The following is a 115,343-nucleotide window of genomic DNA, read 5'->3' as shown; positions in this document are numbered from 1 at the left end:
ATCACGTCTGCCCGCTCGCTGAGCCAGTCTACGATCTTGCCTTTTCCTTCGTCACCCCACTGGGCGCCGACAACAACCACATTGGCCATATCCGGTCCTTTTGCGCTGAATTATCAAACTCGGCTCGTATAACGAGGACAAAGCGACAGGGAAACCGGTAATTCGCCGCAGATGAGAACCGCGCTGCGCGCGGTGCCTCCGGCGTGGATATTTTTGGCCAGATCAAGCGTGGGTCCCTTGTTCATCTGGCTCCAAATATCCCGGGGGCGTCGTCCGGAACGGGCGGCGGGGGCAGCGCGCCCTACTTGCTTGCGGTCAAATGCACTGGCTGACCGTGTGGCGTTGTCAGGTAAGCCTCTTCCCACGCATTCCTATACTGAATGACTTCCGCCGGGATCGCTGCACCCAGATCGTTCAGCAACAGTTCGAGAGTTTCCAGCCACGCGTGAAAATAGTCATCACCCCCGTCAAGATCGCGATCCAACCCGTGGCGTTTCAACGTCTGCGAAAACCGATCGGCCCAGTCAGGCCAATCGAAACGCCCTGCTTCGTTCAGGGCCACGGTCACCGCAAACACCTGCGCGTGCCAGGGTTCGGCAAAAACAGGTTCAGGTGCGGAATAGGTGGCGCAATCGCTCATACCGGCTCCAAATAGCTTTGCCAGAGGTCCAGAACAACTTCGTCCTTTGGGTTTTCCGGATCTGCCCACAATTCTGAGGCAGGGAAAACGACCGCATAGAGCGGCTCAGGTGCCTCGCCAAGCCCATGTGCGTTGGAGTCCGGCAGCACATGTGTGCCGTGCAGCCGCATGACCTTGCCCGTGGCACCGGATGCGTAAACCGGCAGGCGCGTGTGGCCGCCATCAACCAGTCGATTGGCGGCCGGATCCACGGTACGTACAGTTTGCCCTACCTTGAACCGTGCGTGGATATCTGACGGGCGATCTGCCGGTCCCCCGCTGGCCAATACACCAGCAACGGCTTCAGCCTTCAATGCGCGGCTTGCCAGCGGGTGCGTGTCGTTTCCCGCTTGGCCGCGCAAATCCTTTTCGGTCAGCACGCCGGTTTCGACCAACAGATCGGCCAGAGCTGAAACCCACTTCTCGTAATATGAAAACCGCGCGTAATCCTTGGGGGGCAATCGTTCGCGCGCGTGACGTTTTACATCGATATTCCACTGACCCAACGAGTCCGCGGCCACCGTCACTGCCAGCGCTCGAGCGTGCCAATCTTCTGCAAAGATCGGAACGTCATCGGATTCGGGGTAAACAGGTCCGTCACCGAAACGCCCGCCCATATCATGTACGCGGGTCATGTCGGCACCTTTGGCAATCCGGTGCCGATCATGCTGTCGCGGGTAACCAGGGCGGCCAATTCCTCTTCGCTGAGGCCATCCGTCGCTTGCGGGCGCATCGGAAGAACAAGGTACCGCATCTCGGCAGTCGAATCCCACACACGAACCGAAGTCTTTTCAGGCAAGCTCACCCCGAAGTCCGCCAACACTTTACGCGGCTCACGCACGGCCCTGGCGCGGTAGGCGTCGGATTTGTACCAACCTGGTGGAATACCCAGAAGCGGCCATGGGTAGCAACTGCACAAGGTGCAAACGACCATGTTGTGCAGTTCAGGTGTGTTTTCCACTACAACGATATGTTCGCCCTGACGACCATAGAAACCGAGATCCGCAACAACCGGCGTAGCGTCTGCTAGCAAGGCTTTCCTGAAGTCTGGATCAATCCATGCCTTTGCAACCACCCGGGCACCGTTCTGAGGGCCGATCTTGTTCTGATAGGTATCTATGATCTCATCCAACGCAGCCGGGTCGATCAGTCCTTTGCGGGTCAGAATCGTCTCAAGCGCTTTGACGCGCAGGGCGGGATCGGGCGGCAACAAGGCGTGCGGGTGGTTGTGATCATCATGCGGCATAGACCGCAGCCTGCGTTACCTTTTGCAGGCCTGTCCAGTCTCTTTGCTGTGATGCCGCACATCAGGTGTCGTGATGGCAACTCATCCCTTGCCCCCGATGACAAACTTGCATAAGTACCACGCGATACACGCCACGCTGTACAGGACCACCATGGAAAACGTCGTTCTCATCATCCATCTTCTCTTGGCTCTGGGCCTGATCGCCGTTGTTCTGATGCAGCGGTCCGAAGGCGGCGGCCTGGGTATGGGCGGCGGCGGCGGTGGTGCCATGACCGGCCGCGCGGCGGCAACGGCTTTGGGCAAGGTCACTTGGATTCTGGCGGCGTGCTTTATCGTCACCTCGATCACGTTGACCATTCTGGCGGCTCAGAAATCTTCGGGCAGCTCGGTGATCGACCGTTTGGGCGTTCCAGCCCCAGCCCCGACCGAGGAAAGCACTCCGGCAGTTCCGTCGACCGATGATCTTCTACCTCCGGCTCAGGGCGACAACGCGCCGCTAATCCCGCAAGCGGACTGATCCACTACACTTAGAAATTTAAAAGAGAGCTGCAACAGCATCTTGCGGTTCTCTTGCGCTATGCGCGCGAATCCTTTATACGTGAAGTCCCGTGATGCAGCGGTTTTTTCAAACCGCCGGGCAGCTGATAATGACGTCTCACGGGAGCAGCCGAAAAACATGGCGCGATTTATTTTCATCACTGGTGGTGTGGTTTCGTCCTTGGGCAAAGGACTGGCTTCGGCGGCTCTGGGTGCGCTGTTGCAGGCCCGGGGATATTCGGTGCGTCTGCGCAAGCTGGACCCCTACCTAAACGTCGATCCGGGCACGATGTCGCCGTTTGAACATGGTGAAGTGTTCGTGACCGATGACGGCGCCGAAACCGATCTGGACCTCGGTCACTATGAACGTTTCACCGGTGTTGCGGCGCGCAAGACCGACTCGGTCAGCTCAGGGCGGATTTATTCCAACGTGTTGGAGAAAGAGCGTCGCGGCGACTACCTTGGCAAAACCATTCAGGTGATCCCGCACGTCACCAATGAGATCAAGAACTTCATCGCCATTGGTGAAGACGAAGTCGATTTCATGCTATGTGAGATCGGCGGAACCGTTGGTGACATCGAAGGCCTGCCCTTCTTTGAAGCCATTCGCCAGTTCAGCCAGGACAAGCCGCGCGGTCAGTGTATTTTCATGCACCTTACCCTGCTGCCTTACATCAAGGCGTCTGGCGAGTTGAAAACCAAGCCGACTCAGCACTCGGTGAAAGAGCTGCGTTCGATTGGCCTAGCCCCCGACATCCTGGTTTGCCGCTCTGAAGGTCCGATTCCGAAGAAGGAACGCGAGAAGCTGGCGCTGTTCTGTAACGTGCGACCCGACAGTGTTATCGCCGCGCAGGACCTGAGCACCATCTACGACGCACCGCTGGCCTATCACAAGGAAGGTTTGGATCAGGCTGTTCTGGACGCGTTCCAGATCAGCCCTGCGCCGAAGCCCGATCTGGCGAAATGGGAAGACGTCAGCGACCGCATCCATCACGCCGAAGGCGAAGTGAAAGTCGCCATCGTTGGCAAGTACACCCAGCTGGAAGATGCCTATAAGTCAATCGCCGAGGCGCTGACCCATGGCGGCATGGCCAACCGGGTCAAGGTCAAAGTCGAGTGGGTCGATGCCGAGGTTTTCGACACCGAAGACGCGGCCCCCTATCTGGAAGGTTTCCATGCCATCCTCGTCCCTGGCGGCTTTGGCGAGCGTGGTACCGAAGGCAAAATCAAAGCAGCGCAATATGCTCGCGAACACAAGGTGCCCTATCTGGGCATTTGTCTGGGTATGCAGATGGCCGTTATCGAGGCCGCCCGGAACGCCGCAGGCATCGCCGAGGCCGGATCCGAGGAATTCGACCACGAAGCTGGAAAACGGCGTTTTGAACCAGTGGTATACCACCTGAAAGAGTGGGTGCAGGGTAACCACAAGGTCGAACGCAAAGTAGGCGACGACAAGGGCGGCACAATGCGTCTGGGTGCCTATAACGCGGTTCTGGCCGAAGGTTCGAAAGTGGCCGAGGTTTACGGCGGCACCCAGATTGAGGAACGCCACCGTCACCGCTATGAGGTGGATATCAAGTACCGCGAAAAGCTGGAGAAGGCGGGCCTGAACTTCTCGGGCATGTCGCCGGACGGACGTTTGCCGGAAATCGTCGAATGGTCGGATCACCCGTGGTTCATCGGTGTGCAATACCACCCCGAACTCAAGTCCAAACCGTTTGACCCGCACCCCCTGTTCCGCGACTTCGTGCGCGCCGCCAAAGAAAGCTCGCGCTTGGTCTGATCGCGGACCAGTCACCGCATTGTGACAGCGGGCGCAAAAAAACCTATACGCGCCCGCCCTTTCCAAGGTTAACTGTCCGCAACCCAGCGACAGGAGGCCGCCCATGACCAGCCAGATCACCCAAGCGGAAGCATTCGCAGCCCTGCACAAAAAGGGCGAGCCGGTCATTCTATACAACATCTGGGATGCGGGAAGCGCTGGGGCAGTGCGCGACGCGGGGGCCAAGGCGATTGCGACCGGCAGTGCGCCGGTTGCGATGGCACAAGGGTTTGGTGATGGTCAGAACATCCCGATGGACGCCGCACTGGACAATGCCCGCCGGATTGTTGCGGCGGTTGATCTGCCGGTGACACTGGATTTCGAAGGGGCCTATGCCAGCGATGTGCTGGGCGTGGCCGCCAACGTCCAACGCGCGCTGGACACCGGCATTGTCGGCTTCAACTTCGAAGATCAGATCGTCGGCACCAGCAACCTCTATGACATTGAAACGCAGGAGGCACGTGTCCGGGCCATGCGCGAGGGCTGCGATACCGCCGGTATCCCCGCCTTCATCAACGCCCGCACGGATATCTTTCTGAAAGCCAAGCCCGAAACCCACTCTGACGCCATGCTTGACGAGGCAATTGCACGTGCCAAAGCCTATGCCGATGCCGGGGCCAGCGGGTTCTTTGCGCCGGGCCTGAAGGACGAGGCAATGATTGCCCGTCTATGCGAATCGACCGCCCTGCCGGTTAACATCATCGCCCTGCCCGGCACCCCTGACACGGCCACGCTAGCCGGGCTGGGTGTGGCCCGGATTAGCTATGGCCCCGTCCCCTATCGGCAGATGCTGGGATGGCTTCAGGAACAGGCAAAACAGGCCATTCAGGCGGGTTGATCCTTTCGCCTAAGTATCGCGCTCAGCGTGTTTTTGCCGCTTTGAGGAACTCGCCCGCCAATCGCAACAATGGCGGGTAGTCCGTGCTTGGCGGGCTACAAAATATGGAATATCCTCTCGGCATGTTGAAGAAGTTTTTACAGGCTTTTCGCCCGCCGCAGCACGACAACCTGCCCGACCCCGATGCCGAACTGGCGCTGGGTGCGCTCATGGTGCGCGTGGCGCAGGCGGATCGGGATTACAAGCTTGAGGAAATCAGCCTGATCGACCGCATCCTTGCCCGGCTGTATCAGCATAACGCGATCGAGGCCGCCAAGGTCCGCGCCACCTGTGAAAAGCTGCACGCCGCCGCGCCGGAAACCGACACGTTCGGCAAACTGATCCGCGAAACCACCGATCTGCACGAACGTCTGGCCGCGCTGGACGCCTTGTGGGAGGTCGTTTTGGCCGACGGAAACTCCGACGAAGGCGAGATGAACATCGTGGAAGAGGCCCGCATTGCCATGGGGCTGAGTTTCAACGACAGCCAGACCGCGCGCGAACGGGTGCAAAGGCGCTTGGAAGAGCGTTAGACCCCCTCTATATCTAACACATGTTTAGTGATTTTCTGGCCCGGCTGACTCAGCCCGCCCCCGACCCACTTGCCGATGACGACGCCCGCCTAGCCCTGACGGCCCTGCTGGTGCGCATTGCGCGGTCTGACAATGACTATGCCGATACAGAAATGGCCCGAATCGACAAGATTTCAGCCGAACGCTATGGCCTGTCCCCGTTCGAGGCCGCCGCCCTGCGCGCCCGGGCCGAGGATCTTGAGGCCGAAGCCCCCGACACCGTCCGTTTTACCCGTGCGATCAAGGAGGCCATTGCCTATGACGACAGGCTCGCCGTGGTGCAGGCGATGTGGTCGGTTGCTCTGGCCGATGGTCACCGGACTGGTGAGGAAGATTCGCTGCTGCGGCTAGTGGTCAGTTTGCTGGGCGTCAGCGACGTCGATTCCGCTCTGGCCCGCCAAAGGGCCGCCAAATCGTGATTGCGATGCTGGGCATGTATGACATGCCTGCGCTGCAATTGGCAAATGATCGGTTCTGGACATTGATTCGGGACCGTCTTGGCTTTGGCCCCAACCACCTGACCCGTGATGCGGATTTCTGGGAGGTGTGGCGGCACCCCGAACTGATCTTTGCTCAAACCTGCGGAATGCCATATCGCACCAACCTGCACGGCAATGTGCAACTGGTTGGAACGCCAGACTACGGGTTGGCAGGTTGCCCGCCCGGATATTATCGTTCTGTTTTTGTTACCCGTCAGGATGATCCGCGTGTTCTGGCCCAGCTTGCGACGGGCACCTTTGCCTATAACGAAAAGCTGTCGCAATCGGGCTGGGCAGCACCGTTGGTTCATCTCGAAGGGCATAACCAGAAGCCCGGTGCTTTCCTGGCGACCGGTAGCCACGCGCAATCGGCAAACGCAGTCGCAGAAGGCCGGGCCGATATCGCGGCGCTGGACGCGCTGACATGGGAATTGCTCAAAGCGCACACCAACCTTGGCGCGGTATTGCGCGAAGCTGGAGCCACGGCTCCGACACCCGCCCTGCCCTATATCACCGCCAAAGGTCAGGACGCCGATGCAATCGCCGGTGCCGTTCGCGCCGCAATTGGTGACCTGTCACCGTCGGATCGCGCATTGCTGCACCTTCGCGGCCTGATCGACATCCCGGCAAACGATTACTTGTCGGTCCCCAATCCGTCTCAGGTTTAGACAACCGGGCTTATTCGGTAACCGATTTGGTCAATACCTATGATCAATCTGACCGATTCAGCCCCCGATGATGTCAATTGCGCATTGCATTGCTCCGATTTTTAAGCCCTATTACCGCACCAACACCCATAACACATGGACCCTCCGTGACAGATTCCACTCCCGTCATCGAAATCAAGAACCTTCACAAAAGTTTCGGCAGTCTGGAAGTGCTGAAAGGGGTCGATATTACGGCCAAACGCGGGGACGTTGTTTCGCTGATCGGATCGTCCGGGTCTGGCAAGTCTACCCTTCTACGCTGCTGCAACCTGCTGGAAGACAGCCAACAGGGTGAGATTCTGTTCAAGGGTGAGCCTGTGCGATGGTCGGGTGACTTGCACCACCGACGCCCCGCCGACCCGAAACAGGTCATGCGCATTCGCACCAACCTGTCGATGGTGTTCCAGCAGTTCAATCTGTGGGCCCATATGACCATCCTGCAAAACGTGATGGAGGCTCCGGTTACTGTTCTGGGCCGCGACCCGAAAGAGGTTGAGGACAGCGCCCGGAAATATCTGGAAAAAGTGGGCATCGGCGACAAATGTGACGTGTACCCGGCACAACTGTCCGGAGGCCAGCAGCAACGCGCCGCCATTGCCCGTGGCCTGTGCATGGAGCCAGAGGCACTACTGTTTGACGAACCGACCTCGGCACTGGACCCGGAACTGGAACAGGAAGTCATCAAGGTGATCAAAGATCTGGCTGCCGAAGGCCGCACCATGATCATCGTGACCCATGACATGAAAATGGCCGCTGACATCTCCAGCCATGTCGTGTTCCTGCATCAGGGCCTGATCGAAGAAGAGGGCCTGCCGGAAGATATCTTTACGTCCCCCGAATCCGAACGACTTCGGGGCTTTCTATCCGCCACAAAGGCGGCTTAACTTCAGATCAGAAAACAAACTGGGGAGTATCCAATGAAAAAACTGATCCTGACCACTGCGGCGCTGGCGTTGACCGCCGGTATGGCCATGGCGGACACCGTTCGTCTGGGCACCGAAGGGGCCTATGCGCCGTGGAATTTCGTCAACGACGCGGGTGAAATCGACGGGTTCGAGCGTGAACTGGGCGACGAGCTGTGCAAGCGCGCCGGTCTGGAATGCGAATGGGTCAAGAACGACTGGGATTCGATCATTCCTAACCTTGTTTCCGGCAACTACGACGCGATCATCGCAGGTATGTCGATCACCGACGAACGTGATGAGGTCATCGACTTTACCCAGAACTACACCCCGCCAGATCCATCTGCCTACGTCGCTATGTCCGATGGCGTTGACGTGGCAGGTGGCGTGATTGCAGCGCAGACCGGCACCCTTCAGTCCGGATACATCGCTGATTCCGGCGCCACTCTGGTTGAGTTCGCAACTCCCGAAGAAACCATCGCTGCCGTGCGCAACGGCGAAGCAGATGCAGTTCTGGCGGACAAATCCTTCCTAGTGCCCTTCACCGAAGATGGCTCGGGCCTTCTTTTCGTGGGTGAGGAAGTTCCGCTGGGCGGTGGCGTAGGCATGGGCATTCGCGAATCCGACGGTGAGCTGAAAGAGAAGTTCAACGCAGCCATCCAGTCCATGAAGGACGACGGCAGCCTGAATGAGCTGATCACCAAGTGGGAAGTGTCCTCGACCTTCTGATCCTGAACTCTGCGGCGCGCCTGCCCCTAGGGCGCGCCGCCTCTGAGCCTTTGCCAGTCAAAGAGGCCCGCCATCTTTTCGTTCTGTACTGATCCCGAAACACTCGGCACGTTCCGTTGGTTCTCATGCTATCTGACCAACGGTGTGCATTGGGCCTTCTATCTGTCCTTCTTCAAGGTACTTTTGCTGCTTGCGATCACCGCACCGGTTGCACTTGGTTTTGGGTTTCTGGGGGCCATGGCGGCCCGGTCCCACTTCCTGCCGCTCAGCCTGCTGGGAAAGGGCTATATCGCCATCGTACGCGGTGTTCCGGATATCGCGTTCTTCATGTTCTTCGTGATCGCACTGGATCAGGCATTCGAATGGACTCGCCACAAAGTCCTTTGTCCGGAGTGGACCGATCCGGTCCGACAGGGCAATGACTTCATCGTCTGTCAGGCAGCCAAGCTGCCGCTGGGCAGCGCCCCGGAATGGGTGCACGAAACTTATGGCTTCTTTCTGGCCGTTATTACCTTTTCCATCGTTTTCGGCGCGTTTGCGGCCAACGTCCTGTTCGGCGGTATGCGCGCTGTACCACATGCTCAGCTGGAAACGGCCGAGGCCTATGGCATGACCCGCCGCCAGACCTTCTGGCGTATCCTCGTGCCGCAAATGTGGGTCTACGCCCTGCCCGGCCTGTCGAATCTGTGGATGGTTCTGATCAAGGCCACACCACTGCTGTTCCTGCTGGGTATCGAAGACATCGTCTATTGGGCGCGCGAACTGGGGTCGTACAAGAACCCAAAATTCACGCAGTATCCGCATGGCGACTGGCGCATGTGGTACTTCCTCGGCTTGTTGGTGTTCTACTTGGGCATGACCCGCGTCTCGGAGATCGGACTTGAGCGGCTGATGCGCCGCCTGTCACGCGGTCAGGCAACCTCGGGCGGAGAACTGCTACGCAAGGAGACAACCGCATGAGCTGCTTGCAAACGATTCAGGACTATGGACTGCGTTCGATCGGAATTGGCGAGCGCCTGCTGCCCCGCAATGATTTCACCCTGTGCGAGCATTTTACGCTGATCGGCTCAGGAATGATCTGGAACATCTATTTCGGGATCATGGCGCTGGCGACCGGGTTCTTTCTGGCGACGGCGCTGGCAATGGGCAAGGCATCCACAAACAAGTGGCTGCGCAAACCGTCGGAATGGTTCATCTTTCTGTTCCGAGGCTCGCCGCTGTTTATTCAGTTCTTCTTCGCCTATTTCCTCTTCCTGTCGCTAAAGCAGAGCTTTCCGTTCTTTGACGCCCTCACTTCCGCCTGGCTGGGCGCGTTGATCGTGCTGTTTTTCAATACAGCCGCCTATTCGGGAGAAATCTTCTATGGCGCACTGCGGTCGATACCCAAAGGCGATATCGAAGCTGCCGATGCCTATGGCATGACTGGTTGGTCCCGGTTCCGCCGCATCATCTGGCCAACCATGCTGCGGCTGGCCTGGCCCGCCTACACGAATGAGGCGATCTTCCTGTTCCATGCCACGACGCTGGTCTTCTTCTCGGCCTTCCCGGTCTGGCAGCAAAGGGGCGATGCGCTGTATTACGCTGGCTATTTCGCGGACAAGACGTTCAACCCGTTCATCCCCTATCCGATTCTGGCCTTCTACTTCATCTTGCTGACCCTCGTGGTCATCTGGGGATTTGGCATGATCAACAAGCGGCTGAACCGACACCTGCCTGCGGCCAAGCGAAGCAAAATGAAGTTGAGACTGAATCTGGCGCGCTGATCTCAGGCGCGCCAATTGCCCATTCGGGTAGAGTAATCTGAAATACAAAAAAGGCGAAAATTGCGCGTCCTGCGCTTTGTATCTGATGCTGTTTGAGAGAGATGGTACCGCCTCCCTGGCTTGAACAGGGGACCTCTGGATCCACAATCCAGCGCTCTAACCAACTGAGCTAAGGCGGCACTCGTGAGGGGCGATGTACCGAACGCGCCGGGGGAATGCAAGAGGATTAAAGCCGAATTTTCCAGCTTTGTTCGACAAGATCGACCCCGAAGGAATGCACCGGTTTACTGCCTAGCAATTGCCACCCGTTCGCGCGATACAGCGCGCAGGCCGCCCGGTGGCTTTCATGGGTCCACAGCCGCATTTCCGTGTACCCAACGCTGCGTGCAAAGCCCATGCAGGTGTCCAGCATCCGCTTTCCCAACCCCTGCCCCCGGACCTCTGGCAGCAGCAGAAAAAGCCGCAGCTTTGCTGTTTGATCGTCCAGCGCAACACAAAAGATACTACCCAGCCTTTGCCCTGCGCGTTCCGCGATCCAACCCCGCTCGCGTGTCGAATCGTGATCGGCGGTAAAATCGTCTAGAATGCGATGAACCAAGATACCAAACGAGGCGTCAAATCCTTCATCCCGCGTGTAGAGCCTGTGGTGCTGTTCAACCAACCAGGGGGCATCTGTGGCGCGAAAGGGCCTGATCCGAAGGTTCTCCATGATGTATCTGACCGCAAAGGCAGCTTGATTCTCAACCCTTTGCGCGCTAGCACGAATGCTCAGTCCCGGAGGCGAACATGGGCATCAACACCGAACGCGACATTCAGGCGAACCTGCAGATCGGCCCCACCGATCAGGGCATGATACGACTGTTCATCGAGGCCGATGGCATCGAGATTCCGATGGATTTCGATCCCGAGGAAGCCGAAGAAATCGCGGACGAAATCCGCGCGGCGGCGCAGGCCGCCCGGGCAGTCAAAGGCTGATCTTTCAGATTCGGGGATCGCGCAGCGTCTGCAACCTGCGGGCCGCATCAGACGCAAACTTCTGGATCATCTTTTTGCGCCGCGCCGGGGCAAGCTTGTCTTCCGGCGCCATGCGCACAATCTCGGCATCATAAGCATCAGCGATGATCAGGCCGGTTTCCGAAGGCAACAGGTCGGTTGGAAAGTCGATATCCACGGCCCAGAAAAACCGATCACACCACTCAAGATACCCCTGCCATTTGCAATCCGACTGATAGTCGGCTCGGCTGGACTTGCATTCGATCACCCACAGCTCACCCTTGGGACCCAGCCCCATGACATCGACACGCAACCCACGGATCGGCACGAATTCTTCAACTGAAACAAATCCATGCGTCAAAAGGTGGCGGGCTACGCCACGCGCCAATCGCTGTCCGGGTTGCAGATCCAATGTCATCCTGAAAATGTGAACAATTCGTGAACAAAAATCAAGCACGACTTCACACTTGACATGATACCGTTTGGTTTCTCATTATATGATACCAAAAGGTATCTCTTCAGGGTGAGTACATGCAATCACAAACTCAAAGCGCATTTCGCGCGCTTGCCGACCCGACGCGCCGGAACATCGTGCAGTTGCTGGCCACTCAAGACATGACCATCGCGCAACTGACCGAGCGGTTCGACATGACCCGTGCTGCTGTCAAAAAGCACCTGACAGTTTTGTCGGATGGCGGGCTCATCACGGTTGAGGCACGCGGTCGGGAGCGCATCAATAGGTTAGAACCGCAAGGAATGGCCCCTGTCCTCGATTGGCTCAGCTATTTCGACCAGTTCTGGGACGACCGCCTCAACAATCTGAAAGAAGCCATTGAAAGGAAAGACACATGACCCATGCCGTTCTGCAAAAAACGATCTTTCTGCGGGCCGAACCTGAAACCGTCTGGGCCTATCTGACCGATCCCGAGCGGTTGGCCGAGTGGTTTCACAAACCCGAACGGCCTTTGGCGGCCGGTCAAAAGCTCGAGATGTTCGGAACGACCAGTGGTGATCTGTTGATCTGGGGCGAGGTGCGTGTTGCCCGTCCACCGCAGTATCTGGAATACACATTTACCGTTAAACCCATGGGCGACGCTGTCAGCGTGGTCAAATGGACGCTGGAACCGGTTCCCGGAGGTACCCGGTTGTCCCTACTGCACGAAGGCTTGCCACAGGGCGCCGAAGCATTTGGCCTGATCCTGTCTCTGGACAGCGGCTGGGACGAGCATTTCGACAAGATGCGGACCGCCCTGCACGAAACTGTTGATGCCTGACCCCTTGTGCAAACCCGCCGTAACCCCTACTTAGGCGCGTGGCGGGTTCTGCCCTTCTTGTGAATGGTAGCATTCTGGTGGCCTTAAGCAATTCCGAGGGGGCTGGCTCTGTTCAGGTCCTGGCCTGATTACCTGGCGCCCACCTGTACATACAGGTCCTCGGGAATCACACCGCACGGTTGACTGGTGGTCCCGCCACATTTTCCTTGAAAATCAGCGCGCTGAATTCGCCTCTTGCTTGACGACAGCTGGTTCAAAGCTGTGCACAACAGGCGATCCTCGACGCGGTCCGCCAGGCTTTTCGGCCATGCTCATGATCTTGTAACCGAACTGAACGCCAGCAAATACGATCCCGTTCATGAACCAGATCATCGCCAACGCGATCAGGCCGATTTCAGAACTGGTGATCAGGTGACGTAGATTCGCGACGTTAAAGGCCAGCAACACCCCAACAAACACAGCCGAGATAACAAAACCCCAGGCGACTTGCGTGATGTACAGCCGGATCAGTTTAGGCATGGCGACTCTCCTTGCGCTATAACATTCAGTTTAGCGCATGTAAGTCCAAGGTCAAAGGCGTCAGAACGCCTCGGGCTGAGCCTCGCGCGCCATGTGATCCAGAACAGCATTAACGAATTTCGGTTCTTTGCCCTTGGGGAAAAAGGCGCGAGCCACGTCAACGAATTCAGTGATGACCACTTTGGGTGGTGTGTCGCTTTGGGTCAGTTCCGCCCCTGCAGCACGGAAAGTGGCGCGCAAGGTCGGGTCAATGCGCGCGATGGGCCACTTAGCCACCAGTGCGCGGTCGGTCATCTGGTCGATCGGCGCCTGATAGTTCACAGCGTCCTCGACCAGTTTGCGGAAGACGCGGGTATCGCCATCCAGCATTTCCTCGCCTTCATAGACGGCGCCAAACCGGTGATCCAGAAACTCGTTCACAACCTGCTCGGTCGTCTGGCCCGACTGCTCCATCTGGAACAGCGCCTGCACGGCATAGAGTCGTGCGGCGGATTTCATCAGGCGTTTCTGGTTGGCCGGTTTCGGCGCGTCTGTCTGGGTCATGCTGTCGTGGGTCCGTTGCTGTCGCCCGCCACAAGGATGGACTCGGACGGGGGCTTGAAGCCGACGCCCTTTTTCGAAGCGCCCCACTTACGGCTGAGCGCGATCAGATGCAAGGCCGCAGCCGCTGCTCCGCCGCCTTTATTCATTTTTTCGGGATTTGCGCGGCCTTCAGCCTGTTCGTCATTTTCCACGGTCAGGATGCCGTTGCCGATCAGGAGGCCCTGCAGGCCCATCAGCTGGATGGCGCGACTAGAGTCGTTGCAGACGGTTTCGTAATGCGTGGTCTCACCACGAATGACGCAGCCCAGCGCGACATACCCGTCGTAGTTACACTGACGGTCGGCCATGGCGATAGTGGTTGGGATTTCCAGCGCGCCGGGAACTTCGACCACGTCACAGGTGCCGCCAGCGGCTTCGATCTCGGCCTTGGCTCCGGCGACCATATTGTCGGCGACAGCACGGTAGAACGGCGCCACAACCAGCAGCAGTTTCACCGGTTTGTCGAAGGTCGGGGTCGGCAGGACGCCATGTTTGTCTTGTTCAGCCACGATCAGTCATCCTTGAGAATGGAGCGGGTGCCGACGATGGACAGGCCAAACGCGTCGAGCCCCAGATATACGGTTTCTGGCGAGTCGGTCAGCAGCACCAGTTCCTGAATGCCCATCTTGGACAGGATTTGTGCGCCCAGACCGGTTTGTTTGATGGTGCGGGGGCCTTCGTCCTCGGCCGCATAAAGCGAGTTGCGCGGTTGGCGGAACAGGCAGACCACGCCCCGGCCTTCCTCGGCGATCTTTTCCATCGCGCGGGGCAACTCGCGCGTGGATTTCGGACCAAGGCCCAGAATGTCCGGTGCTTCGTGCAGGGCGTGGGTGCGGGTCAGGACCGGTTCGGGCGTGGTGATATCGCCCTTGATCATCACAACATGTTCGATTCCGTGGGTCTGGTCGGTGAACAGGCGCATTTCCCATTCGCCTCCATATTCCGACGTCACGGTCTCACGTGAGGTTTCGACCACCAGATTGTCATTGCGCGAGCGGTAGGTGATCAGGTCGCTGATCGTACCGATCTTCATGTCATGGGCTTTGGCGAACTCTACCAGATCAGGCAGACGCGCCATGGTACCGTCGGCTTTCATGATCTCACAAATCACGCCCGAGGGGTTCAGCCCGGCAAGGCGCGAGATATCCACGGCGGCCTCAGTATGACCCGCGCGAACCAGCACCCCGCCCCGCTTGGCGCGCAGAGGGAAGATATGGCCGGGCGTAGCGATATGCGCCATCGTGTTCTGTTCGTTGATCGCGGTTGCCACGGTCAGCGCGCGGTCAGCGGCAGAGATACCGGTAGACACGCCCTCACGCGCTTCTATCGACACGGTGAATGCGGTTTCGTGGCGGGACGAGTTGTTCACTGCCATCATCGGCAGGCCTAAGGCATCCACACGCTCGGCGGTCATCGGCAGGCAGATCAGCCCGCGCCCGTGGGTGGCCATAAAGTTAATCGCCTCGGCATTCGCAAACTCGGCCGCGATTACCAGATCGCCCTCATTCTCGCGGTCTTCGTGATCGACCAGAATATACATCCGGCCTTTGCGCGCCTCTTCGATGATCTCTTCGATCGGGCTGATCGCGGCGCGCAGTTGCGCTTCGACGGGTCCGGGGGTTTCAAAGCTCATGAGGCAGCCTTTCGCAGAGCATGTTTGAACGGGTGGATAGACCACGATGCGTCCAAAGGCCAGCCCGCAGACGGCAAGGCCCGGTCAGGACGCGACGTTGTTCCGTTGCTTCAGGACATCTCGGCCAGACGCGCGACGTAACGGGCCAGCGTGTCGATCTCAAGGTTCACTTTGTCGCCGACCGAGACATCCCCCCAGGTCGTGACCTCTTTGGTGTGCGGGATGAAGTTGATCCCAAAGTCACAGCCATCCACATCGTTGACGGTCAGCGAGGTTCCGTTCAGCGCAACCGACCCCTTGGGCGCGATGAAGCGCGCCAGTTCCTTTGGCGCGCGCAGGGTAACACGGGTGCTGTCGCCCTCATCCTGCACGGCGACAACTTCGGCCACGCCATCCACGTGACCCGACACGATATGCCCGCCCAATTCGTCACCGACTTTCAGGGCGCGTTCCAGATTGACTCGCTTGCCGACCTGCCAGCTGTCCAGGTTGGTTTTCGAAACCGTCTCGGCGCTGATCTGAACGTCATACCAGTCATCGCCCAGCGCGATCACAGTCAGGCAGACACCGTCGCTTGCAATCGAGGCCCCAATATCGATACCCGCCGTGTCATAGGACGTCTTGATCCGGGCCCGCAGATCGCCCTGTTGATCCAATTCGGTGACGGTGCCCACATCGGTAACGATCCCTGTAAACATTCCGCTAACCCTTTTTTCTTAACATGGCCCAGTGTTCCACGCCGAGTTAAGCCCAACCGGCCTTTCGGGCAAGCCCCACCTTGCCGCCAAAACCCGAAACGGGCATAATTTCATCAACAAACGGCAAGAGCAGAAATGATGTCATCCCCTGCAAAAGGCGCAAAACGCCGTGTCTTCCTGTTTCTGCAGGGGCCTCATGGACCGTTTTTCAGCGGGCTTGGTCGGATGTTGCGCTCCACGGGGGCCGAGGTCTGGCGCGTCGGTTTCAACGCAGGCGATCAGGCGTTCTGGTTCGACAAGTCCTCATACATCCCCTTCCGCGACGCACCCGAAAACTGGCGGGATCGGCTTTTGGAATTGATCGACGAACGAAACGTCACGGATATCGTCCTTTATGGCGACACCCGTCCGGTTCATTCCAAAGCGGTGAAGGTCGCGAAGGCCAAAGGCGTCACCGCCCATGTCTTCGAGGAAGGCTATTTGCGCCCATGGTGGGTGACATATGAACGGTTCGGCTCGAACGGAAACTCGCGGCTGATGTCTCTGGGCGTTCAGCAAATGCAGCATGCACTGGATCAATCTGTTCTGCAGGTGCCACCGCCACCTTCGCATTGGGGGGATATGCGGCAACACATCTTTTACGGTGCACTTTATCATTGGTTCGTTCTGTTCTTGAACCAAAGCTACCGAAACTTTCGGCGACACCGGGACCTGCCCGTTTCAAAAGAATTCAAGTTGTATTTCAAACGTCTGGCCTTGATGCCGTTTCACCGGATACAGCGCCGCTGGGCGACGGCGCGAGTGCTTGGAAATGGTCACCCCTACCATCTGATCCTGTTGCAGCTGGGGCATGACAGTTCGGTTCAGGCACATTCGGACTATTCCTGCATGTCCGATTTTCTTGAGGACGTGTTTCTGGGTTTCGCAAAAGGCGCCCCGGCGCATCACCGGCTGGTGGTCAAGGAACACCCACTTGAAAACCATCGCGAGCCCCTGCATCGCCGCGTGCGCCAGATGGCAAAGGCGCATGGTGTCTCAGACCGTGTGCACTACGTACCCGGTGGGAAACTCGCCAAGCTGCTGGATGGGGCTAACTCTGCCGTCACGATCAACTCGACCGCCGGGCAGCAGGTTCTTTGGCGTGGCATCCCACTGCGTATTTTCGGCAGGTCAGTCTATGACAAACCCGAATTCGTGTCGCGGCAGCCGCTGGCCGCATTCTTTGCCGCCCCGATGCCGCCAAATCGGGACGCCTATCAAAGCTATCGCCGCTTTTTGCTGAAAACCAGCCAACTGCCGGGAGGATTCTATTCACACCGTGGTCGCCGGCAATTGCTGCGGAGCGTGGCGGATATGATGCTGGATACCACTGACCCTTATCAGTCCGTCCTGAGCGACAAAGAGGCGCTGACGCCACAGTTGAAGCTGGTTGAATGAAATCGACCGGTTGGCGCTAGAAGTTGTCGTGTGAACCGAGTAGCCTGCGCCAAACAAAAGACCATACAAAGGCGACTGAGGATAACCGGCAGTGCAGCGCTTTCCAATCCGATGGATACGGGGAATGTCCCTTGTGGCCGCAATCGGCCTGCTGGCCGCGTGTCAGCTTCCCAAGGCGGGCCCCAACAAAAACGAGATTTTGTCGGGCTCGACGGCCAATGGCGGAAATGCTTTTGTGGTTGAGGTCGACGACCGGGTCACTCGGGCAACGTCGGCTATCCCGCAATACGGGTTTTCGCGCGCCTTTAGCAGCGCGCAAAACCTGACTGCAGATACAGTACGCCCTGGCGATATCCTGGGTTTGACGATCTGGGAAAACGTCGATGACGGATTGTTGTCCAGCGAACTCGGCGGAGCTACGGCCCTTGAGCAGGTTCAGGTGGATAGCGACGGGTTTATCTTCGTGCCCTATGCGGGTCGTATTCGGGCCGCCGGTAACACGCCCGAACAACTCCGCCAGTTGATCACCACTAAACTGCAGGATCAAACGCCCGATCCGCAGGTCGAAGTCCGCCGCACCGCAGGCAACGGGTCAACCGTTTCCCTTACCGGAGAAATCGGCGCGCCGGGCGTTTATCCCATTGAACGACCCAGCAGAACTTTGCTTGGAATGCTGTCTCAGGCTGGTGGTGTCGCTGTTGGTTCAGACATCGCACTGGTAACGCTGATCCGTGGAAATGACCGTGGAACCATTTGGTACGACGACTTGTTCCGCAACCCCAAGCTGGACGTGGCATTGCGCGGTGGGGATCGCATTCTGGTCGAGGCCGACAGCAGATCCTACATCGCACTGGGTGCGACTAGCCAGTCTCGAGTGGCGTTTGACACACAAGACCTGACCGCCCTGGAAGCTTTGGCACAGGTGGGCGGACTGCAATCCCTATCCTCGGACCCGACCGGTATCTTCGTTCTTCGCAAGGAACGGCAGGACATCGCCCGAGCGGTCATGGGGCGTCAGGATTTGCAAGGGGATCAACGCATGATCTACCTGTTGAACCTTACAGCGCCCAATGGGTTGTTCATTGCCCGCGATTTCGTCATTCGGGATGATGATACGATTTATGTGACCGAAGCTCCGTATGCACAGTGGAGTAAGTCGATCTCACTGATCGCCGGTGGCCTGACGCCGGTTGCAAACGTTGCCACACTGACGGGTGGCTGATGCACGCTGACGAGACAGCCGGGACACAGCGTACCCGGCTGTTTGTCTATAACGGCGGTTTCCTGACCCAACGCCGCGTGCGGCGTATGCTGAACCTCTCTGGTTATGACATTCGTATTGGCCTTCCCCGCGAGGGCGATGTCGTCGGCGTTTGGGGCAACAGCCCGACGGCCCATCGCGGCCTGGCGATTGCCGCCCGACACAATGCGCCTGTTCTGCGGGTCGAGGATTCCTTTTTGCGTTCGCTGCATCCAGGGAGGGTTGGCGAGCCCCCGTTGGGCCTTCTGCTCGACCGGTCCGGGGTACACTTCGATCCGGCTCAGCCATCCGATCTTGAGACGTTGCTGGCCACGCATCCGCTGGACGACACCGCTCTGTTGAACCGGGCCAGATATGGCATCGAACGCGTGCGCGAGTTGCACCTAAGCAAATACTCTGCCGTCGATCCTACCCTCCCGCCACCCGACCCCGGCTATGTTCTGGTGGTCGATCAGGCTGACAATGATGCCTCTGTGACCGCCAGCAAAGCAGATTACGCCCGCTTTCGCGAAATGCTGGTTATGGCACAAGAAGAAAATCCCGGCGCTCGCATTCTGATCAAAACGCACCCGGAAACCGCTGCGGGATATCGCGGCGGATATTTCTCTGATCAGGACTTGTCCGACAGAGTTTCAATTATCAGCACCCCGATCAGCCCATGGTCCCTGCTGGACGGCGCGGTGGGTGTCTACACCCTGTCGTCGCAATTTGGATTCGAAGCCATTTTGGCCGGGCACAAACCACGAGTCTTCGGCCAGCCGTTCTATGCCGGATGGGGCCTGACACAAGACGAAGAACACTTTCCGCGCCGACAACGCAACCTGACCCGAGCGCAACTGTTCGCCGCTGCGATGATCCTCTACCCAAGTTGGTACGATCCTTACAGGGACCGCCTATGCGAACTGGAAACCGTTCTGGATACGCTTGAGACACAAACGCGCGCATGGCGGCAGGATCACAAGGGATGGACTGCGTCAGGCATGCGCCTGTGGAAGCGCAAACATCTGCAACAGATGTTCGGGCGTGAAAAGAAGATCAGGTTTACTTCTGGGCCCCCGGATTCGTCGGATCGCCCCCATATGGTCTGGGCCAACCACGCGCGTGATGCCGAAAACGCTGTCAGGATCGAGGATGGGTTTCTACGGTCACGCGGACTTGGCGCCAACCTTGTGCCTCCGCTTTCCCTGGCGACAGATGATTTGGGTATCTATTACGACCCAACGCGTCCAAGTCGATTAGAGGAGCTGGTCGCAAAGCGCGAAACTCTGCGTCCGGATCAGGAATTGCGGGCCGAGCGACTGCTGGCCCAGATCGTCAGCGACCAACTCAGCAAGTACAACACCGGAGGTACTCCCCCTGACCTGCCCGAAGGGCATCGCATTCTGGTGCCCGGTCAGGTTCATGACGATGCTTCAATCCTGTTGGGCACAACAACCGTGCGGACCAACAACGATTTGCTGCGCGCAACACGCGAGGCGAACCCGAACGCAATCCTGATCTATAAGCCGCATCCAGATGTCGAGGCCGGACTGCGCGAAGGTGAGATTGAAGACGAAGGCCTTGCCGACATCATTGCCAGCAACACCGACCCCGCCGCCTTGCTGGCGCAAGTGCACGAGGTTTGGACAATGACCTCACTGCTCGGGTTTGAAGCGCTCTTGCGTGGTGTCCGTGTCACCACCCTCGGCGCACCTTTCTACGCCGGATGGGGCCTGACGCAGGATCTGGGAACAGTCCCGGCACGGCGGGGGGCTCGACCGTCCCTGCATGGACTGGTGCACGCAGCGCTTATCGATTACCCGCGCTACCTGGACCCGGTCACCGGACAGCCCTGCCCTGTCGAGGTTGCAATTCAACGCCTGACTGAAGGGTACGAACGCAAAGGGGGTCCTGCGCTGCGGCTACTTTCTAAGCTTCAGGGTACTTTTGCCACAAACGCACATCTGTGGCGTCGCCGCTAACGCAGCGACCGCGCCCAACGATGCAGCACGTCCGGCCCGATAGCGCGAGTTTCGATCAACTCAAACCGAGGTGTCGCATTCAGAGTCTCCAACCCAAGTGACCCAACGGCCGGCAAGCCTTCGGCCCCGATCGTCAGCCCCGCGCTGAATCCTACAAGCTCATCCACAAGATCGTCAGCAAGCAACGAAGCAGCCAACGCCGCCCCGCCTTCGCAGAAGACGCGTGTTAGCCCTGCGTGCCCCAACTGTTGCAGCAGATCCGTGGCATCGATGTGGTGCTCTTGCAGTGCACAAGGGATCAAACGTGCGCCTAAGCCCTCCCAAGCGCGCGCGCGCTCGGGGTCCGGAGACGGGCCATGGCACAGCCAAACCGGTATCTGCGACGCCGTGCGGGCCAGTTGCCCCATAAGCGGGATGTCCAGATGACGCGAGACAACTACTCGCACCGGTTGCGCCTTGATCCCCAGATCGCGGACCGTCAAAGACGGATCGTCAGCCCGGGCCGTCCCTGCCCCTACGATCACTGCATCGTGACGCGCACGCATGGCATGCACCGCCCGACGCGCTTTTGGTCCGGTAATCCACTGGCTGTGACCGGTGGATGTCGCGATACGTCCGTCAAAACTGCTGGCCAGCTTGAGTGTAACGAACGGTCGCCCCTGCTCCGTTTTCAGAAAGAACCCAGCGTGGTCCCGCGCTGCCTGCTCGGCCAGAACGCCGGTGGTGACCTCGATCCCGGCCTCTCGCAGCATGGCAAAGCCCTGCCCCGCCACACGCGGATCGCTGTCCTCAATAGCCGAGACAACGCGGGAAACGCCCGCTTTGATCAGAGCCTCAGCGCAGGGCGGCGTTTTTCCGTAGTGAGAACAGGGTTCCAATGAAACATAGGCCGTTGCGCCACGCGCGGCCTCTCCGGCCTGCGCCAAGGCTTGTGGTTCGGCATGCGGCCGACCACCGGGCTGGGTCCAGCCCCGTCCGACAATTCGCCCGTCGCGCACAATGACACAGCCCACTGCGGGGTTAGGCCAACACGTCCCTTGGCCGCGCTGGCCCAAAGACAAGGCCAGCGCCATAAATCGCTTATCAGTTTCGCTCACTCGTCCGTCGAAGGCTGCGGCGGGCGCAGTTCGTGGACAAACTCCTCGAAGTCATCGGCCGCCTGGAAATTCTTGTACACGCTTGCAAAACGAACATAGGCCACGGTGTCAATCCGCGCCAGAGCTTCCATGACGATCTCGCCGATTTTGCTAGAGGGGATATCGGTCTCACCCATGCTTTCCAGGCGGCGGACAATGCCGGAAATCATCTGGTCGATCCGATCCGGTTCAATCGGTCGTTTCTGCATAGAAATCCGGATCGAGCGTTCCAGCTTGTCCCGATCGAAATCCTCGCGTTTTCCGTTGGTTTTGATCACCACCAGATCGCGCAACTGTACACGCTCATAAGTGGTGAACCGCCCCCCACATGCGGGACAAAACCGGCGTCGGCGGATCGCGACGTGATCCTCTGCCGGGCGTGAATCTTTGACCTGAGTGTCGATATTTCCGCAAAACGGGCAGCGCATCCGCCGTCTCCTCGTCCCTTGTTCGGCCTTTTTTGTAAGCTATGCCGCTCACTTATCCACAACTATAGGGTAGCCGCTAGGATTTGGGTAGTCGGAATTTTTCACCGCTATATAAAGGGGTCAAGCAAAGTGCGCCGCCACCTTTCGGACATGCGGCGCAGAGCGATGCTCGAATAGATAAATACCCTGCCACGTGCCCAGAACGGCATGCCCGGACGCAACGGGGATTGACAGCGACACAGGTAAAAGCGCCGCCTTTATATGAGCAGGCATGTCGTCAGGGCCTTCATAAGTGTGTTGCAGATAGGCCATCGCAGGGTGATCCGACGGCGGTACCAGCCGGTCAAAAAAGGCGCGCAAGTCTGTCTGCACTTCCGGGTCTGCATTCTCTTGAATAACCAATGAACAAGACGTGTGCCGCACGAACAAGGTCAGCAACCCATCGCCCTCGACCGAATTGAGCCAGTTACGCACGTCCGAGGTAAATTCGTAAAGGCCCGGGCCGTGGGTTGAAATCACTAACTCGGTCTGCATCAGGCGGACACCCTTTTATCACCGTATGAAGGGGCGCACGTTGCAGCGGCCATTGGCGGCCGAAACGGACATATTGAACCCAGGTTGAAACCCAGTCGTAATGACACCACCGCTTTGTTGCGGAACCCCCTCTGGCGGCGTGAGCGAGAATTGCACAGCTGTTCTCCTGCCTGTCGCCTCGCTGGGGCCGTAGCCACGCTTGACGTAAATTCGCTGCTGCCAGCTTGCTCCCAATGTCCTGCGCGCAAAGTCTGAGGCCGCGCACCAGTACCCGTCTACATCGGTGCGCCCCCTTGGGATCACTTCAAACTCCGTATTGCTCAGCGCGACGGTCTGAAACCCAAACCGGGCGAACGTAGCCGAAGCCGGAGTGCTCAGCATCATCGCCGCCAAAACTGCATACATAACCTTTTTCATAATCAAACTCTTTCCTGTTTCGAGGTAAGCATTGACCTAGTTTACTTTAAATTCAGACAAAGATGCTTCACGATGAATTCAGCCCGGACCTTGCTGGTTGTGAGTAGGTGCCAGCCAACCGCGATACCTGATTAGACAGCCCAGCATCGGCATTTCAGCCGACACATCAAACCCAAAATGCCCGATTTCGTCCTGCCACTCTACAGTTGAAGACCGCGGCAGAAGGAATGCCGGGCAGCGGATTCCCAGAACACTGAGACGCCGTATATGTATCAACAGGCGCCCGTCAGAGACTTCAGGCACCAACCAAATGGACAAAAAGCCCAATTGTTCACGAACGCATTCGGCTCCGTGATCAAAAGTTAGCCGTGATCGCATGGTGTGGCCGTCAAAGTCGCGAACCCATCGCCATTCATGCCCTGCACGATCTATCGTGACCTGCACCGGGATGTCGGCGGCGTCTGGCGGGAAGCGCCCAAGGCGCAATACCAATGCAATTAACCTGCCCTTGCCCCCGGCAACACTGCACCGCCCGGCGTACAGCCCCGGGGCCTCATGCAACTGCCTTACCGCAGGCGGCAGAACGGACTGAGAATGCAGGGATTGCAAAAAAGGGTCGGGATGCACTCAAAACCCCTCAGGCAGAAACCGGGACTGCAATGCAGCGTCCGGGATCAAGCAGGTCTGCGTGCGCCCACAGACTTTGTACCTGTTTCGCGCAATTGAGTGATAGAGCGGGTCCTTGAGCCATCTTGGCAGGAACCGACACAAAGACAGAACTGGCCATGCTCCCGGCAAGCTTTTCATTGCGGCGGCGAATGCATCCAAACGCCGATGAACTTTGCCATTGACGATAACAAGATTGGTTTCAAAATCCCGCGTTGGAAGACCGAGTTCACGATATAGCCGTTGCCCTAAAGGCGACTGCGCCGTTACGAACTTAAAGCGATGCGTTTTATCTCGCGCCAACATGAAGCGGAAAAACCCCGAACACAGGACACATTCCCCATCAAATACAATGGCATCCTGAATATTCTTTAAACTGGCAGAAACAGGGTTTGGCATATCTTTGGCCCGAAAACGCTCGGTCCAACCCTTTCATTCCGGCCCAGACCGAACAATGCGACAAGAGGACTTGCCCGCGATGCAAAAGAGTAGTTGTGCCGGGGAGCCACCGGAACTGGTGAGTTTCCAGGGCTCTGCCCACTCCCCAACAAGGCATCGACCCGACAACGGGTGGAAAATACAAAATTTTCAGCCTCTGGTCTTGTTTTCATCCGCCAAAACTATTCGAATTCCGGACAATAGACTTGCTAAGATCAAGACAAACGTATCCCGCGCTCGACTTAAAGTCTCCTTGAGTAAACGGTGGTCAATCCGATGGAAGTAGATATCGCCCGCATTCAATTGTTGGCTTCAGCACTTGATCAAAGAACGAAGGACACCGATCTGACTGATCGCGTCCTTGAAAAATGCGACCTGTCCCGCGAAACTATCGCTCCTCCGGCAACTGTCTATACAGCCCATCAAGAGGCTATGTTCGTACGCTACGCTTGCGATGCGCTTGGGGATGTAACATTTGCAGCGCAGGCTGGGTTGCAGTTTAAGTCCACTTCGAGTCTGACCGCCTATATCAGTAAGTATTCCCGGGACCTGCGGCAGGTCATGGAGAATACATCTCGTTTTCACAAAATTATTGATCCAGCCATCATGTTCAGTCTGCGCCTTGCAGGTAATTTCGCCACCATCGAGGCCGATTGGAAAGACGCAAGTTTTGCACGGTATCATCGGCGGACCGAGTTCCTGATGTTCGCAGGCTTGTCTCGAATGCGCACGTTGACGCAAGCTAATTTCTTTCCCATCGAACTCAGATTTCAACACGAAGTCGGTGAATGCCGGTTAAAGTTTGAAAAGCTTGCAGGATTCCCCGTTGTGTTTGGCGCAGAACGGCTTGAGATTGTTCTGGCACCGTCCGCGCTTGATTTACCGGTTCCGACCTATGACTCGAATCTGCGGGCGCATCTTCTGGAATACGGAGAACGCGTTCTGGCCGAGCGACGCTCGCCCGAGCAAAAACTGCGCGCGCAAGTCGAAGGGCTGATCACCCGGTCGATGCCGGGCGCGGTTATCAATGCCGATGAAGCCGCCGCCAATCTGGGGATGAGTTCACGCACGTTTGCACGCCGCCTCAAAGACGAAGGGGTCAGCTATCGCGATATCGTCGATGACCTGCGATGCGATCTGGCGCAGACTTTCATTACCAATGGGATGCCTCTGTCCGAGATTGCTTTTTCCTTGGGCTATTCCGATCAGCCTGCGTTTTCTACAGCTTTCAAACGCTGGACCGGTCAAGCACCCAGCACATTCCGCAGCCGCCTGGATTTCCCCCAAAACCCGTAAAGCGGGTGGCCGGGGGTCATCAGCGGCACAGCCTCGCCCCGGCCTGTCCCATGAGTGGACACCGGAGATATAAAGGCGCTGCCTGAACAGAACTTGTGAGTTGCCGCCAAATTGATCTTTGAACCAGTCAATGTGAACGGTTCCGTCTGAAAGAAAAAGGCGCCTCAATTGAGGCGCCTTTCAATTCACTGATCCAAGAAGGACCGCAGTTTTCGAGACCGGCTCGGGTGCTTCAGCTTACGCAGCGCCTTCGCTTCGATCTGGCGGATACGTTCGCGGGTCACGCTGAACTGCTGGCCAACCTCTTCCAGCGTATGGTCGGTGTTCATGCCAATACCAAAGCGCATCCGCAGAACCCGTTCCTCACGCGGGGTGAGCGAGGCCAGAACCCGGGTCGTGGTTTCCTTGAGGTTCTCCTGAATGGCGCTGTCCAAAGGCAGCACAGCATTCTTGTCCTCAATGAAATCGCCCAGTTGGCTGTCTTCCTCGTCACCAATCGGCGTCTCAAGGCTGATCGGCTCCTTGGCGATTTTCATCACCTTACGAACCTTCTCAAGTGGCATCTGCAGCTTTTCGGCCAGTTCTTCCGGCGTCGGTTCGCGGCCAATTTCGTGCAGCATCTGACGGCCGGTCCGAACCAGTTTGTTGATCGTTTCGATCATGTGGACCGGAATACGAATGGTACGCGCCTGATCTGCGATCGAGCGTGTGATCGCCTGACGAATCCACCACGTCGCATAGGTCGAGAATTTGTAGCCACGGCGGTATTCGAACTTGTCCACCGCCTTCATCAGGCCAATGTTACCTTCCTGAATGAGATCAAGGAATTGCAGGCCACGGTTCGTGTACTTTTTGGCGATTGAGATCACCAAACGCAGGTTGGCTTCGACCATTTCCTTCTTGGCCTGCCGCGCCTCTTTCTCGCCCTTCTGAACCTGCTGCACGATGCGGCGGAATTCGCTGATATCCAGACCGACATACTGACCGACTTGAGCCATGTCGTTACGCAGCTCTTCAACCTTGGCAGTCGAGCGTTCGATGAACATCTGCCAACCCCGGCCCGGCTTTTCGGCCATCTCGGTCAACCAGTTCGGGTCCAGTTCGCGGCCACGGTAGGCGTCAATGAACTCACGACGGTTGATGCGGGCCTGATCGGCCAGTTTCACCATCGAGCTGTCCAGCGACATGATACGGCGGTTGATGCCATAAAGCTGGTCAATCAGGGCTTCGATCCGGTTGTTGTGCAGGTGAAGACCGTTCACCAGTTCAACGATCTCAGCGCGCAGCTTCTGATAGGTCTCTTCATCCTTCTCACTGAACGAACCATCCTCGTTCAGGGTCGCCGAGATCCTACTGTCCTGCATTTCCGACAACATCGAGAAGTCGGTCGAAATCCGCTCCAGCGTGGTCAGAACCTGATCCTTCAGCGCCGCTTCCATCGCTGCCAGCGACATGTTGGCCTGATCGTCGTCATCATCATCGTCGTCATTGGCAATCGGGTTGCCATCAGCGTCGAGTTCCGGCCCGGTGTCTTTGGCAGGCTTGGCCGCCTGCACCGCCGAAGTGTCAACGACCGGTTCTTCAACATCACCGTCTTCGTCCATCTGGTTGCCGAACGTGGCCTCCAGATCGATGACGTCGCGCAACAGAATGTCTTCGGACAACAATTCGTCGTGCCAGATCGTGATCGCCTGGAACGTCAGCGGGCTTTCGCAAAGCCCGGCAATCATGGTGTTACGCCCGGCTTCGATCCGCTTGGCGATGGCGATTTCGCCCTCGCGGCTGAGCAATTCGACCGAACCCATCTCACGCAGATACATGCGAACGGGGTCGTCGGTGCGATCCAGCTTTTCAGTGGCGGCCCCGGCCAGCGCAACCTCCCGGTTGCTTTCGGTGGTGGCCAGTTCGGTCGAGCCTTTGTTCTCTTCCTCTTCGGCCTCTTCATCTTCGATGATGTTGATCCCCATCTCGGACAGCATCGACATTACGTCTTCGATCTGTTCCGAGCTGACCTGATCCGGCGGCAACACCTGATTGAGCTGGTCGTAGGTGATGTAGCCTTTCTCGCGGGCCTCGGCGATCATCTTCTTGACCTGGGCCTGGCTCATGTCCAGCGAGATTTCCTGTTCCTGCTCGTCGGATTTGCGATCTTCGCTCGTGTCTTTGGCGGCCATTCAATGCTCCTGCAGGGATGGGTGATTCGTTTGTACCGAATCATTAGCGCGTAGAAGTGATTCGGCCACCCGTTTACCTGTTTTTCTTTTCCAGTGCCTTACGAAAACATCAGTTTAGCGGCGTTTCCGTTCAAAATTGATCCCGGACATGATTGCCTTGAACGCGTCTTTCTCGTCGCGGTTGATTCGCGCGCCGTTGTCGGCGATGTCGAAAACGGCCCTGTCCTCATTCTGGCTGCGGCTTGTGCGGTTACGCTCTTCGGCGGCCTGAGCCAGCCGATATGTCAACGCCTCATCGGCCAGATCGGACAGTTCCTCTTCTGCTTCGGCAATCTCAGCATCCAACCCCCTGAGAGCTTTGATCTTTGCGAGTTCTTCGGCCAGTGTCATCTCGGCTTTTTCAACGTCGCCCGGTTTATACACACAGGGGATTACTGCGACATGGCGAAGGGCTAGCAGGTTTTCAAGGGCTTCAGGCCCCAAAGTTTCAGCAATGTGGTCCTGCAGGTGATCCGGGTCATCAATTGCATGACGCAGAATGGCGTGACGCAGGGCCGCGTGGTCGGGATCGCGGCACTCCATCTCTTCTAACTGGTGCTCGAATTGCACGACAACCTGCGGGTTCAGCGCGGCAATGGCCAGAATGGCGGATTCGCGCATTTGGATTTCCGCTCCTTCAGATGAGGCCAGAAAAGAAGCCCGCGCGCCCGGTGTTGCGGCGGGTTTGGGTTGCCATTTGCCCTTCGGTTGCCAGGGACGGCTCTGCGGCTGCCGCTGCGGGCGGAACAGTTGCCGACGCAGGTCTTTTATAGCCTGTTGATAGTGGGACTGTATGGACTTGTCTTGGATGACTTTGATTTTGTCCCAAAGCACCTTATCCAGCGCAGCCCTGCGTTCGGGGCTGTCGAACACTTTGCCTTCGGTTTCGCGCTGCCACAGCAGTTTGACCATGGGGATGGCACCATCCAACACGGCCTGCACTGCCCCTGCCCCTTCGGCGCGCAGCAGGTCATCGGGGTCTTTGCCTTCGGGCATCAGCGCAAAACGCAGGGATTTTCCAGCCTCCAACAAAGGCAGCGCCAAATCGACGGCCCGCATCGCCGCGCGCAGACCTGCCGTGTCGCCATCCAGCGCAATGATCGGCTCGTTCGAAATACGCCAAAGCAGTTGTAACTGATGCTCGGTGATCGCTGTCCCCAAAGGCGCAACCGACGCGCCAAACCCAGCCTCAGCCAGAGCGATCACATCCATATACCCTTCGGCCACAATCAGAGGCTGCCCCTTCCCCGCCGCCTGCCGCGCGAGACCGTGGTTGTAGAGACTGCGGCCTTTGTCGAACAGCTCGGTCTCGGGTGAGTTCAGGTATTTGGCATTGTCATTCGGGTCCATCGCCCGACCGCCAAAGGCAATGCACCGCCCGCGCGGGTCGCGGATCGGGAACGTGATCCGGTTGCGGAACGTGTCATAGGGCATTTTACCTTTGTTTGACGGCTTGGCCAGACCGGCCCCGAGGATAAGGTCCTCGGCCACGTTCTTGCCGCGCAGATGATCCCACAACGCCTGCCAGCCGTCGGGGGCAAAGCCGATCTCCCACCGCTCCAACGCTTGCGCGTCCAAACCTCGGCGGGTCAGGTATTCACGCGCTGCCGCCCCTGCTCCGGTCTTGAGCTGCAGGCGGAAGAACTGCACCGCCTGCTCCATGACTTCGGCCAGTTGCGAGCGGCGGTCCTGTTTCTCCTGCGCTTTGGGATCACGTGCCGGCATCGGCATCCCGGCCTCACGCGCCAGAATCTCGACCGCTTCGATGAACGAGACATTCTCGGTCTCTTTTACGAAGTTGATTGCGTCGCCTTTGGCGTGGCAGCCAAAGCAGTAATAGAAGCCCTTTTGGTCATCGACATGGAACGACGCCGTCTTTTCGTGGTGGAATGGGCACGGCGCCCACATGTCGCCCTTGCCCTGATTGGACTTGCGCTGATCCCACATGACTTTGCGCCCAACAACCTGAGACAGGCTCAGACGGGTGCGCAGTTCATCAAGGAAACCGGGGGGCAGTGACATGGGTCAAACCTGACAGAAATGAAAACGCGCGCCAAGGGCATGGCGCGCGGTTGTCCACAGGGAAATGTAAGGCCTGTGGATTATTGCTGCAAACACAGTTCCAACCACGCCGCGCCAAGGTTCTTTTTGCGCACATCGCGCATCTTTTGCTCGTAAACCCAAGGCGTGATCAGCGGAATAGCATTGTTGTAGTTTTCGGGCCATGTCGGGCTGGTGTCAGCCACCGCCTGCGGTACGTCACGCTCCTTCACCTTATCCAGACGCGCTTTCTGAATCGCCGCAACGACATCCGCCTGATACTGGCAGCTTTGTTCTTTGGTTTCTTGAGCAGCCAGAGGTGTGGCCAACAACAGGGCCGCAAAGGCGGTACGCAACATGGGGGTCTCCCGGAATCGTTTCTGTCGCGGCAGTTTACCCTCCGCAGGGCCTGCCCGCCATTGTCGATTTACACCTCTCGCCATCGTGTTGCGCCGGGGCGACCGATTGATCCCGCCCGCCCCGGCCGGAACTCAAAGCCCTTTGGCGCGATAGCTTTTCGAAACGCGGTCAATGGCCACGATATAAGCCGCCGTGCGCAAGTCTTCGACATCGTCGCGACTGTGCCAGACCTCACGCATGGACTGATAGGCAATGCGCATCGTGTCATCGAGGCCTGACCGCACCAGTTCAAGTTCATCCGCGCCCTTGAGGTACTTGGTCTTGAAATCCGGGGTCATCGACCACGCATCGCCCAGATAGCGGTCCAACCGCTCCAACTCACTGACGATCAACTCGTGCCGCGCCTCTTCCTGACGGCGCTGCATCCGACCAAAGCGGATATGGCTTAGGTTCTTGACCCACTCGAAATACGACACCGTCACACCACCCGCATTCGCGTACATGTCCGGGATGATCACTGTACCTTTCTTGCGCAGAATCTCATCCGCCCCGGCTGTGACAGGACCATTCGCCGCCTCAATGATCAGAGGCGCCTTGATCCGCTCGGCGTTGGACAGGTTGATCACCCCCTCCAGCGCCGCCGGGATCAGGATATCGCATTCAGCCTCTAGAACTTCGCCGCCCTCAGCCGAATGCGTTGCGTCCGGGTAATTGCTGACCCCACCATGTTTCACGATCCACTGACGTACAGATTCGACGTCAATCCCGTCGGGGTTATACAGCGCGCCATCCCATTCAATGATACCGACAATCCGCGAGCCGTCCTCTTCGCTCAGGAACTTGGCCGCGTGATACCCAACGTTGCCCAAACCCTGAACGATGATGCGTTTGCCATCAAGTTTGCCAGACAGGCCCGCCTTCTGCACATCCTCGGGATGGCGGAAGAACTCACGCAATGCATACTGAATGCCCCGCCCGGTTGCTTCGACCCGCCCCGAGATTCCGCCAGCGTTCAGCGGCTTGCCGGTTACACTGGCACGCGCATTGATGTCGGTGGTGTTCATACGGGCGTATTGGTCAGCCATCCAGGCCATTTCACGTTCACCCGTGCCCATATCGGGCGCTGGAACGTTCTGAGACGGATTGATCAGATCGCGCTTGGCAAGTTCATAGGCGAAACGCCGGGTGATCTGCTCCAACTCATGCTCTTCATATTGGCGGGGATCGATGCACAGCCCCCCTTTCGAGCCGCCAAAGGGGGTTTCAACCAGCGCGCATTTATAGGTCATTAGCGCCGCAAGCGCCTCGACTTCGTCCTGGTTCACCGCCAATGCGTAACGAATACCGCCTTTCACAGGCTCCATATGTTCAGAGTGAACTGAACGATAACCGGTAAAAGTATGAATTTCGCCCCGCAGTCGCACGCCGAAGCGAACCGTGTAGGTGGCGTTGCAAACCCGTATTTTCTCCTCCAATCCCGGAGGAAGGTCCATCAGGGACGCCGCCCTGTTGAACATAAGGTCCACACTCTCGCGAAAGCTGGGTTCTTTAATGGCCGTCATCTAATCCTCCGTGCCAGCGAACGACTTGCGTTCTGACGATTTGTCGCACCCAATGCGCAAACGATCAATATTTAAGCGAAAATAAAACCAGAAAAACCGAGCAGGAGTATACACAACCCGCTGAGTCGCCCATTCGACCCCACCCCGCCGGAATTGTCGCCCATTCGAAAACAGAACCGTATCACGCCCCAAAATTATCCCGGCTTTCCCTTTAATCCGGCCAAGTCCGTGGCTTTTTCGCCTAAATCCCGCCACGTTTCACCGTTAATTTTCGAAAGTTAATAATTCCTTGGCAGCTTTGGATGTCTGCTCAGCGAGGACTGCAATATGACAAAGAACGTTTTTAAAAGTGGCACTACGATAGTTAATCGAACTGTATCACCGATCCAGCGCTTCGTCAGGAACGAAGACGGCGGGGCGTTCACGATCTTCGTCCTCCTTGGGTTCATAACTATCTTCGCCCTGACTGGTTTTGGCGTCGACATCATGAACTACGAGCGCGACAGAGCTAACCTGCAGTCCACACTGGATCGTGCAGTGCTGGCTGCGGCGGACCTTGACCAAACGAAAACGCCTGACGAAGTCGTAAACTCTTATCTTGATTTAGCTGATCTAAGCGACAAGCTAACAAAACCAGTAGAAGTCACCGAGAGCTTTGGCTATCGAAAAGTAACGGCAACGGCTGAAACCGAGGTGGCTACCAGCTACATGAACCTGGCTGGCGTGGACTCGTTTACGGCCAAAGCGTTAAGCACGGCAGAGGAGTCCATCGGCGCCGTTGAAATTTCGCTGATCCTCGACATGTCTGGCTCAATGCAGTCACACTCACCCACTGGTGGAAAAACGAAATTGGAGCTTCTGCAGGACGCAGCGACAAAGTTTGTGACGCTGATGCTGAGTTCGTCAGACGAAGACAAACAAAATATCTCGATCTCGATCATACCCTACGCGACGCAGGTCAATGCTGGTGAGGGGCTTCTGAAGAACTTCACGAATGTGACCGCCGAGCATAACTATTCGCATTGCGTCAACTTCATTGCAGAACAATTCAGCGATGCCGATATTCACAGGGGTGACACGCTGGAGCGTACTGGGCATTTTGATCCGTTCTCGTACTCTGAAGGCACGATCGACACCCCAGTCTGCCCTGTCCGGGCAGGCAGCGCGATTACTCCGGTCACAGACGACCTTGATTTTCTCAAGGCTCAAATCAAAGCTCTCACCGCGAGTGGCAACACCTCAATTGACATTGGGATGAAGTGGGGTACCGCTCTGTTGGATCCAAGTATGCGTGGCATTGTCGGGGATATGGCGACTGATGACTATATTGTACCCGATCACTTTGCTGACCGCCCCAGCGACTATGGCTCTGACATTCTGAAGATCGCGATCGTCATGACAGATGGTCAGAATACAGATCAATACATGCTAAACCCATCTATTCGCGATGGTTGGTCAGACGTTTGGCACAACCCGGAGTCCGGAGCTTCTTACTCGTGGACAGAGTACTTCTATGAATTGGTCAATGGGTATTGGGAACTGCGAAATACGACCGAAACCACGTATGGTGACTATTCCACCTACCACTCGAATGGTACTCCCAAGCACTTCGCGTGGTCTCAACGCGGAGAATGGGCGGACCACCCATATGGAAACCCGGAACCTGAAAACGAGTGGAACGATGAGCCCGGCACGTCTGTTCGCCTGAAGAATACCGAGTTGCTGAACCGCGCCTCTCTTCAGTACATTGCCGATGTCGTCTTCGGCTGGCAACCCAGCGCGCCGGCCGAGTGGACCAGCAAAGCCTATTCCAAGGTTGAGACGTCTGCAAAGAACCAGCGCACCAAGCATGTCTGCGGCGCCGCAAAAGATCAGGGCATCATCGTCTACGGCATTGCTTTCGAAGCACCGAGATCCGGCTACAAAACAATCAAAGGCTGTGCCAGCTCGGACAGCCACGTTTACGATGTACACGGTTTGAATCTTGAGGACGCGTTTGCGTCCATTGCATCGTCGATCCGCAAACTGAGGCTGACCCAATGATCAGGAAAGCAATGGCATATCTGCAGAGGTTCAAACGCTGCGAACAAGGCTCTCCAACGGTTGAATTCGTCGTGATTTTCCCTTTCTACATGTTCTTTATTCTCAGTGCCGTTGAATACTCTTTGGTCACTATGCAGCAGGCGATGTTGGAAAATGCTGTCGATCGGACTGTGCGCGATATCCGCCTTGGAACCGGAACTGTCCTGCAACACGATGACATAAAAGACAGGATCTGTGACAGGGCTGGCATCATTAGGTCGTGCGGCGAAAGCTTGCGCCTTGAGATGATTGTTCAGGATGCGTTTGCCGGTATCCACCTCCCCGAGGAACCAGACTGCACCGACTTGTCAGAAGAAGCCAAACCAGTTCGCGACTTCAGTAACGGTACGGAAAACCAATTGATGATTCTGCGAGCTTGCGCCAAAATCGATCCCCTTTTTCCGACTTCCACGATGGGACGCACCTTGGCAAATGACGGTGGGCAGATTCGTCTGACAGCACTCTCAGCGTTTGTTCAGGAGCCGTAAGAGAATGAAACTTCTTTCGAAAATCCGACATGTCATAAAGTCAGTTAAAAAGAATGAATCCGGAAGCATGACCGTCGATTCCGTTCTTATTTTTCCGGTTTTGATTTGGACAATTTCGGGATCATTCACTTTTTTTGAAGGGTTCCGCCAAAGCTCTATCAACCTTAAAGCCGCCTACACCGTAGGTGATTTGATCTCTCGTGAAACTACTACCGTCACAGACACTTATGTCCAATCGATGCATTTGCTTATGTACCGAATGGTGGAAGCGGAATCACCCATGAGTCTGCGCGTCAGCTTTGTTGTATTTGATAAAGAGGATGACCGTCACTATGTGCGGTGGTCGACAACTTGCGGAGATGGATACGCATTCGCATGGACGGACGACAACATCGGCACCATACGTAATAACTTGCCGCCTATGCCGGATCAGGATTCGCTGATCATTGTCGAGACAACCAACAAGTTTGTGCCGGCCTTTGGGTACCAGTGGATCAACGAGGGCTATACCTTCGACAACTTTGTTTTTACCCGCCCGCGCTTCACCAATGAAGTCGCTGGCTTTGTTACGGACAACGCCTGTCAGGTGGAACCAGTCGCTACGGCAACAACGAGCTAAGCACGTCAGTCATATATTTGGTTTCGGCGGCGGCAGTCATGCCGCCGACCCCCACCCGGCGACCTAGACGCCACCATAGCCCCGGCGCCCAGCTGTTTTCCCCGCTGGTACGCGTTTTCAAAAGAAACCCGTTCGATGGTTTGAATGCAAAAACCCCTCGATCGACGGATTCGATATCGGCCACTTTTACAATAAGGCGCCCTGCCCCGGTTCTCAGCTCGGATTGTGTCAACTCGATCCAGTCATTCGTCGCATTCCACATACGGTACGCCAGCCAAAACGCCGCGCCGCCAACCACAAGCAAAAAGACCAGCCAAACGGGTTCGGGGGGCTGCGCAAGGGCTACATACAAAACCAACACGCCCACCACGCTTAGCATCCCGACGCCAAGCAAGCGTCTTGCAGGTGATGGCTTAATGGTCGCCAATACGTCTTGTTGCATGTGAACCCCTGTCGTTTTCATCAGGGTTTAGCGACTTATTATCGGAAAAAACAGAGGGGCAGTTACTGCTGATTTTTGCACAGCCTCGGTTCTTTTCTGTCGATTGACGTAATCAGCGCCATGAATACATGCTTCCGCACAACTGAAGGAGGCCGCAATGTCCCTACGTCCCGTTCTGCAAACCCGGAAAGCCGTCGCCGCAATCGAGGGCGCAGGTGTAAAACTGCACCGCGCGTTCGGATTTCAGGACCCGTCTGAACTCGACCCATTTCTGCTGTTCGATGACTTTCGCAACGAGCGCCCGCAGGACTTTAAGGCCGGGTTTCCCTGGCACCCGCATCGCGGGATCGAAACGATCACATATGTTCTGGCCGGTTCAGTCGAACATTCGGATTCTCTGGGGAATAGCGGCACACTCGGGGCCGGAGACGTGCAGTGGATGACCGCCGGTTCCGGGATTCTTCATCAGGAGATGCCGAAAGGAAACGTGTCAGGACAAATGCATGGGTTCCAGCTGTGGGGTAACCTGCCGTCGGCGCAAAAAATGACCGCGCCGCGCTATCAGGATGTGCAAAGTAAGGACATCCCGGAAATCACCGATGACGATGGCACCACGGTGCGCGTGATCGTAGGTGAGTTCTGGGGGAAGACCGGTCCGGTCGACGGGATTGCCGCTGACCCGCAATATCTGGACATCAATATCCCGGCAGGTGTCAAAAAGACCTTTCGGATCGACACCTATCGCCGTGCCTTTGCTTACGTGTTCGACGGGCAGGCTGCTTTTGCCGATGCCTCACAGCCCACTGGTATACTTCTGGAAAAAGAAGTCGCCGGACAAGAGGTTAATATCCGCGACATGTCGGGCAACCGGACGCTGGTCCGGTTTGGCACCGGGGATGAAATCACGGTTCAGGCTGGACCTGAAGGTGTGCGATTTCTGCTGATCTCAGGCGCGCCGATTGACGAGCCGGTCGCCTGGCACGGCCCGATCGTGATGAACACGCGGACCGAACTGGAGCAAGCCTTTCGCGAACTACGCAACGGTACGTTCATTCGGCCCGCGCACTAACGCCATCAGGTCGAAACTGACCGGCGGACCATGTTCCAATAAACCTGTTCAACTTCGTCCAGCGACAGGCGTCCGCCGGCCCGATACCAAGTCATCACACCGTTCAACATGGCAATCACCGCCAAAGTCGCAATCTTGGTGTCCGCGACGTTGAACAGACCTGCTTCCTGCCCTGCGCACAAGATCATCTCGAGTGCGTCTTCATATTTTCGGCGCAACGCTTCGATCTCAGCAAAGTTCTCAGGCGTCAGGTTGCGTAGTTCCATATAGGCAATGAACACCTCATCCGGACGTTCAAGGTGAAAGCGGATGTGAAACCCGACAAACTGGCGTAAGGCCTCAGATGCATCCGCAGGCTGCTTTAGCGAGTCATAGGCCGCCAACAGCTCTTGCATGTGTTCATGCATCAGGCGGTACAGAAGGCTCTGCTTGTCGGGTGTGTAATTATACAGCGCCCCGGCCTGCACCCCAACCTCAGACGCGATTTGGCGCATAGAGACCGCTGCGTAACCGTGACGGGCGAACAATCCCAACGCCGCTTTGCGGATACGCGGACCGGTGATATCGGAATGTGAACCTTGTGTACGAGCCATTCGCTCACCGTATCTGAACGTCCGTTCAGATAGAACCCTGCTTGAACCAAAGTCGCAAAAGGTGCATCACATTTGCAATCGACCTTGAAAGGGATTTGAATGAAGCCCCTGTCTATGCTGATCCTGGTGCTCGCCTGTGCCGGATGCGCCGACTTTCCAGAACTGGAGGGGCGTGAACAGCCAAACGTGAAATCGGCCCGCTATCCCAAGCTTGTTCCTATTCAGGAAAACCTTGGCCCGCCGGTTGATCCGTTGAATGAGGCTGCCGAGGTCGAGGAAGACCTTATTGCCCGTCGTGAAGCGCTGCAGAAAAAGGCAGAAGAACTTCAGGCTGCGGAAATCAACTGAGCCTTTGCGTTTCAACGCCCTTCGCGTGCCACCACGCATTGCACCCTAGCGCCGAACCCGCTAAGGCAGCGCTGAACGGGCAACAGGCCCGACATCACGAAGTCTTCGAGCGGAAAGGAACCCACGGGATGACACAGGCGCTGCGGCTGGGAATTGCGGGCTTGGGAACAGTTGGCGTGGGTGTCGTTAAGATCGTCCGCCGCCACGCGGACCTGTTGCAGGCACGTACAGGACGGCCTGTGAAAATCGTAGCCGTATCGGCGCGCGATGCCAGCAAAGATCGTGGTGTAAGCCTTTCCGACTATGCCTGGGAAACCGACCCGGTGGCGCTGGCCAAACGCGATGATATCGACGTTTTCGTTGAACTGATCGGAGGCGAGAACGGCCCTGCCAAAGCCTCGGTCGAGGCGGCGCTGGCGACCGGCAAGGACGTCGTCACCGCAAACAAGGCATTGCTGGCGATCCACGGTCAGGAACTGGCCGAAAAGGCCGAGGCCGCCGGTCGCGTGATCAGGTTCGAAGCCGCCGTTGCTGGCGGCATCCCGGTCATCAAGTCCCTGACCGAAGGGCTGGCCGGAAACGAGATCACCCGCGTCATGGGCGTGATGAACGGCACCTGCAACTATATCCTGACCCGGATGCAATCGCAGGAGCAGGGTTACAACGCCCTGTTCGAGGAATGCGCGCAGCTTGGGTATCTTGAGGCTGACCCGAACCTCGACGTAGGCGGGATTGATGCGGCGCATAAGCTGGCGTTGCTGTCCTCGATCGCGTTCGGGACCAAGCCGAATTTCGACGGCATCCAGATCGAAGGCATTCAGCAGATCAGTCTGGAAGATATCCATCAGGCCGACGACATGGGCTATCGCATCAAGTTGCTTGGCGTTGCGCAACGCTCGGCCCGTGGTCTGGAACAGCGAATGCAGCCGTGCTTGGTTCCCAGAAGTTCGCCCTTGGGGCAACTGGAAGGCGGCACCAATATGGTGGTGATCGAAGGCGACGCGGTCGAGCAGGTTGTTCTGTGTGGCCCCGGCGCCGGCGAGGGCCCCACGGCCAGCGCCGTGATGGGTGACGTCTGCGATCTGGCGCGCGGGCTGCAAATCCCAACCTTTGGCCGCCCTGCGACCTCGCTACAGGATGCGCAGCCTGCCGTGACCGGCCTGCCTGCCCCCTATTATCTGCGTCTTGCCCTGTACGACAAACCCGGTGCGTTGGCCAAAGTGGCCGCCATTCTGGGCGATGCGGGTGTTTCGATCGACCGGATGCGCCAGTACGGCCATTCCGAAAGCACCGCACCGGTTCTGATCGTCACCCACAAGACCACACGCGCCACGCTGGACGTGGCACTCGACGGGCTGCGCGAAACCGATGTGGTGGCCGGAGAACCCGTTGCATTGCGGATTGAAGAGGTTTGACCCTTGCGGCCTGCATGAAACGCAGGCTATCCCGAATAAAACGCCTTTACTGACCTGAGGATACCGAACATGAGTGCTGCCAAAGTAGATTTCAACGACCGACTGCTGTCTCTGGGCCTTGCGCGGGTGGCAGAACAGGCTGCGCTGGCGTCGGCCTCTCTGGTCGGTCGCGGTGACGAAAAAGCCGCCGATCAGGCAGCCGTGAACGCGATGCGCGAACAGCTGAACCTGCTGGATATCGAGGGCGTCGTCGTTATCGGTGAAGGCGAGCGTGACGAAGCGCCGATGCTGTATATCGGCGAAGAGGTTGGCACTGGTGTAGGCCCCGGCGTAGACATCGCGCTGGACCCGCTGGAAGGCACCACGCTGACCGCCAAGGACATGCCTAACGCACTGACCGTAATCGCCATGGGGCCGCGCGGCTCGATGCTGCACGCACCCGATGTCTACATGGACAAGCTGGCCGTTGGTCCGGGCTTTCCTGAGGGCGTCGTCAATCTGGAAATGAGCCCGCGCGAACGTGTCGAAGCTCTGGCCAAGGCCAAGGGCTGTGAACCCGCCGACATCACTGTCTGCATTCTGGAGCGCCCGCGTCATGAGGCGATGATCGCCGAGGTGCGCGAAACCGGTGCGTCGATCCGCCTGATCACCGATGGCGACGTGGCCGGTGTGATGCATTGCGCAGAAAGCGAAGAGACCGGCATCGACATGTATATGGGCCAGGGTGGCGCGCCCGAGGGCGTTCTGGCGGCAGCGGCTCTGAAATGTATGGGCGGTCAGATCTTTGGCCGCCTGCTGTTCCGCAACGATGACGAACGTGGCCGTGCCGCCAAGGCGGGCATCACCGATCTGGACCGCGTCTATGCCCGCGACGAGATGGTGACAGCAGACGTGATCTTTGCCGCAACCGGCGTGACCGGTGGCTCGCTGCTGCCGCGCATCAAGCGTGAACCGGGTTGGGTGGAAACCACCACCCTGCTGATGCGGTCGAAAACCGGGTCGGTGCGGCGTATGACCTACCGCACGCCGATGTGGTCGCACGACAACACCTAACCGCTTGCGCCCGAGCGGCGCACGAGGCTATCCATACAGACAATGAGGCCGGGTCCGCTAGGGTCCGGCCTTGGCACATCAGGGACAGGTCATGAGCTTTCTAGGGGTTGAACAATCATTGTCCGGGCGGCGTTGGGTCGGTCCCACGGCTGAGACCGAGCGTGCAACCGAGATGCTGGTGCAACAAGCTGGTCTGCCCCGCGCCGTGTGCCAGGTGCTGGCGCGGCGCGGCGTTCCTGCGATAGAGGCTGAGGGGTTTCTGGAGCCCAAGCTGAAGGAACTGCTGCCTGACCCGCGATCGATGAAAGACATGGAAACTGCTGCAACGCGGTTTCTGGCAGCAGTTCGGAATAAGCAACGGATCGCGGTCTTTGCCGATTATGACGTCGACGGAGGCAGCTCAGCCGCCTTGCTGCTGGTCTGGCTGCGTCAGATGGGCCTTCAGGCGACGCTCTATGTGCCCGACCGGATTGATGAGGGCTATGGTCCCAATGTCCCGGCCATGCAGGAACTGGCTACGAACCACGACCTGATCATCTGTGTCGATTGTGGGACGCTCAGCCATGAACCTATCGCCGCTGCCAAAGGTGCCGATGTGATCGTGCTGGACCACCACCTGGGCGGAGAGACCCTGCCCGATTGCGTGGCCGTGGTGAACCCGAACCGGCAGGACGAAAGCGGCGATCTGGGCTATCTCTGCGCGGCTGGCGTTGTGTTTCTGATGCTGGTCGAGTCCGGACGGCAGCTACGCGAGGCAGGCGTGAAGGGCCCGAACCTGATCAGCTTGCTGGACCTTGTGGCGCTGGCGACAGTGGCGGATGTGGCCCCGCTGATTGGCGCAAACCGGGCGCTGGTGCGTCAGGGGTTGAAGGTCATGGCGCAACGGCAAAGGCCGGGTCTGGTGGCCCTGTCTGACGTGGCTCGCATGGACTCGGCGCCCAACAGCTATCACCTTGGCTTTCTGCTTGGTCCGCGCGTGAATGCGGGCGGGCGCATTGGGCAGGCCGATCTGGGTGCGCGGCTGCTCAGCACGGAGTCGATGCACGAAGCCGAAGCACTGTCGCAGCGGTTGGATGAACTGAACACCGAGCGTCGCGATATCGAAAACGCAGTTCGCGCGGCGGCATTGGAACAGGCCGAGAAACGCGGACTGGACGCGCCTTTGGTCTGGGCTGCGGGCGAAGGATGGCATCCCGGGGTCGTTGGCATCGTGGCATCGCGGTTGAAGGAAAACGCAAACCGCCCCGCGATTGTCATCGGCTTTGACGGGGATGAGGGCAAAGGCTCGGGCCGTTCGGTCTCTGGTGTTGATCTGGGCGCTTCGATCCAGCGCCTGGCGTCCGAGGGGTTGCTGGTTAAAGGCGGCGGGCACAAAATGGCTGCAGGTCTGACAGTGATGCGGGATCAGTTGGAACCAGCGATGGTGCGGCTGTCCGAATTGCTGGCCAAACAGGGTGCCGGTGAAGGTGGACCGGCCGACCTGAAATTGGATGGCACTTTGATGCCGGGCGCGGCGACGATTGATCTGATCGAACAAATCGAAAAGGCAGGCCCGTTCGGGGCCAGCGCCCCTGCCCCGCGATACGCGCTGCCCGACCTACAAGTCCGTTTCGCGAAGCGTGTCGGCGAATCTCATCTAAAACTGTCCTTGGCAGACGGTGTCGGCGGCGGCTTGGACGCGATTGCCTTTGGCGCTTTTGACGGACCAATGGGTGAAAAGCTGTCCAATCACGGTGGTGCACGGTTTCATTTCGCAGGACGGCTTGAGGTAAACACATGGGGCGGGCGGCAAAGCGTGCAACTCAGGCTCGAGGACGCGGCACAAGCAAATTGAACCCAATTTCAAGCCCGTGAAAAAACTTTCACATCCCTGCGTTTTTCGGCTTGCGGGGGTCACGGCGAAACCGTAAAAGGCCCTCCACAAGCCAGCGTGGCCCGTTCGTCTATCGGTTAGGACGCCAGGTTTTCAACCTGGAAAGAGGGGTTCGATTCCCCTACGGGCTGCCACTTGTGCTTGTTTGGACCAAGTGGCCCGTTCGTCTATCGGTTAGGACGCCAGGTTTTCAACCTGGAAAGAGGGGTTCGATTCCCCTACGGGCTGCCATTTCTTCCTTACACTCCAAACTTCTCGTGACACAGATCGGTGATCTGCCCCCAGGTAGATTTGAATTCCGGCGTGTTTTCCGCTGCATAGTGGAAGTTCTTAATCAGACCGGTCAGTTGCGTAAACACCTGCCGAACATCTGCCTTGTCGGTAAAGGATGCCGTCGATTGGGTCACGTCGTAGACCAGTTTGAAGGTCATCTTCTGACGCTCAAGCGGTACGGTTGCGTCCACTTTGTCAAAGGCGTCCTGCTGCAGGTAGACCATATCCACGAACAGCGCCTTTTGCTGGGTGACAAAGTCCTCGATGGTGACACCCTCTTCGCCGGTCACCTGCATCATCTGGTCGACCTGCTCTCCCTTTTCGATCAAGTCCAGCAGATCGCGCACCTTACCGGTCCAGCCGGGCTCGGCGTTTTTGTCGTACCAGTCCGACAGCTGATCAGTATAACGTGACCAGCTGAGCATCGGATCGACCGCCGGGTAGAACCGTTTGTAGGCTCGCTCAGAGGACAGGCCAAGGAAACATTTAACCGTGGAAAGCGTAGACTGCGTGACCGGTTCATCAAAGTTGCCGCCCGCAGGTGAGACCGTGCCAATCAAGGTCAGGCTACCCAGATCGCCATCGTTGGTTTTCATTGCACCGGCGCGTTCGTACAACCCCTTAATCGAGCTTTCCAGATAGGCGGGGAAACCCTCCTCGCCCGGGATTTCCTCAAGCTTGCCGGACGTCTCACGCATCGCTTGCGCCCAGCGGCTGGTACTGTCTGCGATCAGCAGCACGTCATAACCCATCTGACGGTAGTATTCACCCAGCGTGATCCCGGTGAAGATCGACGCCTCGCGTGCGGCGACAGGCATAGAGGACGTGTTGCAAATGATGATCGTCCGATCCATCAGACTGCCGCCTGTCGTCGGGTCGGTCATCTTGGGGAACTCGTGAATCGTTTCAACCACCTCACCCGCGCGCTCACCGCAGGCCACGACAATCACGATATCCACCTTTGCGTTCCGTGCGATCAGGTTCTGCAGCACCGTCTTACCCGCCCCGAACGGTCCAGGGATACAGGCCGTACCCCCACGCGCGATTGGGAAAAACGTGTCGATCAGGCGCTGAGAGGTCAGGACCGGCTCTGTCGGATAGAGGCGTTCAGACAACGCGCGTTTCAGGATGCTTTCCGGCAATGCGCGCCGCACTGGCCATTTCTGCGACAGGGTCAGCGTATGCTCTCCACCCTGCTCATCCTCAAGCCTCGCCACGATGTCGTGGATCGTTGCAGCGCCCTTTTGCACCCAGACCACCTTGTAGTCGCCCACCCAATTGAAGGGCAGCATGATCTTGTGACTAAAATGGCCCTCAGGCACGGTGCCGATGCTGTCGCCGGCGGTCACCGTATCGCCAACCTTGACCGACGGCGTGAATGACCACTTTGCCTGATCGTCCAGCGGAGCCACATCTGCCCCACGCGGCAGGAAGGTGCCAAATTCAGCAGCCACCTTGGGCAGCGGCGATTGCAGCCCGTCAAACACCTGCCCCAGCAAGCCCGGAGCCAGCTCAACCGACAGCAACTGCCCCGATTGTTCGACCGGATCGCCCACGGCGACCCCGTCGGTGCTTTCGTAGACCTGCACGTCGGCGATGTCGCCGCGCACGCGCAGCACTTCGGCCTTCAAGCGTTCCTGACGGCCACCCGGGCCGGGGCGTGTTGGCAGGATAAAGACAACCTCGTTTTTGACCAGCTGCCCGGGCTGACCCGAGGCATCGTGATTGGCCTGTATCTGAACTAGCCCCTCCTGCACCGAGACGACGCGGGCGGTGGCGGTCTGTGTGGAGGGGGTTGGGGCTGTCATGCGCTTGCTCCGTCAAAACCAATCTCGGCGGCACCGGCCATGGCCTGTTGCGCCAGATGTTCAAATCTCTTGGCCGCGTCCTGCGCGTTGCTTTGCGCCCAGCGGTCGAAAATGTTCCAGATCAGCACGTAGATCGCCACCGCTTCGAAATCGAAATAGTGACGGGACGCGTGCCGTTTCAGTTGCTTTTGGCTGACTGACAACAACAGCCTTTCAAGGCCCATAGGGTCTCCGGCGTCAAGCAATTGCTTGGCCTCTTTGATCCAGGGCATTGGCCCGTCCAGCTTGAAGGTCGGGTCGGTCCAGTTGGCCGGGATGTGCCGGGCCCATCGGCCCATTCCATATGTACCGGCGGGCGGGCCAGCCCCTTGCTTGCGCAGGCGCAGCGCGGCGACGGCCGTACGAAGGTCCAAACGTTCCACAAATAGCTCTCGCAAGGTCGACTGCGGAATGTCGCCCAGCGCCTCTTTACACCGCTCAATGGCCTGCGCGTCCGTGACGTCCATATCATAGTCGCTCCAATTCAGAGCGTGCTCCAACACCTTCAATACGCGCGCATCTTCAGCTGTCAGCGCGGTCAAACGGCGATCCAGACGCAACCGCGACAGTGGCGGCTGCTTGGCGATAAACAACCGTTCCGAGCCCGGCAAGCTGCTGATCAGAGCGATATAGGCGTCGGGGTCCGACATGTTACCGGATCACCCCTTCCAACACTGCGCGGAAGCGAGGTTGCAGGTGTTCCATCAACAAAGAGGCTACGGCCTTGTCGGTCAGATCCAACACAACGCCCTGATCTTCAGCTCGGACCCGGATACCGTCCTGCGCGTCGTCCGAAGCGTGTAACTCGACCTGCTCGCGCAGCATCTTGGCGGTCAGGCCCAATACGTATTTGGTCAATTTGCCTGACTGAATGTCGTCAGCGTTTTGCTTGATATCCTCTTGCGTGGCGACCTTAGCAGGAAGGATGACCTGCGCCTTGCCGTCCAGCTTAGCCTCAGCAGCAGCACGGCCCACCACTTCGAGGATCATCTGTTTCAGCAGGTCCGGGTCACCCATTTCCCTGGTGACCAGTCGCTCGACATCTTGGCGGAACCGGTCCGTCAGACCAGCCTTCATCGTCAATACCGCGTCACGCATGGCGGTGTTCAGCGCTTCCTCACCCGCTGCGCGATAACTGTCAGACTCGCTGCGGGCCTTTTTCTGATAGGCATCCGCCTCGCGTTTTGCGTCGGCCAGGACCTTTGCGGCTTCAGCCTTGGCATCCGCGCGAAGTTTGTCCGCATCCGCTTGCCCGGCCGCCACGCCGTCACTGCGCAACTTGTCGATCAGCGCATCGACACCGTGCGAAATCATCCCATCCTGTGCCATCAACTGATCCCCGCGCTGATGACCAAGGCGAAGACGAAGGCAAAGACGCCAAAGCCTTCGATGATCGCTGCTGGTGCCAGCGACAGGCCGAAGATTTCAGGCTTTTCCTTGGTCGCGTTAATCGCCGCCGCACAGGCCCGGCCTTGCCAAATGCCGCAATACATCAGCGCAATGCCCGACAGGATACCGATCCCGAACAACCCGCCCGCGTTTTCCGGCGTCACGTCGCGGTTCAGTGTGAACATGATAACGATGCCGTAGATCACCATGGTCGACGGAAAGGCCGACACACCAACAAACCGGCCATAGCCGCCCTCGGTCTCGGTCATGGCGCCGATACTGGCCATCCCCGCAATCGAACAGCCGATGGCGCTTGCGGCTGCGCCCAGCGCCATGGGTGCGTAAATCCCCAGCCAACCCAATGTCAGAACAAGCTCATTCATTCCTGAACCTCCTTGCGGGCGAACGGACGAAAGACAATGCCTTCGTCCGGCAGACCCCATTTAAAGAATTCGATGTAATTGAGACGCAATCCGTGGACGACGCCGCTCATCAACGCGAGGGCGAAGTTCAGGATGTGGCCGATGATCAGGATCAACAGACCGAATAGAATACCCGGCCCTTTCAGCGCGTGAATAACCGACATGGCCAGATCGTTGAAGGTGATCGCCAGCGAAGCCGAGGCCAGCCCCAGCGCAAACAGGCGCATATAACTCAGCACGTCTCCAAACGCGCCCATAGCCCCAGCAAGACCCTGAACCCCGTCGATCAAACGCCAAATCCAGTCGGTGGGTTTCTTAATCACACGCTCGCTTGAGAACAGCAGGATGGCCAGAGCGCCTGCGATCAGGACTGCTGCCCCGGGTGTTGGGGATTCCCCCCTCATGTAGCTGAGCCAAAGAACAAACCCGCCGATCAGCGCCGCGATCCAACCCAGATTGGCGATGGCTTTCCTCTGCCCCCACGCCGCCCGAGCGGCCAGCGCATTGGCCAGAACCAAGTGCAGAACACCGACAACAATCGACACCATCATCATGGCCCCGAAATTGTTCATATCCAGCAGCTTGAGCTTGGCCCAGATCGACCCGTCGGGTGGAGACACTCCGAAATAGCTGCCGACCAGAATCCCGTACAAAATCGTCGCGCCCGAGATGATCAGACCATATAGTCGCCACGATCTCTCTCCGGCCGTTCGACCCATCCGTTTCCAGAACAGCAGCAGGCCCAGCAGGATGACAACGCCATATCCGGCGTCGGCCACGATCATCGCGAAGAAGAACGCAAACGAGGCGGCGACGATTATGCTCGGATCCCAATCCTTGTATCCGGGGACTTGATAAAACAGTGCCAAGTCCACAGCTGCACTGCGTTTTTCCGGTTGCTCCAGCAATGTGGGCGGCGACTCATCCGGCCCCGGCTCTTCGATCAGAACGGCTGCATCCTTGGCCTGAGCCATCTCAAGCACGGCCTCAATGCGATCTTCGGGCACCCAGCCCTGTAGGGCAAACATCGCCTCTTCGTCGCGCACTTTCTGCGTTGCATGGGCAAGTTCAGCCGCGCTTTCTGCCACGGACAGATTTCGCCGCATCAACGTCAGATAACGGGTCTGCGCAACCCGTTCAGCCTCAAGCGCTTCGATGGCAATCTCGGCCTCTTCCAGCTGCGCCTCCAACTCGTGGATAGGCAACGAGCCTGTGTGAGTGCGTGGAACCGGCAGAATGTCATCAGCGGGTTCTTCCGGTGCGATCAGGACCGCATAGATAAAGCGATGATCCTGTTCCAGAATGGCCCAAGGCAGTGTCAGATCGGACAGCGCATCGCGGTGCTTAACCGGCAGTTGGTAGAACCAAAGCCGATTTCCCGCCAACACATCATCGGGCGGGAAATCCAAATCTCCCCATGGTCGCACTTGGGCAATCCGATGAGCCAGAAAGTCCCGCCGGTCGGTCATGTCACGCGTGCGCTGCATTAGGTCCAGCACGTCCTTGACGAACTGGTCCATGTCGAAATCCGAGTCACGCTGTATCTGTCGGCGCGGCTCGGGCACATCTGTCAGGAAACGCAATGCCTTATAGGCGTCTCTTGCCCCACGCTCGCTGATCTTTTCGGGTTCGGCCGGAGGCGGTGCCAACGGCAGGACATGCATACAGCCTAACTCCTGCAGCGCCTCAAGCGTTTCTGTCTTCTGACCTGCGCGTCCGACCAAGGACAGTTTCTTGAGGCGCGCGACACTCATGTTACGGCCTCCTGCGCGTGTTTGCGTTTTGAAATCTTCGAACGCACAACGGCCTGCATCTGCTCATCGCTCAGGTAGATGCGGATTTTCTTGATGTTGGCCTTGGCGCGCGGGATCAGGACCTTTTCGAACAAGTTGACGCGTTGGGTGATCGTCGCGACGGCCTTGTCGAAAATCTTCACCCGTTCCTCGGCCACCTTGACCCGAAGACGCGCCTCGATCATGTCGTGCAGCAACTGCGCCGCGGCATCGACCCAATGGGGTTTGGCCAGTAGAGAATAGGGCCGCACTGCAGCTTCGATCCGGTCCAGCGCGGGCATTTTCACACCCACAACGTTGACCTCTTTGACCTGATAGTCCTTGAGTTCAACCAGCCCGTCCAAATCGACACCCTGCTGCGCCAGCATCGGCAGCTTCGCCCCGACCTGTTGGGCCAGTTCCTTCACCTCTTCCTCAAGCCGCCGTACATCCTCGCGCGCTTTGGCACGTTCCGCCATCAACTGCTGGCGCTTCAGGTCCAGCGACGGCAGGAACCGCTCATAGCTTTTCAGCTGCGTCTGCTGGCGAGCCAGCGACGATTTATTCAGCTGCAACCGCGCCATTGGCATCCTTCGGGAAATACTTGTCGACCAAAGCCTGCTTCATCAGCAGTTGTTCAGGCTGGAAACACTCAGCCAGCGTTTTCCAGCCCAGATCCAACGCCTCTTCCAGCGGGATCGAAACGTTGATGTCCATGAACCGCGTCCGGAACAGCGCTCCAAATTTCAGTAACTGGTGATCGTAATCAGACAGATCAAACGCCATTGCCTGTTTCTGCGCGGCATCACGGCTTTCAGAATAGAACCGGATCATCGTGTTCATGATTTGCCCGTGATCCTCACGCGTGGTCTTGCCAATCACGTTCTGCTTGAGGCGCGAGAGGCTGCCGAATGGGTCGATCACGCCGGAGTGCAGATAGAACTGCCCTTCGGTGATATAGCCGGTGTTGTCTGGCACCGGGTGGGTCACGTCATTGCCGGGCATCGTTGTTACGGTCAAAACCGTTACCGACCCGCCCTTGGCATAGTCGCAGGCTTTCTCATACCGCCGCGCCAATTGGGAGTAGAGATCGCCCATATAACCGCGCTGCGAGGGCACCCGTTCCTGACTGATGCCAACCTCTTTCATCGCGTCGGCAAAGGCGGTCATATCGGTCAGCAGGACCAGCACGCGCTTGCCCTCTTCCACCGCGAATTTTTCGGCCACGGCCAGCGCCATGTCGGGCACCAACAGGCGTTCCACCAGAGGGTCCATTGCCTGATTGACGAACATCACCGTGCGGGAGAATACCCCGGCGTCTTCAAACGATGTCCGGAACGTGTGGTAGTCGTCAAAGATCAGCCCCAACCCGCCGAACACCACGATATCGGCGTCCGCCTGAATGCCGATTCGGCTGAGGAATGCGTTGAACGGCTCACCCGAAACGGAAAAGATCGGGATTTTCTGGCTTTCGACCAACGTGTTGAACACATCAATCATTGGCACGTCGGTGCGGATCATCTTGTTGGGCACCGCCCGCTCGGCCGGGTTCACGGTCGGTCCGCCAATATCGATTCTGGGCTCGGCTGACAAATCCGGTCCGCCATCTATCGCCACCCCTGCCCCGTCAAACACACGGCCCAGAATATTGGCCGAATAGGGCGTCTGCATCGGGTGGCCAAGGAAGGTTGCGGTCGCTTCGGTCGATATCCCCTTGGTGCCGGAAAATACCTGCAGCGTCACCACGTCATGGTCGATGAAGATTGCCTGCGCCAGGGTTTTATGCCCATCAATCGTCTCGATCACAGCCAGATCATTGAACCGAACCGCAGCGTCCGCAGACTCGTCCAAGGGCACCCTGACCTTGATCGTATCACCTACAATTTCCAGTACACGCGTGTATTTCAACAGACTCTGGGACATTGCCTATCCTCATGCGTCCAAGTGGTTTTCACTAATTGGCGCCATGTCAGTCAGCGACATTTTTTGTAATCACGGGTGCAGCTTACAACGAATTCAAAAATTGGCAACCGAGGATGCGTCGCCGCCACGGAACTCCCTACAATTCCAATTACTAAAAATTTAGTTTGACACATACGCAGAAAATCGCTGATGCTGATCGTCATCCGGTTCGCGCCGGATCACATAATCTTTGGGAGGAGACAGATGCGGAGACATCTACTTTCCGCAGTGGCGGCGGCTGCCGTCATTGCGGGGCACGGCTCTGCTTGGGCCGACGAAGCCGCAGCACAACGTTGGATCGACGACGAATTCCAGCCATCGACCCTGTCGAAAGACGAACAGATGGCGGAAATGCAATGGTTCATCAAAGCTGCCGAGCCCTATGCCGGAATGGAACTCAACGTGCTGTCGGAAAGCATACCGACGCATTCCTATGAATCCGAGGTTCTGGCAAAGGCATTCGAAGAGATCACCGGCATTAAAGTGAACCACCAGATCCTTGGCGAAGGTGAGGTAGTTCAGGCCGTTCAGACCCAGATGCAAACGGGCCGGAACCTGTACGACGGTTACGTCAATGACAGTGACCTGATCGGTACGCACTCGCGTCTGCAACTGGCGTATAACCTGACCGAGCAGATGGGCGGTGACTGGTCGGCGACCACCTCACCGACTCTGGATCTGGATGACTTTATGGGCATTCAGTTCACCACCGGTCCGGACGGCAACCTCTATCAACTGCCCGATCAGCAATTTGCGAACCTCTATTGGTTCCGCAAGGACTGGTTCGATGATGAGGCCAACAAGGCCGCGTTCAAGGAGAAGTACGGCTACGACCTTGGCGTTCCGGTCAACTGGTCCGCATATGAAGACATCGCCGAATTCTTCACCAACGACGTGAAGGAAGTCGACGGCGTGGCGATCTATGGCCACATGGATTACGGCAAACGCGCACCTGACCTTGGCTGGCGCATGACCGATGCCTGGCTGTCAATGGCTGGTGCTGGCGACAAAGGTGAGCCGAATGGTGTTCCGGTCGATGAATGGGGCATCCGCATGGAAGCGGGCACCTGTAACCCCGTCGGTGCCTCGGTGTCGCGTGGTGGTGCTGCGAACGGCCCGGCTGCGGTCTATGCCATCCGCAAGTGGGATGAGTGGCTGCGGGCCTATGCGCCTCCGGGTGCTGCGTCTTACGACTTCTACCAGTCGCTGCCAGCGCTAAGCCAGGGCAACGTTGCCCAGCAGATCTTCTGGTACACTGCCTTCACCGCCGACATGGTGAAGCCGAAGTCCGAAGGCAACAACACCGTGGATGACGAAGGCACACCGCTGTGGCGGATGGCACCCAGCCCACATGGCCCCTACTGGGAAGAAGGTCAGAAGGTTGGTTATCAGGACGTGGGATCCTGGACCTTCCTGAAGTCGACCCCTGCGGATCGTGCTCAGGCAGCGTGGCTTTACGCGCAATTCGTGACCTCCAAAACTGTCGACGTGAAGAAATCCCATGTGGGTTTGACCTTCACCCGCGACAGCTCGGTCAACCACGAATCGTTCACCGAACGCGCACCCAAGCTTGGTGGTCTGGTCGAGTTCTACCGCTCGCCTGACCGTGTGGCGTGGTCGCCGACCGGCATCAACGTTCCGGACTATCCGAAGCTGGCCCAAATCTGGTGGCAGCAGATCGGTGACGTGAACTCGGGCGCCTTTACCCCGCAAGAGGCGATGGACCGTCTGGCCGAAGAGATGGACATCACCATGGCCCGTATGCAGGCCGCGGATGAAAGCGCCGGTGTCTACGGTGGTTGTGGCCCGCGCCTGAACGAACCGCAGGACCCTGCCTTCTGGCTGGAAAAAGCGGGCTCACCCAAGGCCAAGCTTGAGAACGAAAAGCCGCAGGGCCAGACCGTCAACTATGACGAACTGGTTCAGCGCTGGCAGTCTCAGTAAGTAATTGAAAACCGGGGGTGCCGTTCGCGGCATCCCCACCACAAAGACCAGTGCGCAGCACTGAAGGACCGGAACCCACGGACATGATCGAACTACAAGACGCCACCAAACGGGTTGGCAATGTCATCCATATCAAGCCCACGAACCTGACGCTGCAAACCGGCCATTTCAATGTGCTGCTGGGCGCGACGGGATCCGGCAAGACCTCTCTGATCAAGATGATGGCGGGGCTGGACCCGATTGCCTCGGGCAAAGTCTTCATGGATGGGCAGGACGTAACCCGGCTGAACACGCAAAAGCGGCAGATCAGTCTGGTGCACCAGTTCTTTGTGAACTACCCGCATATGAGTGTTTTCGACAACATCGCCTCGCCGCTGCGCGTTGCGGGCATGGCTAGGACCGAGATCGAAGGCCGCGTCGAAGAAGCCGCCGATCTGCTGCAACTGCGCCCGATGCTGCACCGCCGACCGCATGAGTTGTCGGGCGGGCAACAACAACGAACCGCATTGGCCCGCGCCATCGCGAAAGAGAGCCGCGCGGTGTTTCTAGATGAACCGCTGGCGAACCTTGACTACAAGCTGCGCGAGGAATTGCGCGAGCAACTACCCGACCTTTTCGCCGGACGTGGAGCCGTGGTGGTCTACGCCACTTCGGAACCCGAAGAGGCCCTTTTGCTGGGCGGCTATACTGCCCTAATGGAAGACGGCCGCGTCACTCAGTTCGGTCCGACCGCCGACATCTACCGCAACCCCGAGAACATCGCCGCCGCGCGCGTCTTCTCGGACCCACCAATCAATGTGGCGCGCATCACCGTTTCCGGCGCCCAGGCGCAACTGGCAGGCGGAGGCGGCTGGCCGGTCACCGGCATAGCCGACGGAGACTACATGGTCGCCGTACGGCCCCACAGGGTGACGCCGTTCCGCTCATCCGGTGATGATGTGGAACTCACGGGCCGCGTAATCGTGACCGAATTGTCGGGCTCGGATTCCAGCGCGCATTTCCAGCATGGAGAAGAAGCGTGGGTTTCGCTCGCGGCTGGTGTTCACCCCTACCAGGTTGGTGAGAACCACAGCTTTTACATGAACCCGGCCCATTGCCGGTATTTCGGCCAAGACGGCAAAAGGGTGGCCTGACATGGCACAGATCAAGCTTTCAAACCTGCGACACAGCTACATGCCAGCGCCGAAGGGCCCTGAGGACTATGCACTGAAGGAAATCGACGTGACTTGGCGCGATGGGGGGGCCTATGCGCTGCTTGGGCCCTCGGGTTGTGGCAAATCTACGCTGCTGAACATCATCTCAGGTCTGCTGACGCCGTCCGAGGGGCAAATTCTGTTCGATGGCCAGGACGTCACCGCCCTGCCCCCCGATCAGCGCAACATCGCGCAGGTGTTCCAGTTTCCGGTGATCTACGACACGATGACCGTGGGCGAAAACCTGGCGTTCCCGCTGAAGAACCGGGGCGTCGACGCCGCGACGATCAAGCGCCGCGTCGATGAGATTGCCGAGATGCTGGACGTCACGGATATGCTGAACACGCGCGCCTCGGGCCTGAGCCCGGATAACAAGCAGAAAATCTCGATGGGTCGTGGTCTGGTCCGCGACGACGTGAACGCGGTGATGTTTGATGAACCGTTGACCGTGATCGACCCGCACCTGAAATGGAAGCTCCGATCCAAGCTGAAGGAACTGCATCAGCGCGTCAAAGCCACGATGATCTACGTGACCCACGACCAGACCGAGGCGCTGACCTTCGCCGACGAAGTGGTCGTGATGCAAGAAGGCGAGGTCGTGCAAATCGGGACTCCAGTTGAATTGTTCGAGCGCCCTCAGCACACATTCGTCGGCCACTTCATCGGTTCACCCGGCATGAATGTCCTGCCCTGCGAGGTCAAAGGTGACCGCGCTTTGTTCGAAGGTCACGAGGTGATGCTAGAGGGTCCGACCCACGGCGACGGAGGCCGCACCGATTTGGGTATCCGACCCGAATATGTGGGCTTTGGCGACACCGGCATCCCCGCGCATGTGACCAAGGTGTCGGACATCGGTCGCCACTATGTGATCAGCGCCATGGTCGGCAACACTGCGCTGAAGGCCGTGACGGAACATGAAGTGCCTGAGCCGGGCTCGCAGGTTTTCCTGCAATTCAAACCAGACCAATCCCGCGTCTACCGCGACGGCTGGATCGCAACCGAGGAGCGGGCGCAATGAGAACCGAAAACCAAAAGGCATGGTTCTTTGTCCTGCCTGTGCTTGCTCTGGTCGCGTTCAACGCGCTGGTTCCGATGATGACGGTGGTCAACTACTCGGTGCAAGAAACCTTCGGCAACAACCAGTTCTTCTGGGAGGGGCTCGGCTGGTTCGAGCAAATCCTGCGCTCTGACCGGTTTCAAGCCGCATTGGGACGACAGTTCCTGTTCACCTTCCTCATCCTGCTGATTGAGGTGCCGCTGGGCATCATTGTGGCACTGTCGATGCCGCGCAAAGGGTTCTGGGTGCCGGTCTGTCTGGTTCTGATGGCCCTGCCGATGCTGATCCCGTGGAACGTGGTGGGCTCGATGTGGAACATCTTCACCCTGCCCAAAATCGGTCTTCTGGGATACTTCCTGAATGACGTTCTGGGCATCAACTATGACATGACACAACAGCCGATCTCGGCCTGGATTACGGTCATAGTCATGGATGTCTGGCACTGGACTTCGCTGGTGGTTCTGCTGTGCTATGCGGGTCTGGTTTCGATCCCCGACGCCTACTATCAGGCGGCGAAGATCGACGGGGCCAGCCCGTGGTCGGTGTTCCGCTACATCCAGTTGCCCAAAATGAAAACCGTCCTGACAATCGCCGTACTTCTGCGGTTTATGGACAGTTTCAACATCTATACCGAGCCCTTCGTTCTAACCGGCGGTGGCCCCGGCAACTCAACCACCTTGCTGTCGATTGACCTTGTGAAGATCGCGCTGGGACAGTTCGACCTTGGCCCTGCGGCCGCGATGAGCCTGATCTACTTCGCCATCACGCTACTGGTCAGCTGGGTCTTCTACACTCTGATGACAAAGGATGACGCGCAATGAAGAAGCGGTCCCTTATCCCAATCCTCTATATCGCGTTCCTGATGCTGCCGATCTATTGGCTGGTGGCGATGTCCTTCAAGACCACGAACGAGATCCTGTCGGGCTTTTCCCTGTTTCCCCAGACCTTTACGCTGGAGAACTACATCACCATCTTCACCGATCCGACGTGGTACTGGGGCTACATCAACTCGATCATCTATGTGACGATCAACACCGTGCTTTCGGTCTGTGTTGCGCTGCCAGCAGCCTATGCATTCTCACGCTATCGGTTCCTTGGTGACAAGCAGTTGTTCTTTTGGCTGCTGACCAACCGGATGGCCCCTGCCGCTGTCTTCGCTTTGCCCTTCTTCCAGCTCTATTCGTCGATCCACCTGTTCGACACATATCTGGCCGTAGCGCTGGCACACACGCTGTTCAACGTGCCGCTGGCGGTGTGGATTTTGGAAGGCTTCATGCGCGGCATTCCGAAAGAATTGGACGAGACGGCCTATGTCGATGGCTATTCCTTCCCTCGCTTCTTCGTGACGATCTTCTTGCCGAACATCAAAGCCGGCGTCGGAGTGGCTGCTTTCTTCTGTTTCATGTTCTCATGGGTTGAGATGCTGCTGGCCAAAACCCTGACTGCGGTCGAGGCAAAACCCATCGCCGCCGTGATGACCCGGACGGCCTCCAGCGCAGGGTATGAGCTGGGCCTGCTCGCCGCTGCCGGGACTCTCACCATCATCCCCGGCGCCATCGTCATCTGGTTTGTCCGCAACTACATCGCGCGTGGCTTCGCGATGGGACGTGTGTGAGGTTCGATATGCGTAAACTTCTTCTCACCCTCCCCTTCCTGCCTTCGATGGCTGCTGCCCAACAGGCCGGTTGGGGCAGTGTCGGCCAACAAGAGGACAAGGGCTTTTCATGGACCGACCCTCTGTGGCCCGATTTTTGGATGGCCTGGACCCCAGCGACGCTGGCCGTGTTCGTGGGCATCTTCTCGGCGATCGCCCTGATTGGCGTGCTCGAAGGGTTCAAGTATCGCGACGGCATCGAACGACGTGGCGTGCTGGGCCTGACCACCACTCTGGGCGACCGGCTGTTCATCACCCTGCTGGGCTCGGCCTATATCTTCCTCGCCTGGCTTGGGCTGGTGGGTCAGCCCGTCTGGACGCCGCTATTCCTGTCGATCGGCTGGGGCATCTTCGTCTTCTGGAAAGTTTAAGCTTTGCGAAACAGCGAAAGGATGCTTGTCTGTCAGGCATACTAAAAATTGCGACACGAAAGACCGATGCGAAAAAAGAAAACAACAAACCTGCTGACCGAAGTGGAACTTGAGTTCATGAACGAGCTCTGGGCGCTAGGTCAGGGCTCGGTCCGTGACGTGCTTGATCGCCTGCCTCCAGAACGCAATCTGGCCTATACGTCCGGTGCAACCATCCTGCGGATACTCGACGACAAGGGATTTGTCGAAAGCCACAAGGATGGAAAGACGCTGATCTATACGCCGCTTCTGGAGAAAGACAGGTATCAGGCACGGTCGCTGCAGAACCTGTCGCGGACGCTGTTCGACGACACACCTGCCACGCTGGTTGCACGTCTGGTTGACGATGCAGGCCTCAGCGAAGCCGATCTGGAGGAAATTCGGGCACTGGTAGAGAGGAGACTGCAAAATGACAGCGGTTAAACCGGTTCTCGACGCGTATCTGGAATGGAATTTAGTCCTCGGACTTGCAGCAATTCTGTGGCTGGTTGCGCGGGGGCTTTTGTCCCGAACCTCACTCAGCCACGGGTTCGTGGCGCAATTGCGCGCGCTTAAGGCACTTTGCATGTGTATCGTCATCAGCCCTCTTCTGGCTCTGGGTGTATCGGCGCTGGCCGCACTTACTCAGACCAAAAGCACCGTGGCGATCGGCGATATCGCCGTGGCGGCCTATCTGCGCGGTGACATCGCCATGCCTGCCACCCAATTCGAGACGCTACTAAACACGCGCCAACGCTGGGTAGAGGTATTGTTCAGCGGAGACTATCCGGTTGCGTCCGCAATCCTTGTATTGATGGCCCTTGCGTCGCTGATCTATACCCTGCGGGTGATCCGCGACGGGATGGCAATCCGCGAGACGGTCAACACCAGCTTTTTGTGGCGCCGCTCGGCGAAGGTGGATATCCGCCTGTCCGACCGCATTTCCGTGCCCTTCGCGGTCAGGGGTCTGCGTCGGCGTCACGTCGTGTTGCCCAGCCACCTGCTGGACACCCCGCGCGAGCTGCGGTTCGCCCTTGCGCATGAGCTGCAGCACGTGCGTGCCGGGGATGTTGAGTGGGAGCTTGGGTTCGAACTTCTGCGGCCTCTGTTGTTCTGGAACCCCGCCTATCTGGTGCTGAAATATCAGTTCGACCGCTTGCGCGAACTGGCCTGTGATCAGTCGGTCGTGGCCCGCAAGAACATCGATGCGCGCGATTACACCAAATGCCTGCTGGACTATTGCGCCCGAACCGTCACGCGCGGCAGCCCGCGTGTTCTGAACGTGGCTTTGGTTACTGGCGGCAAGGCGAAACGCGTTCTGCGGCAACGGGTGATCGCGTTGGCGGATGCACCTTCGATGCAATCGTCGATGCCGTTCATGTTCCTTGGCCTGAGCATCCTGTTTGCGCTTGTCCTTGGGCTGGCCGCCGCATCAGTCCAACAGACCGAGGATTGGAGCCATGATCGCTTGATGCTGTCGACCGTGGTCAACCTCGAACGGCTGGAAGCGCGCAATCAGGGCAACTAACCCACCTACCAACCGCGACGCCCGAACAAGGCCTGCAAGCGATTCTGACCGGCAAACGGATCGGCGGGTTGCGGTGCGGCTAGGTTCGCTACAACGCGTCGAACCAAAACCCAGCAGATCACGGCGAAGATGACCCCTCCCAACGCCTGACCCAGCAGTACGCCGGGGGCGCCCGCGATATAAGCCCCGGCAACCGCAAAGGGCCATGTGCCCAGCGTATGCCGTCCCCAATTCACCCATGTCGAATAAATCGGATGACCTAGGTTGTTGAAACTGGCATTCGCGACAAAGATCACCCCGTTGAAGAACGAGGCCAACGCCAACGGTCCGCAAAACAGATAGATCAGCGCCCGCGTCTGCCCCTGCGCCTGAAACAGGTCGGCAATCGGCGCACGCAGCACGAACAGAGTTGCCGCCATCAGGCAAACATACACAGCGGTAAACTTAACCCCGGCCAGAAAGGTCGCTTTCACGCGGTCATACTGCGCTGCGCCGAAGTTCTGACCAACGATTGGTCCTATGGCGCCGGACAGGGCGAAAACAACTGAAAACGCCACCGGCATCAACCGCCCGATCACCGCCATACCAGCCACAGCGTCCGTTCCAAATTGGGCGACCTCACGGATGACAATGGCGTTGCCGATGGGTGTGGCGATATTGGTCAGGACGGCGGGCACGGCAATCGCGCGGACTGGCCGGACATCCAGCCCTAATTGCCGCAAGGAAGGTCGGCCAAAACCGTGATGCACGCGTACGGCAGGCCTGACCGCCGCAATCAACATACAAATCCGTGCAATGACCGAAGCTATTGCCGCCCCGTCCAGCCCCAACCCAACGGCGAAAATCAGGATCGGATCCAACACCGCGTTGGCCACCCCGCCATAAATCGTGGCCTGCATCGAGCGTCGCGCATCTCCATAGGCCCGCAACACCGCCATGCCAGTCATGGCGACCGCCATCACCCACATGGTCGGCAAGATGATCGAGACATAGCGGGCCGCCAGTCGCAACACCTCGCCCTCAGCGCCCAGCAGGGACAGGCAAAACGTCAGATTGAACAGAACGGCCACAGAGACGACCAACCCGACCAGACCGCCCAGCACGGCAACGCTGGTTCCGAATTGGCGCGCCTGCTCGTGCCGATCGGCGCCTAATTCACGCGCCACCAAAGCGCCTGCAGCGATCGACAGCCCGACATTGATCGAGTTGGTGAAGAACAATAACGTCCCGGCATAACCTACCGCTGCAGCCAGCGCGTCGTTGCCCAGCATCGAAATGAAGATCATATCGACGAAGTCCACGGCGAAAATCGCCATCAGGCCAATGCTGGTGGTTAGGGACATGCGGGTGACGTGCCCCATCAGGCTGCCGGTCAGAAAGACCGCTTTACTCTGGGATTGTGTTGCCATGTTTTTTGCGCCCTTGCCCGATTGCCCAGTTTGCTCGCGTTTTACGTGATGATGCAATCGGAAACTGGGGGCAGGTAACCTTCCCAAACCTGAACGCCTTGATCCTTTTTAACTGCCACGCTTTGCGGATTTTGCGCCAGAAAATTCGGAATTGTGACCAAGCCGTTCAATTGTCGCGCATTGCGGTCTTTGTAGCGACGAGCAAGGATGAGCAGGAAAGGAAACAGCATGGCCGGCTAAAACAGAAAATCGCCGATATTGCCCCCCGCACGTTGGACGTTCTGCGGAAGAAGTCCTGAAATCCACCAGTAACCCGGCACCCGAGCGCCCTTTAAAGTCAGCGCAAAGAAAGGACACGAACTATGAAGATCGTATCAGGGGGTCAAACCGGCGTGGACATAGCGGCACTGGACTTCGCGCGGCGCAATGGGTTTGTCTACGGCGGATGGGTTCCCAAAGGTCGTGCAAATGAGTCCGGTCGCATTCCCGACCATTTCACTGGACTGCGCGAGACGAATTCCGAAGATGTAGCCGAGAGAACCCGGCGCAATGTCATATTGGGCGACGCCACACTGATTTTTATCGATGGCTCAACCAGTCCCGGCACGCAATTGACCATTGATTTTGCAAAGGAAACAGGGAAACCGCATCTGGTCATCGATGTTCGAAAAGGTACGGATGCCTGCGCGCAGAAAGTGCGCCAATGGCTTCGCTCTATTCCGGCTTCTGTGTTGAATATCGCTGGCCCCCGCGCGTCCGAAGCGCCGCAGATTGGGCTACAGGTCCGCGCTATTCTGGAGCAGAGCCTTGACGTGCTTAGCGCTTAGAACCTGCGCCAGCCTTAAGTGCCCTAAGGCCAGCCCATTCAACTCGCTTACTCTCTGCCAAACCTGACAAGCACATTGCGCGTCACTTGTTCCACCTGCCAGTCGCGTCTCGCCAACCCCATCACCCATTCGCAGGTGCCTGCCGTGAAAACCTCGCCTTCGCCGCGCGGCCAATACACGATAGCACCATTGCCCCGTCGGCTACGATCCAATGTCTCTGGGGTGACTTCTCCGAACATTGCCCTAGCTTTGAAAATCGCATCCGCGTCAGCGATATAAGGGGTTTCACCCCAAACCCCATGTGTTGGCTCTATATTGGTCGCAAGCCCCATCGCCAGGATCTCGAGCGCCGGGTCGGCGCCGTCAGCCCCTGTGGCAAAAGGCAAGCCGTCCTCCATCCGGTAATCCACGCCATCCACTTCGTATCCAAAGATACGGGACGCGCCCCCTAACTGATCACCGTACCCTAGCTGAGTGCCCTGCAGCGCCCAATGATCGGGACGGTAGACCGTAAAGCCCCCACTGCCCTGCCCGACGCAGCGCCCAAGACCCGCGTAGACCCCTTTGAGCCCATTCACCCCAAAGGTCTGCGCGCCGGGACGGTTTGCCGGAGCCGCCTCCCATGCTGTGGTCACAAAATGCTCTAGTTCCGTTCCGACAAGCGGATCCTGCTCGGCCGTGTATTTGTAGCAAACTTGCGAACGCCCCTCATCCTCGATCCGGGTTTGCCAAAGAAAGTTGCCGCCGAATCGGGCAACGCGACCGCCCCGTTCTGTGTAGCGATCCACCGCGTCTCGCATGTTCGCAGACCAGTATTCGTCATGTCCCACAAAAACAGCGCATTTGTGGCGTTTCAAAAGTTCGGGATTTGCTTCCAGATCGTGCAGGGTGGCGAAATCGAACACAAAGCCTTGTTCTTCAGCCCAAATTGCAAAATGGCGTTCGTAGCTTGCCCACCCGGCCGAGGCGTACTTCTTGGAATATCCGTAGGCATAGGCCCATTCCATGTAAGAATAGCGCACCATTGTTCCCGGCGTATGTGGCGTGTCGGGCACCGCGCGCGGAGCTCCAGCGGGCAGCTTGCAGAACCCGCGTGTCCACGGGCGCTGTGTTGAAACGACCGGGGAAAATGCGTTGCGATCCGGGCCTGTGATCCCTTCGTAGTGGTTGGATCCACCCCAGCAATTATAGGCCAACCATGTTCCCGTTGCGCAGATCAGCACATAGGGTGCAGGTGGTTTTGTCTCAGCGCGACGCAGTAGAAACAGGTGATGCTCTTCGACCCGGTCCCCATCACGCTCGGCGGTCAGTGTCACCAGATAGCCGCCTTCGCGCCAATCATCAGGGATTGTCAGTTCATACGAAGCATCCCAACCGCAACCCGCAACCGAACAATCCTCAGGAGTGGCCTGATGCAGACCCGCGATACCCGTTTTCGAGTACACCGTCTCATAACGCGCACCGTCGCGACCAATTTCAAGGTCCCAGATTTCTGCCGTGGTGGACACGCGCAGAACCAGCCGATCACCTGGAGCATAGGTCATACGTTCCGTGTAGCCCCAAATCTCCAGAACCGAGTCGTCGCGTGCTGGCCCGATATAGTAATTGTCCAGAATATGCCGCGCCTTGGCTCGGGTCCTCGGCGTTGTTGCAGGCGTGGGAGTTTCCGAATGACCCATTGCTCAGCCCCTTGTTCCGGTATTCGCTTATCAGGCCACCTAGTAAACCGCACGCATCGTCTTACCATTACCGTCAGGTATCGAGGCGCCCTGCGCGTGTTTAAGCCTTTACAACGAATAGCTTGCTTATACCCGGACGCTAACCGCCCCCTGTTAAACTTCAAGTCACGTTATTCTGTTGCGACCACAGGCCGATTTCACTTCCATCTATGATAATCGCAAGCTCCCAGAACTTTCTTATTTCCTCTTCTGCAGCTTGCGCCGCCACCGGCTCGTCAGGGATGCGTTCAACACGGAAGCCGAACTGTTCAAACCCGCTGTAATCAATGCGGCTTAGAATTACCGGAAACACCTCACGTTCCAATGCGGCGGCGGCAAGAAGCCTTGAGACATTGTGTACAGATTTTGGAGGCTCCAGAATTCGAATGCCGATATGAACAGGGCTACCTGCTTCGCGTTCCCAAAGAGCAACTGATGGAACTATGCCCATTTCAGGGAACACAACTTTTCCACGTGGATTGGGTGTATGATTGTCAGCGACCAATGCGTCCAGTTGCACCGGTTGTTTGGGGGACGTTCTACCGAAGATTTCGTACCAAAAGGTATCTGTCATTTTCCTAACGTAACCCCTGCTATGATTTCAGCCGCTCTCGACGCCCCTGTTTCGGGCAATTCAATTCTGTTCAATTCAGATCGATAGATCTCCACCTCATCGTGATCCAGACAATCAGACACTGCTCGTTCAAGCTTCATGAAGTCTTTTTCGGTGATGATTGCGCAAAGGTCTCGGTCAGCCATAGCTTTGGCGCGTCGCTCTTGATTGTCCAAATAGGGCGCGGACTGCGGTATCAGGATTGAGGGGATTTTGTGATAGAGAATCTCAAGGACGGAGTTATATCCCGCCGCCGAGATGACCAAATCTGCGGCCAGACACAATGAAGTAGCCTCAAACGTCTGAACCACCCGGGTATTCGTCCACCCGAACGTGGCTGGCTGAACCTTGCTTCCTGGCCAGACTACGACAAGGTGCAGACAGTCTGTCCGCCCCTCCAACATCCCTGATATTGCCTGAATCTGAGCCGACCGGTCAGAGGCCACCCCACCGCCCAGCATACTGACGACCAACTGCTTGAAATCTCGTCCAAACCGTTCAGCCAGCCGCGCCCTAAGCCCGTTGCGCTCCTCCGCTGACTGGGTCACCTGACGAAAGATCGGACCGACATAGTGCACATGATCGCCAAAACTGTAGACGTCATTCAATTCTTCAAAGGCTTCGGACGGCACGATAACCTGATCGAACACCCCCTCGCGGCGAAGCATCGTTTCCCTGGATCGTCCATCCGGCCACAGGCCCCGCCGGACCCAAACCGCCGACAATTTGCGTTCGAGAATCACGCGGTAAACGGAATCGAAGACATGGCCGCCATCAAAAACCAACCGGTCATTTTCCTGTAGCGCCGCGCTCAACCGACGATATGTCAGGATATCGTTGCCATCGGGACTATCTGTGGTGTCGATACGCGAGACCAGCGGAATGCAATCGATGCCTTCACGGCGGATAAGCGGAATACAACTGGGAAAGGCCGCGAATATCGGCGACATATCGTCGGGCAGCGCGTTGGCAACTACCGCACACCGCTGTGCGTGCCCCAATCCCACACCGTTTGTCGGAAAAAACAAAGTTCTTTGTTCGGTTCGAACAGGCTCGCGTATTTTGGCTGCAAGACCTGCGGCGGCTTCAAGACGGGAGATGTCCACCGAATGAAGCCACTGAGATTTCCTGGCCTGTTCTGCGATTTGCGAGGTATTCCCAAGGATTTTTCCTGCCAGGTATCCATCCAACGAGAACGGCGTTTTGGGCCCAAGCAATACCGGCGCGCCCGAGGAAACAAGCGCTTCATCATCTGTGCAGTCTATCGCCACACCGCCGGCCGCAATCAACGCGACAGCATACGCTGCCACGCGTACCCCTGCGATACCGTGACCGAACAACACAAGAATGTCTGTCGTTTTGGCCAAAGTAAGAGAGGAAAGATCAGTGTAGAGGATAGTCGGCAGGTCGCGGTACGACGACGACTTTATGGCTTCGTTCTGCGCTCCGCTGACCACAAGACGCAAATTGTAGCCACCCTGGTTACTCATCCGTGAAAAACAGGATAGCGTCTCGGGATTGTCCAGTTCCATAGATCCAAGGACTACAGTGACGTTCGACACCTGCTGCACGGGCCGAGGCGTTGGCTGAATCTCGGCAACAAGAGGGCTGGCCGCCGAGGGCAGCACCGAACGCGGCTGAAAATCCGTAAGATCAATTACCGTCGCTTCACGCCCAAGTGCATACGCCAACCGCGCCTTTGCACCGATGTAACTTTGCTGAGTTTCGAACCGGCCCGTCGCGATCACCGGAACGTCTGGTTCAAGTTGCTTTTGCCTCAGGGATGAAAGAAGCAGATCATTGATGTCCTCGGCACCCAGAACGAACACGATTTCGGCTTCATATTCTTCCGGATCAACAAGAAACTTGGCCGCCTCATAAACTCTGCCGCGCCCGGCTTCTTCCGGCAAATACTCGGCACCTATACATGCGGTAAAACCACGCGCAGCTAGTTGCTCGGCAAAGATCAATTGCGCATCAAAAGACCTTAAAGAACGCGAACCGGCCTCAACCAAAATCATGCCAACACCCCGCTGTCAGCGGATAATACACCGGACAGCATCGCTTTGAAGTTTTTGGCAGAATAACGCGTCAGCACAGGTTGCGATCTGGAAATCTGTTCATGATACCGGTCTGGGTGAGCGACGAGGTCAGAAACTATCCCATCTACATCTTCGGGACGGCAGGTAAGAACTGCATTGTCGAACGTCTCGCCGATATCGGAATTCGTTAGAACAACTTTTCCAGCGGCAAGTGCTTCCGCTATGACGCGACCAAAACTCTCTTGCCAAGTCGGTGCTGTGAAATAAACAAAAAAATCAATCATTCCAAAAAACTCGTCCACGCTAACAGCATCAAAGGGAAGCAAGGTCCAATGCGGGCGAAGTACACGGGCATCAAGCAATGCATCGGCGCCCAGAATTACGTTACTCTGTGCATGTTTGGAAAAACAACTGTCCAGATCGGAGAGAACCGGGAACTTCTCAAACCCGGGCCGTGAATGCCTGCCGCGGCGATCCTCGGGTTTTTCGCGCGGAGCGTCTATGTCGGTTTCGCAAATATTGAACCAATCCGTGTCCAGAACATTCCAATGACGCGCCACTCGGGACCTGATCAGCCAATCGGTTACGGTTTTTCGATTGTATGGTGAAATCGGCGCGAGAGTTTTCCTAAGCGCAAGTGCCGATCCCTCTATGTGGTTCAGACAGCTTAAAACATCGAACCCGTCTTCTCCTCCGGGACGCAGAAAATTTTCATGCGTTACAACGATCAATTCGCGGGCAAATATCTTTGTGCATAATGCGTCCTGAAACTTAAGAAACGCCGGATTGTGAAGGATCACGATATCCGCACTGATGCGAGGTGCATCCCAAATCAGCGGAATACGCAATTCGTCAAGCGTACACCGTAACACCGGAGCTATGTGTTGGCTGTCACCGAAGGTCCTGGAGGTTACGGCATGAACCTCTATTTCCCCAAGCTCAACTGCCACCTGAAGCTCGGCGGCGACTGCTGCTGATGTACCGCCCGAGAACCTTGGCTCAATAACGTAGGCGATCTTCGGACGAGACGAGCTACCAATGGCACTAAACACAGTCATGGGGCCTAGTGCTGCAATTCATTTGAGCGCGCGGCCGTTCCCGTTTGGGCGTCACGCGGGTCGGGCGATGCATTGGCAGGAAAACCAAAGTTCAAGTTGCCGGAGGAAGCAGCGTTATAAAATTCGCGTAGTTCTCGCGATAGCTCGTCTTCACCGGCAAGTAACTCCGGGTTTCTATCAAGGTATGATTGCAGGGCCTTTGTGTCATTGCTTGATAAAAGCTGATCTATGGCGAGCAAATGCTCAAGCGTAATCTCGGCACGTGCGCCCCCCGACGTCGCTAAAAAAAGAAGCGCAGTTACCATGCCGACGAGTCTGCTATCAGTCATCTATGAAAACCTTATAAATACTTATTAAATTCACTCACAGTTTGTTTCAGTCCCACGCAATCAAAAGCTGGAACAGGGTTTTAGTTCGTACTTGCCCGAAGTTTTTGTAAAACCTGACTTCTCAATTGATTTAAAGGATTGTTTGCAGTCCCGTTTCGGCTGCTTCTTTTGGTCGTTCGTTTAGTCGGAGAATTGCCATAGCCTTTTCCGGCCAGCCACAATTCCACGACACCGCTTGGCGTCTTGCTTTTTGATCCGGTGAAATCGCGCAGCAACGCGCCAGCATCTTCCGCAAGGGCGGCGGCTTTGGCGGCATCCTGCCTGTGATAGAACCGCACGTTGGATTGCGACACCCGGAATCCAACCCGCGCCGTTCCACTTAATTCGTGCCCCGTCGTCGTTAAATCAGCGACCACAGTATCCACATCATCATCAGAGAGCCTGTTGGGCGCGTACAACCTGAATGTTGCGCCTCGACTTTGAGAGATCGTTGCAGGTGGTTCGATCTCCTCAATGGGCAGCGCCACGTGCACGGTTGCGTCCAAGGGCTGTTTTCGCGGCGCCGCAATCAATAATTGCATCGCCTCCGGGCTAAGCTCTGGGCCTTCAATTTGTTCCGAGGGGTTCAGTGCCACGGATGTCAATACATGATCGACTGGATCAATCAAAACAGGCCAATCGGGTTGAATTGCCCAAATTTGTTTCGGTAGTGTTCCAGGTCCGTCTACAGGCGGCAACGGAGTCGGAGTGGTAAACAAGACAGGCTGCATTTCGACGAGGGACGCGCGTAACGGAGAAGCAAACGCTTCAACTGCAATTTCTATTGGGTCAAACCTTGCCGAAACCGCTCCGGACAACACAATCGCAGTACCATAATACTCAGGCACACTTTCATAGGGCAGGAAACTCGGGTTCGCTTCCTGCCTCGGCAGGTAGCCGGCACCTCCTACCGGCAAAAGTGGCTGCTCAAGCGCCGGAACATATGCCAGAACGCTTGGGACAGCACTCAGAGCAATTGGCTCCACGACTTCAGGACCGTTTGTAAATTCCGACAGGGATGGTGTCAGCGAAGCAAAGCTGTTCAGGTTTTCCACCTGGACCAAACTGCTGTCGGGGGATGTTGGTCTTGGCGGTAGGTCTGACACGTCAGCCGAGATGACAAGTTCCTCCTCTCCACCAGAAGATACAACAGGCTGCACGGCACCAGATTGCCCTGCGTTCTCACCTTGCAAGGGGGCGGCAATGGCTATCTCAGCTTCGGCTGTTGTCAGGCTTACTGTTTCATTGTTGCCTGAACGGGAAAGAAACAAAAAAACTGAAGACGAAGCAATTACTCCGATAACGCAACCAAGGGCCAATAAGCCCAAACTGACTTTGCCGCGGGCTTGTTTCTCTTTTCTCAGACTTCGAAGAAGTTTTTTTGACAGGCGATGGTCAATTTCCTCAGTAGACAGCTTTAAACTCAAACCCGAATTTGAATGGTCGCCGCCAACATTCTTAGAGGCGTCACCGTCGGTAAGAGTTTCGTTGGGCGACGACCCGTTGTCTTCCTGTACTTTTCCAGATCTTGCATGATTGAGTTTGCGCCTGAGGGAGTCTTGGCTTGACTGACTGGCTTCGGCAGAACTAGTTTTTGGTTTGTGGGTCCCGAAAATTTTTTCGACTTTGTCGTTCAGTCGGTCTCCAGATTCATTGCCTTGGCCCTCATCAGGCACTCCGGGACGGGGCTTTTCCGACTCACTTCCCCGACGCGCGAGCACCTCGTTTCTTTTCTCCCTGGCTTCTTCAAGCTGATGTGACCACGAAGTATGGGTACCAGAAGGGCGCACACCTGTGGTTGATTGATCAGCACTGCTTTGCTTCGGTTTCGGCTTTTGCGTTTCTTTACTTTTCTGCTTTCGTGCTGAAAGGTTTTTTTCCCGCTCTATCCGAGCTTTTTCAAGCACCTTCTGCCATTCGGAGGATTGTACAAAATCATAGATATCCGACGCCTGATCAGCGCTTTTCTTGGCAACTTCTGGTCGAGTCTTCTGGCCGCTAGCCTTTGTCATGAATTACCCCCGACTGGCCGCTAAAATAAGCTCAAAAACCGCTGTTACCCGGTTAAACCAAGCACAAGCCGGTGCATCAAAATTCTAATAAAACTGACTTTGGATTATAAAAAACTGACTTCATGCTGACAAGTCAGCCGATCCCTACGGGATAAATCAGCACCGTCACCACCAATGTAAGAAGTGCTCGTACTGCCCCGCCAGACGCCAGTTTCAAAGTTTTTTTGTCCATTGGCCAATTCCGAGCTAAGCTGACACTTATTGTTGTCGCCACGTGAACGCCGCAGATGAGTTTGCGGTCTTGTTTGGGTAACCTGTGTACATAATTTTTTGGGATTGAATGGACGCCTCTCAAAACGAACAGGAAATCTATACTCTGATAGAACACTCCGATCCCGTTTATGCCAAAGTGGTCGTGGTGGACTGGATGCTGGGGAACTCTTGCAGCTATGCATGCAGCTATTGCCCAAAGTCATTGCATGACGGTTCGGTCAGGTGGCAAAAGACCAAGGACATTTTGCACTTATATCGCCAGATGAAACGACACTATGTGGACGAACGGGACAAGATTGTCTGGCTTCAGTTCACCGGCGGCGAACCCACGATGCATCCTCGCATCATTGATTTGTTGCAACACGCGTCCGAGTTCGACTTTAAAGTCAGCCTGATAAGCAATGCGTCACGAACCCCTCGGTTCTGGGAAAAGATCAGTGGGTGTCTGAATAGCGTTATCCTGACTTATCACGCAGAATTCGCGGAGCTGGTCCCTTTTATCCGTGTGGCGAAAATGATGGAGGACAGCATCAGCGTCCACATCAACGTCACGATGCACCCGGACCGCTTTGACCAGACCTTTGAAGACGCCCAGGAACTGCGCGCGGCGCTGCCCGCCGCATCGATCTCATTAAAACCGTTGCGGCAGGAATTCGGAGCAAAGCTGTACGATTACACCGATGACCAGATGCGGGTGCTTTCGAAAGGATTGCCCTCGAAATACGCGCCGGTTGGTGAAAAGCCGCGCTCTTTGATGCGCGCGACCACACGGTCCGGACAATGCGATACATTGCCCCCGAATGAGTTCATCCTCAGGGGCATGAACCGCTGGCGGGGGTACAACTGCAATGTCGGGCTTGAATCTCTGCGGGTCCGAGGGAATGGCGAAGTCTATCGCGGCGTCTGCGGTGTCGGAGGGGTAATCGGCTATCTGGGCGAAGACCTTGATCTGCCCCGCGAACCGATCCGATGTACAAATGACTCCTGTTCCTGTCTGGCCGACATCCTGATCCGAAAAGAGCTGTGATCCCGCTCCGGGATAACTTTTGTCAGATCGAGTTGAGGCTTCCGAGGTCCACACCACCCCAAGCCATCCGTGGATCGGCCAGCACCTCCAGCAAATCTTTGTGTTCGGGATGATCGGACGAGCATACATCGAGGGTCTTGAACTCCTGCGGTGTCACATGACCCCAATTGCGCAGCCTCAGGAAGTAAACACCATCCGCGTTCATTTCATTGGCAAGATCCACGAAGGCTGGCATTTCCCTGTAATTTGCGGTCTGCACGACAAAATCGAACCGCAGCGTATCAATATCACCTTGCGCGTTCAGGTCGCCAAGGAAGCGCAGGTTCTTCCTTAGTGCGGTGAAATCGCCTCCGCGGCGGAGCACGCCGTACGTGTCGGCCTGCGCCGCATCGATTGAAACCCAGACCGACGAAACCTTGTCCCATAGCCCAAGATCGTTCCAGGCCCTTTCATTAGCCAGCAACCCGTTGGTGTGCAGCTGAATGCGCCGCCCGGACGGGCCGGATTGCGTCAACCGCCCAAGAAGATGACGGAAGTGCCTGCTGCCAAAAGGATCACCCGATCCGGTCACCTTGATTTTCGTGGCCTTGCTGACAAGTGGCAAAAGGTGATCTTCAAACACCTGATTCAAGCGCTCTGTTTCTTTGTGCGGCAGGTTGATCAACTGAGTTCGGCAACTGGGGCAAGAGATGTTGCAAGACCGGTCATGAGACAGGATGACCCGATCCGGACCTTCCTCCAACTCCAGCTTCAGGCTTTGCGTTTCCGGAGTGCGGGCGGGAAGCCTGCGACCAGCGATCTGCGGACAATGCCACCGGCTGCAATGCGAAAAATCTCCATCACGTACCGATCGTCTGATTTCGCGGGCCCGGTCGGAATTCCAGAATCCGCCCTCGTCCGCCGTTTCAAGGCGGCCGATTGGAACAGGTTGCCAAGCCGAGCAACAAAAATGGACCTCACCGTTGACCCGCGTCTCCATTTCTCGGAAAGGGGCCGCGCACGTCCGCGTTCGAAGCCAGCGGTCGGTTTCAGTTTCCAGGTCCGTCGACTTTTCGCGAGCGGCATCAATAAGCCGCTGCGCCATGAGGTCATGATGATCGCGACTGACAACCTCGCGCCCTAACCTTTCGGTTGCCTGCCACTGCCCCCGCTTAAGCTTAAGCCATCCGGCCACCAACAGCGTTAAAATCTCATGCTCTGTCGCGTTTTCCCAAACCTGTGCGACAAACTGATCAAGCAGGGCCTCATCGTTGTTTTGCCTTATCTCTTCCGCACATTCGATCACCAAATCCTTTGCGTGCGCGGCAGAACCCTCCAGAAGCCTGCGCCGCCTGAGATATACCGCGTTCTTTTTCGACAGGGTTTCAAAGATTTCTGCACAGTCGGCGTCGCCCGTGTCGAAGCGCAAATTTGTGTTATTTCGAACTGTAGGCATTGCGGTTGTCATAGTGACATACCAAGAAATCAAATCAAGTATTCGCGCGGATTACGAAAATACTGGCAATAAAGTGAAAACTTGGAACTTTGACTCGGATAACGATCACTTGTTCAGCTAGCATTAGTCCAAACACGATCAAAGAGGCTTCCGACCATCTAGTCCGACGAGGGCCATTACAATCCGCGAGGACGGCTCGATGGCCCTATAATTAAAGGCCCTGTCGCGCATGAGCTAGAGAGTGGCTAAAACATGTCCCGAGACGGCACACAAACAATACACGTTCAGCCTCTTATTGGGGTAGACCCAGTGTTCTCAAATCGGCTGCAAGCTGGTTCGGATAGTCCGGACTGCGGTACAATCTGGAACTGACATATTTTGCAATCGAGAAGTGCGGATCAATCTGTTGAATTTCAGAAGCGACACGTTTTGCTTCTATGTTTTGATCAGCCCTATGGTACGCACTGGCCAGCACGATCCGCGACTCCAGTTCCTGATCCGCCAGCCGCGTTGTTTCAGAGGCAATCACTATAGCGTCTTCTACCTCGTTCAGGGCGAGCAACGTCGCCGAGAGGATATTCCTGAAAAATGGCGGATTGAGAGGGTGAAACCGCATTGCCAGACTGATGTGATGTCTGGCCTGTTCGTGCTCGTCGCAATGGTGCAGGACATTTGCAAAGAAAGCGTTGGCATTTGCACACCCGGGGCGAACTGTCGTGGCTTCGCGACCCGCCGCAAGCGCGGCATCATAGTCCCTCCGCATCAGGTGCACGTGGCTCAGTACGGTCAGGGCCTGACCGTCCTCGTCCTCTTTGCTGGCGGCCTCTTCAGCCCAGCGTATGGCTTGCTCTTGCGCGTATGAAACATCTTTCGCCCAGCCTTTCTGAAGCTCATACCAGAAACACATCGCCACCTGCATCGGACCGAGCGCCGACTGGGGCTCCATTTGCGTAACTTTCTCGAAATAGCCGCGCGCGATCAGCATATCCTCTGGGTTCATGCGATAGAACGTGTCGACACCTTTGTAGAACAGCTCGAGCGCTTTGAACGACCGCAGAGACTTGTGCCAGATCTTCGCTTGTTCACCCGCGACGAGCGCGACGTCCATTTCCATCAGAACTTTGGCTGCGATTTCATCCTGAAGGGCGAAACCATCATCCAGATTGCGGTCGAATTGCTCGGTCCATACGATCTCACCTGTGGCGGTCGCAATCAAAACCGCCGTGACGCGAACTCGGTCACCAGCAACCCGCATGGTGCATTGAAGAGCATAGCGCACGCCCAGCGCGGGTCCTGCTTCCTCTGGCGTTGCCCCCCTGAATTGGTCCGCAGCGCCCATCGCGACGATAAATACACCGAGCACTTGCGTCAGAGCGCTCTGAACATCCGCACGCAGACCTTCGGCAAAAACCTCGTGCTCCGGATCTTTGGACAAGTTGCGAAACGGCAAGATGACTACAGAAGGCTTACTGGGCTCAGCAAGATCGCCTTTCGCAAGGCGCTGCGGTATTGCAAAGGGGCAGCGCCATTCCCAAACGTGAATGGGTTGCAGAATGTTCTTGAATTCCTGAGCCCCAAGATCGTCAAACCGGGCGTCAATGCGACCCCGAACCTGTTGGTACACTTCGTCGGAAACCACGATACAGCCGGTCTGAGCCATCGGTTCCAACCGAGCGGCTATGTTGACACAATCGCCATATACATCGTCATCTTCGACGATAACTTGGCCTTGATGAATCCCGACCCGGAAACTCAGCGGGGTTACATTGTTGGACCGCGTGCGACTTTGCCATTCCAAAGCGCAATGTACTGCGTCAACCGCATTTTCAAACTCGACCAGAAACCCGTCACCCGTCCTTTTGAAAACACGTCCAGAATTCGCATTGACGCATGGCGTGATAATCTCAGCGTCGCAAACTTTCAGAAGTTCCAACGTACCGGTATCATCGTCGTGCATCAGGGCCGAATACCCAACAACGTCGGCTACCAATATCGTCGCGATCTTCCGCTTCATGACACTCGCTACTATAAGATTGGCGCACCCATTGCCGGGCCTTCCGCCGTCCAGTCGCTTAGGAGGCAGGTCGTTGACCTTTCGTAAGCAGGGTAGTCGATTGCACTTAAACTGCAATGAAATTTAACGGCTGTGCATTAGACGCTAGGAGTTTTGAACTGGTAACCGTTTCATTTAAATTCGACACTACCGCCGCGGAAGCGATAATTGGTGGCTTAGTGCGCTTGAGTAAAACGTTGTGAAAACCTGAGATGCGCCCCCCTTTTCACTCCAAGAGCGTGACGGAGGACATCGAATAAAGGCCGCCCCCGAAACAACAAAAAGTTGTCATTGATGGCTCAACACGGCTTACAGTTGTCGCCTTTGACCTCATATCCAACAATGTTGCCCTTGTGATCCAAAGAGAAGTTGCAGCAATCCTCGAAAAGCTCTCGCAGTTTTCTACGGCTGGCTTGGACTTGGGATTTGAGTGTCGAGTAGCTGATACCAAGTTCGTCCGCGTGGTCTTTTTGCGGCACACCTTGCAAGTCCACCTTGCGCAGTAAACTGCCCATTTCGGGTGGTAGAGCACCTATGAAAGGCCCGACACACCCCTCCAGCACATGCTGGTCCTCTTCATCCAATTCACTGTGCCAAAGGTCGTCAGGATGTATCGTGTTTCGCCGACCTTTGGCCCGATAAAAGTCGGTGATCGCGTTGTTCGCGATCTGAAACAGCCACGCTTTCAGGCTTTCAACCTTGTCGAGACTAGCTAAGCTCTTATGAGTTTTCAGCAGGATTTCCTGAAGCAAATCATCTGCGTCTTCCTGGTTCGATACCTTTGTGCGAAGAAAGGCCAACAGGCTGGCCCGGTATTCAGACCAAACACTCTCTAGATCAGGGGCGCTGTGAGTCATCGGTTCCCGCCTTTTTCACTTTAATTAAATCATTCAATATCAACACCCTGCAACATTTCCCCTCGGTTGGTTCGTCTTTTCGCGCTGCCGTTCGTCTTACAGGTCGGATCAACAAAAAGGACTACACTCATGATCAAGATCGTCAGCTTCAGGATTTGCCCGTTCGTGCAGCGCGTTACTGCGATGCTCGAGGCCAAGCAGGTTCCCTATGATATTGAGTACATCGACCTGAAGAACAAGCCCGCGTGGTTTCTGGATATCTCGCCCACGGGTCAGGTCCCGGTTTTAATAACCGAAGGCGGCCAACCGTTGTTCGAGTCAGATGCGATCGTGGAGTACATTGATGAAATCACTGCACCGTTACAGAAGGATCTGACACCTGAACAGCGCGCGACCAATCGCGCTTGGAGCTATCAGGCCACCAAACACTATCTGGTCCAATGCAGTATAATGCAAAGCGCCGACAAGGGTGTTCTGGACGAACGCATGGCGAAACTCGCCAAGTCCTTTGAAAAGGTCGAGAGCCAATTAGGACAGGGGGCGTTTTTCTCGGGTAAGAGCATTGGAAACGTGGATATCGCCTGGCTTCCCCTACTCCATCGTGCGGCAATTGTCGAAGACCACAGCGGATACGACATGCTCGCCGAGTTTCCGAAACTTAAAGCATGGCAGCAAACACTTCTGAACAGTGGCATTCCCGCAAAATCGGTGCCCGAGGATTTTCTTGAAAGGTTCTCAGATTTCTATCTGGCCGGACGGACATGGCTTGGGCGTGGCGCCAATCTGAACGAGGCTCCTTGTGAAGCCACGCAATCGAATTCAGGCGGATGCTGCGGCTGATACTTCATACCAAACCCGCCCATTTGCCATCTGCAAGTGGGCGGGCGCATAGTTGAACTGGTTCGAGACACGAATATGAGGGTGAAATGGATAAATGGGTTGCGGGCGCTATCGCCAAGATTAACGCAGATGCACACCGATCAGCGGATACACATCTGTTCAAGCTACCGGCTCCAAACCTTACTGGCGTGGATATTTACCTGAAAGATGAAAGCACCCATCCGACCGGAAGCCTGAAACACCGGTTGGCCCGGTCTCTGTTTCTGTACGCACTGTGCAACGGCAAGATCAAAGAAGGCACTACCGTTGTCGAAGCCTCCTCCGGCAGTACGGCAGTATCCGAGGCCTATTTCGCGCGCATGATCGGCGTTCCCTTTATCGCCGTGATCCCAGAAAGCACAGCTCACAGCAAAATCAGGTTGATCGAGTTTTATGGGGGACAGACGCATTTCGTGTGTTCAGCCCCCGAGATGCACAGCGCATCAGTTGAATTGGCCAAGTCGATTGGCGGTTACTTCATGGATCAGTTCACTTATGCCGAACGCGCCACCGACTGGCGTGGCAACAACAACATCGCCGAAAGCATCTTTCGACAGATGGAATATGAGCCGCATCCGGTTCCCTCGATGCTTGTAATGAGCGCGGGCACCGGTGGCACGTCGGCGACGCTTGGCCGTTTCATTCGCTACAAGGGGTATGATACCGCGCTGACGGTCGTCGACCCTGAGAACTCGGTGTTCTACGACAGCTACCAGACCGGGGATCGGAGCCTATCATCCGATACCTCCAGCCGGATCGAAGGTATCGGTAGGCCCAAGGTGGAAAACTCATTCCAGCCGGATGTCATCGATCGAATGATCAAAGTGCCGGATACCGCAAGCATCGCAACTATGCTTTGGCTTGAAAAGCGGATCGGCCGACGGGCGGGTGCGTCGACAGGGACCAATCTTTGGGGTGCACTGCAGATTGCCAATGAAATGATGCGCGACAATCAGAGGGGTTCCATCGTTACCCTACTGTGCGACAGTGGTGACCGGTATCTGGACACGTATTACAACCCGGAATGGGTCGATTCACATTTCGGGGATATCCAGCCATTTGCCGATGAACTGAGCCGTGAGCTTCAATAAGCTTAAACTTATGTGGCTTTTCCCGGTGGCTGAGACAGCTTCGGGAACGCCATGCTGGAATTGCCACTTAGCTTAGTGCCCTTTCAAAACGATAGCGGGGTTTCTCACACGCCTGCCCTGCACCCAACGAAGTCGAGCGGCCTTAGGTTCAAGCAGAGGTGGAATACTTCGCTGCTTATCAATTGGATAGGATTTGCGGTCACAGTCAAATGGCTCGTTCCAAACACCGCGAAGGTGACGTGGCGGATCCGTGTTAGACTGGTGCCGAGGATTATCTAGCAGGAGTCTTTATGTTGCGAATGAACTCACACCGTCTCATTCTTACTGTCCTGGCCCTCGCCGCCTGCACATGTTCCCTACCGACCCGCAGCGATGCGCTTTCAAAAAACATCCCACCATGGCTACAACAGCATGTAGGCACGGGTGATGGTCAAATCGCTCCGGTAGTCCTGAAAAGGGCGCGCGCGCTGTATCAAAAAAAGGTGCGCCAAGGCAAAGTTACAAACCCCTGTTACCTCGCCAAGGATGCTACCCGCCCCAGCACCTCGCGAAACGGCAATCCCGGGCGCCGATTTTACGTGATTTGTGAATCGCAAAAGATCTTCCGTGCCGTTTCATCTGGTTACGGCAATGGGCGAAAACTGCAGCGCGCCAATTTTGCAAACGGCCGACAATGCGCGAAGCATTTCAGCAATACAGAGGGTTCTAAACTGACAGCCGGTGGGTCCTATGTGACCGCCGAAACGCGGACATCTTTCAAAGGGTATTACAACCATTCAGGCAAGACGAAACCATTCTACCGTACGTTTCTGTTATTCGACGGAGAAGGAGAAACCAGCAACGCCCGCGAGCGGGCCATCGGCGGCCATCCCGCTGTTTTCCTGAAATGGCAATGTCGTTTCAAAAACCCGCAAAGCACACATGCCGACAATGAAGGGTATGTCCCGTACGGAAAGCTCGTGAACTATACCGGCGGTCGCAGCAACGGTTGCACGACCTGGTCTCAATCCGCATCCAAAGAGATATTGGCGCTTGTTGAGGGGAACCCGACAACACTTTACATCTACCCGGAATCAAAAGATATCAACGCAGTATCCAAAGCAGTGAAAGCGGGAAAACCGCTGTCTCGCGAAGGAGTTTACTGGAACGCCGCCTGCCTAAAATCTATCGGCGCGCCCAAGTTCTGGCCGAAAAACACCCTCCAACCGATCATCAACCAATGGAGGGCGTCGTTACCCAAACAGCCCCCGCTTGAATTGCCAATCTGTAAGTGAGGGTCTTTGCAGCTTTGTTCTCACCGCACAAATAGATCATGCCCCGTTGCGACCAGCAGACAAAAACTTGCTGACATTTGCACTTGAACACCAATACGACTTCGCCCTGCCCGCTGATAGAATGGGCAAGGCGAATTAGGTCATGTAGATATCAATCGCCAAATCGGCTCACACCGCCGCAACAATGCCTTTGGCCGAATTGGTAGCACGCTTCAAAAAGCTCTTGTTAATCGGGCTGTGTGGTTTGACAGACAGGCGTTCGGCGGCCAGTGCCTCTGCCGCGCCTTTTTTGCCTGAACGCACGGCTGCTTCTGTCAACGTCCAATCGATGATGTCACGCTGGGCATGGCTACCTCCGAAGGAGTTCGCAACGTACCTCGCCGGGTGCAGGATATCGACGGCCTCGTCATAATTCCCCGCCCAGAAAGCCCGGAAGCCCGTTATCAATGGGATACCCGTGGTTCGCGCCCAGCGGGTGGTCTCGCCCCCTGTTTTATCGCCAGACCGATATTGATCGAGAATCCGATCAACTTCGTCAACGCGCCCGGCACCCAGATAAGACATCGCAGCATGCCAGTCGTTGAAAGGATAGAGGCAGCCATCCGCGTGAGCGTCCCAACTTTGCGCAACTTCGACCCAGCGATCACCAACATCGCAACCTTCCATGTGCAGCCGCCAAAGCAGGGCCGAGGCGTCCACCAGGTCAAGCGCAACCTGGCTTTCGTCTTTGCGGATCCGGGTATCGTAAAGTTGTAGGACCGTGTCGGGTTTTCCAACCTCAAGATGATAGAGCGCGTTGTGCCACCAATTATGCACCTTAAAGAAATTGTCATCGCCAGACCAATGCGGCTCTCGTGATGCCATCCACTCGATTCCGTCCTCTGCCCGTCCCTGCATTTCAAGGACATGTGCAACCGCATGGTGAGCCCAGCAGTCGAGCGGTTCACGGTCAGCCGCCTCTCGACCAATCGCCTCGGCCCGGGCATAGTTCCCGGCCTCTTCCAGACCGAAAGAATACATGCCAAGAACGATGGCATAGTCCGGTTGGTCTTCCGACCAATTCGGCAGGACCCGCGCCAGCCGGTCACGCATATTTCGCGCGTTCGCCCGATAGAAGTCCATCAGGTGACCGGCTTGCAATCCCAAGATGTCATGTGGGTACTCGATGTTGTGGCGGTCGAGCTTGACCGCCGCCTCGGTCCAGTTGTTGCTGACAAGCGCCTCAAGAGCCACCACATGGGATTTCTCGTGTTCGGTCGTCGCGAAACGTTTCGCCGATTTCAGGATAGACTTTGCTTCGCTGGTCGCCTCGGGCTCTGTCGCCAGGCCAAAAAGGTAAGCCTTGAGGATGTGTGCCATAGCAAAATCGGGCGCGGCCTCAATCGCCTGATCGACCAGTGCCACCGGGTCCCCCCGGTAGATATTGAACGCTCGAATTGCATCGTCGAAATGCTTGACGGCGACGTCGTTCGCCCCGTTTGCGTTAGGCAGATAAATGCTGTCTTTCATGTCTTCCTCCACAATCGAAAATCTTAAATTCAAGCCCGTCCGCACCGGCCAAAAAACGTTCCGGTCTACCCGCGGCACAAGGACTTAACGATGTTCTAGAAAATAAGGGCATTTGATCACGTCGAGCAGTAAACTCGTCGGCCAGCTCACTCACTTTCCTGTATTTTTATTAAAAATCTGCGCCTTACGTGCATCTTCTCAAGTAGTCACTATCAACCGTATCCAGAAATGCGTCCAACAACTGGACCGCAGGTACAGTACCTGTGGTACAGTTTTTACCGACAAATTCCGAAAACGAGGGCGAAAAGTGGCGAATCCGATCCCGCAGACGAGAGATCAAATTCTGATGGCAGCGGAAGCCGCCATTCTGGCCAAGGGATTTTCTGCAACCTCAATCGACGAATTGATCGCCGAAGTCGGGATATCAAAAAGTGGTTTCTTCTATCATTTTCGCGACAAGACAAATTTGGCGCGCGCCCTTCTCGAACGCTATATCGAGCAAGACGGTCTGGTTTTTGACAATGTTTTTGCCGAGGCCGACGAACTTAGCGAAGATCCACTGCACAGCTTTCTGATCGCACTCAAGCTTCTTGCTAAAGTTTTTAGTGATTTACCGAATGGTCACCCTGGCTGCATCGTAGCTTCAGTCTGCTACCACGAACAACTTTTCGATCAGGAGGTACGCAACATCAATGCCAAGGCTGTCTTGTCCTGGCGTGCGCGTTTTCGCGAGCGCATCGACAAAATAGCCGAGCGCTACGAGCCGCGGATAAACGTTGACCTGGATGATTTAGCCGACATGCTGTCGGCAGTAGGGGATGGTGGCATCATCCTGTCCAGAGTGATGGGAGACAGAACTTTGCTGCCGAAGCAGTTACTCCTCTACCGCGATTTCATCCGCCTCGTCTTCGACCCCGCGTGAAAGTACAGCTGCGCCTAGTCTCCGTGTGTGTTATGCATGACAGATCATCCAAACGGGGATCCGTCCTCCTGTGCGAAGCACAGTTCACTATTGAAGGATGGAGCGACAAAGCGCGGCTCAACAAGGTGGGTTGTCACACTGCCCCTCCCGAAAACCACCATCCCGATGGAACTAAGATCGGCCACGCATCAGCAAACATTTTTGGGCCAGTCAAACGAGATTGCTAAAGAACGCCACCATTGCAAGCAGAACGCCGACTATTATCGCGACTACCATCAATGCGCCGTTTCCCTTGGCAAAATACCCAAGCATTAGAAGCCCAATTATGAAGAGGCCGACTAGAAAGAACAGAATTGTATTGTCCAAATCATCCCTCCTTAGAAATCATCTGTTTGGGCTTCAAAACTCGGGCTTCTCACAAACGGTCAACAGGTTCATCGGCGAACTGCACTGCCAAATCAGGCGGCTTTGGTTGAAGGTCGAATACCGTTCAACGTGGCAAACAGAACCGGAACCAGTATCATGGTGAGCATCGTGCCCACCGTCAATCCGCCCATAATCGTAACGGCCAAGCCGACCCAAAACACATCCGGTAACAATGGAATAACCCCCAAAACGGTCGTTGCCGCCGCCAGTACAACCGGGCGAAGCCTTGAGGCACCAGCATTCAAAATTGCGTCGTAGCCTGGCTGGCCCTCGGCCAAATTGTCGTTGATCTGATCAATCAGAACGATGGCGTTTTTGATCATCATACCCGCCAGGCTCATGCCTCCAAGCAATGCGACAAATCCAAACGGCGTGTTGGTAAGAAGCAAGCTTGGAACGATGCCGATTAGTACAAATGGCACCGTCAGAAAGATGGTCAGCGGTCTGCGGTACGAGTTGAAAAGCCCGACCACGATAAGCGCCATGATCGAAAATGCAGGTATCATTCCCGGGATCAATGACGCTTGCGCAGACACCGTATCTTCGTACTCACCGCCCCATTCCATGCTGTAGCCCGGCGGCAGGTCTGCTTCCAAAGCTTCAAAATCGGCCAGAACCGCTGCGCGATAGCTTGGCAAGGTAACACTGTCGATCGGATTGGCTTGAACGGTCAGCGCCCGGCGCCGGTCACGGCGGTTGATCGTGGGGTCTTCTGGGTGAACGTTCACACCACGAACGACCTGCGCCAAGGGGACTGGTTCGACCGAAAACGGCGACTGCAACTGCAACAGTTCGAAGTTGTCTACTGCCGCCACGTCTTCTGCTCCGGGACGAACAATGATCGGAAGCAACTCATCCCCCTCGCGGTAGAGGCCGACGGAACGCCCATCAAAGGCGCGTTTTGTCGTGTTCCCGAGGTCTTCATAGGTTATGCCCGTCCATCTGGCGCGATCCTGGTCATAGTCGGGAACGGTCTTCAGGACACGGTTGCGCCAATCGGTACGCGCCACTTTCGTCCATTGATGCTGATCCAGTATCGCAACGGCCCTGTCGCCAATTTCACGTAAAGTCTCGGGATCGGCATCCGCCGGGCCAATGATACGATTTTCAAACGCCCACGTATTGCTGGGACCTACGCCGAACTGGCGTGTGAAGGATGTCGCCTCGGGCATATTCGCTGAAATCCAAAGCGAAATCTCTTTGGTCATTTCCGGAATGTCACGATAATCTTCGACGTTCACGATGACTTGCGCGTAAGACGGGTTTGTTCCTTCCGGATCAACCGGCAAGTAGAAACGTGGCGGGCCGGCCCCGATGAAGCTGGCGATACCTGTCACACGGTCATCCAATTCCACCTGCTCTTCGATGCGCGCGATTGCTTCGGATACGGCTTCGATGCGAGTTCCCTCAGGAGCATAGTAATCGATCATGTACTTGGTCATGGACGAGGTCGGGAAAAACAGCTGTGTGACTGAACCAAAACCAATCCCGGCAATTACCAGAGCCGCGACAGCTATTCCGATTGTCAGATAGCGAACGCGGATCGCAGCAGCCAGAAAGCTGCGGTATACGGCGTAAAAACCGGTGTCGAAGGTTTCACTGGCTCCCCCCTTCGGCTCCGGCAGCATGGCAACGCACTGCAATGGCGTGACCGTCATCGACAGCAGCCAACTGACCAACAGAGCGATGCCAACGACCGAGAAGAGCGTACGACAATACTCTCCAGCGCTCTCAACCGAGGCAAAAATCGGATAAAAGGCCATAACCGCGACGAATGTAGCCCCTAGCAGCGACATCGCGGGACGCGTGGCCGCATCAATCGCGGCTTTTGCGCGATCCATCCCCTGGGACATCCGAACCATTGCGCCATCTGCAACGACGATCGAGTTGTCCACCATCATACCAAGCGCAATGATCAACGCGCCCAAGGACATTCGTTGAAGATCAATGCCCAGCGCGGCCAACGGAATGAAGGTGGTAAGGATCGTCAGGATCAAACCGCTGCCGATAATGATCCCCATCCGAACGCCCATCGCCAGAGTCAGAACAACCAGCACGATGGCAACAGCCTGTCCGAGACTCACCAGGAAACTGCTGACCGCCAGATTCACGTCATCGGATTGCCAATGAACCCGTTCGACCTCGATGCCCACTGGCAAAGCCGCAATCAGCTCGGAAACTTTCGCATCTACAGCCTGCCCTACGCTGACAACGTTGACGCCGGACTGGAAAGATATCGCCAAACCTATGGAGGGAAGGCCGTTGTAGCGCATCACGGTCGTCGGCGGATCGGCGTAGCCTTCCTTGACCTCAACGATTTCACCCAACCGCAGCAACTCTGGCCCACGGCTTTGGCCACTTTGGACCTGATCCAGACCACTTGGTCGGACAACCAAATCCGCGATGTCGCTCGGGGTGGTAAACGTACCGCTTGGTGCAATGCGCATGCGATAGTCGCCAATGTTCACCCGCCCCGCATCCACAATCGCGTTCTGCGTCTGCAGGGTATTGAGAATAGTCTGAGCCGAAACACCCAGCGCCGCCAAGGCTTCCTCGCGTGTTTCCAAATAGATAACCCGGTCACGTTCCCCCCACAGGTCGACGCGCCCAACGCCGTCGATCAATGACAGTTCTCGTTTGAAGTCTTCTGCGAACCCATCAAGTTCCTGAGCAGTGAACCCATCAGAGGTCATCGCCAGCAGAAGACCGAAAACATCGCCGAAATCATCGTTGATCGCAGGTCTGCCCGCGCCCGGGGGCAAGTCGGTCTCCACGTCTCTGACTTTGCGACGCAACGTATCCCAGATTTGAGGGAGCTCTTCGGACCAATAGTTCGGACGTATTTCAACCTTGATAGTCGACACCCCCGCCCTGCTTTCGCTTGAGATGTAGTCGATTTCCTTGATTTCCTGGAGCTTCAGTTCAATCCGTTCGGTAACCTCCTGTTCGACCTCTTCCGGGCTGGCGCCCGGGTAAAGCGTCGTCACAACCGCCGTTTTGATGGTGAATTCTGGGTCTTCCAATTGCCCAAGGCTGAAGAATGCGGAAACACCTCCCAGCGTTAGCATAACTACGGTGAACCAAACGAATTTGGCGTTGCGGATGGAAAAAGCGGCGAGCCCCATTACTCCGCATCCTCAGAAAGCAGCGAAACTTTCTGACCCTCTCGCAAAGAATTGGCTCCGGCAGTGACAACTACGTCGCCGAATTCCAGACCTTCACTGATAGCAACCCCTTGCGACCTAGGTGTGCCAAGCGCAACTTTCCGCGCGGTCACGGTTTCCGATCCCGCATCAAACACCCAGACATGAGGATCGGCTCCCCCTTCGGGAACGAAAACCGCGCTGGCCGGTACCATGATCGCGTCAAATGGCTCATGCCCTTCCTTGGGCTCACCGCTGACACGCCCAGCCATGCCCGGAAGAACAAGCGAACCTTCTGGTTGCTCCATGATCAACGTGACAGGGAATGTTCGGGTTGTAGCTGAAGCTTCAGACCCGATTTCGCTAATTTCCGCAGGCAGAACCACGTCACCCAACGCATCAAAGGTAACTGTTATGTTCTCGACATGGGGTATCAGGGCAATGTAGCGCTCGGGGATGTCGATCACCACCTCGATGTGCTCAGCATCCAGTATTCGTAGAACCGGGGTCTGCGCAGCGACTTCCTCAAAATCTTCGATGTACTTTGCGACCACACGGCCATCAAAGGGTGCAGCGAGGCTGGTGTAGGTCAAGTCCAGCGTTGCTCTGTCCAGTGCGCCCTGCACAGAATTGATCGCCGCCTGCGCTGATGTCTCACCTGCAACAAAGCGATCAAGTGTCGCCTGCGCGGCGACGTCTTTCTCAACCAATGAGCGCTGCCGATCCGTTTGCAGCTTCGCATTTTCGAACGTCGCCTGAGCGCTTTCAAGTTCAGCGGTTAGCCGATCAACCTCAGCCTGATAGGGAGCAGGATCCAGAGCGGCAACCACATCACCGCCTGCGACAAGGTCACCAACCTGCACGTCCACACCAACTACATTGCCCGGCACACGAAATGCTAATGACACCTCGCGTGCAGCTCTGGCAGTGCCAACAAAGTAACGATCATGAAGACTGGAGAGGTCGGAAATCTCGGTTGCCCGCACGGGCCTAATAACCTCTTCGGTGATTTCCTCTTCTTTTTCCCAGCATCCCGCAAGCGATAAAAAGGCAAAAATTCCACATAGTAGCTTCTTCATTTCCCCCTCCTGCGCCGCTTGGTTTCTTTTTCACAAACGCAACCAAGTGCAGCTTTAATTGTCGTATTGGCGCTATAAATTTCCCCAATTGTACGCGCATATCGAACAAAGTCAAAAAATTGAATTCGTTCAGAAAATGTTGAAAGAAAACTCTGATTGCTTCTTGATAGTTCAACGTAGTCGGAACTAGTCAGGGCGGGTTTGACATACTTCGAACCGCCTAGGCTTGAGCCGCCTCATCTTACTGGTCCAATTTGATCGTTAGTGCATTATTTACCGTTAGTCCCTGTTTCTGGTGCTGGCGGGCGGTAGCCTAATGCAATGTTCGGCCGTTTCGTGTTGAAGTGTTTGCTCCCTTCTTCGATCAGGACTTGTGCTTCGCGCAGGCTGTAGAAGACTTCGCCGTTGAGTACCTCGTCCATGTACCACCGCCGTTGGCGCCAAAGGGCCAATAAAGCAACCGAAGAAGAGACGGCTCTGGCTGAATGATGGGTCATGTGTTTGGCTTCGGCCAGTGCATCAATACCACCTACGCGATTGTCACGAACTCGCGGGCTGTCGAACGAGGGAAAGACCTATTGGTTAAGCTTGTAACCTAGCGCTGGAAAAGTTTCTGTTTGAAGACGGCGTCAGTGCTTTAACATCCAAGCTGGACTATCCGTCCGTCAAAGATCGCAGTTAAGTTATTTGAAGACCAAAGAACAGTAGTTTGCATTGAGTTGGTATCAACATGAAAATTTCTGGATCGGCTCTTACGAATATCGGGAAAGCTCGCTCTTCAAATCAAGACTGCATTCTGGTGGGGTCTTGGAAAGAACAGCGATCAATGAGCGCACCCCGTAACTTTGCGTTCTCTGATTTTGCAGGCGATGTAGCGCTGATTGCCGATGGTTTGGGCGGGCATCGTGCCGGAGAACGCGCGAGTGACTTGGTCGCAAGTGCGTTTTTGTCAAATACATTGCGATTAGAGAGTACCTTTGACGTGGTCGAGGTCCTGCAAAACGCAAACAAATCCATATACGACTTGGCGGCGGCAAATACACTGCTTGAGGGCATGGGGACAACTGTAGCTGGACTAGCCTGCCTTCCAGACAAACTAATTTGGTTCAATGTAGGCGACAGCAAGATCTTTCGCTTTCGCGACGGGGTCTTGCACCAATTAAGTGTCGACGACGTCGCCTTGATGACAACGACGACTGGCCTAAGAAAGCCTGCGTTGACTCAGTCTCTTGGCGGGGCTCCAAAATTCCATGACGTCGCCCCCCACGTAGGCGTTGAACCAGTGACCGACGGCTGGAAGTACTTAATCTGCAGTGATGGTCTTACTGATGTGGTTTCAATTCCTGCTATTGAACAGGTTTTATCGCTATCAGATGAAATCGCGGTGCAACGATTGCTCGATGCGGCCCTTGCGCAGGGAGCCCCCGACAATGTCTCAGTCATTCTGCTGTCAGTGAATGCAAGATCGGCGGCACCGAAAGTACGCCTTTCATAACTGATCAGACATTAAGGTGCAGGACCGTAGCATCATCCGGATACCGAGTTCCGATGTGGGCGATGAAACTGCTCAAGTATGCTATGACACAAAGACTTGCCGACCTGATAACTCTGACCATTTACTGAATCGCACTACAACTGGTCGTCGGTTCTTCGCTACCCAGATACTGGTTTCTTCTCTCTTTGTCGAAAGCTGGGCTGCCTAATGAGCAGGCTTTTTCCAAATCCAAACTGTCCCAAATTCGAGTTAAACCATCTTCACCTGTTGTCGCAAAGGACTGCCCATCGGGCGCAAGTGCAATTCGCCAACTCGGACCGGCGTGCACCTTCTGAACAGGCATGAGCCGCCGGTTTACGGCCGTATCCCACCAATGCAACTCTCCGGATCGGTCGGTTGCGACCAAGGTGGCCTCGTCCGCCAAAAACGCAATATCCGTGGCGCCTCCCTTGAGGCCGCCGTATGAGGCAAGCTCCTCACCGTTTTCCAGATCCCAGACTTTTACCACCTCGTCGCTGGAAGCGGACGCAATTCTTGAACTGTCGGTGGAAAATGCGACGCTCCAAAGCGTGTTGTCATCAGCCTCTATTGCTCTTTCCAAACGGTTTTCCGCTATATTCCAGACATAAATTCGCCCGTCAGAGGACGCTGCAGCGAGCCTGGTTTCATCCGGAGAGACGGTCACTCGGTTTATGGCCGTATCGGGCAATCCGATAGTTTGAACGACACTCGTGTTTGACGCGTCGATCCGGTGCACTCCATTTCCCGTGGCTACAAAAAACAGCTTTGAGGCGGTTGGCGCGATGTTCCAGACAGGCGCCTGGCCCAAGTCAAATTGATCTTCAATTTGCTTGGTGTTCGTGTCCCAGATCCGGATATTGCCATCCCGATCGCCGGTAACAAGATTTCGACCATCCTGCGAATACGCAACGGCCCAAACCTGATTGCGATGACCCTTCAACAGTAAAGGCTTCATAGCCGAACCCACATCCCAGATCCAAATGTTACCTTCGCTGTCGCCGACTGCGACTTCGTTTCCATCCGGGCTGTAAGCGACCCCAAGGGCTTTTACCCCATCTTCAAAAGCAAGTGTTTCGCCATTGCTTGGTGTGGAAGCAATCTGCCACAGGCGGACCTGCTGATCTCGACCAAGAGTTGCCAGAATGGGAACCTGTGTGGCACTTTCGATATCCACGATACTCTGGCCGTGCGCTTGCACAATGCCCCCGACAGGCAACAAGTTGGAATCTTCCAAAAGAAGCGTTCCGTTCGCAGTTGCGCCCACCAGAATGTTCTCTGGGCTGGCAAACGCCGCAGCAACAACCGCTTCTGTGTTGGAAAAGCGTTCAACGATTGGAACCCCTGCAGGGAAACCTATCGTCGAAACCTTTCCATTTGTGTGAGACACCGCAAAAACGCTGCCATCGCTGCTGAAAGAAATATGGTCAGGATCGGGACCCAGTGGACCGCCCGGAATCGGCGGAAAGGCCGATCGTGCATCACTATCCATCCATCCGTAGATGGCTCCGTCAACATTTCCGGCAACCAGACCTTCCAGAACCGGGGAAAACGCAACCCTTTTGAACCCCAGTTGTTCTTCCGCCAATGGCGGACCAATTTGCATTCCAGTCGAAATATCCCAAAGACGTACCGTACCATCCCCGGTTGCGGAAGCGGCACGTTTTCCAACTGAATCGAAGGCCACGCCAAACGCCACATCATCGCCGGAAAACAGCGTCGTGACCGGACCATACCGAGAGGGACCGACATCCCACAATCGCACATCCCCGTCGGTTGCTGCCGACAGCAGAAAGTTCCCGTCCGGGGAAAATGCCAGATCACGGATTCCTCCGGAATGTCCAACCAGTTCCGCCAGAACACCTTCATCTGTCTTGGTGCTGTAAATCACAATCCGCCCATCGCGCAGTCCGACGGCCACCCTCAGGCCTGCCGCATCAAGATCCATGGTCTGGGCGTCTCCGACCGTTAATGGGCTTCCTAAGGGGATTAAGCCTGGCTCGGTTAATTTCTGACGCGCCAATAGCATAGCAGAGCGCGCTTCGGACGTGGAACTGGCTGAGTTGGCCCGCGTGATAGATTCCGCACTGAGGGACAGGGCGAGCAACGGATCTGATTGGGATAGCCCATTTGCGGCCGCCCCAAGCGCACGCGCAAAACGTTCGTTGGCTTCTGCAGTCGCCGCGACCGCTATCTGTCGGTTACTTTCAGCAAGATTGGAGGCACGAATGGCCAGGATTGAAGCCCCGGTCGCACCAATAGTCAAAGCAGCCAGAGCCCCAGCCGCGACCTGATAAAAAAGCCGCCGCCGCCGTCTGCGCCGGTCTGACGCCGCCAGAGCGCTCTCCCGCGCGTCGCGCGCTTGTATGAGGAACTCCCGCTCGAGTTTTCCCAGTACATTTTCGTTTTCCGCCGACCACTCCTCGGCAGCCAGTAACCGTGTTCCGCGGTACAACAAATCAGGTTCGCGGTTATCGTTCTCCCATTCAGCGGCGTCATGCTGAATACGTTGCCGCATTCGCAGGTCGTCTCGGCTATCTTCTATCCAAGAGGTCAATCTTGGCCATGTGCGAAGCAGGGCTTCGTGCGCGATTTGCACGTTGTTTTCATCCACTGTCAGAAGGCGTGCATCCGTCAAAGCTTCGACAACTCTCTGGGTGGTATCGGGCTCAACGTCTTGTTCAACCTCATCTATCGGAAGCAACCTGCGTGTATCCGGTGTCCCCTCTCCGGGTGTCACCAATCGCAAAAACAACCGCTGCGTGGCTTTTTGCTGCCTGTCATCGAAGCTATTTGAAAAAAGCGTTTCCGCCGTCTGGCTTATTGCGCCAGTCACGCCACCTACCTCTCGGTAGCAGTCCAGAGACATCGTCGCACCCTTGCGGCGGATGCAGGTTTCGTACAGCGAATGCGCCACCAAGGGTAGCGATCCAGCTTCCTTGCCAGCTTCATCAACAATTGCGTCTATCAGCGATCTGTCCATGTGCAACCCGGCTGCTCGGGCAGGTTCACTTATTGCGCGACGCAGCTCAGGCCGCGTCATCGGTCCAACCAAAAGTTGGTTTTCCGAAATTCGATCAGCAAGCCAGGGTATCTCGGCACACGAAGCATAAAAATCTGCACGTATTGTGATTACAATTCGTACCCGACTATCTGCGGGGTCGGTCATCGCAGACAGTGCTTCGATGAATTTGTTTCTGCGTTCCCGTGTGACCAGGGTAAAAAGCTCTTCAAACTGGTCTATACAGATAAGCAACTCGCCTTCATTTGCCGTCGCTAGACGTCGCGCCGCACTGGGGTAAGCAATAAAATCATCCAATGAGACCTGAGCAGTGAGATTTGAATTGTCCCCAATGAGGTGAAAGTACAGATCTGTCATGGGATCCCGGCCGGGGGTGAAAACACAAACACGCCAACTGTCACTTCCGGGAATAGCATTCGCAGTTAAAGCGGGAAGCAGCCCAGCGCGGAGAACCGATGACTTGCCACTTCCGGAAGACCCCCCCAAAACCAGAATGCGACTTTGTTGAAGTCGGCTCACAAGTTCTTCAACCAAGTCTTCGCGACCGAAGAAATATCCGGCGTCTTCAGTCTGGAAAGCCACCAACCCTTTGTATGGGCATTCGATGCCACCTTCCGAAATCTGCGTCACAGCCTCCGACGCGGCTTCTCTCCGGTCCCGATCCAACGCATCATTCATTGCGCTGCGCCAGGATACCATTTCCTGAAACCGGGCCTCAGGATCCATCGCCATCCCGTGCTCAATGCAATCGCGCCACATCTCGGGCAATCCGGGCAAGTGCTCAGCGACGCGATGAAACGGTGGCGGCGCTCGGCCTGTCAAAACGTGCCACATCAGCGCCGTCGCCGAGTAAATGTCCGTCATCGGAGTAACGGGTTGCCCGCTTTCAACCTGTTCCGGCGCCTGATAAAGCGGCGTGCCTGCCATCATCGTCGCCCCAGTGACGCCAATGGCCATGTCCTTTGCGATTCCCAGATCTGCCAGAAACACTCTCTCATCCGGCTCGACCAAAGAAGTGAAAGACTCCTCGGTCTCATTCTCTCTCTGGCGTTTGATGCGTTGCAAAAGCACGTTTGCCGGTTTGACATCGCGATGTACGACGTTCGCCTCATGGACCGCTGTCAACCCATCTGCCAGCGCATCAATCAAGACGCCCACGCCATCCCGCTGTGCGATAATTGTTGGCTGCAACCGTTTGAGGCGATCCGCTAAAGTGCCCCGGTCGGCATAGTCCATGACGAAATAAGGCCGACCATCTTCCAGCCGCCCCACATCATGAACGGATACAACACGCGGGGACCGAATGCGCCTCAGTAACCGCGCTTCCTCGAGAAAGTGGGTGATGACCTTGTCATTGGAGGCAAGGTTTGCGTGAAGAATTTTGAGCGTAACGGGGACTTCAAGTTCCTCATCCCGCGCAAGGACGACGGCCGCAAAGCCGCCACTTGCGATTTCCCTTTCTACGGCATAACGACCTATAAAAGCAGGGAAACTCACCGCACACCCCTTACTTTAGAGATGCTCTTGCACGTCCACGCAATGATACTTGGTCGCGTCCAGAATGTTGTGATCCCTGTCGGCGGCAGTGACACACATTGTTGTGGCCCCATCGCGCGCTGAGGTTGAGGCAGCCTCTTTGGTCACATAAGTCGGATACTCATCGTGCCGGTGCCAGCGGCCTTGCTCGACATCGAACTCGCTTTGAGCATTCCGGCCAACCTGCTCAACATTGTAGCTTTCCCCCCACCATGCATGGAAATGGTTCTTGGATACGTCCGGTGTAAAGTTCGACTCGTAGGTGATTGAAAGTTCATCACCATTTTTTTCGACGGACACTATTCGCACTTCGCATCCATCCACCGGACAGGCGTTGGGCATAGCTGATTGCGCTACGGCTTCTGCAACGAAAAACACAGCAGCCGCCCCCAAAGCTAAAGCGCCGTGACACAACTGGCTCGAAGAATTCAATGGCATGCTTCCCTCCTGAACTTCGTTGAAATCCACACTTCACGATGACTTTAGCATGAAACAGAAGTTTCCTTCTGAGACTTTTGACACAGAACTCTGAAATCCAGTTTCTAAAGAAGCTAGCGACGCACGATTTCGAATTCTAAAGGTCGGGCATCCGCGTGCTGAATAGGAAGGGCAAGTGAAATCAGCCCATTGTCCGCCAACATGACGGCTTCCCGCTTCAGCTGAATTTCCCGTGCGTTTTCAACCTTTACATATGTCCCCGAAGAACTCCGGTCGGTCAGCATGAGCTTGCCATTCTTCATGCTAAGAACCGCGTGCAACCGCGATACCCACGGTTGAGGCATAACAACATCACAGTCTTTGGACCTGCCGATCTTTATTTCATCGCCTTCACGGCAACGCCACGAGTGGTTGTCATGGTAGAGCACGAGTGCAAAATTCTCGTTCTGCCCCTCACGACTCCCATTACGGTCGGAAAATGTTGGCAGATGCAAAACGGTACTCATCCCGTCTGTGGGAACTTGCAAAGAGTATACCTTCACAGGATCACTCACACCTTTCAGGCGAAGCGGGCCAATCGGGGCGAGCAACTGCCTGACATCGGGTTTCAGATTGCTGACAACGGTCTCGCTGACACAAGCCTCACCCGGGTTAGCCGCCGCAGCCAACCTGGCCGTAAGGTTTACAGTTTCGCCAAAAATGCCATTCTCCGCAAAAACGACGGGGCCATGATGTACCCCAGCATGCACTGACAATAGCGTGCCATGCGGCTTGTTGATCATCTCCAAAGCGGACTTAACCGCAGCATCCTGATCCATAAAATAGCATAGGGCGTCATCACCCTTTTGCCCGACCGGAACGCCTCCAAAAGAATTCGCCACTTCTCTCAGGCGGTCAATTTCTGATTGTATCAACCTCTGCGCTTGATCGTCCCGCATTGACTCATAAAACGGAGTGCTATCCGAAATATCAGCAATTATTGTGGTGGCGGGCTTTGTTTCCACAGTGTTTTTCGCAATCTACTGCTTGGAGAGGACACGTTGAAAGTCATCTATCTTCTCAATCAGGGTAAAATGTCGTTGCTGCAAAAATCAACCTAGCTGGAAGTCACTGGCGAGTGCAGTCGACAATGCTAAACAAGCATCAGGCAGGGCCACCTAAACCGCAAAATTGGCCGCAGCCTGCGATGAGAAATGCCTGTTGAATTCTCTGATCTTAGTTGAAGCCACCAAACCTTATGGTCACGATCCCACGCCGTTCGGATTTGGTGCTGCATTAGACAATCACGTGTTGCGCAGCCCGGATCAAGCCTTCAGCAAGGACAGTTTCCCGATGGGAAGTTTCGTCTGGAAAAGCTTCGCGGAAGCAACACTGCCTGACGAAACACGTCGGTGGGTGCTTGAACAAACTTGCAATCGTGCCTCCAAGCGTAGTCACCTGTAAGGCAAACGTTGGAGAAAGCTGATGAAACCATGGGCTATCGTGTTCTGTATTTGCTGCACGCTGGTTCTTGGTGCTTGCGCTCCTAAAGCTCGCATATATGAAAAGACCGTAACTGCTTCTGTACCAGCAAACTCCAATACTGCGCTTGGGCAGGTGTCCAACCGGCTTGGGGATCCCAAAGACGGACGATCAGGTGTCAAGCTGATCAGCGACGGAGAACAAGCTCTGGTTTCAAGGCTGCTTTTGGCGGCCGCAGCAGAGCAGACGATTGACGCTCAATACTATCTTCTGCACAACGACCCAACGGGTCACCTCTTCGCAGCCAGTCTTTTGCAGGCAGCGGATCGGGGCGTGCGTGTCCGCCTGCTGTTAGATGACATGGACACGTCCAGCTATGACGCAATGACGGCAGCGCTGGACTATCACGACAATATTGAAATCCGGCTGTTCAACCCCTTTTGGCGGGACCAAAGCCTGCTTGTTGCGGGTCTGACAGACTTCAAACGCATCAATCGCAGAATGCACAACAAGTCCATGACTGCGGACAACATGTTTACGATTGTGGGTGGGCGAAATATCGGGGCCGAGTATTTCCTTGCGCGGAAAGAAATGAACTACGCGGATCTGGACGTTCTGGCCGCAGGCCCCGTTGTAAGGGACGTATCGCAAAGCTTTGACGCATACTGGAACAGTGAGTTTGCGGTTCCTGCCCGCGTAGTTGTTGGAGAGCCAGAGGCCTTTAGCCTGAGCGACGCGCGAAACAGGCTCAACGAACTTGTGGAAGAGGCGAAACAAACTCAATACGGCGCAGCCTTAAGAAAATCCGCCAAGGAGAATTTTGCGGACGGCGCTCTCGCTCTGGATTGGGTCCCGGCGAAACTATATGCGGATCCTCCGTCCAAAGCTGCGGGGTTGGAGAATTCAGACCCGATCCTTGCGTCGCAGTTGCTCCCATACTTCGAAAATGCCGACAGTGAGGTGCATATCGTTTCGGCTTATTTCGTACCACGAAAGAACGGCGTGAGATGGATGACCGAACTGGAAAACCGCGGCGTCGACGTGAAAGTCGTGACCAACTCGTTGGCCTCAAACGACGTCGCACCGGTCTATGCGCATTACGCCAAGAAACGGCGGGCACTGCTTCGTGGCGGGGTTGAACTTTACGAATTGCGGCCCGACGCGTATCAGGTTCAGCCTCGTGGCATCAACTGGGCTCAGTCCCGTTCCGGCCTGCACTCCAAAGCTTTCGCCGTCGATGACCGGTACCTGTTTGTCGGCTCGTTCAATTGGGACCCGCGTTCGGTCAATATCAACACCGAAATGGGCATTCTAATCGACTCGCCTGCGCTCACGGCGCAAACCTTGGGCGCTTTGGATGAAGCCCTGCCCGCATATACATATCATGTGACATTGGAGCCTGCCGGCCAGCTCAAGTGGAGGACGCGGGACCAGGATGGCACAATCCTTGAATATGACTCCGAACCCACAGGTTCAGCCTGGGACCACTTAGTAGCAGGTTTTCTGAGTATTCTACCGATCGGCTCTCAGCTTTAACGTGGCTGTAGTAAGCCGACATTACGTATCGATGAATGCGAAGGCCTTCAGGTGAAAAGCTGGGCGTCTTCCCCGTGTAGACGGATCATTCTAACCAGTTTTTGACATGGGTGATTCGAAACAACCGCCGGCGCGCCCAAAAGCCAAAGCACATTACGCGAAGAAACAAGCCTCTATAAACACGTCGGTTTTTTCCAACCTTCCGTAAGGTAAACTTTTCCACTTGCGTTGCTGCAGTGCAGAGAGCATAGAGTCTCAGTTAGAGACACTGCGGGGTGGGCCCGCGATAAGGTTAGGACGAACGTCAATGGAAAAGATTGAAAACTTGTCTGCGATTTTGAAAGATGTAGCAGGGGCATTTCCCTTCAATGCCGCAGCCTTTGAAGACGCGTACAACACATCCGTATCGTTGAATGAGAAACTGTCACGCGTAGCTTTGGAAGCTGCTGAAAAATCGACTGAAATAACCAATCTGTGGGCTAAAGATACCATCGCCAAGCTGACGGAAGTGTCGAAGGCCAAGACCGATCCAGCCGAATACGCGGCAGCCTACGCCAACTTTGTTTCAGGCGTTTCAGAAACTGCTGGGGAAAAGATGTTTGCCTTCGCCGAGGTGGCAAAAAAGGCCCAAATGGACACCGTCGAATTGCTGATCTCCGCCGGAAATGGCATCGCCAATGACGCAGCAACTTTTAACAATGTTGCCAGCAAGACGGCCCCGATTGCCGACAAGGCTAAAGCCGCTTAATTGTCGGACAGAGAACTAGAGCCTCTCCGTCTCATTCGACGGACTGCGTACCTTAAGGGCAGATCACCGGATCTGCCCTTTCGGATTCTTCAACGATCCTGTTAAAATCTCTGCAAAACGGAAAATTCGCGACTACGCCAAGCAAATTTTGCCGACATTTTTCTTTCCAAAAGTTTACGCGTCAACAATCGGTGTAGCTTCGGCACCGACGCTTGCGGATGCAGTTTTCTAAGCGACCCTCTTTATCACACCGTCGCCTTAACGAGGTGCCAAAACACTGTCGCGCAAAAACTGATTTACAATTCCAAAATGGCAGACACTTCATCAGCGAGCGCACGCACTTCGTCCGATGCGGAACTGTTCCTTTTCGCTTCGACCACACCCAGACCACGACCTAGCGCTTCCGCGTAAACCACTCTGTTTGCAAGCGATGACTGCAACTGCTGCGCCTCAAGCTCGGCCACTGATTTTGCGACTTCCTCGCCAACCCGCGTACCTGCGCGCGTTCGGTTCATGACAATATGCGTTGGCTTTCCAGCCCGGTCTGCAAGGTCCAAGAGGTCGTGGGTCGCCCAGACATCCGCCTGGCTGGCTGAAACAGGAACCAGCACCAGATCAGACTCGCGCAGAACCCATCGAACATCACTATCGGCTTTGGGTGGCGTATCGATCAGAATAACATCGGCCTCACCATCCACACCTCGGATTGCGCGCGAAATCCCGTAAGCTGTTGCTGTAGAGAACCAGAGTCTTTGGTTTTCCCCAAGTGTCTCTTCGCGAATATCCAGCCATTTTCCAAGGCTGCCCTGAGGGTCCGTGTCGAATAGCGCGACGCTTTTACCTTCCGCCAAATACGCGACTGCTAAGTTTGATACGAGCGTCGTCTTGCCCGCCCCACCCTTCTGCTGCGCCACACAGATGATCCGACCGCTCATGTGCAAAGCCTCCAAAACCCTTCTGCAGTGCAGCATATCGCTTGACTAAATGAAAGGCGATAGTGTCATCGCAGGTTAGTTTCTGGAGGAAAGACCTAAGCTTTTAAAGCGCAGGGCAAGCGGCAGCTTTATTTGCTATACAGATGGCAGACTGAACCCCGGTGGCGCGTTGCGCTGCGCGTCTTTTTCGTCGAAAGCAAAAGACTAGGTGTTGCGGCGCCTGCCTCTGCTTCTGTCAAACAGGCTAATTTCCGCAACTAACGTGAAGCCGCACCTATACAAACCGAAAGACAGCCGATAAAGAGCGATCTTTAATTTCGGATGATGCGCCGATTGCAAACCTGCAAAGACGTGCAGCCCGTACCATACAGAGAATTTCCGCCGTGAAAAAAACCATCGCAGATGCGCTTGCCCGCAAGGGTTATGACGCTTTGACCCCTGTCCAGCAAGCAGTCACCCAACCCGAGCTGGAAGGTCGGGACCTGTTGGTTTCCGCACAAACCGGGTCAGGAAAGACTATCGGTTTCGGCTTGGCGATCGCCCCTACGTTGCTGGGCGACGAGGAAACACTGGGTGCGTCGGGTACCCCACTGGCGTTGATCATCGCACCGACGCGTGAACTTGCATTGCAGGTAAAACGAGAGCTGGGGTGGCTTTACTCTGATGCAGGTGCATTTCTGGCATCTTGTGTGGGCGGTATGGATATGCGCGACGAACGCCGCGCGTTGGCGCGTGGTTCGCATATCGTTGTCGCCACCCCGGGTCGGTTGCGCGACCATATCATACGCGGCTCCATCGATCTAACCCAGGTGCGCGCGGTTGTTCTGGACGAAGCCGATGAAATGCTGGATCTGGGCTTTCGTGAGGATCTGGAATTCATCCTCGAGGAAACTCCCGAGGACCGTCAGACCTTGCTGTTTTCTGCCACTGTTCCAAGCGCGATTGCAAAACTCGCCCAAAGCTATCAGCGCGATGCGGAGCGCGTATCGACCGTAAGCGAACAGACCCAGCATGCAGACATCGACTATCGTGCCATGATGGTGGGCCCGCGCGATGGCGAAAACGCAATCATAAATGTGCTGCGCTATTACGAGGCACCCAACGCCATTGTGTTCTGCAATACCCGTGCAATGGTGTCGCGCCTGACCGCGAGGTTGTCGAACCGCGGTTTTTCGGTCGTGGCCCTGTCTGGTGAGCTAACTCAAAGCGAACGATCCAACGCACTGCAGGCCATGCGGGACGGGCGGGCACGTGTGTGTGTCGCAACCGATGTAGCCGCTCGGGGGATTGATCTGCCCAACCTTGATCTGGTGGTGCATGCCGAATTGCCGAACAGCCACGAAACCCTCTTGCACCGATCCGGCCGCACAGGCCGCGCTGGCCGAAAAGGTGTAAGTGCTTTGATTGTTGTTCCTTCGTCCCGAAAAAAGGCGGAACGGATTCTGAAATTCGCCAAACTCAGTGCAGATTGGGAGTCCGCGCCTTCTGCTGACGCCGTGGCTGAACGCGACCAAGTTCGAATGCTTGCTTCCGAAGATTGGAACACGGACATCACTGAAAGCGAACGTCCGACGATTGACCAACTGGTTGAAAAATTCACGCCTCATCAGATCGCTGCAGCTTATCTGCGCCAGTACCAGAAACGCCACTCCGCGCCCGAGGAACTGAGTGCGATTCAGGTCGACAAGCCCAAACCCAGGGCAGAATTCGGCCCCAGTGTTTGGTTTTCACTGTCAGAGGGCCGAAACCAGAACGCGTCCCCGCGACACTTGCTGCCAATGGTATGTAAGGCGGGCAATATTACAAAAGATGATATCGGCGCCATCCGCATAGCAGATGATCTGTCCTACGTCGAAATCCGCAAATCTGCCGTTGACGGATTTCTGGCGGCCATTGGTCCGGAAATGAAGATAGAAGGATCAAAAGACATTGTACGTTTGGACACGGCACCAGACCTCCCCCCGTCCAAACGGTCGAAGTTTGATCGCTCGCCAGTTGGCAAACAACGTCGTCGTAAGGTGGACACGCACTCGACTAGTTCGAATACGACGTCTGAGGGCAAGCGCCTGAAGGACAGTAACTCGGGCCACAACCCCCAGCGATCGCCAGTGCAACAGCCTAGTGCAAAGGGCACAGACCGGATTTCGCAGGCTCCCTTGAAAAAACGGAAACCTTCGGCATCAGAATCCAAGGGTAAACCGAAGGCTGGCTTCAAAGCAGGCAAAGACGCGCGGTCCAAACCCCGTAGCAGCGGCGCCAAAGGTCCCCCGCCGCCAAAGGGCAAACCCAATAGCAAGAAAAATCGTGCTCGAGCGGCTGCAATTGCCGCCAAGGGAGGAAATTCTGTGCCGAAACGGCGGTAAAGTCAAAACACTCGCCAGCCGACACCTGATCAGCTACGTGTCTGACGTCAGCGCAACCATTCCATAAATCGTCCTTTGGGCTTCACGCAGTCGAAGTTTGATTTTTCCACAAAGGTCGATGAGCTTCGGATCGATGTAAGTTTTTCCTACAGAGCCACCTACTGTGTTAGGATACCTGAATTGCAATTCTAAATTTCAATTCAAGGAAATGAGTTCCGCCAATGACGGATGAAACAAAGGAGACTTTTGAACTCTATAAGCTGTACTTGGCGACAGCCGAGAAAGTCAGTGATCGTCGCAACACCGCGAATGTCTGGATGCTGAGCGTAAACAGTGCCGTTATTTCGCTATACGGGTACCTGTCCAGCGGAAAAGCAAGCGTGGATGATGCGAGTCGGCTTACCTGGCAATGGGCAATTCCGTTGGCGGGAATTCTGATCTGTATCGCGTGGCAACTGCTGTTACGCAGTTACGGTCAACTCAATGCAGCCAAGTTTACTGTTTTGCAGGAAATGGAAGTGAACATGGACCAGAAGGTTTTCACCGACGAGTGGGCGCATTTGGAATCCAATCGGCGGCGCGACTTCCATAAGCTGGAAGGAATGATCCCGATGGCATTCGCCTGCCTATACATATTGCTGCTGGGTGCGGCGCTGCTTTGACCCGCTGCGCACATACCAAGGCGGAATGAGCAAAGTTGGCGTCAGTCGCCCTGCGCACCAATTAACGCATAAAGCTTGACTTTACGTCACCTTTTGACACAACATAATACTGATATTGATCAATAAATCATTGCGATGAACGGCTATGCGCGTCTTCTTCAGTTACACGGGAGAGAACGAGGCCACCACGTCGGCGATCGTTCGTTTTCTGAAAACCGAACTCTTCCGCCAAGCGGTTGAGAACGATATTGATGCGGTCGTCAACGACTGGAAAGAAACTCCGGTTGCCGCCGGCGCCAAGCTTATGGACGCCCTAAAAGAGCAAGTGGCCGAGTGCGATGTTTTTGTCGCTTTAGTCGGGGCCAGCTACGCCGAAAAAATCGCTAAAGAAGAAGCCGTTGAGCTGGCGCGCAGCTGGAAACCTGACAAGATGATCGTCCCGATCTTTCTTGACGGTTTTTCGTTGATGAACTGGAACGGAGTTCTTGAATCGACCATGCATCTTGAGGCTGGTCAGAACTTCCGCGATGTGTCCTACCTTGATTTGTCCCAATTCACCGAACCGCTTATTTTCCTGAAAAGTGGGCAGCCGACCCTGATGCCTGATCCGGAAAAGGCGATGCGGCTGACTGCCGAAAATATCGTCAATTGGATTCAGAAAATTCGGGCTGAACCTGCGCAGGACGACCCGGACGAAGAAACACAGCATGACGGAAAGAACCTTGTGGTGGCCGTGAGGTCCTTGGGCCCCCGGCCCGACGGCAAGGAAGATGAATACGCAGCTTACGACAAGCTAATGGATGCTCTGCCCGACACCCTTCCCAAAAACTATGAACTTGTCGACCTCAAGCATGAGGTAATGGTCCGAACGGATCTGAACGCCAGTGCGATGAAAGCATTCGATGGACGCCCTCGGGATGTTATCCTTCCAGGCGCCGATCAGTTTGTCGGCAGTCTGGTACAAGCCGCATCAGACGCGCCCGAGTCGCGCTTGCTTGCGACGCGCGTGGACGAATACCTCGGCGAAAAATCCGGTGCCCCGGGGCCGATTTCGCGCCAGTTTGTGTGGTATTCAGACACTGGTTCGATACCGGAGAAAGAACCTTACGGCACCAAGTTCGTTCATGGGGACGAACTGAGCGAGATTCTGAATGACGTGCTGCAAACCCCAATCGGGGCCAACCTGCTGTGGGAAGACCCGCCCGAAGTTCCCCTACGGTCCGAAGCACTTTTTGTGAATGTGCGCGAGAACTTCTTCAATCAGGCGGCAGCCGCAAATGAGAATGTCGCCCCGCCGCTAGAGGCGCTGACCATTCCCCTTGCCCTAGCCGATACGTTTGGCAACGCGGACAGGCTGCGGAGCATAGCCGACAAGAAACCCTCTGGTGTTCCGCTGGTAATCTTCATCACGGATCACGGGCTGAATGATTGGGAACGTGATAATCACAGCCGTGTTTATAACCACGTCGTGACACGGGCGAGCATCTACGAGGAAGCCGTTCTGGAGCATGCGCCCGAACGTATCCGTGAAGTATTCGGTGTGCTGGTGCAAAGTTATTCCAGCGTTGATTTACCCCAAAGCGTTCCGGGAAAACACAAGCTTTGGCGCAAACTGACCTGCAGAAAAGGAACCTCGTTGAAAGACGTCGAAGTGCAGGACCTGCGTGTCAGGCTGAACGCGTGGTGGGATTCAATTAATGCAGACGCCGTCCCGCACTAATCTTTGTGAGCCAGATGTCACCGCATAGCCCCGATCCCTTTCATGCCTTCAAAACGTATCGGGATGCGTTTTTGGCGGCGGTCGATGGTGGACAGGACGGTGATGGCGAACAAGAAAGCGCGCAGAGCTATGGGCTCATTTCGCCCTATGTCAGCCTTCGGTATTTCAACAACGAGACTACGGTTCTGCTGTCTGGCCGGGACCATATGCGAAAGCAGATTGTCAAACGCCTGAGCGAGACTCAGATCGTGTTTGTCATTGGCGGTTCCGGTTGCGGTAAATCTTCAGTCGTACGTGGTGCGGTCCTGAACCATCTCCGGTCCGCTGCCGTTCCCGTGGCTGGAAGACAAGGTTCCTGGGTTGCGGTTGATTTCCGGCCCGGCACCGATCCGGTCGAACAATTTGTGGCTGCTTTCGACCGACAGTTTTTTGGAATGCTGCTGAAAAGTGCAGCATACAAAGACAAGATACTGGAGTACTTTTTCAAACGGTCTGGAGATGCGTCAGCACAAGACGGTCTCGTCTCGATGTTGCGAAAACAGATGCGGGATGACCTGACGGTCGACGTCGGCCTACCGCGCGGGGAAGAGCCTAAACCCGAAGCCCCCCCGCTCCACTCAGGAATGACTTCCGCGTTTCGCTGGGTTCGAAATCTTACGCGTGCAGTGCAATCGAAAGAGCGGGATGACAGCGCGTCGGGACCGGACGCCGAACCAAATCTTGCACTGCTGATAGATCAGTTCGAAGAGATTTTCCGATCAAATGTCAACAAGCAGGAAGCCGAGGACCTGTTCTCGATGATCCGCTGCGTGCATCAGCAAAAGCCGCCCGGTGTGTTCCTGCTGATCACCATGCGAGCCGAGGATCTACATCGCTGTTCGCAGGTGCCCGGAATTGCCGATATCGTCAACGAGTCAGTCTTTCTGCTGGACATGATGGGCCGCCGCGAGTTGCGACAGGCGATTTATGAACCTGCCCGAAAGGTTTTGGATCAATGGGATGTGCGATATGACCGCACAACCGAAACCGCGCCCTACGATCCAGAGGTGGTGGAACGCATACTGGACGACGTCGAAGCCTTGCGCGACCGGCTTGAACACCCGCTGGATCACCTCCCTCTGTTTGAACATGCCCTTACGGACCTTTGGTACAGAAAAATTCGGGATCTGGATGATAATAAGGATCAACGTCCGTTTCAGGTACGAATGGAAGATCTGGAAACAGCCTGGCCCAATATGCACAAGGTCCAAGGCAAATGGCTCCAGAACGCTTTGCGAGACGACGTAAAGGAAGCGCTAGTTGAGGCCGAGCAAAAGTTTGTTGAAGTCTGGAGCGCAGCGCAGCCGGAAGCACCCGAAAAACCGGGGAAAGTCGCAGACGCAGCGCTGAGGGCTGCGTTGTGTGCAATCACTTCCAAAGATGAGAATGAACGATTTTATCGAGAATTCATTAATCCGACAGAGCTTGTCGAACAGCGCATGGCCTCAACAGAGTCCTTTGGCCCGGATCAGGACGCCACAACCCGCGCGCTCAGCGCTGCTTTGGACGTTCTGGTGCAGCACGGGTTCCTTGTACGAAGCGAGGTTAACGAGCGTCATCAATATGACGTTACGCACGAAGCGCTGATCCGCAATTCCGCAATCCGCGACTGGGTGGACCGGGAAGCCGAAGTTTTCAGCGCGTTAAACCGAACGTTGGATGCGGACGCGGTGATCGAGACCGACTATCCAAAACTTGCGGTACTGTTCGAAGACAAAAAGTCGGACTTCATCCGCAACGTACACTACCGCAGAACCTTCTCGTTGAACTGGATAGTACGTGCCCTGCGGCGTCGCAAGGAACAAGCGCGCGAGCACCAGGAGGACGCAGCGGGCACCTTCGGAAAGCGCGATATTGCACGAGCACGGGACCTCTTCCTAGAAAAAAAGCAAAGCAAGCTCGACGATCTGGACCGGGAAAAATCCGAGGCAACACGCGCTATTCGAGAGCGATTGAAAGAGCAACGCCGAACGCTGAAAGAACAGAAAAAACGAGCGCGGCTGGCGATTGTCGCGACGGCGGCCGTCGTGACTATCGGATGGCTTGGGATCGCAGCATTGAAAGGGAACACCGCGGACCGCGAAAAAGAGATTTTGCGGAGTGAGAACGAGGGCTTGAAGGCAGGCTATGCTTTGATGCGCGACGCATTGGATCATCTCGATCGCGCATATGGTCTCTATAACCAGCACGCCATAGGACGTAGCAATCGGGTTGCAATGAAACGTGAGGGATGGGCGAATGAAACCTTACTCGGATTGGTGCCGTGGATGGAGAAAGATTTTTCGCAACACGCCACCCTGAGCGCGCGGGCAGAGATTGATGGCCGCATGCGCCAGCTGTTTGGAACCGGCTATCAGGTTCTGTCCTGGAACCGGTTCGAGGAACTCGTAAGTGACCCGGTGGAACACAAACTGGACTGCATCAAAATCGGCAACGGTAAGGACCAAACTATTCGCTTGGGCAATACCGGAGCCGTTTTGCACTATACGAAGTCTGCAGGAATCAGATTTGCACGGAACGACGGGTCGGGCAACGCTGGTGAAACGTTGAATACGCGGGATTTGCCACCAAACCTGGGGTTTGAACAGGGTCAAAAGGGGCAGGTTTGCACGAACCCAGAACTTGAAGAATTAGACACTGGCCAGTTTCTGGTTATTTCAAAGAATAGGCTACCTTCAAAGGGTATCGCGTCGTCAACGATCCCCGAAGTGATCATGGTGCATGGTTTAATCCGCGACAACGAAGAACAGGAACAGGACAGGTTGAAGCTGCGCAGATTGGGATCTCCGCATTCCATCGACACGTCTTTCTTAGATCCAGAGTCGTTCAACGCCGGTAATCCCTTTGGGCCTGACATCGGCTCACGCGCAGAAGGTACGATCAAGGTTGGAACGCATGGGTTGATTGGTGTCAAAATGCAGAACTCTCACCTGAAAGGCTCTGACAAAGGCGTAAAAGAGTTTGCCGTGATCTTTCATCCGGAACTGGCCCAACCTGTTCGGGAGAAAAACAAAAAAGTCCCACAAGGTGACGCGGCGAACCTGCACAGTTTCAGTAACTTGACACTCAACGACCAAAGCGCGGTCTACCTTTCATTGGATGACCTCGAAGTCCACAAGATCGGTCACAAGATGATGCTTCATGTGCTGACATCACGCTGCGAAGGCAGACCCCCCTTGGTCACGATCACTTTGGTCGTTCCGAATGAAAACCAGCAGAAGTCACCGGGCAATTTTGACGAAATAAAAGCGAGGTGCGAAGAGGACCGGTTGAAACCCTCGGACAGTTATGAGGCATCGGGACCAGTACAGTTTGAGATTTCGGCCAAGCATTTGGCACTTGAGGAAACCGAGGGTCACGAGATTCTCTTGATCCAGGACGAAGGTGGAGATGTATGGCGCTATCCCGTTGCGTATGACGTCGATGCTGTTCTCGAGTTTCTGAGGACCTTCCGTGATCTCGCCGAGAAAGAACATATGGGTCAGAGCGGAGAAAATTGATCAAAGTTATGGTATACTTACCAAAAGCACGCCCAGCGACACATGCGGAGGTCATCTTGAGTGTCCAGAGTGATACGAAACATATCTAAGCCCCTGCTACTGGCCATGCTGTGGATGGCGCAGACCGTTGGAATTGGCTCAGCGTCGACGCAACCTGCCGACGCGATAGATCGGTTGGATGAGATTTCCGAGGCGTGGCGAGCTTATGAAGGTGAAGATCATTCAAACGATGAAGACGGTCCGCAGATTTCGCAACTCTGGTGCAACGGCTGCTGGAACAACTGGAACAACTGGGTCAACTGGGGAGATTGGAACGATTGGCCAAACTGGGGCAACTGGGTGAACTGGTAAACCGGAAACGTTACGGCGGTCGAACCGATTTGCTCGTGTTGCAAGGCACACCCTTTTGCAACCTCGACTGTACCTATTGTTATCTGCCCAGCCGCGACGACAAGCGACGCATGTCGCACGAAACCGTGGCGGCGGCTGGCCGTTGGATGGCCAGAGCAGGCCTGGCCGCAAAAAAAATGACGGTGGTTTGGCATGCGGGCGAACCGATGGTTCTGCCGCGTGATTGGTATGCCAGAGCCATCGACATCCTCAATGAAACCCTCGGCAAAAACACTAAAATCACCCACGCATTCCAAACCAACGGCGTTTTGGTGAACGAAGAGTGGTGTCGCTTTTTCCGAGATCACAAGATCAAAGTGGGTGTCAGCATGGACGGGCCCGCTGTCATTCATGACGCTCATCGCCTGACACGATCTCAAATCGGCACCTTCAAATCCGTCATCAAAGGATATCGCTTACTAGCCCACGAAGGGCTGGATCCAACCGTGATTGCCGTTGTTTCCAAAACTACGCTCCGCCACAAGGATGCGTTCATCCGTTTCTTCGATGACCTGAACCCACGCCAACTGGGTTTGAATTTTGAAGAACAAGAAGGAGAGAATGCAACTTCTACGCTAGACACGGCGAACGACAGAGAGATGGAGCAGTTTCTGACCAAACTGGTCGGCCATGCTTTGCGAACCGGGCGCCCTCGTCTACGAGAAATGGAAGCGATGATACAAGTCCTGCGGTATTCCGGCAAACCGCGCGCCCTGCGACATCAGGAGAATACGCCATTTCGTATTGTAACTATAGATGCCGATGGTGGGTTTCACACGTTTTCACCTGAATTGGCCGGGGCCGCAGTGGCCAACTTTGATGGATCACCTTTCGGAAATGTCTTCCAAGACAGCCTTTCGGATATTTTGGCTGATCCCAGATTTCGCGATACGCAACGTGAGATTGATCTGGGCGTCGCGATGTGCGCCCAGAATTGCAAGTATTTTCGGATTTGCGGCGGCGGTGGACCATCCAACAAGTTGGGCGAATCCGGACGTTTCGATATCGCCGAGACACGGCACTGCCAGATCTCCATGAAGTTACTCTCGGAGGTAATTCTGAGCGAAATCGAACAATCCTTGAGGAAAGATACTGGGAAAACCAAGATCGACCTCAAGTGAGCTCTGAAGAAATTTTGCTAACATGCAATATCCAATATCGTTTTCAGGCTGCAGGCCTAGCCAAAACGAAGATGTTAGCTCGTTTCTTCTATGCCCTAGAAGGACCGGAACGTTGGCCTGCTCAAACATTGCTTGTGTGGTTCCCCCCACTCTGCATGGCCCCGGCATCGCGCCAACAAAAGCCCTATTCGGTTATCAAAAAAAGTACAGCGGGACGACCGAAGCAGGTCTGACAGACTTTCAGCCTTAACTTCAGAAATGCAGAGCTTGGCCCAGAGCCTTCAAACACGCTTCCTGTAAGCCTTCAGATTGTGTCGGGTGTGCGTGGATGGTTGCACCGATGTCCTCAAGGCAGGCGCCCATTTCGAGGGCGATCGAGAACGCCGCCGAAAGTTCCGACATCTGCGCACCGACAGCCTGAATGCCCACGACAGCATGGTCGCCTTCGCGCCAGACCACGCGGACAAAACCGTCTTCACGTTCGCAAGTCATGGCCCGCCCGTTGGCTGCCAACGGGAATTCAGTGGCTTTTGTGCCGTCAATCTCGCCGGGCAAAGCGCCACAGGTGACGATCTCGGGATCGGTGAAACAAACCGCCGGGATCGCGCGTTTGTCCCACTCTACGGTGTGACCCGCGATATGTTCGGCAACCATTTTGCCCTGCGCCATGGCGCGATGCGCAAGCATGGGCTCACCCGTAACGTCCCCGATTGCATAAATGCCCCGCATTGAGCTCTGACAGGTCTCGTCGATCTGGATGAACGGCCCATTAAGGGTTAGCGACAGTTCTTCGACCCCGATGCCGTGGGTGCGCGGGCGGCGGCCGACGGTCACCAGTACCTTGTCGGCCTCAACATTGCCCCGATCCGTGGCCAAAACACCATCTGAAAAGCCTTGCGCCTTGGTGCCAGTCATAACCGTGACATCCAGAGCGGCCAGACGTTTCGCCACCGGTGCGGTCAGCGCTTTATCATAGGTGGGCAGAATGCGGGATTCCGCCTCGACCACGGTGACCTTGGTACCCAGTTTGGCAAAGGCCGTACCCAGTTCCAGCCCAATATAACCGCCGCCAACAACGGCAAGGCTTTCAGGCACGTCACCCAACGCCAGAGCTTCGGTCGAGGAAAGGATATCGCCGCCAAATGGCAGGAAGGGCAGTTCGACCGGGGCCGAGCCCGACGCGATGACGATGTAATCGGCGCTGATTTCGCGGCTCTCGCCATCGGCATCGCTGACCGAAACGGTCTTGCCATCCAGAAAACGGGCGCGGCCCGACATGAACCTGACACCTGCCTTTTTCATCAGGCCTGAGACACCGGCATTCAGCCTACTGACGACACCATCTTTCCAGGCAACAGTTTTGGCGAGATCGATTGCCGGGGCAGCGGCGGTGATGCCCAACGGGCCGTCATTCACCGCTGTGATCCGATGAAATTCGTCAGCTGCGTGGATCAGTGCCTTGGACGGGATGCAGCCCACATTCAGACAGGTGCCGCCGGGCTTGGCTTCGTCCACTATGATCGTGTCGATGCCCAACTGGCCCGCACGAATGGCGCAGACATACCCGCCAGGACCAGCGCCGATGATCAGCAACTTGCATTTCAGGTCTGACATTCAGCCCTCCACAAACAACATGGCCGGGGTTTCCAGCAGGGATTTCAATTTCTGCACGAAGACTGCCGCATCCCAGCCATCGACCACACGATGATCGAAGCTGCACGAGATGTTCATCATCTTGCGCGGTTGGAACTGCTGACCGTCCCAGACCGGGCGGATCTGCATTTTGTTGACGCCGACGATTGCCACTTCGGGGTGGTTGATGATCGGGGTGGTGGCCAACGCGCCCAGCGGTCCGAGGGAGGTGATTGTAATGGTTCCGCCCTGCAGTTCCTCGCGCTTGATCGTTCCGTCACGTGCGGCTTCGGCCAGACGGGTCAACTCAGCGGCATTGTCCCACAGGCTGCCCGCTTCGGCGTGGCGGATCACCGGCACGTTCAGCCCATTTGGCGTCTGGGTGGCGATGCCCACATGCACTCCGCCATGACGATGGATGACACCGGCCTCGTCATCAAAACGCGCGTTCAGTCCGGGCTGTTCACGCACCGCCTCAACAATCGCGCGCATCAGGAATGGCAGCATGGTCAGCTTTGGCCTATCACCCTTGTGTTTGTCGTTCAGAGCCACCCGCAAGGCGTCGAGAGACTCGATTTCGACCTCTTCGACGATGGTGATATGCGGGATCTGGCGTTTCGAAAGCTGCATCTTTTCGGCGATCTTGCGACGCATCCCAATGACGCGCACTTCTTCGATGCCGGTATTTGCGCCGCGGGTGATCTGACCCTGCTGAATGCCACCCGAGGCAATCCACTGATCCAGATCACTGTGGCTGATCCGCGAGGCTGGCCCGGACCCCGGCACTTGACGCAGGTCGATCCCTTCTTCCCGGGCACGGGCGCGAACGGAAGGTGAGGCAAGCGGCTTGGTGCCTTGGGCGCGCGCCACCGCAGGTGCGGCCCGCTCGGGAGCCTTTTCAGGTTCAGGCTTAGGCTCGACCGTCGACTCTGGTTCAGGCTCCGGCGCAACTTCGGTCGCCTCGGCCACAGCAGGCACTTCGCCTTCGTTGCCTTCGCCGTCGACCTCGATGCGGATCAGAGTAGCGCCAACGGCCATCAACTCGCCGATCTCGCCCCCCAATTCCAGAACCTTGCCTTCCACGGATGATGGCACTTCGACCGCAGCTTTGTCGGTCATTACCACAGCCAGAATATCGTCCTCCCTGACAATATCGCCGGGTTTGACCAGCCATTCGGTCAACTCGGCCTCGGCAATTCCTTCACCTATGTCCGGAAGGCGGATGGTATGAACGCCCATGACTCAGTCCTCCATGACGGTGTTGAGGGCTTCACCCACCCGCGCGGGGCCCGGGAAATACTGCCATTCCTGAGCATGCGGATAAGGTGTGTCCCACCCGGTGACCCGGATAATTGGCGCTTCGAGGTGATAGAAGCATTCCTCCTGCACGAGGCTCAGCAGCTCGGCGCCAAATCCGCAAGTGCGTGTGGCTTCATGCACAATCACGCAGCGGCCGGTTTTTTGCACCGAGGCGGTGATCGTTTCCAGATCCAACGGCATGAGCGTTCGCAGGTCGATCACCTCGGCGTCAACGCCGGTTTCCTTTGCCGCAGCCTCGGCCACGTAAACCATGGTCCCATAGGCCAGCACGGTCACGTCCGCCCCCTTGCGAGTGACTTTGGCCTTTCCCAGAGGCACGATCTCATCGCCTTCAGGAACGTCGCCTTCGGCATGCTTTTTCCAGGTTGTCAGCGGCTTGTCGTGGTGCCCGTCAAACGGCCCGTTGTAGAGACGCTTCGGCTCCAGGAAAATCACCGGATCAGGGTCGGCAATCGAGGCAAGCAACAGCCCTTTGGCGTCCGCAGGGTTTGACGGCATCACCACCTTGAGGCCCGACACATGGGTAAACAGAGCCTCTGGGCTCTGGCTGTGGGTCTGGCCGCCGAAAATACCGCCGCCCGTGGGCATGCGGATGACAAGCGGGCAGGTGAAATCGGCGTTCGAGCGGTGGCGCAGACGCGCGGCCTCACTGACGATCTGGTCATAGGCGGGATAGACATAATCGGCGAACTGAATCTCGATCACCGGTTTCAGGCCATAGGCGGCCATACCGATTGCAGTACCGACGATGCCGCTTTCATTGATCGGCGCGTCGAAGCAGCGGCTCTTGCCGTATTTCTCCTGCAAACCGGCGGTGCAGCGGAATACCCCGCCAAAGAACCCAACATCCTCACCGAATACAACCACACGGTCGTCAGCCGCCATGGCCACGTCATGGGCATCGCGAATGGCTTCGATCATTGTCATTTGGGCCATCTCTCAATACCCCGCCTGCTGACGCTGCCGGACCAGATGCGGCGGCATTGTTTCATAGACGCCTTCGAACATGTCGCGCGGGGATGGTACCTTGCCGTCGCCCAAGGTGCCGATGCTCTCGGCCTGTTTCTGCGTCGCAATGACCTCATCCATGATTTCGGCCTCGGCCTGGGTATGGCGTTCCTCGGACCATTCACCGATCGCGATTAGATGCTGTTTCAGTCGCTTTATTGGGTCGCCCAGCGGCCAGGCACTGGCTTCCTCACCCGAACGATAGGCTGAAGGGTCGTCTGACGAAGAATGTCCGCCCGCACGGTAAGTCACGTACTCAATCAAGGTCGGACCCAACCCCCGGCGCGCACGTTCGGCGGCCCATTTGGCGACCGCATGAACGGCCAGATAGTCGTTGCCATCGACACGAAGCGAGGGAATGCCGAACCCATGACCGCGCGCGGCAAATGTGCCAACACCACCCCGGGCGATCCCCTGGAAGGTCGAGATAGCCCATTGGTTATTGACGATGTTCAGGACCACCGGCGCCTTGTAGGTAGAGGCAAATACCATCGCCGCATGAAAATCGCTTTCCGCGGTTGAACCGTCGCCGATCCAGCCAGCGGCAATCTTGGTATCCCCCGAAATGGCCGAGGCCATAGCCCAGCCCACCGATTGCACAAACTGCGTGCCCAGGTTGCCTGAGATAGAAAAGAACCCGTGTTCCTTCGAGGTATACATAATTGGCAACTGCCGCCCGTGCAGCGGGTCATCGGCATTGGAATAGATCTGGTTCATCATCGTAAGCATCGGATAGTCCACCGCGACCAGAAGGCCGGCCTGACGATATGTCGGGAAGTTCATGTCACCGGGGCGCAACGCACGGGCAAAGGCACAGCTGATCGCCTCCTCGCCCAAATGCTGCATATAGAAACTTGTCTTGCCTTGGCGCTGCGCCATCAGCATGCGCTTGTCAAAGGCGCGCAGGGTCAGCATATGGCGTAAGCCGGTGCGCAGTTCATCTGGTGTCATTGCACCTGCCCATTCACCGATGGCCTGCCCTTCTTTATTCAGAACCCGAACAATCGAAAAAGCCATGTCACGAATGTCATCCGCGGCGACATCGACCGGCGGCCGGAGGACCTCACCAGCGCGGGGGATTTCAAAGTCTGAAAAATCCGGCGTATCGCCTGGGCGGCATCCTGGTTCAGGCACGTTCAGCGAAAGCGGTCTGAGTTCTTCGCTCATGCTGCACCCTCCTGTCGATGGTTACAGGCGCGTTCGAGAATATCATCGACAATCTGATCGGCGACCCTTGTGGTCGATCGGCCAGTGCGCCGTGAAGTTGCGAGGATCTCGGCAATACGCGCCGCGATCTCTTTGAGCCTGGACTGGCGGTATGTCTCACCCGCCCTATGGATTTCACCGGCCACGCTGATGATGCCACCCGCATTGACGACATAGTCTGGCAGGTAACGAATTCCGCTTGCGCGGAGGGTTTCGGCCACAGAGTCTTCGGCCAATTGGTTGTTGGCTGCGCCGCAGACCAGACGCGCCGACAGCTTCTCTGCGCTGCTATGGGTCAGAATGCCACCCAGAGCACATGGCGCGAAAACATCCACCTGCACGTCAAAGACCTGATCCACAGGGCAGATATCCGCACGTAACCGGTCGCGGGCCAAGTCCAGCGCGGCCTGATTGATATCTGATACGATAAGTGACGCACCAGCGGCATACAATTTTTCCGCCAGGCTCATGCCCACATGGCCCAGGCCTTGCACCAGCACGCGGCGTCCGGTCAGATCGTCGCTGCCGAACACGTCGCTGGCACCAACCTTCAGGCATTGGAAAACCCCTTCGGCAGTAAAGGGTGACGGGTCGCCGCTGCCATGCTCACCCTCTTCTAGGCCAACGGCGAAATCCGTTTCCTCTGCAACAATCCGAATATCTTCGGGCGAGAAACCCACATCTTCGGCCGTATAATACTGCCCCTCCAGCGCATCGACAGCCCGACCAAAGGCGCGCAGCAATTCCGGTGTTTTGTCTTTGCGGGCATCGCCGATAATCACCGATTTGCCACCGCCCAGCCCGAGACCGGCCATGACATTCTTGGCCGTCATGCCGCGTGCCAGTCGCAACACGTCCTCACGCGCAGCGTCACGACTGTCGTAGGCCCACATTCGGCAGCCACCTGCCGCCGGGCCACAAACTGTCGAATGCAGGCAGATGAAGGCCTGTAACCCGGTGCTGGAATCCTCGACAAAGATCAGGCGTTCATATCCGGGCGGCGGTGTTTCTTCTGTCAGGATCAGGGGCATGATTTCACCATTTGTTTGTATGGCTGGGTTCAGTCGTTTCGATCAGTTAGGATCATCACTTCCAGCCTACGGTCCCGTGCCGGGTTGAAAAACTTCTTTTCCAGGGTATTTTGAAAGAAGCTGAGTGTTTATTGCTACCAATTGAAGGATTTATAGTGCCTTTCACTACAGATCAGGTGGATCGAGAGATTCTTCGCGCACTGCAAGAGGACGGACGAATGTCATTGGTCCAACTGTCGGAACGCATCGGTCTGTCCGCCACACCATGCAAACGCCGGTTGGCGCGCCTCGAGGAAACCGGGCTGATTTCGGGTTATAGCGCACGTATCGACCGTAAAACGGCGGGCTTTCCGATCACAGCTTTCGTCTCGGTCGAACTCGAGAGGCAAGACGCCGAAAAAGTGGCCGACTTTCAGCGTCAGGTCGCACTGTTTGATGAGGTGGTGACCGGAACATTGATGACCGGCGCACAGGATTTTCTGTTGGAAGTCGCGGTCGAAAGTCTCGAGGAGTTTGAGACCTTTCTGCAGACGAAACTAATGCGGCTGCCGGGTTTACGCGTTGTACGCTCGCGGTTCGCGCTACGCCAATTCATCAGTCGATCACGCATCCCATATTGAAAACCCCAGCCGGTCAATGACCCCGGTGGTGTTTTCCCTTAACTGGTTCGTGAATTTGCAGCTTTCGACTGGGTGCTGTCATACAAATTCGAACCAGTCTCAACTAGGCCAGTAGATCTGCCCTTTATGCCACACCAAGTTCGCGCCACTCGGCGAGAGCGGCGGAGCGTGTCCGCTTGAATGTGTCTCGGCTGGTGAGAGATCTTTCCTGGTTGAAGTGGTTGTAGACGGAAGAATGGACGGCGGCGAATTTATGCAAACTTCGCATGCGCCTGAAACGCTGCATGGAGCGTTCGCTTCGTCGAAACGGCAGGTGCGAATTCTCGACGCGGTTGTTGAGCCACCTGCCCGTCTGTTGTTTTTCGAGTGCACCCAGTTCTCTGAGCGCAGCCTTGTAGGACACGAAGCGATCCGTCACGATCTTTTCTAAACAGCCATGGCGCTTCATCGATTTCTTGAGGAATTTCAGTGCTGCAGCCTTGTTTCGGCGTTTGGTGACAACGGCTTCAAGCACCTCACCTTCGTGATCAACGGCCCGCCAAAGATAAAGCCGCTTGCCATTTACCTTCACAAAAACCTCATCCGCGTGCCACTTCCATTTGGAGAACGCGCGCAGCTGCTGAACACGCTTCTGTCTAATCTCAGCAGCAAAAACCGGCCCGAACCTGTTCCACCAATATCGGACAGTTTCCTGGCTCACGTCGATGCCTCGTTCATGCAGTAGATCTTCGACATTCCGAAGCGAGAGAGGGAATCGGATGTACAGCATCACTGCAAGGCGGATGATCTCGGGACTGGTTTTGAAGTATTTGTAAGAGGCAGGTTTGGTCATGGGCAAAAGCAACGTAACCGCCCTGCCCTGCTCAAGCAAAGTTCCTCTGACAAGACCCTCGTTGATGCTTGATCTCGCCTTAACCAAAAGCCTGATCCGCGACCTTGTCGCCATTTGACTCGTTCACATAAAGGAATATCGGCTCAAAACCGACCTCGGTAGAATGCTATTTTTGCCGCGATTGCGCTCGTATCGTCGACATACGCTGCGGGCGCAAATTCGGAAGCCGTTAATACTTCCGGATCGAAAGACAAAGCCGACCTCAAAACTCATTCGATCAAGTAATGACTCCGGCCCAAACTGCCAAGATCTCTGGAACTTTACACTGATAGCGGGTCAAAAACAGACCGGATTCTCGCACCCGAGACTGGCTTCCGGCTTCCCGTCTGAGAACACATTTCGCTTCTGAAAACGAGAAAATCTACGTAGAAAAATTCAATACCAAACCTTGTGATTTGAAGTAAAATTCGACGTCATGGCGCGTCAGTTAAGAATCGATGAAATTGAAGAACTTTGGGAACAAATCGCAGGAAACCTCGATGTAATTCCTTTGGATGACCTTCAAAGGGCGGTTGCGGCATTCGAAGAACCCCCGGTCTTTGAACACTTGAACTCTCTTCCCGACGCGTTTGGTTCAACCGACGCAGTGACCCGTGAACAATTTCTGGCGACGATTGCCTCCCTCAGCGGCGATTTGAATAGCCGACTGACAATTGCCTTTGATGTCTTCGATGAAAACCGTGACGGCCAAATAACTCCAGAGGAGTTGCAACAAACCCTTTTGGCGTTTGGGATTAGCAAGACCCGAATTGACCACTATTTCGCCGTGGCTGATAAAGACGGGGACGGAGCGATCGACTTTGATGAGTTCTGCAATATCGTTTCCAATGTGGGTCAGCGGCATCCGAACGCGTACCGTGATATCCATCTATCACACCTGACCCGATTGCCAATTCACAAAGTGGCATCGAGGTCATCAGTTAACATCCCGCGGGCGCTGTCGTCTAACAGCGCAGCTCGGCCGCGCGGTGAAGGTTCCTCGCGCTTGCAAATTCAAATTGGGCTTTTCCGACTGCTGCAAGGCGCTGCATACCGGAGTTTTCGGGAGAATTTCGCCGCTAACTACGAGACGCATCTAACCGCAAAAATAATGCCCTATTCCATCACCGAATTTGCGAAATTTACGGATAGCGCAATTGCACTCTACAAGGCACTGGGGATCGTCGAACCTTCGTGTTTTGAAGTCTTGGATGCTGTTCCCCGTTCCATTCGCGAAGAGCTTGAACGGCTTGATGAGCGTATCGCATCCTGGCCTCTGGTCGAAAAAACACTAGGCATGCTTGCCGAAGTCGAAAAGATGGAGGAGGAGCGCGAGGATAAATCCAAGACACGGCATGTTTTTGAGGCACTGGTTGAGTGCGCCCTGACGTTAAGGCGGAAGAACCTCGCGCCAGCGGACTTGTTCAACGGTGCGCTTGACCTTCACGAAGTAAAGCGGCTTCGGGCGATGGAGCTTTACCAAGACCGATCGGTGCGGGAACCCCGCTCGCACAGTGCGCCACTGGACTATCTGCAAGCTTGGAACCGGGTGATCGTGGACTCTGTCGAAGAAGAGATCGATGGTGCAATGATGCCGAGCCGCTACTGGTACGAAGACTACATGCCAAAGCTGCTTGCCGCCTGCAGCATCGGAACCGCCGAGGACATCGACGCCAACACGAACCCGAATGAAGCCGATCTTGACAACTGGTTCGCCGCTGCGCGCGCATCGGGCGAGTTCCATCCATTTGCTAACGCGGAAATGGAATGTTTTAAAAACTGCCGCCCGTCTCAAAAGCTCATGATAAAACAGGCTTGGCAGTTGACGCGGCATTACCTCAATGGCGTTCAGAAGCAAAGAGAGCGGCTAGAGTTCGGTCGGGAAACTGGTTCCTTGTCGCAATATGTGGCTTTCTTGGATGTCTACCTGGGGCGCAGCGATGTGCGCGATGCGGACATGCGGTTAAGCTTTCCCTATTTCATAGGTCCGGCGACGTGGCGTTTTCTTCATACGACTGCCGAGATTGTCTGCAGTCGCGATGACGAAGATCAGAAGATTTTGATCGCGTTGTTCAAGGATTTCTTCCGCTCATTTGCGGCGATGTATCCCTGTCCTTATTGCCGGTACCACCTCAATCGCTACGTCGTACGCAATTGTGAAGTGGAGTTCTATCCGCTCGAATTCCTGCTTTTAGGATGTGACCAAGGCAAAGACAAATTCGAGGCGACAATCGAGAACAAGCTCAGCACGATAACCGACGGCCGTTCGCTTCGCCTGTTTCTTTGGAAACTGCACAATGCCGTCTCTTCCTCGATCACGCGGACCGAGTCCTGGTTTCATCGAGACGAACACTCGTTTTACGCCAGCCGCTATTGGCCGAGCCTGAACGAAGAGCTGGCCTGTGCGCGCGCATTTGGAAGAACCGAGCTCCCCGTAGATCGGCTATCGCATTTGTCGGGATTGTTGAGGCCTGTTGGGCGCTTGGCGTCACTGCGTGGTCGTTGGCGGGGTATGCAGACGGTCGCAGCAACAACACAGTTGGCCACATTCATAGAAGACTCTCACGGACCGGTTCGCGATCTTGAAGAGGCTTTGGCGGCTGGTGAGTTTCTGGAAAAAACCTATCGGTTTGATCCGACACTGAAAGACGATGAGCCGCATTTTACGCCCGAGGAAGTAGCATATAGCCGTAGTGGTTTGTTTGTTGAAGCGTGACAGGACGTTTTCACGGTGCCTGGATTTCAATCGGGCGCGCAATGCAATTGTCGGTCATCGAAGAGTAGGAAGCCACATTGTCTGCTTGTGACGCCTCGCGATCTAACCCGTGCGCTTGCCAAGCAACGTTCACCGACGATTGCCGCTGCGGCGACCCTTGCTGCCGAAAAAACGAGGATTGGGTGCCGAGGAAAATTGACAGCTCAGCATTCATTTGCGGCACCACAAGATCGATGCAACCTGACACAGGTGCTGTCAGACGAATTCTAACCAGTCTCAGTTTGCCGCAGAAGCCGCGAACCTATCCGGAACAAAGTTGACGCCACTCGGCCAGGGCGGCGGTGCGTGTCAGCTTGAAGGTGTCTCGGCTGGTCAGCGATCTTTCCTGGTTGAAGTGGTTGTATACGGAGGAATGGACGGCGGCGAATTTCTGCAAACTTCGCATGCGCCTGAAACGTTGCATTTTGGTGCTGTCAGACAAATTCGAACCAGTCTTAGCCAGGCCAGTATAGCTGCCCCTTATGCCGCACCAAGTTCGCGCCACTCTGTGAGAGCGGCGGTGCGTGTCAGCTTGAAGGTGTCTCGGCAGGTAAGTGATCTTCCCTGGTTGAAGTGGTTGTAAACGGAGGAGTGGACGGAGGCGAATTTCTGCAAACTTCGCATACGCCTGAAACGCAGCATGGCCCGTTCTCTTCGTCGAAACGGCAGGTGTGAGTTCTCAACCCGATTATTAAGCCACCTGCCCGTCTGTTGTTTTTCGGTGGCTC

107 protein-coding genes, 3 tRNA genes and 2 pseudogenes (1 of these 112 running past the window's edge) are annotated in these 115,343 nt (G+C 56.2%); 53 read left to right on the top strand and 59 right to left on the bottom strand.

The annotated features are described in order from the left end of the window. The 4 genes from GOW98_RS08455 to nthA all read right to left on the bottom strand — a co-directional run. Positions 1-89, bottom strand: the 5' end (the start) of a protein-coding gene (locus GOW98_RS08455; RefSeq protein WP_170330931.1) for an adenylosuccinate synthase. 1,207 nt of this gene lie to the left of the window's left edge; 89 of the gene's 1,296 nt are visible here — the first part of the coding sequence; the start codon lies at positions 87-89; its stop codon lies off the left edge, out of view. Positions 90-301: 212 nt separating this feature from the next. Then, entirely contained in the window at positions 302-640 is a 339-nt protein-coding gene (locus GOW98_RS08450) for a nitrile hydratase accessory protein (protein ID WP_170330930.1), read from the bottom strand. After that, positions 637-1,314 carry a nitrile hydratase subunit beta gene (gene nthB / locus GOW98_RS08445; RefSeq protein WP_170330929.1) on the bottom strand — a complete coding sequence of 226 codons (678 nt, stop codon included), beginning with the start codon at positions 1,312-1,314 and terminating at the stop codon, positions 637-639. The genes GOW98_RS08450 and nthB overlap by 4 nt, the downstream gene beginning before the upstream one ends. Further along, positions 1,311-1,925: a nitrile hydratase subunit alpha gene (nthA, locus tag GOW98_RS08440; protein WP_170330928.1), complete on the bottom strand. Its 615-nt coding sequence runs from the start codon at positions 1,923-1,925 to the stop codon at positions 1,311-1,313. The genes nthB and nthA overlap by 4 nt, the downstream gene beginning before the upstream one ends. A gap of 151 nt (positions 1,926-2,076) precedes the next feature. On the opposite strand from nthA, the gene secG reads away from it, so the two are divergent. The 10 genes from secG (at position 2,077) to GOW98_RS08390 (ending at position 10,313) form a co-directional block, all read left to right on the top strand. After that, positions 2,077-2,442: a preprotein translocase subunit SecG gene (gene secG / locus GOW98_RS08435; protein WP_170331361.1), complete on the top strand. Its 366-nt coding sequence runs from the start codon at positions 2,077-2,079 to the stop codon at positions 2,440-2,442. A gap of 159 nt (positions 2,443-2,601) precedes the next feature. Next, positions 2,602-4,245 (top strand): CTP synthase, encoded by a 1,644-nt coding sequence (locus GOW98_RS08430; protein WP_170330926.1) that lies wholly within the window; start codon positions 2,602-2,604, stop codon positions 4,243-4,245. 103 nt (positions 4,246-4,348) lie between these two features. Further along, positions 4,349-5,122, top strand: a complete 774-nt coding sequence (locus tag GOW98_RS08425; RefSeq protein ID WP_170330924.1) for an isocitrate lyase/PEP mutase family protein — start codon at positions 4,349-4,351, stop codon at positions 5,120-5,122. Between the two features lie 122 nt (positions 5,123-5,244). Beyond that, positions 5,245-5,694, top strand: coding sequence for a TerB family tellurite resistance protein (locus tag GOW98_RS08420; RefSeq protein ID WP_170325500.1), 450 nt, complete (start codon positions 5,245-5,247; stop codon positions 5,692-5,694). A gap of 20 nt (positions 5,695-5,714) precedes the next feature. After that, positions 5,715-6,152: a TerB family tellurite resistance protein gene (locus GOW98_RS08415; protein ID WP_170330922.1), complete on the top strand. Its 438-nt coding sequence runs from the start codon at positions 5,715-5,717 to the stop codon at positions 6,150-6,152. Then, a complete protein-coding gene (locus tag GOW98_RS08410) occupies positions 6,149-6,880 on the top strand; it encodes a PhnD/SsuA/transferrin family substrate-binding protein (RefSeq protein ID WP_170330920.1) in 732 nt (243 codons plus the stop codon). Before GOW98_RS08415 ends, GOW98_RS08410 begins: the two co-directional genes overlap by 4 nt. A gap of 146 nt (positions 6,881-7,026) precedes the next feature. Beyond that, a complete protein-coding gene (locus tag GOW98_RS08405) occupies positions 7,027-7,803 on the top strand; it encodes an ABC transporter ATP-binding protein (protein ID WP_170330918.1) in 777 nt (258 codons plus the stop codon). A gap of 33 nt (positions 7,804-7,836) precedes the next feature. Continuing rightward, complete coding sequence (locus GOW98_RS08400; protein WP_170330916.1) at positions 7,837-8,550, top strand: transporter substrate-binding domain-containing protein; 714 nt, start codon at positions 7,837-7,839, stop codon at positions 8,548-8,550. Between the two features lie 72 nt (positions 8,551-8,622). After that, entirely contained in the window at positions 8,623-9,510 is an 888-nt protein-coding gene (locus GOW98_RS08395; RefSeq protein WP_170331359.1) for an ABC transporter permease, read from the top strand. Continuing rightward, entirely contained in the window at positions 9,507-10,313 is an 807-nt protein-coding gene (locus GOW98_RS08390; protein WP_170330914.1) for an ABC transporter permease, read from the top strand. The genes GOW98_RS08395 and GOW98_RS08390 overlap by 4 nt, the downstream gene beginning before the upstream one ends. 102 nt (positions 10,314-10,415) lie before the next feature. Here the strand turns inward: GOW98_RS08390 and GOW98_RS08385 are convergent. Continuing rightward, a tRNA-His gene (locus tag GOW98_RS08385) sits at positions 10,416-10,492 on the bottom strand. Between the two features lie 47 nt (positions 10,493-10,539). Continuing rightward, positions 10,540-11,022, bottom strand: coding sequence for a GNAT family N-acetyltransferase (locus GOW98_RS08380; protein WP_170330912.1), 483 nt, complete (start codon positions 11,020-11,022; stop codon positions 10,540-10,542). A gap of 77 nt (positions 11,023-11,099) precedes the next feature. Here GOW98_RS08380 and GOW98_RS08375 point away from each other — a divergent pair, with 77 nt between their 5' ends. Next, positions 11,100-11,288, top strand: coding sequence for a DUF6324 family protein (locus GOW98_RS08375; RefSeq protein WP_068334412.1), 189 nt, complete (start codon positions 11,100-11,102; stop codon positions 11,286-11,288). A gap of 4 nt (positions 11,289-11,292) precedes the next feature. Here GOW98_RS08375 and GOW98_RS08370 read toward each other — a convergent pair whose 3' ends face one another. Then, a complete protein-coding gene (locus GOW98_RS08370) occupies positions 11,293-11,724 on the bottom strand; it encodes an MmcB family DNA repair protein (protein ID WP_170330910.1) in 432 nt (143 codons plus the stop codon). Positions 11,725-11,837: 113 nt separating this feature from the next. On the opposite strand from GOW98_RS08370, the gene GOW98_RS08365 reads away from it, so the two are divergent. Further along, entirely contained in the window at positions 11,838-12,158 is a 321-nt protein-coding gene (locus GOW98_RS08365) for an ArsR/SmtB family transcription factor (RefSeq protein ID WP_170330908.1), read from the top strand. Next, positions 12,155-12,580, top strand: coding sequence for an SRPBCC family protein (locus GOW98_RS08360; protein ID WP_170330906.1), 426 nt, complete (start codon positions 12,155-12,157; stop codon positions 12,578-12,580). Before GOW98_RS08365 ends, GOW98_RS08360 begins: the two co-directional genes overlap by 4 nt. A 213-nt stretch (positions 12,581-12,793) precedes the next feature. On the opposite strand, the gene GOW98_RS08355 is transcribed toward GOW98_RS08360, so the two are convergent. From GOW98_RS08355 to GOW98_RS08335, 5 genes are all read right to left on the bottom strand, one after another. Continuing rightward, positions 12,794-13,099: a hypothetical protein gene (locus GOW98_RS08355; protein WP_170330904.1), complete on the bottom strand. Its 306-nt coding sequence runs from the start codon at positions 13,097-13,099 to the stop codon at positions 12,794-12,796. A 60-nt stretch (positions 13,100-13,159) separates the two neighbouring features. After that, positions 13,160-13,642, bottom strand: a complete 483-nt coding sequence (gene nusB, locus GOW98_RS08350) for a transcription antitermination factor NusB (RefSeq protein WP_170330901.1) — start codon at positions 13,640-13,642, stop codon at positions 13,160-13,162. Continuing rightward, positions 13,639-14,190 carry a 6,7-dimethyl-8-ribityllumazine synthase gene (locus GOW98_RS08345; RefSeq protein ID WP_170330899.1) on the bottom strand — a complete coding sequence of 184 codons (552 nt, stop codon included), beginning with the start codon at positions 14,188-14,190 and terminating at the stop codon, positions 13,639-13,641. Before GOW98_RS08345 ends, nusB begins: the two co-directional genes overlap by 4 nt. A 2-nt stretch (positions 14,191-14,192) precedes the next feature. Further along, positions 14,193-15,314, bottom strand: a complete 1,122-nt coding sequence (gene ribB, locus GOW98_RS08340; RefSeq protein ID WP_170330898.1) for a 3,4-dihydroxy-2-butanone-4-phosphate synthase — start codon at positions 15,312-15,314, stop codon at positions 14,193-14,195. A 110-nt stretch (positions 15,315-15,424) separates the two neighbouring features. After that, entirely contained in the window at positions 15,425-16,012 is a 588-nt protein-coding gene (locus GOW98_RS08335) for a riboflavin synthase (protein ID WP_170330896.1), read from the bottom strand. 138 nt (positions 16,013-16,150) lie between these two features. Here GOW98_RS08335 and GOW98_RS08330 point away from each other — a divergent pair, with 138 nt between their 5' ends. From GOW98_RS08330 to GOW98_RS08320, 3 genes are all read left to right on the top strand, one after another. After that, positions 16,151-17,449 carry a capsule biosynthesis protein gene (locus GOW98_RS08330; protein ID WP_170330894.1) on the top strand — a complete coding sequence of 433 codons (1,299 nt, stop codon included), beginning with the start codon at positions 16,151-16,153 and terminating at the stop codon, positions 17,447-17,449. 124 nt (positions 17,450-17,573) lie between these two features. After that, positions 17,574-18,671: a polysaccharide biosynthesis/export family protein gene (locus GOW98_RS08325; protein WP_170330892.1), complete on the top strand. Its 1,098-nt coding sequence runs from the start codon at positions 17,574-17,576 to the stop codon at positions 18,669-18,671. Continuing rightward, complete coding sequence (locus GOW98_RS08320; RefSeq protein ID WP_170330890.1) at positions 18,671-20,671, top strand: capsular polysaccharide biosynthesis protein; 2,001 nt, start codon at positions 18,671-18,673, stop codon at positions 20,669-20,671. Before GOW98_RS08325 ends, GOW98_RS08320 begins: the two co-directional genes overlap by 1 nt. Here the strand turns inward: GOW98_RS08320 and ribD are convergent. The 6 genes from ribD to GOW98_RS08290 form a co-directional block, all read right to left on the bottom strand. After that, the gene (gene ribD / locus GOW98_RS08315) at positions 20,668-21,768 is read right to left on the bottom strand and encodes a bifunctional diaminohydroxyphosphoribosylaminopyrimidine deaminase/5-amino-6-(5-phosphoribosylamino)uracil reductase RibD (RefSeq protein ID WP_170330888.1); all 1,101 of its coding nucleotides are present in this window, start codon (positions 21,766-21,768) and stop codon (positions 20,668-20,670) included. The two genes, GOW98_RS08320 and ribD, sit on opposite strands and share 4 nt — an antisense overlap. Beyond that, positions 21,765-22,235 (bottom strand): transcriptional regulator NrdR, encoded by a 471-nt coding sequence (gene nrdR, locus GOW98_RS08310; RefSeq protein ID WP_170324479.1) that lies wholly within the window; start codon positions 22,233-22,235, stop codon positions 21,765-21,767. The genes ribD and nrdR overlap by 4 nt, the downstream gene beginning before the upstream one ends. Before the next feature lie 120 nt (positions 22,236-22,355). Next, positions 22,356-22,769 (bottom strand): secondary thiamine-phosphate synthase enzyme YjbQ, encoded by a 414-nt coding sequence (locus GOW98_RS08305; protein ID WP_170330886.1) that lies wholly within the window; start codon positions 22,767-22,769, stop codon positions 22,356-22,358. Positions 22,770-22,787: 18 nt separating this feature from the next. Further along, positions 22,788-23,186: a hypothetical protein gene (locus GOW98_RS08300; protein ID WP_170330884.1), complete on the bottom strand. Its 399-nt coding sequence runs from the start codon at positions 23,184-23,186 to the stop codon at positions 22,788-22,790. Between the two features lie 78 nt (positions 23,187-23,264). Continuing rightward, on the bottom strand, positions 23,265-23,813 hold the full coding sequence (locus tag GOW98_RS08295) for a DUF4166 domain-containing protein (protein WP_367646824.1): 549 nt from the start codon (positions 23,811-23,813) through the stop codon (positions 23,265-23,267). Further along, positions 23,814-24,251, bottom strand: coding sequence for a thiol-disulfide oxidoreductase DCC family protein (locus tag GOW98_RS08290; RefSeq protein ID WP_170330882.1), 438 nt, complete (start codon positions 24,249-24,251; stop codon positions 23,814-23,816). Between the two features lie 315 nt (positions 24,252-24,566). Between GOW98_RS08290 and GOW98_RS08285 the strand changes: the two genes are divergently transcribed. Then, a complete protein-coding gene (locus GOW98_RS08285) occupies positions 24,567-25,586 on the top strand; it encodes a helix-turn-helix domain-containing protein (protein WP_170330880.1) in 1,020 nt (339 codons plus the stop codon). Positions 25,587-25,771: 185 nt separating this feature from the next. Here the strand turns inward: GOW98_RS08285 and rpoD are convergent, their stop codons facing one another. The 4 genes from rpoD to GOW98_RS08265 form a co-directional block, all read right to left on the bottom strand. Beyond that, positions 25,772-27,760: an RNA polymerase sigma factor RpoD gene (gene rpoD, locus GOW98_RS08280; protein WP_170330878.1), complete on the bottom strand. Its 1,989-nt coding sequence runs from the start codon at positions 27,758-27,760 to the stop codon at positions 25,772-25,774. A gap of 114 nt (positions 27,761-27,874) precedes the next feature. Beyond that, entirely contained in the window at positions 27,875-29,821 is a 1,947-nt protein-coding gene (gene dnaG / locus GOW98_RS08275; protein ID WP_170330876.1) for a DNA primase, read from the bottom strand. 80 nt (positions 29,822-29,901) lie between these two features. Then, on the bottom strand, positions 29,902-30,198 hold the full coding sequence (locus GOW98_RS08270) for a hypothetical protein (RefSeq protein WP_170330874.1): 297 nt from the start codon (positions 30,196-30,198) through the stop codon (positions 29,902-29,904). A gap of 132 nt (positions 30,199-30,330) precedes the next feature. After that, on the bottom strand, positions 30,331-31,761 hold the full coding sequence (locus GOW98_RS08265) for a Glu/Leu/Phe/Val family dehydrogenase (protein WP_170330872.1): 1,431 nt from the start codon (positions 31,759-31,761) through the stop codon (positions 30,331-30,333). A gap of 327 nt (positions 31,762-32,088) precedes the next feature. Between GOW98_RS08265 and GOW98_RS08260 the strand changes: the two genes are divergently transcribed. From GOW98_RS08260 to GOW98_RS08250, 3 genes are all read left to right on the top strand, one after another. Continuing rightward, complete coding sequence (locus GOW98_RS08260) at positions 32,089-33,804, top strand: TadE/TadG family type IV pilus assembly protein (RefSeq protein ID WP_170330870.1); 1,716 nt, start codon at positions 32,089-32,091, stop codon at positions 33,802-33,804. Between the two features lie 11 nt (positions 33,805-33,815). Further along, positions 33,816-34,331, top strand: a complete 516-nt coding sequence (locus tag GOW98_RS08255; protein WP_254437953.1) for a TadE/TadG family type IV pilus assembly protein — start codon at positions 33,816-33,818, stop codon at positions 34,329-34,331. Between the two features lie 67 nt (positions 34,332-34,398). Then, positions 34,399-34,950: a pilus assembly protein gene (locus GOW98_RS08250; protein ID WP_217359468.1), complete on the top strand. Its 552-nt coding sequence runs from the start codon at positions 34,399-34,401 to the stop codon at positions 34,948-34,950. On the opposite strand, the gene GOW98_RS08245 is transcribed toward GOW98_RS08250, so the two are convergent. Next, on the bottom strand, positions 34,931-35,392 hold the full coding sequence (locus GOW98_RS08245) for a hypothetical protein (RefSeq protein WP_170330864.1): 462 nt from the start codon (positions 35,390-35,392) through the stop codon (positions 34,931-34,933). The genes GOW98_RS08250 and GOW98_RS08245 overlap by 20 nt on opposite strands. Positions 35,393-35,549: 157 nt before the next feature. On the opposite strand from GOW98_RS08245, the gene GOW98_RS08240 reads away from it, so the two are divergent. Continuing rightward, on the top strand, positions 35,550-36,461 hold the full coding sequence (locus GOW98_RS08240; protein WP_170330861.1) for a pirin family protein: 912 nt from the start codon (positions 35,550-35,552) through the stop codon (positions 36,459-36,461). 5 nt (positions 36,462-36,466) lie between these two features. Here GOW98_RS08240 and GOW98_RS08235 read toward each other — a convergent pair whose 3' ends face one another. Next, entirely contained in the window at positions 36,467-37,054 is a 588-nt protein-coding gene (locus GOW98_RS08235) for a TetR/AcrR family transcriptional regulator (protein WP_170330859.1), read from the bottom strand. A 99-nt stretch (positions 37,055-37,153) separates the two neighbouring features. Between GOW98_RS08235 and GOW98_RS08230 the strand changes: the two genes are divergently transcribed. The 6 genes from GOW98_RS08230 (at position 37,154) to GOW98_RS08205 (ending at position 41,974) form a co-directional block, all read left to right on the top strand. Next, the gene (locus GOW98_RS08230; RefSeq protein WP_170330857.1) at positions 37,154-37,402 is read left to right on the top strand and encodes a hypothetical protein; all 249 of its coding nucleotides are present in this window, start codon (positions 37,154-37,156) and stop codon (positions 37,400-37,402) included. Positions 37,403-37,530: 128 nt separating this feature from the next. Next, entirely contained in the window at positions 37,531-38,817 is a 1,287-nt protein-coding gene (locus tag GOW98_RS08225; protein WP_170330855.1) for a homoserine dehydrogenase, read from the top strand. A gap of 69 nt (positions 38,818-38,886) precedes the next feature. Next, complete coding sequence (gene glpX / locus GOW98_RS08220) at positions 38,887-39,870, top strand: class II fructose-bisphosphatase (RefSeq protein ID WP_170330853.1); 984 nt, start codon at positions 38,887-38,889, stop codon at positions 39,868-39,870. Between the two features lie 91 nt (positions 39,871-39,961). Further along, positions 39,962-41,704, top strand: coding sequence for a single-stranded-DNA-specific exonuclease RecJ (recJ, locus tag GOW98_RS08215; RefSeq protein WP_170330851.1), 1,743 nt, complete (start codon positions 39,962-39,964; stop codon positions 41,702-41,704). 98 nt (positions 41,705-41,802) lie between these two features. Further along, a tRNA-Glu gene (locus GOW98_RS08210) sits at positions 41,803-41,877 on the top strand. Between the two features lie 22 nt (positions 41,878-41,899). Continuing rightward, a tRNA-Glu gene (locus GOW98_RS08205) sits at positions 41,900-41,974 on the top strand. A gap of 8 nt (positions 41,975-41,982) precedes the next feature. Here the strand turns inward: GOW98_RS08205 and GOW98_RS08200 are convergent. Genes GOW98_RS08200 through GOW98_RS08170 form a run of 7 tightly spaced genes read right to left on the bottom strand, consistent with a single transcriptional unit; the run spans position 41,983 to position 49,369 of the window. Next, on the bottom strand, positions 41,983-43,824 hold the full coding sequence (locus GOW98_RS08200; protein WP_170330849.1) for a V-type ATP synthase subunit A: 1,842 nt from the start codon (positions 43,822-43,824) through the stop codon (positions 41,983-41,985). Beyond that, positions 43,821-44,513, bottom strand: a complete 693-nt coding sequence (locus GOW98_RS08195; RefSeq protein ID WP_170330847.1) for a hypothetical protein — start codon at positions 44,511-44,513, stop codon at positions 43,821-43,823. Before GOW98_RS08195 ends, GOW98_RS08200 begins: the two co-directional genes overlap by 4 nt. A gap of 1 nt (position 44,514) precedes the next feature. Beyond that, positions 44,515-45,192 (bottom strand): hypothetical protein, encoded by a 678-nt coding sequence (locus GOW98_RS08190; RefSeq protein WP_170330845.1) that lies wholly within the window; start codon positions 45,190-45,192, stop codon positions 44,515-44,517. Next, positions 45,192-45,635, bottom strand: a complete 444-nt coding sequence (locus GOW98_RS08185; RefSeq protein ID WP_170324458.1) for an ATP synthase subunit C — start codon at positions 45,633-45,635, stop codon at positions 45,192-45,194. The genes GOW98_RS08190 and GOW98_RS08185 overlap by 1 nt, the downstream gene beginning before the upstream one ends. Beyond that, positions 45,632-47,428: a V-type ATP synthase subunit I gene (locus tag GOW98_RS08180; RefSeq protein WP_170330843.1), complete on the bottom strand. Its 1,797-nt coding sequence runs from the start codon at positions 47,426-47,428 to the stop codon at positions 45,632-45,634. Before GOW98_RS08180 ends, GOW98_RS08185 begins: the two co-directional genes overlap by 4 nt. Further along, on the bottom strand, positions 47,425-48,030 hold the full coding sequence (locus GOW98_RS08175; RefSeq protein WP_170330841.1) for a V-type ATP synthase subunit D: 606 nt from the start codon (positions 48,028-48,030) through the stop codon (positions 47,425-47,427). Before GOW98_RS08175 ends, GOW98_RS08180 begins: the two co-directional genes overlap by 4 nt. Beyond that, positions 48,008-49,369 carry a V-type ATP synthase subunit B gene (locus tag GOW98_RS08170; RefSeq protein WP_170330839.1) on the bottom strand — a complete coding sequence of 454 codons (1,362 nt, stop codon included), beginning with the start codon at positions 49,367-49,369 and terminating at the stop codon, positions 48,008-48,010. The genes GOW98_RS08175 and GOW98_RS08170 overlap by 23 nt, the downstream gene beginning before the upstream one ends. A 243-nt stretch (positions 49,370-49,612) precedes the next feature. On the opposite strand from GOW98_RS08170, the gene GOW98_RS08165 reads away from it, so the two are divergent. From GOW98_RS08165 to GOW98_RS08130, 8 genes are all read left to right on the top strand, one after another. Then, a complete protein-coding gene (locus tag GOW98_RS08165) occupies positions 49,613-51,352 on the top strand; it encodes an ABC transporter substrate-binding protein (RefSeq protein WP_170330836.1) in 1,740 nt (579 codons plus the stop codon). Between the two features lie 83 nt (positions 51,353-51,435). Continuing rightward, positions 51,436-52,485 (top strand): ABC transporter ATP-binding protein, encoded by a 1,050-nt coding sequence (locus tag GOW98_RS08160; RefSeq protein WP_170330834.1) that lies wholly within the window; start codon positions 51,436-51,438, stop codon positions 52,483-52,485. 1 nt (position 52,486) lies between these two features. Then, positions 52,487-53,563 (top strand): ABC transporter ATP-binding protein, encoded by a 1,077-nt coding sequence (locus tag GOW98_RS08155; protein WP_170330833.1) that lies wholly within the window; start codon positions 52,487-52,489, stop codon positions 53,561-53,563. Next, complete coding sequence (locus tag GOW98_RS08150; protein WP_058280832.1) at positions 53,560-54,423, top strand: carbohydrate ABC transporter permease; 864 nt, start codon at positions 53,560-53,562, stop codon at positions 54,421-54,423. Before GOW98_RS08155 ends, GOW98_RS08150 begins: the two co-directional genes overlap by 4 nt. Continuing rightward, complete coding sequence (locus tag GOW98_RS08145) at positions 54,420-55,217, top strand: carbohydrate ABC transporter permease (protein WP_058280831.1); 798 nt, start codon at positions 54,420-54,422, stop codon at positions 55,215-55,217. Before GOW98_RS08150 ends, GOW98_RS08145 begins: the two co-directional genes overlap by 4 nt. 8 nt (positions 55,218-55,225) lie before the next feature. Then, a complete protein-coding gene (locus GOW98_RS08140; protein WP_170330831.1) occupies positions 55,226-55,627 on the top strand; it encodes a DUF2160 domain-containing protein in 402 nt (133 codons plus the stop codon). A 66-nt stretch (positions 55,628-55,693) separates the two neighbouring features. After that, positions 55,694-56,089: a BlaI/MecI/CopY family transcriptional regulator gene (locus tag GOW98_RS08135; RefSeq protein WP_170330829.1), complete on the top strand. Its 396-nt coding sequence runs from the start codon at positions 55,694-55,696 to the stop codon at positions 56,087-56,089. Then, a complete protein-coding gene (locus tag GOW98_RS08130; RefSeq protein ID WP_170330827.1) occupies positions 56,076-57,173 on the top strand; it encodes a M56 family metallopeptidase in 1,098 nt (365 codons plus the stop codon). Before GOW98_RS08135 ends, GOW98_RS08130 begins: the two co-directional genes overlap by 14 nt. 5 nt (positions 57,174-57,178) lie before the next feature. Here the strand turns inward: GOW98_RS08130 and GOW98_RS08125 are convergent, their stop codons facing one another. Together GOW98_RS08125 and GOW98_RS08120 are read right to left on the bottom strand one after the other, a co-directional pair. Next, positions 57,179-58,582 (bottom strand): MATE family efflux transporter, encoded by a 1,404-nt coding sequence (locus GOW98_RS08125; RefSeq protein ID WP_254437952.1) that lies wholly within the window; start codon positions 58,580-58,582, stop codon positions 57,179-57,181. Positions 58,583-58,623: 41 nt separating this feature from the next. Next, positions 58,624-58,812: a hypothetical protein gene (locus tag GOW98_RS08120; protein WP_170330825.1), complete on the bottom strand. Its 189-nt coding sequence runs from the start codon at positions 58,810-58,812 to the stop codon at positions 58,624-58,626. 132 nt (positions 58,813-58,944) lie between these two features. Here GOW98_RS08120 and GOW98_RS08115 point away from each other — a divergent pair, with 132 nt between their 5' ends. Further along, on the top strand, positions 58,945-59,409 hold the full coding sequence (locus tag GOW98_RS08115) for a putative molybdenum carrier protein (protein ID WP_170330823.1): 465 nt from the start codon (positions 58,945-58,947) through the stop codon (positions 59,407-59,409). Between the two features lie 47 nt (positions 59,410-59,456). Here the strand turns inward: GOW98_RS08115 and GOW98_RS08110 are convergent, their stop codons facing one another. The 6 genes from GOW98_RS08110 to GOW98_RS08085 form a co-directional block, all read right to left on the bottom strand. After that, entirely contained in the window at positions 59,457-61,088 is a 1,632-nt protein-coding gene (locus GOW98_RS08110) for a N,N-dimethylformamidase beta subunit family domain-containing protein (protein WP_170330821.1), read from the bottom strand. A 160-nt stretch (positions 61,089-61,248) separates the two neighbouring features. After that, positions 61,249-61,701 carry a hypothetical protein gene (locus GOW98_RS08105; RefSeq protein WP_170330819.1) on the bottom strand — a complete coding sequence of 151 codons (453 nt, stop codon included), beginning with the start codon at positions 61,699-61,701 and terminating at the stop codon, positions 61,249-61,251. Further along, positions 61,698-63,761, bottom strand: a complete 2,064-nt coding sequence (locus tag GOW98_RS08100; RefSeq protein ID WP_170330817.1) for a glycosyltransferase — start codon at positions 63,759-63,761, stop codon at positions 61,698-61,700. The genes GOW98_RS08105 and GOW98_RS08100 overlap by 4 nt, the downstream gene beginning before the upstream one ends. Then, positions 63,758-64,840: a hypothetical protein gene (locus GOW98_RS08095; RefSeq protein WP_170330815.1), complete on the bottom strand. Its 1,083-nt coding sequence runs from the start codon at positions 64,838-64,840 to the stop codon at positions 63,758-63,760. Before GOW98_RS08095 ends, GOW98_RS08100 begins: the two co-directional genes overlap by 4 nt. A gap of 5 nt (positions 64,841-64,845) precedes the next feature. Next, the gene (locus tag GOW98_RS08090; RefSeq protein ID WP_170330813.1) at positions 64,846-65,169 is read right to left on the bottom strand and encodes a hypothetical protein; all 324 of its coding nucleotides are present in this window, start codon (positions 65,167-65,169) and stop codon (positions 64,846-64,848) included. A gap of 80 nt (positions 65,170-65,249) precedes the next feature. Continuing rightward, positions 65,250-67,220 carry a hypothetical protein gene (locus GOW98_RS08085; protein WP_170330811.1) on the bottom strand — a complete coding sequence of 657 codons (1,971 nt, stop codon included), beginning with the start codon at positions 67,218-67,220 and terminating at the stop codon, positions 65,250-65,252. A gap of 340 nt (positions 67,221-67,560) precedes the next feature. Between GOW98_RS08085 and GOW98_RS08080 the strand changes: the two genes are divergently transcribed. Further along, positions 67,561-68,520, top strand: a complete 960-nt coding sequence (locus tag GOW98_RS08080) for a radical SAM protein (protein WP_170330809.1) — start codon at positions 67,561-67,563, stop codon at positions 68,518-68,520. A gap of 22 nt (positions 68,521-68,542) precedes the next feature. On the opposite strand, the gene GOW98_RS08075 is transcribed toward GOW98_RS08080, so the two are convergent. The 3 genes from GOW98_RS08075 to sigZ form a co-directional block, all read right to left on the bottom strand. Next, the gene (locus GOW98_RS08075; RefSeq protein ID WP_170330807.1) at positions 68,543-69,928 is read right to left on the bottom strand and encodes a radical SAM/SPASM domain-containing protein; all 1,386 of its coding nucleotides are present in this window, start codon (positions 69,926-69,928) and stop codon (positions 68,543-68,545) included. A gap of 319 nt (positions 69,929-70,247) precedes the next feature. Beyond that, positions 70,248-71,969, bottom strand: a complete 1,722-nt coding sequence (locus tag GOW98_RS08070) for an adenylate/guanylate cyclase domain-containing protein (RefSeq protein ID WP_170330805.1) — start codon at positions 71,967-71,969, stop codon at positions 70,248-70,250. A gap of 338 nt (positions 71,970-72,307) precedes the next feature. Beyond that, complete coding sequence (gene sigZ, locus GOW98_RS08065; protein WP_170330803.1) at positions 72,308-72,865, bottom strand: RNA polymerase sigma factor SigZ; 558 nt, start codon at positions 72,863-72,865, stop codon at positions 72,308-72,310. Positions 72,866-72,994: 129 nt separating this feature from the next. On the opposite strand from sigZ, the gene GOW98_RS08060 reads away from it, so the two are divergent. The 3 genes from GOW98_RS08060 (at position 72,995) to GOW98_RS08050 (ending at position 76,109) form a co-directional block, all read left to right on the top strand. Continuing rightward, a complete protein-coding gene (locus GOW98_RS08060; protein ID WP_170330801.1) occupies positions 72,995-73,705 on the top strand; it encodes a glutathione S-transferase family protein in 711 nt (236 codons plus the stop codon). Positions 73,706-73,791: 86 nt separating this feature from the next. Beyond that, entirely contained in the window at positions 73,792-74,835 is a 1,044-nt protein-coding gene (locus GOW98_RS08055; RefSeq protein ID WP_170330799.1) for a PLP-dependent cysteine synthase family protein, read from the top strand. Positions 74,836-75,125: 290 nt separating this feature from the next. Continuing rightward, positions 75,126-76,109, top strand: coding sequence for a murein L,D-transpeptidase catalytic domain family protein (locus tag GOW98_RS08050; protein ID WP_254437951.1), 984 nt, complete (start codon positions 75,126-75,128; stop codon positions 76,107-76,109). A gap of 168 nt (positions 76,110-76,277) precedes the next feature. Here GOW98_RS08050 and GOW98_RS08045 read toward each other — a convergent pair whose 3' ends face one another. Further along, a complete protein-coding gene (locus GOW98_RS08045; protein ID WP_170330797.1) occupies positions 76,278-77,618 on the bottom strand; it encodes a tetratricopeptide repeat protein in 1,341 nt (446 codons plus the stop codon). Between the two features lie 307 nt (positions 77,619-77,925). Here GOW98_RS08045 and GOW98_RS08040 point away from each other — a divergent pair, with 307 nt between their 5' ends. Then, positions 77,926-78,540, top strand: coding sequence for a TetR/AcrR family transcriptional regulator (locus tag GOW98_RS08040; protein ID WP_217359466.1), 615 nt, complete (start codon positions 77,926-77,928; stop codon positions 78,538-78,540). Positions 78,541-78,998: 458 nt separating this feature from the next. Here the strand turns inward: GOW98_RS08040 and GOW98_RS08035 are convergent, their stop codons facing one another. The 3 genes and pseudogenes from GOW98_RS08035 to GOW98_RS08025 form a co-directional block, all read right to left on the bottom strand. After that, positions 78,999-82,091 carry an efflux RND transporter permease subunit gene (locus GOW98_RS08035; protein ID WP_170330795.1) on the bottom strand — a complete coding sequence of 1,031 codons (3,093 nt, stop codon included), beginning with the start codon at positions 82,089-82,091 and terminating at the stop codon, positions 78,999-79,001. Next, positions 82,091-83,188: an efflux RND transporter periplasmic adaptor subunit gene (locus GOW98_RS08030; RefSeq protein ID WP_170330792.1), complete on the bottom strand. Its 1,098-nt coding sequence runs from the start codon at positions 83,186-83,188 to the stop codon at positions 82,091-82,093. The genes GOW98_RS08035 and GOW98_RS08030 overlap by 1 nt, the downstream gene beginning before the upstream one ends. Positions 83,189-83,457: 269 nt before the next feature. Then, positions 83,458-83,613, bottom strand: a pseudogene (locus GOW98_RS08025) (integrase core domain-containing protein); the annotation flags it as partial. 401 nt (positions 83,614-84,014) lie between these two features. Here GOW98_RS08025 and GOW98_RS08020 point away from each other — a divergent pair. Further along, positions 84,015-84,683: a PP2C family protein-serine/threonine phosphatase gene (locus GOW98_RS08020; RefSeq protein WP_170330791.1), complete on the top strand. Its 669-nt coding sequence runs from the start codon at positions 84,015-84,017 to the stop codon at positions 84,681-84,683. A gap of 121 nt (positions 84,684-84,804) precedes the next feature. On the opposite strand, the gene GOW98_RS26225 is transcribed toward GOW98_RS08020, so the two are convergent. The 3 genes from GOW98_RS26225 to GOW98_RS26220 form a co-directional block, all read right to left on the bottom strand. Continuing rightward, positions 84,805-89,220, bottom strand: a complete 4,416-nt coding sequence (locus tag GOW98_RS26225) for a WD40 repeat domain-containing serine/threonine protein kinase (protein WP_170330789.1) — start codon at positions 89,218-89,220, stop codon at positions 84,805-84,807. A 15-nt stretch (positions 89,221-89,235) separates the two neighbouring features. Next, positions 89,236-89,697, bottom strand: a complete 462-nt coding sequence (locus GOW98_RS08010; RefSeq protein ID WP_170330787.1) for a hypothetical protein — start codon at positions 89,695-89,697, stop codon at positions 89,236-89,238. A gap of 113 nt (positions 89,698-89,810) precedes the next feature. Then, positions 89,811-90,701: an FHA domain-containing protein gene (locus GOW98_RS26220; protein WP_170330785.1), complete on the bottom strand. Its 891-nt coding sequence runs from the start codon at positions 90,699-90,701 to the stop codon at positions 89,811-89,813. Positions 90,702-90,897: 196 nt separating this feature from the next. Between GOW98_RS26220 and GOW98_RS08000 the strand changes: the two genes are divergently transcribed. From GOW98_RS08000 to GOW98_RS07990, 3 genes are all read left to right on the top strand, one after another. Beyond that, on the top strand, positions 90,898-91,140 hold the full coding sequence (locus GOW98_RS08000) for a hypothetical protein (protein WP_170330783.1): 243 nt from the start codon (positions 90,898-90,900) through the stop codon (positions 91,138-91,140). A gap of 21 nt (positions 91,141-91,161) precedes the next feature. Beyond that, entirely contained in the window at positions 91,162-92,694 is a 1,533-nt protein-coding gene (locus tag GOW98_RS07995) for a phospholipase D family protein (RefSeq protein ID WP_170330781.1), read from the top strand. A gap of 307 nt (positions 92,695-93,001) precedes the next feature. Beyond that, entirely contained in the window at positions 93,002-93,442 is a 441-nt protein-coding gene (locus GOW98_RS07990) for a phasin family protein (RefSeq protein ID WP_170330779.1), read from the top strand. 296 nt (positions 93,443-93,738) lie between these two features. Here GOW98_RS07990 and parA read toward each other — a convergent pair whose 3' ends face one another. Beyond that, positions 93,739-94,377 (bottom strand): ParA family partition ATPase, encoded by a 639-nt coding sequence (gene parA, locus GOW98_RS07985; RefSeq protein WP_170330777.1) that lies wholly within the window; start codon positions 94,375-94,377, stop codon positions 93,739-93,741. Between the two features lie 383 nt (positions 94,378-94,760). Between parA and GOW98_RS07980 the strand changes: the two genes are divergently transcribed. From GOW98_RS07980 to grrM, 6 genes are all read left to right on the top strand, one after another. Beyond that, complete coding sequence (locus tag GOW98_RS07980; protein WP_170330775.1) at positions 94,761-96,740, top strand: DEAD/DEAH box helicase; 1,980 nt, start codon at positions 94,761-94,763, stop codon at positions 96,738-96,740. A gap of 221 nt (positions 96,741-96,961) precedes the next feature. Then, entirely contained in the window at positions 96,962-97,402 is a 441-nt protein-coding gene (locus tag GOW98_RS07975) for a RipA family octameric membrane protein (protein ID WP_170330774.1), read from the top strand. 145 nt (positions 97,403-97,547) lie between these two features. After that, positions 97,548-99,122 carry a toll/interleukin-1 receptor domain-containing protein gene (locus GOW98_RS07970; RefSeq protein WP_170330773.1) on the top strand — a complete coding sequence of 525 codons (1,575 nt, stop codon included), beginning with the start codon at positions 97,548-97,550 and terminating at the stop codon, positions 99,120-99,122. Between the two features lie 14 nt (positions 99,123-99,136). Next, positions 99,137-102,661, top strand: coding sequence for an nSTAND1 domain-containing NTPase (locus tag GOW98_RS07965; protein ID WP_170330771.1), 3,525 nt, complete (start codon positions 99,137-99,139; stop codon positions 102,659-102,661). Positions 102,662-102,721: 60 nt separating this feature from the next. Then, the gene (locus tag GOW98_RS07960) at positions 102,722-103,012 is read left to right on the top strand and encodes a hypothetical protein (RefSeq protein ID WP_170330769.1); all 291 of its coding nucleotides are present in this window, start codon (positions 102,722-102,724) and stop codon (positions 103,010-103,012) included. Further along, a complete protein-coding gene (gene grrM / locus GOW98_RS07955; protein WP_170330766.1) occupies positions 102,970-104,172 on the top strand; it encodes a cyclophane-forming radical SAM/SPASM peptide maturase GrrM/OscB in 1,203 nt (400 codons plus the stop codon). Before GOW98_RS07960 ends, grrM begins: the two co-directional genes overlap by 43 nt. Before the next feature lie 252 nt (positions 104,173-104,424). Here grrM and lpdA read toward each other — a convergent pair whose 3' ends face one another. From lpdA to GOW98_RS07930, 5 genes are read right to left on the bottom strand one after another with little or no spacing between them, the layout of a single operon-like run. Next, positions 104,425-105,786, bottom strand: coding sequence for a dihydrolipoyl dehydrogenase (gene lpdA, locus GOW98_RS07950; protein ID WP_170330764.1), 1,362 nt, complete (start codon positions 105,784-105,786; stop codon positions 104,425-104,427). Beyond that, entirely contained in the window at positions 105,787-107,043 is a 1,257-nt protein-coding gene (locus tag GOW98_RS07945; protein WP_170330762.1) for a dihydrolipoamide acetyltransferase family protein, read from the bottom strand. It lies immediately after the preceding gene. A 3-nt stretch (positions 107,044-107,046) separates the two neighbouring features. Continuing rightward, positions 107,047-108,060: an alpha-ketoacid dehydrogenase subunit beta gene (locus tag GOW98_RS07940; protein WP_170330760.1), complete on the bottom strand. Its 1,014-nt coding sequence runs from the start codon at positions 108,058-108,060 to the stop codon at positions 107,047-107,049. Positions 108,061-108,063: 3 nt separating this feature from the next. Then, on the bottom strand, positions 108,064-109,299 hold the full coding sequence (locus GOW98_RS07935) for a 3-methyl-2-oxobutanoate dehydrogenase (2-methylpropanoyl-transferring) subunit alpha (RefSeq protein WP_170330758.1): 1,236 nt from the start codon (positions 109,297-109,299) through the stop codon (positions 108,064-108,066). Further along, positions 109,296-110,369 (bottom strand): Leu/Phe/Val dehydrogenase, encoded by a 1,074-nt coding sequence (locus GOW98_RS07930; protein WP_170330756.1) that lies wholly within the window; start codon positions 110,367-110,369, stop codon positions 109,296-109,298. The genes GOW98_RS07935 and GOW98_RS07930 overlap by 4 nt, the downstream gene beginning before the upstream one ends. A gap of 152 nt (positions 110,370-110,521) precedes the next feature. Here GOW98_RS07930 and GOW98_RS07925 point away from each other — a divergent pair, with 152 nt between their 5' ends. Further along, the gene (locus tag GOW98_RS07925) at positions 110,522-110,989 is read left to right on the top strand and encodes an Lrp/AsnC family transcriptional regulator (protein WP_170331350.1); all 468 of its coding nucleotides are present in this window, start codon (positions 110,522-110,524) and stop codon (positions 110,987-110,989) included. 124 nt (positions 110,990-111,113) lie between these two features. Here GOW98_RS07925 and GOW98_RS07920 read toward each other — a convergent pair whose 3' ends face one another. Beyond that, positions 111,114-111,821, bottom strand: a complete 708-nt coding sequence (locus GOW98_RS07920; protein WP_170330753.1) for an IS6 family transposase — start codon at positions 111,819-111,821, stop codon at positions 111,114-111,116. Positions 111,822-112,296: 475 nt separating this feature from the next. Between GOW98_RS07920 and GOW98_RS07915 the strand changes: the two genes are divergently transcribed. Further along, positions 112,297-114,576, top strand: a complete 2,280-nt coding sequence (locus GOW98_RS07915; protein WP_170330752.1) for an EF-hand domain-containing protein — start codon at positions 112,297-112,299, stop codon at positions 114,574-114,576. Between the two features lie 10 nt (positions 114,577-114,586). Here the strand turns inward: GOW98_RS07915 and GOW98_RS07910 are convergent, their stop codons facing one another. The 3 genes and pseudogenes from GOW98_RS07910 to GOW98_RS07900 all read right to left on the bottom strand — a co-directional run. After that, positions 114,587-114,790, bottom strand: coding sequence for a hypothetical protein (locus tag GOW98_RS07910; RefSeq protein WP_170330750.1), 204 nt, complete (start codon positions 114,788-114,790; stop codon positions 114,587-114,589). A gap of 87 nt (positions 114,791-114,877) precedes the next feature. Further along, positions 114,878-115,039 (bottom strand): annotated as a pseudogene (locus GOW98_RS07905) (IS6 family transposase); the annotation flags it as partial. A gap of 56 nt (positions 115,040-115,095) precedes the next feature. After that, positions 115,096-115,343: DDE-type integrase/transposase/recombinase (locus tag GOW98_RS07900; protein WP_170330748.1), on the bottom strand; the 248-nt coding region annotated here is incomplete at its 5' end.

The organism is Ruegeria arenilitoris, assembly GCF_013032445.1.
GTDB lineage: Bacteria > Pseudomonadota > Alphaproteobacteria > Rhodobacterales > Rhodobacteraceae > Ruegeria > Ruegeria arenilitoris_F.
Note: the sequence above shows the minus strand (reverse complement) of the source record. Positions and strands in the feature narration are given on the sequence as shown.

Coding starts and splice junctions, on each gene's coding strand:
- GOW98_RS08415 (WP_170330922.1), top strand. CDS start 5,715: ATGTTTAGTGATTTTCTGGCCCGGCTGACTCAGCCCGCCCCCGACCCA.
- GOW98_RS07920 (WP_170330753.1), bottom strand. CDS start 111,821: ATGACCAAACCTGCCTCTTACAAATACTTCAAAACCAGTCCCGAGATC.
- GOW98_RS08380 (WP_170330912.1), bottom strand. CDS start 11,022: ATGGAGAACCTTCGGATCAGGCCCTTTCGCGCCACAGATGCCCCCTGG.
- GOW98_RS07915 (WP_170330752.1), top strand. CDS start 112,297: ATGGCGCGTCAGTTAAGAATCGATGAAATTGAAGAACTTTGGGAACAA.
- GOW98_RS08375 (WP_068334412.1), top strand. CDS start 11,100: ATGGGCATCAACACCGAACGCGACATTCAGGCGAACCTGCAGATCGGC.
- GOW98_RS08400 (WP_170330916.1), top strand. CDS start 7,837: ATGAAAAAACTGATCCTGACCACTGCGGCGCTGGCGTTGACCGCCGGT.
- GOW98_RS08100 (WP_170330817.1), bottom strand. CDS start 63,761: ATGATTTTGGTTGAGGCCGGTTCGCGTTCTTTAAGGTCTTTTGATGCG.
- GOW98_RS08430 (WP_170330926.1), top strand. CDS start 2,602: ATGGCGCGATTTATTTTCATCACTGGTGGTGTGGTTTCGTCCTTGGGC.
- GOW98_RS08390 (WP_170330914.1), top strand. CDS start 9,507: ATGAGCTGCTTGCAAACGATTCAGGACTATGGACTGCGTTCGATCGGA.
- parA (WP_170330777.1), bottom strand. CDS start 94,377: ATGAGCGGTCGGATCATCTGTGTGGCGCAGCAGAAGGGTGGGGCGGGC.
- GOW98_RS08110 (WP_170330821.1), bottom strand. CDS start 61,088: ATGGGTCATTCGGAAACTCCCACGCCTGCAACAACGCCGAGGACCCGA.
- GOW98_RS08305 (WP_170330886.1), bottom strand. CDS start 22,769: ATGCAGACCGAGTTAGTGATTTCAACCCACGGCCCGGGCCTTTACGAA.
- nrdR (WP_170324479.1), bottom strand. CDS start 22,235: ATGCGCTGCCCGTTTTGCGGAAATATCGACACTCAGGTCAAAGATTCA.
- GOW98_RS08185 (WP_170324458.1), bottom strand. CDS start 45,635: ATGAATGAGCTTGTTCTGACATTGGGTTGGCTGGGGATTTACGCACCC.
- recJ (WP_170330851.1), top strand. CDS start 39,962: ATGAGCTTTCTAGGGGTTGAACAATCATTGTCCGGGCGGCGTTGGGTC.
- GOW98_RS08050 (WP_254437951.1), top strand. CDS start 75,126: ATGTTGCGAATGAACTCACACCGTCTCATTCTTACTGTCCTGGCCCTC.
- GOW98_RS08240 (WP_170330861.1), top strand. CDS start 35,550: ATGTCCCTACGTCCCGTTCTGCAAACCCGGAAAGCCGTCGCCGCAATC.
- GOW98_RS08190 (WP_170330845.1), bottom strand. CDS start 45,192: ATGGCACAGGATGGGATGATTTCGCACGGTGTCGATGCGCTGATCGAC.
- GOW98_RS08225 (WP_170330855.1), top strand. CDS start 37,531: ATGACACAGGCGCTGCGGCTGGGAATTGCGGGCTTGGGAACAGTTGGC.
- GOW98_RS07990 (WP_170330779.1), top strand. CDS start 93,002: ATGGAAAAGATTGAAAACTTGTCTGCGATTTTGAAAGATGTAGCAGGG.
- GOW98_RS08010 (WP_170330787.1), bottom strand. CDS start 89,697: ATGCCATTGAATTCTTCGAGCCAGTTGTGTCACGGCGCTTTAGCTTTG.
- GOW98_RS08330 (WP_170330894.1), top strand. CDS start 16,151: ATGTCATCCCCTGCAAAAGGCGCAAAACGCCGTGTCTTCCTGTTTCTG.
- GOW98_RS08070 (WP_170330805.1), bottom strand. CDS start 71,969: ATGAAGCGGAAGATCGCGACGATATTGGTAGCCGACGTTGTTGGGTAT.
- GOW98_RS08270 (WP_170330874.1), bottom strand. CDS start 30,198: ATGTTGCGTACCGCCTTTGCGGCCCTGTTGTTGGCCACACCTCTGGCT.
- GOW98_RS08155 (WP_170330833.1), top strand. CDS start 52,487: ATGGCACAGATCAAGCTTTCAAACCTGCGACACAGCTACATGCCAGCG.
- GOW98_RS08020 (WP_170330791.1), top strand. CDS start 84,015: ATGAGCGCACCCCGTAACTTTGCGTTCTCTGATTTTGCAGGCGATGTA.
- GOW98_RS08420 (WP_170325500.1), top strand. CDS start 5,245: ATGTTGAAGAAGTTTTTACAGGCTTTTCGCCCGCCGCAGCACGACAAC.
- GOW98_RS07940 (WP_170330760.1), bottom strand. CDS start 108,060: ATGGCCCAAATGACAATGATCGAAGCCATTCGCGATGCCCATGACGTG.
- GOW98_RS08450 (WP_170330930.1), bottom strand. CDS start 640: ATGAGCGATTGCGCCACCTATTCCGCACCTGAACCTGTTTTTGCCGAA.
- rpoD (WP_170330878.1), bottom strand. CDS start 27,760: ATGGCCGCCAAAGACACGAGCGAAGATCGCAAATCCGACGAGCAGGAA.
- GOW98_RS08245 (WP_170330864.1), bottom strand. CDS start 35,392: ATGCAACAAGACGTATTGGCGACCATTAAGCCATCACCTGCAAGACGC.
- dnaG (WP_170330876.1), bottom strand. CDS start 29,821: ATGTCACTGCCCCCCGGTTTCCTTGATGAACTGCGCACCCGTCTGAGC.
- GOW98_RS08105 (WP_170330819.1), bottom strand. CDS start 61,701: ATGACAGATACCTTTTGGTACGAAATCTTCGGTAGAACGTCCCCCAAA.
- glpX (WP_170330853.1), top strand. CDS start 38,887: ATGAGTGCTGCCAAAGTAGATTTCAACGACCGACTGCTGTCTCTGGGC.
- GOW98_RS08250 (WP_217359468.1), top strand. CDS start 34,399: ATGACCGTCGATTCCGTTCTTATTTTTCCGGTTTTGATTTGGACAATT.
- GOW98_RS08255 (WP_254437953.1), top strand. CDS start 33,816: ATGGCATATCTGCAGAGGTTCAAACGCTGCGAACAAGGCTCTCCAACG.
- GOW98_RS08360 (WP_170330906.1), top strand. CDS start 12,155: ATGACCCATGCCGTTCTGCAAAAAACGATCTTTCTGCGGGCCGAACCT.
- GOW98_RS08235 (WP_170330859.1), bottom strand. CDS start 37,054: ATGGCTCGTACACAAGGTTCACATTCCGATATCACCGGTCCGCGTATC.
- GOW98_RS08145 (WP_058280831.1), top strand. CDS start 54,420: ATGAAGAAGCGGTCCCTTATCCCAATCCTCTATATCGCGTTCCTGATG.
- GOW98_RS07910 (WP_170330750.1), bottom strand. CDS start 114,790: ATGAATGCTGAGCTGTCAATTTTCCTCGGCACCCAATCCTCGTTTTTT.
- lpdA (WP_170330764.1), bottom strand. CDS start 105,786: ATGTCAGACCTGAAATGCAAGTTGCTGATCATCGGCGCTGGTCCTGGC.
- GOW98_RS07930 (WP_170330756.1), bottom strand. CDS start 110,369: ATGCCCCTGATCCTGACAGAAGAAACACCGCCGCCCGGATATGAACGC.
- GOW98_RS08195 (WP_170330847.1), bottom strand. CDS start 44,513: ATGTCGGACCCCGACGCCTATATCGCTCTGATCAGCAGCTTGCCGGGC.
- GOW98_RS08120 (WP_170330825.1), bottom strand. CDS start 58,812: ATGCTGTTTCCTTTCCTGCTCATCCTTGCTCGTCGCTACAAAGACCGC.
- GOW98_RS08335 (WP_170330896.1), bottom strand. CDS start 16,012: ATGTTTACAGGGATCGTTACCGATGTGGGCACCGTCACCGAATTGGAT.
- secG (WP_170331361.1), top strand. CDS start 2,077: ATGGAAAACGTCGTTCTCATCATCCATCTTCTCTTGGCTCTGGGCCTG.
- GOW98_RS08115 (WP_170330823.1), top strand. CDS start 58,945: ATGAAGATCGTATCAGGGGGTCAAACCGGCGTGGACATAGCGGCACTG.
- GOW98_RS08080 (WP_170330809.1), top strand. CDS start 67,561: ATGGACGCCTCTCAAAACGAACAGGAAATCTATACTCTGATAGAACAC.
- GOW98_RS08035 (WP_170330795.1), bottom strand. CDS start 82,091: ATGGGGCTCGCCGCTTTTTCCATCCGCAACGCCAAATTCGTTTGGTTC.
- GOW98_RS08285 (WP_170330880.1), top strand. CDS start 24,567: ATGGAAGTAGATATCGCCCGCATTCAATTGTTGGCTTCAGCACTTGAT.
- GOW98_RS07975 (WP_170330774.1), top strand. CDS start 96,962: ATGACGGATGAAACAAAGGAGACTTTTGAACTCTATAAGCTGTACTTG.
- sigZ (WP_170330803.1), bottom strand. CDS start 72,865: ATGACTCACAGCGCCCCTGATCTAGAGAGTGTTTGGTCTGAATACCGG.
- GOW98_RS08180 (WP_170330843.1), bottom strand. CDS start 47,428: ATGAGTGTCGCGCGCCTCAAGAAACTGTCCTTGGTCGGACGCGCAGGT.
- GOW98_RS08300 (WP_170330884.1), bottom strand. CDS start 23,186: ATGAAAAAGGTTATGTATGCAGTTTTGGCGGCGATGATGCTGAGCACT.
- GOW98_RS08325 (WP_170330892.1), top strand. CDS start 17,574: ATGTCCCTTGTGGCCGCAATCGGCCTGCTGGCCGCGTGTCAGCTTCCC.
- GOW98_RS08090 (WP_170330813.1), bottom strand. CDS start 65,169: ATGACTGATAGCAGACTCGTCGGCATGGTAACTGCGCTTCTTTTTTTA.
- GOW98_RS08055 (WP_170330799.1), top strand. CDS start 73,792: ATGGATAAATGGGTTGCGGGCGCTATCGCCAAGATTAACGCAGATGCA.
- GOW98_RS08160 (WP_170330834.1), top strand. CDS start 51,436: ATGATCGAACTACAAGACGCCACCAAACGGGTTGGCAATGTCATCCAT.
- GOW98_RS08200 (WP_170330849.1), bottom strand. CDS start 43,824: ATGACAGCCCCAACCCCCTCCACACAGACCGCCACCGCCCGCGTCGTC.
- GOW98_RS08320 (WP_170330890.1), top strand. CDS start 18,671: ATGCACGCTGACGAGACAGCCGGGACACAGCGTACCCGGCTGTTTGTC.
- GOW98_RS07965 (WP_170330771.1), top strand. CDS start 99,137: ATGTCACCGCATAGCCCCGATCCCTTTCATGCCTTCAAAACGTATCGG.
- GOW98_RS08135 (WP_170330829.1), top strand. CDS start 55,694: ATGCGAAAAAAGAAAACAACAAACCTGCTGACCGAAGTGGAACTTGAG.
- GOW98_RS07945 (WP_170330762.1), bottom strand. CDS start 107,043: ATGGGCGTTCATACCATCCGCCTTCCGGACATAGGTGAAGGAATTGCC.
- GOW98_RS07995 (WP_170330781.1), top strand. CDS start 91,162: ATGAAACCATGGGCTATCGTGTTCTGTATTTGCTGCACGCTGGTTCTT.
- GOW98_RS08170 (WP_170330839.1), bottom strand. CDS start 49,369: ATGTCCCAGAGTCTGTTGAAATACACGCGTGTACTGGAAATTGTAGGT.
- GOW98_RS08030 (WP_170330792.1), bottom strand. CDS start 83,188: ATGAAGAAGCTACTATGTGGAATTTTTGCCTTTTTATCGCTTGCGGGA.
- nthB (WP_170330929.1), bottom strand. CDS start 1,314: ATGACCCGCGTACATGATATGGGCGGGCGTTTCGGTGACGGACCTGTT.
- GOW98_RS08130 (WP_170330827.1), top strand. CDS start 56,076: ATGACAGCGGTTAAACCGGTTCTCGACGCGTATCTGGAATGGAATTTA.
- GOW98_RS07935 (WP_170330758.1), bottom strand. CDS start 109,299: ATGAGCGAAGAACTCAGACCGCTTTCGCTGAACGTGCCTGAACCAGGA.
- GOW98_RS08045 (WP_170330797.1), bottom strand. CDS start 77,618: ATGAAAGACAGCATTTATCTGCCTAACGCAAACGGGGCGAACGACGTC.
- GOW98_RS08425 (WP_170330924.1), top strand. CDS start 4,349: ATGACCAGCCAGATCACCCAAGCGGAAGCATTCGCAGCCCTGCACAAA.
- GOW98_RS08125 (WP_254437952.1), bottom strand. CDS start 58,582: ATGGCAACACAATCCCAGAGTAAAGCGGTCTTTCTGACCGGCAGCCTG.
- GOW98_RS08260 (WP_170330870.1), top strand. CDS start 32,089: ATGACAAAGAACGTTTTTAAAAGTGGCACTACGATAGTTAATCGAACT.
- GOW98_RS08265 (WP_170330872.1), bottom strand. CDS start 31,761: ATGACGGCCATTAAAGAACCCAGCTTTCGCGAGAGTGTGGACCTTATG.
- ribB (WP_170330898.1), bottom strand. CDS start 15,314: ATGAGCTTTGAAACCCCCGGACCCGTCGAAGCGCAACTGCGCGCCGCG.
- GOW98_RS08140 (WP_170330831.1), top strand. CDS start 55,226: ATGCGTAAACTTCTTCTCACCCTCCCCTTCCTGCCTTCGATGGCTGCT.
- GOW98_RS08290 (WP_170330882.1), bottom strand. CDS start 24,251: ATGCCAAACCCTGTTTCTGCCAGTTTAAAGAATATTCAGGATGCCATT.
- GOW98_RS08095 (WP_170330815.1), bottom strand. CDS start 64,840: ATGACTGTGTTTAGTGCCATTGGTAGCTCGTCTCGTCCGAAGATCGCC.
- GOW98_RS08175 (WP_170330841.1), bottom strand. CDS start 48,030: ATGGCGCGGTTGCAGCTGAATAAATCGTCGCTGGCTCGCCAGCAGACG.
- GOW98_RS08355 (WP_170330904.1), bottom strand. CDS start 13,099: ATGCCTAAACTGATCCGGCTGTACATCACGCAAGTCGCCTGGGGTTTT.
- GOW98_RS08165 (WP_170330836.1), top strand. CDS start 49,613: ATGCGGAGACATCTACTTTCCGCAGTGGCGGCGGCTGCCGTCATTGCG.
- GOW98_RS08370 (WP_170330910.1), bottom strand. CDS start 11,724: ATGACATTGGATCTGCAACCCGGACAGCGATTGGCGCGTGGCGTAGCC.
- GOW98_RS08060 (WP_170330801.1), top strand. CDS start 72,995: ATGATCAAGATCGTCAGCTTCAGGATTTGCCCGTTCGTGCAGCGCGTT.
- GOW98_RS08085 (WP_170330811.1), bottom strand. CDS start 67,220: ATGACAAAGGCTAGCGGCCAGAAGACTCGACCAGAAGTTGCCAAGAAA.
- GOW98_RS08230 (WP_170330857.1), top strand. CDS start 37,154: ATGAAGCCCCTGTCTATGCTGATCCTGGTGCTCGCCTGTGCCGGATGC.
- GOW98_RS08150 (WP_058280832.1), top strand. CDS start 53,560: ATGAGAACCGAAAACCAAAAGGCATGGTTCTTTGTCCTGCCTGTGCTT.
- nthA (WP_170330928.1), bottom strand. CDS start 1,925: ATGCCGCATGATGATCACAACCACCCGCACGCCTTGTTGCCGCCCGAT.
- GOW98_RS07970 (WP_170330773.1), top strand. CDS start 97,548: ATGCGCGTCTTCTTCAGTTACACGGGAGAGAACGAGGCCACCACGTCG.
- nusB (WP_170330901.1), bottom strand. CDS start 13,642: ATGACCCAGACAGACGCGCCGAAACCGGCCAACCAGAAACGCCTGATG.
- GOW98_RS08365 (WP_170330908.1), top strand. CDS start 11,838: ATGCAATCACAAACTCAAAGCGCATTTCGCGCGCTTGCCGACCCGACG.